At 39.7% G+C, this 115,343-nt stretch carries 95 protein-coding genes, 4 tRNA genes and 4 pseudogenes (2 of these 103 cut by a window edge); 52 read left to right on the top strand and 51 right to left on the bottom strand.

Annotation, left to right across the window (positions count from 1 at the left end; genetic code table 11):
• Both C9E88_RS17210 and C9E88_RS17205 read right to left on the bottom strand, forming a co-directional pair.
• Positions 1–236, bottom strand: partial view of a DOMON-like domain-containing protein gene (locus C9E88_RS17210; RefSeq protein WP_106984537.1) — the 5' portion only. It extends 304 nt beyond the left edge of the window; only the first 236 of its 540 coding nucleotides appear in the window; its start codon is at positions 234–236; the stop codon falls past the left edge of the window.
• A gap of 9 nt (positions 237–245) precedes the next feature.
• Entirely contained in the window at positions 246–569 is a 324-nt protein-coding gene (locus tag C9E88_RS17205; protein ID WP_106984538.1) for a YhbY family RNA-binding protein, read from the bottom strand.
• A 194-nt stretch (positions 570–763) separates the two neighbouring features.
• Between C9E88_RS17205 and rlmE the strand changes: the two genes are divergently transcribed.
• The 4 genes from rlmE (at position 764) to C9E88_RS17185 (ending at position 4,850) form a co-directional block, all read left to right on the top strand.
• Positions 764–1,414 (top strand): 23S rRNA (uridine(2552)-2'-O)-methyltransferase RlmE, encoded by a 651-nt coding sequence (rlmE, locus tag C9E88_RS17200; protein WP_106984539.1) that lies wholly within the window; start codon positions 764–766, stop codon positions 1,412–1,414.
• 131 nt (positions 1,415–1,545) lie between these two features.
• Positions 1,546–3,435 (top strand): ATP-dependent zinc metalloprotease FtsH, encoded by a 1,890-nt coding sequence (gene ftsH, locus C9E88_RS17195; RefSeq protein WP_106984540.1) that lies wholly within the window; start codon positions 1,546–1,548, stop codon positions 3,433–3,435.
• 125 nt (positions 3,436–3,560) lie between these two features.
• Positions 3,561–4,418, top strand: a complete 858-nt coding sequence (gene folP, locus C9E88_RS17190; protein ID WP_106984541.1) for a dihydropteroate synthase — start codon at positions 3,561–3,563, stop codon at positions 4,416–4,418.
• A gap of 117 nt (positions 4,419–4,535) precedes the next feature.
• Positions 4,536–4,850, top strand: coding sequence for a DUF5713 family protein (locus tag C9E88_RS17185; RefSeq protein WP_106984542.1), 315 nt, complete (start codon positions 4,536–4,538; stop codon positions 4,848–4,850).
• 355 nt (positions 4,851–5,205) lie between these two features.
• On the opposite strand, the gene C9E88_RS17180 is transcribed toward C9E88_RS17185, so the two are convergent.
• Positions 5,206–5,292: transfer RNA gene (locus C9E88_RS17180), tRNA-Leu, on the bottom strand.
• 200 nt (positions 5,293–5,492) lie between these two features.
• Between C9E88_RS17180 and C9E88_RS17175 the strand changes: the two genes are divergently transcribed.
• A complete protein-coding gene (locus C9E88_RS17175; RefSeq protein WP_106984543.1) occupies positions 5,493–7,271 on the top strand; it encodes an alkaline phosphatase D family protein in 1,779 nt (592 codons plus the stop codon).
• A gap of 59 nt (positions 7,272–7,330) precedes the next feature.
• Here C9E88_RS17175 and C9E88_RS17170 read toward each other — a convergent pair whose 3' ends face one another.
• Complete coding sequence (locus C9E88_RS17170) at positions 7,331–8,065, bottom strand: hypothetical protein (protein ID WP_106984544.1); 735 nt, start codon at positions 8,063–8,065, stop codon at positions 7,331–7,333.
• A gap of 179 nt (positions 8,066–8,244) precedes the next feature.
• On the opposite strand from C9E88_RS17170, the gene C9E88_RS17165 reads away from it, so the two are divergent.
• The gene (locus C9E88_RS17165) at positions 8,245–8,751 is read left to right on the top strand and encodes a hypothetical protein (RefSeq protein WP_106984545.1); all 507 of its coding nucleotides are present in this window, start codon (positions 8,245–8,247) and stop codon (positions 8,749–8,751) included.
• A gap of 82 nt (positions 8,752–8,833) precedes the next feature.
• Here the strand turns inward: C9E88_RS17165 and C9E88_RS17160 are convergent, their stop codons facing one another.
• The 3 genes from C9E88_RS17160 to C9E88_RS17150 form a co-directional block, all read right to left on the bottom strand.
• Positions 8,834–10,174 carry a CitMHS family transporter gene (locus C9E88_RS17160; RefSeq protein ID WP_106984546.1) on the bottom strand — a complete coding sequence of 447 codons (1,341 nt, stop codon included), beginning with the start codon at positions 10,172–10,174 and terminating at the stop codon, positions 8,834–8,836.
• Between the two features lie 662 nt (positions 10,175–10,836).
• Positions 10,837–12,162, bottom strand: coding sequence for a polyamine export protein PaeA (paeA, locus tag C9E88_RS17155; protein WP_106984548.1), 1,326 nt, complete (start codon positions 12,160–12,162; stop codon positions 10,837–10,839).
• Between the two features lie 126 nt (positions 12,163–12,288).
• On the bottom strand, positions 12,289–13,278 hold the full coding sequence (locus C9E88_RS17150) for a LysR family transcriptional regulator (protein WP_106984549.1): 990 nt from the start codon (positions 13,276–13,278) through the stop codon (positions 12,289–12,291).
• Positions 13,279–13,923: 645 nt separating this feature from the next.
• On the opposite strand from C9E88_RS17150, the gene C9E88_RS17145 reads away from it, so the two are divergent.
• Positions 13,924–15,528, top strand: coding sequence for an isocitrate lyase (locus C9E88_RS17145; RefSeq protein ID WP_106984550.1), 1,605 nt, complete (start codon positions 13,924–13,926; stop codon positions 15,526–15,528).
• Between the two features lie 154 nt (positions 15,529–15,682).
• On the opposite strand, the gene C9E88_RS17140 is transcribed toward C9E88_RS17145, so the two are convergent.
• Positions 15,683–16,066 carry a diacylglycerol kinase gene (locus C9E88_RS17140; RefSeq protein ID WP_106984551.1) on the bottom strand — a complete coding sequence of 128 codons (384 nt, stop codon included), beginning with the start codon at positions 16,064–16,066 and terminating at the stop codon, positions 15,683–15,685.
• Between the two features lie 258 nt (positions 16,067–16,324).
• Between C9E88_RS17140 and C9E88_RS18015 the strand changes: the two are divergent.
• Positions 16,325–17,119: pseudogene (locus C9E88_RS18015) on the top strand (MBL fold metallo-hydrolase); the annotation flags it as partial.
• 152 nt (positions 17,120–17,271) lie between these two features.
• Here the strand turns inward: C9E88_RS18015 and C9E88_RS17880 are convergent.
• A complete protein-coding gene (locus C9E88_RS17880; RefSeq protein WP_227866000.1) occupies positions 17,272–17,811 on the bottom strand; it encodes a hypothetical protein in 540 nt (179 codons plus the stop codon).
• Between the two features lie 2 nt (positions 17,812–17,813).
• On the opposite strand from C9E88_RS17880, the gene C9E88_RS17125 reads away from it, so the two are divergent.
• Entirely contained in the window at positions 17,814–18,092 is a 279-nt protein-coding gene (locus tag C9E88_RS17125; protein ID WP_155687872.1) for a hypothetical protein, read from the top strand.
• 89 nt (positions 18,093–18,181) lie between these two features.
• Here C9E88_RS17125 and C9E88_RS17120 read toward each other — a convergent pair whose 3' ends face one another.
• Positions 18,182–21,283: a multidrug efflux RND transporter permease subunit gene (locus tag C9E88_RS17120; RefSeq protein WP_106986438.1), complete on the bottom strand. Its 3,102-nt coding sequence runs from the start codon at positions 21,281–21,283 to the stop codon at positions 18,182–18,184.
• Positions 21,284–21,830: 547 nt separating this feature from the next.
• Here C9E88_RS17120 and mgtE point away from each other — a divergent pair.
• Both mgtE and C9E88_RS17110 read left to right on the top strand, forming a co-directional pair.
• The gene (gene mgtE, locus C9E88_RS17115) at positions 21,831–23,171 is read left to right on the top strand and encodes a magnesium transporter (protein ID WP_227865867.1); all 1,341 of its coding nucleotides are present in this window, start codon (positions 21,831–21,833) and stop codon (positions 23,169–23,171) included.
• 61 nt (positions 23,172–23,232) lie between these two features.
• Entirely contained in the window at positions 23,233–23,829 is a 597-nt protein-coding gene (locus C9E88_RS17110; protein WP_106986436.1) for a DUF4112 domain-containing protein, read from the top strand.
• A gap of 82 nt (positions 23,830–23,911) precedes the next feature.
• Here C9E88_RS17110 and htpX read toward each other — a convergent pair whose 3' ends face one another.
• Both htpX and C9E88_RS17100 read right to left on the bottom strand, forming a co-directional pair.
• Positions 23,912–24,817, bottom strand: coding sequence for a protease HtpX (gene htpX / locus C9E88_RS17105; protein ID WP_106986435.1), 906 nt, complete (start codon positions 24,815–24,817; stop codon positions 23,912–23,914).
• Positions 24,818–24,951: 134 nt separating this feature from the next.
• Positions 24,952–25,827: a lytic transglycosylase domain-containing protein gene (locus C9E88_RS17100; protein ID WP_106986434.1), complete on the bottom strand. Its 876-nt coding sequence runs from the start codon at positions 25,825–25,827 to the stop codon at positions 24,952–24,954.
• 501 nt (positions 25,828–26,328) lie between these two features.
• Here C9E88_RS17100 and ttcA point away from each other — a divergent pair.
• On the top strand, positions 26,329–27,258 hold the full coding sequence (gene ttcA / locus C9E88_RS17090) for a tRNA 2-thiocytidine(32) synthetase TtcA (protein WP_106986433.1): 930 nt from the start codon (positions 26,329–26,331) through the stop codon (positions 27,256–27,258).
• 223 nt (positions 27,259–27,481) lie between these two features.
• Positions 27,482–27,865 (top strand): SCP2 sterol-binding domain-containing protein, encoded by a 384-nt coding sequence (locus C9E88_RS17085; RefSeq protein ID WP_106986432.1) that lies wholly within the window; start codon positions 27,482–27,484, stop codon positions 27,863–27,865.
• A gap of 96 nt (positions 27,866–27,961) precedes the next feature.
• On the opposite strand, the gene C9E88_RS17080 is transcribed toward C9E88_RS17085, so the two are convergent.
• Positions 27,962–29,074, bottom strand: a complete 1,113-nt coding sequence (locus C9E88_RS17080; RefSeq protein WP_106986431.1) for an MltF family protein — start codon at positions 29,072–29,074, stop codon at positions 27,962–27,964.
• 1,167 nt (positions 29,075–30,241) lie between these two features.
• Here C9E88_RS17080 and C9E88_RS17075 point away from each other — a divergent pair.
• Positions 30,242–31,159 carry a LysR family transcriptional regulator gene (locus C9E88_RS17075; RefSeq protein ID WP_106986430.1) on the top strand — a complete coding sequence of 306 codons (918 nt, stop codon included), beginning with the start codon at positions 30,242–30,244 and terminating at the stop codon, positions 31,157–31,159.
• A 68-nt stretch (positions 31,160–31,227) separates the two neighbouring features.
• Here the strand turns inward: C9E88_RS17075 and greB are convergent, their stop codons facing one another.
• Entirely contained in the window at positions 31,228–31,707 is a 480-nt protein-coding gene (gene greB, locus C9E88_RS17070) for a transcription elongation factor GreB (protein ID WP_106986429.1), read from the bottom strand.
• A 271-nt stretch (positions 31,708–31,978) separates the two neighbouring features.
• Here greB and C9E88_RS17065 point away from each other — a divergent pair.
• From C9E88_RS17065 to epmA, 5 genes are all read left to right on the top strand, one after another.
• Positions 31,979–32,069, top strand: a tRNA-Ser gene (locus C9E88_RS17065).
• A gap of 319 nt (positions 32,070–32,388) precedes the next feature.
• Positions 32,389–32,479, top strand: a tRNA-Ser gene (locus C9E88_RS17060).
• 299 nt (positions 32,480–32,778) lie between these two features.
• Complete coding sequence (locus C9E88_RS17055) at positions 32,779–33,531, top strand: class II aldolase/adducin family protein (RefSeq protein ID WP_106986428.1); 753 nt, start codon at positions 32,779–32,781, stop codon at positions 33,529–33,531.
• A gap of 185 nt (positions 33,532–33,716) precedes the next feature.
• Complete coding sequence (locus C9E88_RS17050) at positions 33,717–34,784, top strand: 4-phosphoerythronate dehydrogenase (protein ID WP_106986427.1); 1,068 nt, start codon at positions 33,717–33,719, stop codon at positions 34,782–34,784.
• Complete coding sequence (gene epmA, locus C9E88_RS17045) at positions 34,781–35,758, top strand: EF-P lysine aminoacylase EpmA (RefSeq protein WP_106986426.1); 978 nt, start codon at positions 34,781–34,783, stop codon at positions 35,756–35,758. Before C9E88_RS17050 ends, epmA begins: the two co-directional genes overlap by 4 nt.
• Positions 35,759–35,796: 38 nt before the next feature.
• Here epmA and C9E88_RS17040 read toward each other — a convergent pair whose 3' ends face one another.
• The 7 genes from C9E88_RS17040 to ahcY form a co-directional block, all read right to left on the bottom strand.
• The gene (locus tag C9E88_RS17040) at positions 35,797–36,237 is read right to left on the bottom strand and encodes a GNAT family N-acetyltransferase (RefSeq protein ID WP_106986425.1); all 441 of its coding nucleotides are present in this window, start codon (positions 36,235–36,237) and stop codon (positions 35,797–35,799) included.
• 175 nt (positions 36,238–36,412) lie between these two features.
• Positions 36,413–37,648, bottom strand: coding sequence for a multifunctional CCA addition/repair protein (locus C9E88_RS17035; protein ID WP_106986424.1), 1,236 nt, complete (start codon positions 37,646–37,648; stop codon positions 36,413–36,415).
• An 81-nt stretch (positions 37,649–37,729) separates the two neighbouring features.
• A complete protein-coding gene (locus C9E88_RS17030) occupies positions 37,730–40,009 on the bottom strand; it encodes an NADP-dependent malic enzyme (RefSeq protein WP_106986423.1) in 2,280 nt (759 codons plus the stop codon).
• A 143-nt stretch (positions 40,010–40,152) separates the two neighbouring features.
• Complete coding sequence (locus tag C9E88_RS17025) at positions 40,153–43,017, bottom strand: putative bifunctional diguanylate cyclase/phosphodiesterase (protein ID WP_106986422.1); 2,865 nt, start codon at positions 43,015–43,017, stop codon at positions 40,153–40,155.
• A gap of 158 nt (positions 43,018–43,175) precedes the next feature.
• Positions 43,176–43,901 (bottom strand): 16S rRNA (uracil(1498)-N(3))-methyltransferase, encoded by a 726-nt coding sequence (locus C9E88_RS17020; protein ID WP_106986421.1) that lies wholly within the window; start codon positions 43,899–43,901, stop codon positions 43,176–43,178.
• A gap of 106 nt (positions 43,902–44,007) precedes the next feature.
• Positions 44,008–44,844 (bottom strand): methylenetetrahydrofolate reductase [NAD(P)H], encoded by an 837-nt coding sequence (gene metF / locus C9E88_RS17015; protein WP_106986420.1) that lies wholly within the window; start codon positions 44,842–44,844, stop codon positions 44,008–44,010.
• 160 nt (positions 44,845–45,004) lie between these two features.
• Positions 45,005–46,387, bottom strand: coding sequence for an adenosylhomocysteinase (gene ahcY, locus C9E88_RS17010; protein WP_106986419.1), 1,383 nt, complete (start codon positions 46,385–46,387; stop codon positions 45,005–45,007).
• Positions 46,388–46,610: 223 nt separating this feature from the next.
• On the opposite strand from ahcY, the gene C9E88_RS17005 reads away from it, so the two are divergent.
• Complete coding sequence (locus C9E88_RS17005; RefSeq protein WP_227865869.1) at positions 46,611–47,645, top strand: DUF4917 family protein; 1,035 nt, start codon at positions 46,611–46,613, stop codon at positions 47,643–47,645.
• A gap of 64 nt (positions 47,646–47,709) precedes the next feature.
• On the top strand, positions 47,710–48,216 hold the full coding sequence (locus tag C9E88_RS17000) for a cysteine peptidase family C39 domain-containing protein (RefSeq protein WP_106986418.1): 507 nt from the start codon (positions 47,710–47,712) through the stop codon (positions 48,214–48,216).
• 46 nt (positions 48,217–48,262) lie between these two features.
• Here C9E88_RS17000 and C9E88_RS16995 read toward each other — a convergent pair whose 3' ends face one another.
• The 3 genes from C9E88_RS16995 to radA form a co-directional block, all read right to left on the bottom strand.
• Positions 48,263–48,793 carry a tetratricopeptide repeat protein gene (locus C9E88_RS16995; protein WP_106986417.1) on the bottom strand — a complete coding sequence of 177 codons (531 nt, stop codon included), beginning with the start codon at positions 48,791–48,793 and terminating at the stop codon, positions 48,263–48,265.
• Between the two features lie 108 nt (positions 48,794–48,901).
• Complete coding sequence (locus C9E88_RS16990) at positions 48,902–49,906, bottom strand: Tim44 domain-containing protein (protein ID WP_106986416.1); 1,005 nt, start codon at positions 49,904–49,906, stop codon at positions 48,902–48,904.
• A gap of 122 nt (positions 49,907–50,028) precedes the next feature.
• On the bottom strand, positions 50,029–51,420 hold the full coding sequence (gene radA / locus C9E88_RS16985; protein WP_106986415.1) for a DNA repair protein RadA: 1,392 nt from the start codon (positions 51,418–51,420) through the stop codon (positions 50,029–50,031).
• 185 nt (positions 51,421–51,605) lie between these two features.
• Here radA and C9E88_RS16980 point away from each other — a divergent pair, with 185 nt between their 5' ends.
• Positions 51,606–52,040 (top strand): hypothetical protein, encoded by a 435-nt coding sequence (locus C9E88_RS16980; RefSeq protein ID WP_106986414.1) that lies wholly within the window; start codon positions 51,606–51,608, stop codon positions 52,038–52,040.
• A gap of 88 nt (positions 52,041–52,128) precedes the next feature.
• Here C9E88_RS16980 and C9E88_RS16975 read toward each other — a convergent pair whose 3' ends face one another.
• Positions 52,129–53,484, bottom strand: coding sequence for an alanine/glycine:cation symporter family protein (locus C9E88_RS16975; protein ID WP_106986439.1), 1,356 nt, complete (start codon positions 53,482–53,484; stop codon positions 52,129–52,131).
• A gap of 316 nt (positions 53,485–53,800) precedes the next feature.
• Between C9E88_RS16975 and C9E88_RS16970 the strand changes: the two are divergent.
• Positions 53,801–54,049 (top strand): annotated as a pseudogene (locus C9E88_RS16970) (amino acid transporter); the annotation flags it as partial.
• A gap of 61 nt (positions 54,050–54,110) precedes the next feature.
• Here C9E88_RS16970 and C9E88_RS16965 read toward each other — a convergent pair.
• Positions 54,111–55,243 (bottom strand): IS3-like element ISAba14 family transposase gene (locus tag C9E88_RS16965; protein WP_223155595.1). Its coding sequence is split into 2 segments (ribosomal slippage): positions 54,111–54,991 and positions 54,991–55,243, totalling 1,134 coding nucleotides; the frame shifts between segments, so codons are not numbered across the junction.
• 207 nt (positions 55,244–55,450) lie between these two features.
• On the opposite strand from C9E88_RS16965, the gene C9E88_RS16960 reads away from it, so the two are divergent.
• From C9E88_RS16960 to C9E88_RS16950, 3 genes are read left to right on the top strand one after another with little or no spacing between them, the layout of a single operon-like run.
• Complete coding sequence (locus C9E88_RS16960) at positions 55,451–55,738, top strand: hypothetical protein (RefSeq protein ID WP_106984435.1); 288 nt, start codon at positions 55,451–55,453, stop codon at positions 55,736–55,738.
• Positions 55,704–55,994 carry a hypothetical protein gene (locus C9E88_RS16955; RefSeq protein ID WP_106984436.1) on the top strand — a complete coding sequence of 97 codons (291 nt, stop codon included), beginning with the start codon at positions 55,704–55,706 and terminating at the stop codon, positions 55,992–55,994. Before C9E88_RS16960 ends, C9E88_RS16955 begins: the two co-directional genes overlap by 35 nt.
• A 6-nt stretch (positions 55,995–56,000) precedes the next feature.
• Positions 56,001–57,614 carry a PepSY-associated TM helix domain-containing protein gene (locus C9E88_RS16950; protein ID WP_106984437.1) on the top strand — a complete coding sequence of 538 codons (1,614 nt, stop codon included), beginning with the start codon at positions 56,001–56,003 and terminating at the stop codon, positions 57,612–57,614.
• 563 nt (positions 57,615–58,177) lie between these two features.
• Here C9E88_RS16950 and C9E88_RS17575 read toward each other — a convergent pair.
• Both C9E88_RS17575 and C9E88_RS16940 read right to left on the bottom strand, forming a co-directional pair.
• Positions 58,178–58,594: pseudogene (locus C9E88_RS17575) on the bottom strand (guanosine-3',5'-bis(diphosphate) 3'-pyrophosphohydrolase); the annotation flags it as partial.
• A 663-nt stretch (positions 58,595–59,257) separates the two neighbouring features.
• On the bottom strand, positions 59,258–59,452 hold the full coding sequence (locus C9E88_RS16940; RefSeq protein ID WP_106984439.1) for a hypothetical protein: 195 nt from the start codon (positions 59,450–59,452) through the stop codon (positions 59,258–59,260).
• A gap of 585 nt (positions 59,453–60,037) precedes the next feature.
• On the opposite strand from C9E88_RS16940, the gene sbmA reads away from it, so the two are divergent.
• The 4 genes from sbmA (at position 60,038) to C9E88_RS16920 (ending at position 63,647) form a co-directional block, all read left to right on the top strand.
• A complete protein-coding gene (gene sbmA / locus C9E88_RS16935; protein ID WP_106984440.1) occupies positions 60,038–61,234 on the top strand; it encodes a peptide antibiotic transporter SbmA in 1,197 nt (398 codons plus the stop codon).
• Positions 61,235–61,550: 316 nt separating this feature from the next.
• Entirely contained in the window at positions 61,551–62,504 is a 954-nt protein-coding gene (locus C9E88_RS16930) for a hypothetical protein (RefSeq protein ID WP_106984441.1), read from the top strand.
• Positions 62,505–62,593: 89 nt separating this feature from the next.
• Positions 62,594–63,109, top strand: a complete 516-nt coding sequence (locus tag C9E88_RS16925; protein WP_106984442.1) for a hypothetical protein — start codon at positions 62,594–62,596, stop codon at positions 63,107–63,109.
• 145 nt (positions 63,110–63,254) lie between these two features.
• Complete coding sequence (locus tag C9E88_RS16920) at positions 63,255–63,647, top strand: lysozyme inhibitor LprI family protein (protein ID WP_106984443.1); 393 nt, start codon at positions 63,255–63,257, stop codon at positions 63,645–63,647.
• A gap of 244 nt (positions 63,648–63,891) precedes the next feature.
• Here C9E88_RS16920 and C9E88_RS16915 read toward each other — a convergent pair whose 3' ends face one another.
• Positions 63,892–64,509, bottom strand: coding sequence for a hypothetical protein (locus tag C9E88_RS16915; RefSeq protein WP_106984444.1), 618 nt, complete (start codon positions 64,507–64,509; stop codon positions 63,892–63,894).
• A gap of 336 nt (positions 64,510–64,845) precedes the next feature.
• Between C9E88_RS16915 and C9E88_RS16910 the strand changes: the two genes are divergently transcribed.
• Complete coding sequence (locus tag C9E88_RS16910; RefSeq protein WP_106984445.1) at positions 64,846–66,018, top strand: hypothetical protein; 1,173 nt, start codon at positions 64,846–64,848, stop codon at positions 66,016–66,018.
• 29 nt (positions 66,019–66,047) lie between these two features.
• Here the strand turns inward: C9E88_RS16910 and gatB are convergent, their stop codons facing one another.
• Genes gatB through gatC form a run of 3 tightly spaced genes read right to left on the bottom strand, consistent with a single transcriptional unit; the run spans position 66,048 to position 69,368 of the window.
• Complete coding sequence (gatB, locus tag C9E88_RS16905) at positions 66,048–67,523, bottom strand: Asp-tRNA(Asn)/Glu-tRNA(Gln) amidotransferase subunit GatB (RefSeq protein ID WP_106984446.1); 1,476 nt, start codon at positions 67,521–67,523, stop codon at positions 66,048–66,050.
• Entirely contained in the window at positions 67,523–69,001 is a 1,479-nt protein-coding gene (gene gatA / locus C9E88_RS16900; protein ID WP_106984447.1) for an Asp-tRNA(Asn)/Glu-tRNA(Gln) amidotransferase subunit GatA, read from the bottom strand. Before gatA ends, gatB begins: the two co-directional genes overlap by 1 nt.
• 52 nt (positions 69,002–69,053) lie before the next feature.
• Positions 69,054–69,368 carry an Asp-tRNA(Asn)/Glu-tRNA(Gln) amidotransferase subunit GatC gene (gene gatC, locus C9E88_RS16895; RefSeq protein WP_106984448.1) on the bottom strand — a complete coding sequence of 105 codons (315 nt, stop codon included), beginning with the start codon at positions 69,366–69,368 and terminating at the stop codon, positions 69,054–69,056.
• 133 nt (positions 69,369–69,501) lie between these two features.
• Between gatC and C9E88_RS16890 the strand changes: the two genes are divergently transcribed.
• From C9E88_RS16890 to C9E88_RS17645, 6 genes are all read left to right on the top strand, one after another.
• Positions 69,502–70,548 (top strand): rod shape-determining protein, encoded by a 1,047-nt coding sequence (locus C9E88_RS16890; RefSeq protein WP_106984553.1) that lies wholly within the window; start codon positions 69,502–69,504, stop codon positions 70,546–70,548.
• Between the two features lie 16 nt (positions 70,549–70,564).
• Positions 70,565–71,422 (top strand): rod shape-determining protein MreC, encoded by an 858-nt coding sequence (mreC, locus tag C9E88_RS16885; RefSeq protein WP_106984449.1) that lies wholly within the window; start codon positions 70,565–70,567, stop codon positions 71,420–71,422.
• Positions 71,409–71,900, top strand: coding sequence for a rod shape-determining protein MreD (gene mreD, locus C9E88_RS16880; protein ID WP_106984450.1), 492 nt, complete (start codon positions 71,409–71,411; stop codon positions 71,898–71,900). Before mreC ends, mreD begins: the two co-directional genes overlap by 14 nt.
• A complete protein-coding gene (locus C9E88_RS16875) occupies positions 71,888–72,454 on the top strand; it encodes a Maf-like protein (RefSeq protein WP_106984451.1) in 567 nt (188 codons plus the stop codon). Before mreD ends, C9E88_RS16875 begins: the two co-directional genes overlap by 13 nt.
• A 38-nt stretch (positions 72,455–72,492) precedes the next feature.
• The gene (gene rng, locus C9E88_RS16870; protein ID WP_106984452.1) at positions 72,493–73,947 is read left to right on the top strand and encodes a ribonuclease G; all 1,455 of its coding nucleotides are present in this window, start codon (positions 72,493–72,495) and stop codon (positions 73,945–73,947) included.
• 142 nt (positions 73,948–74,089) lie between these two features.
• Entirely contained in the window at positions 74,090–74,263 is a 174-nt protein-coding gene (locus tag C9E88_RS17645) for a PA1571 family protein (RefSeq protein WP_165382474.1), read from the top strand.
• Between the two features lie 118 nt (positions 74,264–74,381).
• Here the strand turns inward: C9E88_RS17645 and C9E88_RS16865 are convergent, their stop codons facing one another.
• Positions 74,382–75,761 (bottom strand): WS/DGAT/MGAT family O-acyltransferase, encoded by a 1,380-nt coding sequence (locus C9E88_RS16865; RefSeq protein ID WP_106984453.1) that lies wholly within the window; start codon positions 75,759–75,761, stop codon positions 74,382–74,384.
• 167 nt (positions 75,762–75,928) lie between these two features.
• A complete protein-coding gene (locus C9E88_RS16860; RefSeq protein WP_106984454.1) occupies positions 75,929–76,663 on the bottom strand; it encodes a phosphoadenylyl-sulfate reductase in 735 nt (244 codons plus the stop codon).
• A 211-nt stretch (positions 76,664–76,874) separates the two neighbouring features.
• On the opposite strand from C9E88_RS16860, the gene thrH reads away from it, so the two are divergent.
• Positions 76,875–77,492 (top strand): bifunctional phosphoserine phosphatase/homoserine phosphotransferase ThrH, encoded by a 618-nt coding sequence (thrH, locus tag C9E88_RS16855; RefSeq protein ID WP_106984455.1) that lies wholly within the window; start codon positions 76,875–76,877, stop codon positions 77,490–77,492.
• Positions 77,493–77,577: 85 nt separating this feature from the next.
• Here thrH and C9E88_RS16850 read toward each other — a convergent pair.
• From C9E88_RS16850 to C9E88_RS16830, 5 genes and pseudogenes are all read right to left on the bottom strand, one after another.
• Positions 77,578–78,843 (bottom strand): annotated as a pseudogene (locus C9E88_RS16850) (OmpP1/FadL family transporter).
• Between the two features lie 825 nt (positions 78,844–79,668).
• On the bottom strand, positions 79,669–80,799 hold the full coding sequence (locus C9E88_RS16845; protein WP_106984456.1) for an OmpP1/FadL family transporter: 1,131 nt from the start codon (positions 80,797–80,799) through the stop codon (positions 79,669–79,671).
• A 295-nt stretch (positions 80,800–81,094) separates the two neighbouring features.
• Positions 81,095–82,342: an OmpP1/FadL family transporter gene (locus C9E88_RS16840; RefSeq protein WP_106984457.1), complete on the bottom strand. Its 1,248-nt coding sequence runs from the start codon at positions 82,340–82,342 to the stop codon at positions 81,095–81,097.
• A gap of 606 nt (positions 82,343–82,948) precedes the next feature.
• Positions 82,949–83,024: transfer RNA gene (locus tag C9E88_RS16835), tRNA-Arg, on the bottom strand.
• Positions 83,025–83,110: 86 nt separating this feature from the next.
• On the bottom strand, positions 83,111–84,466 hold the full coding sequence (locus C9E88_RS16830; RefSeq protein ID WP_106984458.1) for an amino acid permease: 1,356 nt from the start codon (positions 84,464–84,466) through the stop codon (positions 83,111–83,113).
• Positions 84,467–84,793: 327 nt separating this feature from the next.
• Here C9E88_RS16830 and prpF point away from each other — a divergent pair, with 327 nt between their 5' ends.
• On the top strand, positions 84,794–85,984 hold the full coding sequence (prpF, locus tag C9E88_RS16825; protein WP_106984459.1) for a 2-methylaconitate cis-trans isomerase PrpF: 1,191 nt from the start codon (positions 84,794–84,796) through the stop codon (positions 85,982–85,984).
• A gap of 372 nt (positions 85,985–86,356) precedes the next feature.
• Positions 86,357–87,268: a polyprenyl synthetase family protein gene (locus C9E88_RS16820; protein WP_106984554.1), complete on the top strand. Its 912-nt coding sequence runs from the start codon at positions 86,357–86,359 to the stop codon at positions 87,266–87,268.
• Between the two features lie 94 nt (positions 87,269–87,362).
• Here the strand turns inward: C9E88_RS16820 and putP are convergent, their stop codons facing one another.
• From putP to C9E88_RS16795, 5 genes are all read right to left on the bottom strand, one after another.
• Complete coding sequence (putP, locus tag C9E88_RS16815) at positions 87,363–88,853, bottom strand: sodium/proline symporter PutP (protein WP_106984460.1); 1,491 nt, start codon at positions 88,851–88,853, stop codon at positions 87,363–87,365.
• Positions 88,854–89,072: 219 nt separating this feature from the next.
• Complete coding sequence (locus C9E88_RS16810) at positions 89,073–89,927, bottom strand: SPFH domain-containing protein (RefSeq protein ID WP_106984461.1); 855 nt, start codon at positions 89,925–89,927, stop codon at positions 89,073–89,075.
• Positions 89,928–89,942: 15 nt separating this feature from the next.
• Complete coding sequence (locus C9E88_RS16805) at positions 89,943–90,410, bottom strand: NfeD family protein (protein WP_106984462.1); 468 nt, start codon at positions 90,408–90,410, stop codon at positions 89,943–89,945.
• Positions 90,411–90,632: 222 nt separating this feature from the next.
• Complete coding sequence (locus C9E88_RS16800) at positions 90,633–91,550, bottom strand: patatin-like phospholipase family protein (RefSeq protein ID WP_106984463.1); 918 nt, start codon at positions 91,548–91,550, stop codon at positions 90,633–90,635.
• 83 nt (positions 91,551–91,633) lie between these two features.
• Positions 91,634–92,260: a 1-acyl-sn-glycerol-3-phosphate acyltransferase gene (locus C9E88_RS16795; RefSeq protein WP_106984464.1), complete on the bottom strand. Its 627-nt coding sequence runs from the start codon at positions 92,258–92,260 to the stop codon at positions 91,634–91,636.
• 131 nt (positions 92,261–92,391) lie between these two features.
• On the opposite strand from C9E88_RS16795, the gene C9E88_RS16790 reads away from it, so the two are divergent.
• From C9E88_RS16790 to C9E88_RS16775, 4 genes are all read left to right on the top strand, one after another.
• Positions 92,392–93,645: an MFS transporter gene (locus C9E88_RS16790; RefSeq protein WP_106984465.1), complete on the top strand. Its 1,254-nt coding sequence runs from the start codon at positions 92,392–92,394 to the stop codon at positions 93,643–93,645.
• A gap of 183 nt (positions 93,646–93,828) precedes the next feature.
• Complete coding sequence (locus C9E88_RS16785) at positions 93,829–95,490, top strand: phosphoethanolamine transferase (protein WP_106984466.1); 1,662 nt, start codon at positions 93,829–93,831, stop codon at positions 95,488–95,490.
• Between the two features lie 13 nt (positions 95,491–95,503).
• Positions 95,504–96,178: a response regulator transcription factor gene (locus C9E88_RS16780; protein ID WP_106984467.1), complete on the top strand. Its 675-nt coding sequence runs from the start codon at positions 95,504–95,506 to the stop codon at positions 96,176–96,178.
• Positions 96,179–97,516 (top strand): sensor histidine kinase, encoded by a 1,338-nt coding sequence (locus tag C9E88_RS16775; RefSeq protein WP_106984468.1) that lies wholly within the window; start codon positions 96,179–96,181, stop codon positions 97,514–97,516.
• Between the two features lie 429 nt (positions 97,517–97,945).
• Here C9E88_RS16775 and C9E88_RS16770 read toward each other — a convergent pair whose 3' ends face one another.
• Positions 97,946–98,653, bottom strand: coding sequence for a phosphatase PAP2 family protein (locus C9E88_RS16770; RefSeq protein ID WP_106984469.1), 708 nt, complete (start codon positions 98,651–98,653; stop codon positions 97,946–97,948).
• 189 nt (positions 98,654–98,842) lie between these two features.
• On the opposite strand from C9E88_RS16770, the gene C9E88_RS16765 reads away from it, so the two are divergent.
• Positions 98,843–99,550 carry an HAD family hydrolase gene (locus tag C9E88_RS16765; RefSeq protein ID WP_106984555.1) on the top strand — a complete coding sequence of 236 codons (708 nt, stop codon included), beginning with the start codon at positions 98,843–98,845 and terminating at the stop codon, positions 99,548–99,550.
• 201 nt (positions 99,551–99,751) lie between these two features.
• On the opposite strand, the gene C9E88_RS16760 is transcribed toward C9E88_RS16765, so the two are convergent.
• The 5 genes from C9E88_RS16760 to C9E88_RS16740 all read right to left on the bottom strand — a co-directional run bounded on the left by C9E88_RS16760 (position 99,752) and on the right by C9E88_RS16740 (position 104,625).
• Positions 99,752–100,939, bottom strand: a complete 1,188-nt coding sequence (locus tag C9E88_RS16760; protein WP_106984470.1) for an ammonium transporter — start codon at positions 100,937–100,939, stop codon at positions 99,752–99,754.
• A 500-nt stretch (positions 100,940–101,439) separates the two neighbouring features.
• Positions 101,440–102,165, bottom strand: a complete 726-nt coding sequence (locus C9E88_RS16755; RefSeq protein ID WP_171356292.1) for an amino acid ABC transporter ATP-binding protein — start codon at positions 102,163–102,165, stop codon at positions 101,440–101,442.
• Positions 102,166–102,179: 14 nt separating this feature from the next.
• On the bottom strand, positions 102,180–102,863 hold the full coding sequence (locus C9E88_RS16750) for an ABC transporter permease subunit (protein ID WP_106984472.1): 684 nt from the start codon (positions 102,861–102,863) through the stop codon (positions 102,180–102,182).
• Positions 102,863–103,606, bottom strand: coding sequence for an amino acid ABC transporter permease (locus tag C9E88_RS16745; protein ID WP_106984473.1), 744 nt, complete (start codon positions 103,604–103,606; stop codon positions 102,863–102,865). The genes C9E88_RS16750 and C9E88_RS16745 overlap by 1 nt, the downstream gene beginning before the upstream one ends.
• Positions 103,607–103,674: 68 nt before the next feature.
• Positions 103,675–104,625, bottom strand: coding sequence for a transporter substrate-binding domain-containing protein (locus C9E88_RS16740; RefSeq protein WP_106984474.1), 951 nt, complete (start codon positions 104,623–104,625; stop codon positions 103,675–103,677).
• 630 nt (positions 104,626–105,255) lie between these two features.
• Between C9E88_RS16740 and C9E88_RS16735 the strand changes: the two genes are divergently transcribed.
• The 5 genes from C9E88_RS16735 to C9E88_RS16715 all read left to right on the top strand — a co-directional run bounded on the left by C9E88_RS16735 (position 105,256) and on the right by C9E88_RS16715 (position 110,858).
• Complete coding sequence (locus C9E88_RS16735; protein ID WP_106984475.1) at positions 105,256–106,926, top strand: sensor domain-containing diguanylate cyclase; 1,671 nt, start codon at positions 105,256–105,258, stop codon at positions 106,924–106,926.
• 111 nt (positions 106,927–107,037) lie between these two features.
• Positions 107,038–108,081 carry a molecular chaperone DnaJ gene (locus tag C9E88_RS16730; RefSeq protein ID WP_106984476.1) on the top strand — a complete coding sequence of 348 codons (1,044 nt, stop codon included), beginning with the start codon at positions 107,038–107,040 and terminating at the stop codon, positions 108,079–108,081.
• A 339-nt stretch (positions 108,082–108,420) separates the two neighbouring features.
• A complete protein-coding gene (locus C9E88_RS16725) occupies positions 108,421–109,293 on the top strand; it encodes a phosphoribosyltransferase-like protein (RefSeq protein WP_106984477.1) in 873 nt (290 codons plus the stop codon).
• The gene (locus C9E88_RS16720; RefSeq protein ID WP_106984478.1) at positions 109,293–109,613 is read left to right on the top strand and encodes a hypothetical protein; all 321 of its coding nucleotides are present in this window, start codon (positions 109,293–109,295) and stop codon (positions 109,611–109,613) included. The genes C9E88_RS16725 and C9E88_RS16720 overlap by 1 nt, the downstream gene beginning before the upstream one ends.
• Positions 109,614–109,841: 228 nt before the next feature.
• On the top strand, positions 109,842–110,858 hold the full coding sequence (locus tag C9E88_RS16715) for a reverse transcriptase family protein (RefSeq protein ID WP_106984479.1): 1,017 nt from the start codon (positions 109,842–109,844) through the stop codon (positions 110,856–110,858).
• Between the two features lie 45 nt (positions 110,859–110,903).
• On the opposite strand, the gene C9E88_RS16710 is transcribed toward C9E88_RS16715, so the two are convergent.
• Complete coding sequence (locus tag C9E88_RS16710; RefSeq protein ID WP_106984480.1) at positions 110,904–113,798, bottom strand: valine--tRNA ligase; 2,895 nt, start codon at positions 113,796–113,798, stop codon at positions 110,904–110,906.
• A 178-nt stretch (positions 113,799–113,976) separates the two neighbouring features.
• On the opposite strand from C9E88_RS16710, the gene C9E88_RS16705 reads away from it, so the two are divergent.
• Together C9E88_RS16705 and C9E88_RS16700 are read left to right on the top strand one after the other, a co-directional pair.
• A complete protein-coding gene (locus C9E88_RS16705) occupies positions 113,977–114,642 on the top strand; it encodes a hypothetical protein (RefSeq protein WP_106984481.1) in 666 nt (221 codons plus the stop codon).
• Between the two features lie 41 nt (positions 114,643–114,683).
• On the top strand, positions 114,684–115,343 hold the 5' portion of the coding sequence (locus C9E88_RS16700) for an SDR family oxidoreductase (RefSeq protein ID WP_106984482.1). Its footprint extends 147 nt past the window's final position; only the first 660 of its 807 coding nucleotides appear in the window; the start codon lies at positions 114,684–114,686; its stop codon lies beyond the right edge, outside the window.

Below are 115,343 nucleotides of genomic sequence, written 5' to 3'. Positions count from 1 at the left end.
ATTTCACGGTAATAGTCTTCACCGTGTACACCAATAAAAATCTCGAAGCAGGTCTGTTCCCATAGAAAGTCACGGCGCGGATTAGATACAGCAGCTTCTGGCCATTGGATCAGTTGATTGGGGTCACGTATCCAAAAACCTGTGTTTAAGGTAAACGGACTTTGTTGTTCAATTGCACCAACTACAGAAATCGCTTGAAACCGGCGATCAAAGGCACTGAGTTCGAAACTAGCCATACAGGGAGATTAGTTTGACAAATGTGCGTGACGAACAAGATTTGAAAGTTTTGGATTTTGCTTTGGTGCTTTTTTGTAAAGCAATGCAATTTTACCAATTGTTTGTACAACTTCAGCACCAGACACTGCCGCCACTTCAGCAATAAGCGCAGCACGTGCTTCGCGGTCTTCAGCTACAATTTTAACTTTAATCAGTTCGTGGTCGTTAAGCGCGCGGTTTAATTCTTCAGTTACGCCTTCAGATAAGCCTTTGTCGCCAAGCATTACAACAGGATTTAATGCATGACCAATTTGACGTAAGCGTTTACGTTCTTGAATAGATAAAGCCGCCATAAGTATAACCTAAATTTTAAAACGGCTTAGTATAACAAAAGTGAGATTGAAACGCTGTAAATTCTATGCAATTTATCGATGTAATTTATTGGAAAAACATGTGTTGGATAATGATTTATATACACATGCATACTGCAAAAAGTGTGTTTTTCACGTACAATAAAATATTAGAAGTTATTTTTATTTAGAGAGTTATGGCGACGCGCATTACCAACCAAAAGTTATCTAAAAGTAGTCGTGATTGGATGCGAGAGCATTTAGATGATCCTTTTGTGAAAAAAGCACAAAAGGAAGGCTATCGTGCTCGTGCAGCTTACAAGCTTCTAGAAATGCAAGAAAAATATAAGCTTATTAAGCCGGGCATGGTCGTTGTAGACTTGGGTGCTGCACCAGGCAGTTGGTCGCAAATTGCGGGTAAATTGGTTGGTGAAAAAGGCTTAGTTATTGCTTCTGATATTTTGGAAATGGATGCATTGCCCGATGTTACTTTCTTGCAAGGTGACTTCCGTGAGCAAGAAGTGTTCGATAAATTGTTAAATATTTTAAATGGACGCAAAGTTGACGTTGTAATTTCTGATATGGCCCCCAATACATCAGGTAATAAGGCCGTAGATCAGCCACGTCAAATTTATCTTTGTGAGCTTGCGCTTGATTTTGCGAACAAAGTACTTGGTCCAAATGGTCAATTTGTTGTTAAGGTTTTCCAAGGCACAGGTTTTGATGAGTTTCGTAAGCAGATCGTAGACAGTTTTGATGTATTAAAAACTGCTAAACCTGCTGCATCGCGTGCTCGATCTAAAGAAGTATTTTTAGTCGGGCAGGGGCGTAAGAAAGCTTTGAAATAAAGTTTACTTGCCAATGCGTTAAAAATTGTGCATTTTGTACGGTTTACATTATTGCTTGCTGATCTGCAGCGTTAAATTAGGGTCACCCAGTATTGGGCATGATCAAATTAGATTGAAATGGGAATAAAGCTTTGAGCGATCTTTTTAAGAATGCCGTGTTGTGGCTTGTCATACTGGGTGTGCTGGTGCTTATCTTCAGCAACGTCAGTGACCGCAATCAGCCGACAGCGCTGAATTATTCAGAGTTTGTTGCAGCGGTGAATGCTGGTCAAATTAAACGCGTCACTATTGATGGTGAAAGAATCCGTGGTGAAAAATCAAACGGTTCTGAGTTTGAAAGCATTCGCCCAGCGGTTCAAGATCCTGAACTGATGCCGAATTTGATTAAAAATAACGTTGTTGTTGAAGGTACTGCACCTCAGCGTCAAGGTTTATTGATGCAACTTTTAATTGCAAGCTTCCCAGTATTGTTAATCATTTTGTTATTCATGTTCTTTATGCGGAATATGGGTGGCGGTGCTGGTGGCAAAAATGGTCCGATGAGCTTTGGTAAGTCTAAGGCCAAAATGCTGACAGAAGATCAAATTAAAGTAACATTTACCGATGTTGCTGGCTGTGATGAAGCGAAGCAAGAAGTTGTTGAAATTGTTGATTTCTTAAAAGATCCTGCAAAATTTAAACGCTTAGGTGCAACAATTCCTAAAGGCGTGTTGATGGTTGGTCCTCCGGGTACAGGTAAAACTTTACTTGCGAAAGCCATTGCGGGTGAAGCCAAAGTTCCATTCTTTAGTATTTCTGGTTCTGACTTTGTTGAAATGTTCGTGGGTGTGGGTGCGTCTCGTGTACGTGACATGTTCGAACAAGCAAAACGCCATGCACCATGTATCATCTTCATCGATGAGATTGATGCAGTAGGTCGTCATCGTGGTTCGGGTACAGGTGGTGGTCACGATGAGCGTGAACAAACACTGAACCAAATGTTGGTAGAAATGGACGGCTTTGAAGGTAATGAAGGTATTATCGTGATTGCTGCCACTAACCGTGCAGACGTTCTCGATAAAGCTTTACTTCGTCCAGGTCGTTTTGACCGTCAAGTGATGGTGGGCTTACCAGACATTAAAGGCCGTGAACAAATTTTAAATGTTCACTTGAAGAAATTGCCATCAACAACTGGCGTTGACGTTAAAGTATTAGCTCGTGGTACACCAGGATTCTCTGGTGCGCAATTGGCGAACCTTGTAAACGAAGCTGCATTATTTGCTGCTCGTCGTAATAAAAACACTGTCGATATGCATGATTTTGAAGATGCAAAAGACAAGCTTTATATGGGCCCTGAGCGTAAATCGATGGTACTTCGTGAAGAAGAGCGTCGTGCAACGGCTTATCATGAAGCAGGCCATGCAATTGTTGCGGAAATTTTACCTGGCACTGACCCTGTACATAAAGTAACGATCATGCCACGTGGTTGGGCATTGGGTGTGACTTGGCAGTTGCCAGAGCATGACCAAACGAGCCATTACAAAGACAAAATGTTGAATGAACTTTCTATTTTGTTTGGTGGTCGTATTGCGGAAGAAGTGTTCATTAATCAAATGTCGACTGGTGCTTCAAATGACTTTGAACGTGCAACTAAAATGGCACGTGCAATGGTAACGAAGTACGGTATGTCTGATAAATTAGGCGTTATGGTTTACGAAGATGATTCTCAACAGTCGTTTATGGGAAGCATTGGTAGCCGTACGATTTCTGAAGCAACGCAACAACAAGTAGATGCTGAAGTTCGTCGTATTATTGATGAGCAGTACCGTGTAGCTCGCGATATTCTTGAAAACAACATGGATATTGCACATGCAATGGTGAAAGCATTGCTTGAGTGGGAAACCATTGATCGCGAACAAATTCGTGACATTATGGAAGGTCGTGAGCCTCAACCACCTAAAGTATATGTAGCAGAAAATCCTGTGATTGATGTTACGCCTACAGATGGTCCAGCTACGCCACCGCCGTTACCTGCAAATTAATGCATTAACTGCGTAAGTTTAAAAAAGAGTCTCAATGAGGCTCTTTTTTGTTTTTGGGTTAGCACAATTGCGCCTTCACATACACAAAATTGATAACATAGTTAGATTCATGTAGGAGATGTTGTATGCGCTTAATGCCTTTACCAAATAAAATCTTAAAGTGTGGCAAATTGACATTAGATCTGTCGACCCCACATGTGATGGGGATTTTAAATGTGACACCAGATTCATTTAGTGATGGCGGGCAACACAATGGTAAAGATGAAGCGGTAGCACGTGCAAAGCAAATGATTGCCGAAGGGGCAACAGTCATTGATGTAGGGGGCGAATCAACCCGACCAGGTGCATCTGTAGTTGCTATCGAAGAAGAAATCCGACGCGTGGTACCAGTAGTAGAAGAATTAGCAAAATTAGGTGTGGTGATCTCAATTGATACCTCTTCACCAGAAGTGATATCTGCAGCTGTAAATGCTGGAGCACATATTTGGAATGATGTACGTGCCTTAACTCGTCCACAAGCATTAGAAACTGCAGCTCGCTTAGACATACCCGTGATTATTATGCACATGCGTGGTGAACCAACCACGATGAATCATTTGGATCAATATAATGATGTGACTACGGATGTCATGGCGGAAATCTTACAGCGAGTACAAGATGCTCTAGATGCAGGTGTAAAAGCTGAAAATATCATGATTGATCCAGGCTTTGGTTTTGCTAAAAATGCCCAGCAGAATTTAAAATTATTAAAAGAGTTATATCAGCTGAATGTACTGGGTTATCCAATTTTGTCAGCGTTGTCGCGTAAACGTTTTATTGGTGAAGCTGTGGGGGCTGTGGATGCAAAAGACCGTGCAGTTGGATCTGTAGCAGCACATTTGATGAGTATTCAGCAGGGTGCTTGTATGGTGCGCGCGCACGATGTAAAAGCCACTAAAGATGCAATTTTAGTGTGGAATGCTATGCGTTCGGCCGAAGACTAAACATAACATGACACAGGAGGTAAATCTTGTGGTATGAAATTTTAAGCGGTTTCATTTGGCGAAATTTAATCAATATGGTATATAAGCTCGCTTAATGTGTTTGTATTGAGAACCTGTATGTTTGCAGATCTTCTTCTCCCGATGTTTGACGATGATTATTACCCAGATATCTTGGTTGCTGAAGTTAAACAATTGATTGTCCTGTTTGCTAAAAAAGTCGCTAAAGCGAATCTTTCTGAAACTGATATTTATCAATTTGCCAATGAAACAATTTCACTGGTGAATAAGATGAAACCTCAGTTTGAAGATTTGGACTCTTCACTTGATGATACGGCTGCTGATTATATTGCTGAAGCAATGATGATGGCCGTACAAGAGGAAGGGTATATGGATATTGAAATGGAAGAGTTGGTTGCAAATAGAGAGTGGTAAGCCACTCTCTTGTTGTATCTGGCTATTGGATTTTTTAGTGATTGAGTCTTAGGAGTCGCTTAGTAAATTAATCAGTGGTTGGTTGAGGTGAGACGTTCAGAAATCTTTCTGCAATTTTAAGTACTGATAAGTTGTAGCGAACATTTTTATTTCAGTATATACACGTAAATCTAGCTAAAAATTTTATGTCCCAGCATGATTTTTATTAACTGTAATTTATCTGACTTAAGCTTAGAGCTGGGTGCGAATTTCGAGCTTTATTTTTTGATGAGATATTTTTATTAAATTTTAGACATAAAAAAACCAGCTTAAAGCTGGGTTCTTTATTTGTACCATCGTTTCTATAGGAGAAGGATGGTGCCCGAGGCCAGACTCGAACTGGCACGACTTGAAGGTCGGGGGATTTTAAATCCCCTGTGTCTACCGATTTCACCACTCGGGCATGAGCGCAATAATAGAGGAGCAAATGTAACTTGGCAAGCATAAATAACATTAATTGCTTTATTTTCAAGCAAAACATGAGTTTATGTCTAAAAAAAATCCAAAAATAGCCATTAAGTATGAAAATTAATCAAATATTCATGTGTTTGAGATGAAATTGAAATACGGATTTCTTATTTTGCTTAAAAAAAGGAAATCTTTATGAAACCAATTTTAAATCGACGTGAATTGATTCAGCGTGCATTGGCTGGAGTGAGTGCGGTGTCATTGCCTATTGGTTTAACCGCCTGTGGCAGTGATGATGCATCGGACGCATCTAATACAATTGCATTACAATTTTTGCATGGGGTTGCAAGTGGGGATCCGCTCCAAGATAGAGTCATCCTTTGGACGCGGGTAACGGTCGCTGATGTAAATTTACGTTTGGAACTAGATTGGGAAATTGCCACAGACTCCGAATTTAAAAATATACAAAATCGTGGTAAGGCCCAAACCAGTAGTGCAGATGACTTTACCGTGAAAGTAGATGCCGATAAATTAAAAGCCAATCAAAATTATTATTATCGTTTTAAATTTGGTGCTGTCATTTCAGCTGTGGGGCGTACCAAGACTTTAGCTGAGCCGTCTACAGCGCTCGAGCAGGTCCGTTTTGCTGTGTGCTCGTGCTCAAATTATCCAGCGGGTTATTTTCATGTGTATAAAGAAATGGCCACGCTTGATGTCGATGCAGTTTTGCATTTAGGTGATTATATTTATGAATATGGCCAAGGTGGCTATGCGACAGAAGATGCTAAAGCCCTAGGTCGTGAGTTTGCATCTGACAATAGTCAAGAAATTCTCAACCTCAACGACTACCGTAAACGCTATGCTTTGTATCGTTTAGATCCAGATTTACAAGCTTTACATCAGCGCCATCCTTTTGTTGTTATTTGGGACGATCATGAGCTAAGTAACGATACATGGTTAGATGGTGCAGAAAACCATCAAGCCAATGAAGGCAGTTTTGCCGAACGAAAGGCAGCGGCTTTGCAAGCCTATTTTGAATGGATGCCAATTCGAGCTAAAAGCGCTGAAGATCATTTACATATTTACCGTCAGTTTAATTATGGCAATTTAGTGCAACTAAATATGCTAGATACACGCATACTAGCGCGTAGCGAACAGCTTGATTATGCAAACTATATGACAGCAGTAGGTGGCTTAGAGAGTGCAAAATTTACATCTGATTTGTATAACAGTTCTCGTACTTTAATGGGTGCTGAACAATTCGCATGGTTAAACACGTCGCTTGCTAATTCTCAAGCAAAATGGAATGTACTGGGCCAGCAGGTTTTAATGGCTAAAATGCTGATACCCGCAGAAGTATTAACTATTTTAGCAAAAGTGCAAAGTGGTACGGCTGGTGCTACAGAGCTCGCAGCAATCAAGCAGATGATTACAGAATTATCTGCAATTAAAATCCAGTATTTAACAGATCCATCTAAATTGACAACACAGCAATTGACACGGATTCAAACGGTATTGCCTTATAATTTAGATGCTTGGGATGGCTATGCATATGAGCGTGAAGCATTGTATGGCATGTTACAAAAGCTGAAAAAGCAAGTGGTGGTATTGGCTGGCGATACACACAATGCTTGGTATTCGACCTTGTATGCACAAAATGGCCAGAAAGCAGGTCTAGAGTTGGCAACCAGTTCTGTGTCATCTCCAGGGATGGAAAAATATTTGCAAATTAGCCCAACAGATTTACACAGCTTTGAGCAAGCTTTTGCTTTATTGATTGATGAATTGCAATATTGTAATTTGAGTCAACGTGGTTATTTACTTGTAGAGTTTAAGCAAACAGCTGTAAATGCAAATTGGGTTTTTGTTGATACGGTAAAAAATAAAAACTACCAAATAGACTCAACAACTGCGAAAGCTGTATCTTTCGACTCAAACTTCAAAACTGTTGTGACGGTTGCAAAGAGTGCTTAGACAGTTGTAAAGAGCACTTAGATGTTAAAACTAAAAACTGGGCATGTTGCCCAGTTTTTTTATTTGCTCATTTCTTCTAAATAAGCATCGATATCAATATGTTTAATGCTTTTACATAGTTTATGTTCAAAATGTAGGGTTTCTAAATGTAAGTCCTGCATTTGTTTGAGTTGTTGTGTAAGGGTAGTGTACTGAGCAGATTGGCTTTTGCAAAAGCGCAAACGGAGTTTGGTTTTTAATATCTGCTTATAGGTCCAATAATTGACGCGACGTATTTCTTGTAAGCAAAAATAACCAGTAGTTTCACAATCTGAACGAAATAAATTTTCTTTGTAAAATTTAACAAAGCCAAAGCTTAGCGCAAAGAAAAACAGCAAAGCTTGTAAAAAAGAACTTTCGATATAAGCAATATTGATAGCTTGTATAATAATCAGCACAGTGAGCTTAATGGGGGTATGGCGCACTTGCTTATACAATGAAATTGAGCTGTGCTTCATTTGCTTAATAATCAGTGGGCATATCAGCATAAAAAAAAGCATGATCGCAAGTACAGCAAGGCCTTCAGCGCGAAACTCACTCCAATTGGGTAATGTCTTTTGCAAAAAATCTCCGAGTACCATGCTACTCGAAACAAAAATCATAGCTGCCAATAACCATGGCAAAAGCTCTTTGATTTCATCAATTAAGCCTTTGGTTTTAATGAGGCTATAAAATAGAAAATTACGCTTAAAGGCTGCAGGATACTGTGATTTTAATTGTTCTAGATACTGTAAAGCCTGTGGAATTTTAAGCATGGAAAGAATAAACGATTTAAAGACGCTTCAATATAAAACAATTTTTACACGGATGAGCAATTTTTTATTCGCCAATTGAATGATCTAGGCTAAAAAGCAAAACACAATGAAAGATATTTCCCTTTTTATAAGCTGAATATGAGAAAATACTGCTTTAAGAATTTTTGTAAAGGCAGTGTATGGCTGGTCAATCTCCTGAATCTTTAAGCGATATCGAAATTTTAGATATTTTAACATCGATGAAAAGTGATGTTTTAAATACTGAGGCTGCGCAAATTATCCGTAATGGGGGTAAAGCAGGCCGTCAAGAATCGCATAAGCAGGCATTGGTCGCACTCAACCAGTCTTTTGAAGATAAATTTGTTGAAGCGGTAACTTTGGCTTTAAATCTTAATGAAGCACAAAGTAAAAAAATTCGTTATAAAAAAGACCGTATCCGTATTTTAAAAGTGCGTGGTATTGATTATATGGCTGTAGATGGTGCTGAAACAGCTCAGGTGTTGTCACAAGTTGCTCAAGCTATTCTGCGTGAAGACGCAACAGTAACGCATGATTTGCATAATATTTTCCCATTCTGGAAAGAAGGCTGGCCAATGGTTCAGTTTGATAATGCCTATGCTATTTTAGAAGATGATATTTCAATTCATTATCAAGCACTTTTGGATGCGTTAATCAGTAAACACTGATATGTATGTAGCCACAAAAAAAAGCGCCTTTTGGCGCTTTTTTTTGTGGTTATTTTTGAATAATGTACAGAATATATCGCGTTTAGCTAATGGATGAATAAAACGGGAACATGCCAAAAACTAAGCCAGATACCAGCATAACCAAACAAGTGATAATAGCCCAAAGAATCGTAAAGCGTTGATGTTGACCAAATTCAATCCCTGCTAAGCCACAGAGTAAATAAGTTGAAGGAACCAGTGGCGAAAGTAGGTGTACGGGTTGCCCGACAATGGATGCACGTGCCATTTCGACAGGTTCAATACCATAGTGCATGGCAGCATCAGATAAAATTGGTAGTACCCCATAATAAAATGCATCATTCGACATAAAAAAGGTCATAGGCATACTAATGACCGCTGTAATAGGTGCTAAGTAGGGGCCCATGCTGGTTGGAATAATGGCGACCAATTCTTTAGACATTGCTTCGACCATACCTGTACCAGCCAAAATACCGGTAAAAATGCCTGCAGCAAAAATAATCCCTACGACATTGAGCGCACTTCCTGCATGGTGTGCGACCAATTGTTTTTGCATGTCAATTTGGCGGTAATTAACTACCAGTGCAATACATAATGCCACCATAAATAAAATAGGCATAGGTAGTACATTCATGACTAAACAAACCATGAGTGCAACAGTAAGCAAGCCATTAAACCAACGTAGATGTGCACGATTTGCTTCGGGATTTGTCGAAATTTGGATATTGTCGCCATGGCTAATATCGAGTTCTATAACGCCTAAGCGTTTACGTTCCATACGGCCATACATATAACCTAAGAAATACACCCAAGCTATTGCAAACAGCATGGGTAAAACCATCGGAATGAAGACATCGCTAGGATCAACATGTAAAGCACTGGTTGCACGTGCGGTAGGACCACCCCACGGTGTTAAGTTCATAATGCCACTCGAGAGCATCATCAGGCAGGCCATAATTAGTGGGCTCATATCGAGACGACGATACAAGGGAAGCATGGCTGCCACACAAATCATATAAGTTGTTGAGCCATCACCATCTAGCGACACAATAATAGTAAGGGTAATAGTGCCTAAGACGACTTTAAGTGGATCACCTTTAACCAAACGTAAAATAAACTTAACTGAGGGATCAAATAATCCTGTATCAATCATAATGGCAAAATACAGAATCGCGAATAACAGCATAATCCCCGTTGGCGCTAATTTTTTAACGCCTTCAAGCATCATTTCGCCAATTTCATGAATTTGAATATGAGCAAGGCTGTCGAAATAAAAACCCATTAACCATGCAAGAAGTGCAAACAATAGGGGAATTAGGGTGAGTGCGACGAGTGGACTCATTCGGCGAGACATAATCAAATACATAAAGCAGATGATCATGCCAAGGCCAAGTAGCGTTAACATGGTTTTTCAATCCTTTGAGTTTTTATTCATGAGGGCTTTCAAAGCGCTCATGGAGGATATAAAAAAAACAACAGGGGCAAAACTATGTAATTAAAATGTGAATTTCATCATTATTTTTTGAAAAAATAAAATCAATAAAACAAAAGCTTAGTTGATTGAAAAATCATGTGATTGAGGCTGTGGAATTTTATAATGTAAGTCATTGTAATTTAAATAAACACAACCATAAGTGCTTTGATGTAGTTTGGTAACTAAGATGGATGATGTTGTGGCTACATAAAGCATCTTAATGGCTAATCATGCAGCCAAAAACGAAAGATAAAGCGAATAGGAAACATAAACAGACGCCACCAAAAGATGAGTGGATCAAAGAGCATTGAATCCCAGCCCATTTGCATCGTTTGGTCGTAATTTCTGCGCTTTCGACTGTTATGACTTGGAACGACTAACCAAGAACAAATAAATAGGATTACCGCAAAAATTAAATATAAGGGTTGGGGCTGAACCGCAAAAAAGCGGTAAATTAAATACACTGCAGAATAAAAACTAAAGCAGGCGATTAAAGCATGTATCGACATGAGGTAAATCCGTTATTTTTTATTGTTTTGTCTTTTGTGGTTGAAGTTGTAGGGCACGCTTGTGCCCTACATTCAATCATTTATTTAACTTGTTGCTTCTTCAGGTGGTACTTCGGATTGCTCTAATAAGCGCGTTACCAGTAATTGGTCAATTTTAAAATGATCGACATCGACCACTTCGAATTTATAACCACCATAAATGACTGCATCAGCAGGGCGTGGAATTTTGCGAAGCTTATACATCATAAAGCCCGCTAAGGTTTCATAATTGTCTGTATCTGGCATTTCATCAATCGCTAGCGCATGCATCATGTCTTCGATTGGTGTGCTACCTTCAATCAGCCATGAATTATTATCACGTTTAATAATTTGCTGATCTTCCTCAATTGGCGTAACCCAATCACCCATTACCGTAATCATGATATCTGACAAGGTAATTACACCAACGACCAGCGCATATTCATTAATAACGACCGCAAATTTCTCTTTGGTGGAACGGAAACGGTCGAGTAATTCAGACAGTGTGAGCGTATCTGGAATGGTGAGTACATTACGAATGGTATTTTCGTTTAATTGTAAAAGGGATTGATTATTGAGGATACGAACCAAAATATCTTTGGCATCAACATAACCAATCACATCGTCAATATTTTCACTGCAGACTAAAAATTTAGAATAAGGATATTCTGCCAGCTTTTGACGAATACTCGATTCAGATTCCTTGAGGGTAAAATACACCACGTTTTCACGGGTCGTCATACTTGAAGGGACGTTACGTTCTTCGAGTTCAAATACATTTTCAATGAAATGATGTTCTTGTTTTTGCAGAACGCCAGCTTGTGCGCCAGCATCCATCACTGCTGAAATATCATCAAAGGTAATATTGTCGTCGCGGGTGGTGTTCACTTTAAATAAGCGGAACAGCATATTGGCAATGGCATTGATAAACCATGCCAATGGTCTGCAGACCACAATGAAGACTTGAATCGGGTTAATCACAGAAACCGCGATTTTTTCAGGTGCAATCATTGCCAAACGTTTTGGCATGAGGTCTGCAAATAAAATAAATAAAGAAGTAACTAATGTGAAAGACAAGGCAAAGCTAATACTTTCCGTCCACGGGCCATGATAAAAGCGTGCAACCATGTCATAGAAATAAGGGCGAAATGCACCTTCACCCAAAATACCGCCGAGAATTGCGACTGCATTTAGGCCAATTTGCGAGGCAGCAAAGAAATCTGCTGAATTTTCTTGTAAATCGAGCACTTTCTGAGCACGCTCATCGCCCGATTCTGCCAAGATTTTTAATTTAACTTTACGTGCACCGGCAAGGGCGATTTCAGTTAAAGATAAAAAACCAGCTCCCGCAATAAGGATGACGATGATTAGGATGTTTTGGAAGAGGCTCACTGAGGCACCTGTGGATCATCATTATTTTGAATATTTTTAACATAAAAAAACTCAAGGAGATCAGTTTAATGATTTCCTCGAGTTCTAGTATAAGCTTAAAAAAGAAGAATTTAAGAAAATTTATGTTTAATAATGAGAAAATTGAGAGTTATTCATTAAAAATTCACGGTTTTCTTCTTCAATCATTTGGCGTGCAACATACAAAATAAGCTGACGTAACCAGCGATGTGCAGGGTGATGATGTAATAAAGGACACCAAGCCATTTTTAATTCAAATTCTGGAATATAAAATGGTGGGTCTTTAATCAGTAAGTTTTGGCTTTTTGCTTGAAGGCGCGCAATACGTGTCGGTAGGGTCGCAACTAAATCAACATTGGAAGCCAATAGCCCAGGCATTTGATAATGACGTGTAAATACAGAAATTTTACGCTTTTGACCAATACGTTCTAAGGCTTGGTCAATCCAACCTAAGCCTGCTTGCTTTTCTGGATTGACACCAAAGCCAACGCCCATACCTGTTTTAGATACCCAGATATGTTGAGCATCTAAATAGCTTTTTAAATTGAGGTTGTTTGCAGCAGGGTGTTTACCATTGAGTAAGCAAGAAAAGCTGTCACGCCAAACTAAAACTTGGTGAAAACTTTGCGGTATTTCATTAAAACGGTTAATTGCAAGATCGACCTTACCTTGTTCCATATCACGATAAGACACATCACTTGGTGTTAAAAAGTCGAGTACGACATTTGGTGCTTCTGAGCGGAGTGCTTTGACTAAGCGAGGTACTAAAGTCGCTTCGGCATAGTCAGAAGTCATAATGCGAAAAACGCGATTCGATGTATAAGGTCGGAATTCAGTACGTGGTTCCAAAATCATCGAGAGATCAGAAAGCGCATCGCGAATACGCGGTTGTAATTCTAAGGCGCGTTCTGTCGGGGTCATACCTTCAGAAGAACGAATCAAAAGCGGATCATTAAATAAATTACGTAGACGACGTAAAATATTACTCATTGCAGGTTGGGTTACGCCTAATTGTTCTGCAGCACGCGTTACATTTTTTTCACGAAGTAGCACGTCAAGGTAAATGAGTAGATTAAGATCGACACGCTCCAGATTCATAAAATAAATACCGAAAATAAAATCATGAAATTATTTTGATTATGCCATAAGCCATCCGCCTTGTGTAATAAACTGATGAAAAAAAAGACGTCCAATTGCAGGCTAAAAAATACAGTTAGCCTAATAAATTCAACTGTTCCGCGAGGGCATGAGCGCTACATAGCGTCTTAAAGAAGATAAAAATTCGCATTCACATGTGAATATGAACAGGAATATTTAATACTTATTTTTACTGATGAAATTAGCATTTAAAAGCTAAAAACAAACCGCTCAGTTAAGTTAAAAAGTGTTGTGATTTTGATCAAATTTGCCAATTTTTAGTAAAAAATCACACTTTTAAAGCCTTTCAAGACTTAAGTCTAATGAATAAAAAGAAAACAACTTGGGTGAAAAGTAAACTAAAAATAAATTATATAAATTATTTAAAAATAATAACTTATATAATTTTGGTTAAAATATATTTAGACTTTGATCTACCCATTTTTTAAATAAATATCGAAAATTAATACAGAATATTGGATTAATTTTATTGGCCAATCTAATCTAAGTTCATCGAAACGAAGCGCTCTAAATCTGAACAATAAATTGAGGGTATGATTTTAGCCATTCGTTTGGGAAATCCTAATATTATTACAGGAAAATATCATGACTACATATTTATCAGCGATTGATGCAATCCGCGAATTAAAAGCAAAATTCGGTGCAACATGGCGCGACATCAGCCCAGAAGATGCTGCACGCATGCAACTGCAAAACCGTTTCAAAACTGGTTTAGACATCGCGAAATACACAGCTGCAATTATGCGTCGTGATATGGCTGCATACGATGCAGACTCTAGCAAATACACTCAATCACTAGGTTGCTGGCACGGTTTCATCGCACAGCAAAAAATGATTGCGAACAAAAAATACTTCGGTACTACAGAACGTCGCTATATCTACCTTTCTGGTTGGATGGTTGCTGCGCTTCGTTCAGAATTCGGTCCACTTCCTGACCAATCTATGCACGAAAAAACTTCAGTACCTGCATTGATCGAAGAAATCTACACTTTCCTTCGTCAAGCTGACGCTAAAGAATTAAACGACTTGTTCCGTGCGCTTAAAAAAGCAAACGAAGCTGGTGATACTGCTAAAGCTGCTGAAATCACTGCTCAAATCGACGGTTTCCAAACTCACGTTGTGCCAATTATTGCGGACATCGACGCAGGTTTCGGTAACGAAGAAGCAACTTACTTACTAGCTAAGAAAATGATCGAAGCGGGTGCTTGTGCACTTCAAATCGAAAACCAAGTATCTGATGCTAAACAATGTGGTCACCAAGCTGGTAAAGTAACAGTTCCACACGAAGACTTCATCGCGAAAATCCACGCTCTTCGCTATGCATTCTTAGAAATGGGTCTTGACGACGGTATCATCGTTGCTCGTACTGACTCTGAAGGCGCTGACTTGACTCAAAAAATCCCAGTGGTTAAAGAGCCAGGCGACATCGCTTCTCAATACATCAGCTACTTAGATACTACTGAAATCGACATTTCAGAAGCTCAAGAAGACGAAATCCTAATCAAGCGTAACGGTAAACTTCACCGTCCAAAACGTCTTGCTTCTGGCTTGTACCAATTCCGTCCAGACACGCAAATCGACCGCGTTGTACTTGACTGTGTATCTAGCCTTCAAAACGGTGCGGACCTTCTTTGGATCGAAACTGCGACTCCAAACGTTGAAGAAATCGCTCACATGGTTAACCGTGTTAAAGAAACAGTTCCAAATGCTAAGCTTGTTTACAACAACTCGCCTTCATTCAACTGGACTTTAAACTTCCGTCAACAAGCTTACGACCGTTGGGTTGCTGAAGGTAAAGACGTTTCTGCTTACGACCGCGCTAAACTAATGAGCGCTGAGTACGATGCGACTGAATTAGCTGCTGATGCTGACGAAAAAGTACGTACATTCCAAGCAGATGCTTCTCGTGAAGCTGGTGTGTTCCATCACTTGATCACACTTCCGACTTACCACACAGCTGCTCTTTCTACTCACGAGCTTGCTCAAGGTTACTTCGGTTCTGAAGGTATGTTGGCTTATGTTGCTGGCGTACAGCGTAAAGAAATCCGTGGCGGTATCGCTTGTGTTAAACACCAAGCAATGGCTGGTTCGGACATCGGTGATGACCACAAAGAGATCTTCTCTGGTGACAACGCTCTTAAAGCACACGATGATGCTAAAAACACAATGAACCAATTCGCTGCTCACTAAGCACTGAACTGATTCGAAAAACCCAGCATAAGCTGGGTTTTTTTATTCCTATTACTTAGTTATTTAAGTCAAAAATATATACATAAAAAAAGCAGGCTTTGGCCCGCTTTTTATTGATTATTCGCATTAGTCTTGCACTATATTTATAGAGTATTTAGCTTTGATTTGGCCAAAGAATAATGAGCCAAGTAAAGAAAATAATGGCTAATGCGACAAATTGTGCAGCACTGCCCATATCTTTGGCATTTTTAGAAAGGGGGTGTTTATCTAAAGAAACCCGATCTACAACAGCTTCAATTGCAGAGTTAAATAACTCAACAATAAGTGCAAACAAGCAGACCGCAATCATCAGGGCATGTTCTGCACGACTCACCTGAAGAAAACAGCTGATTGGAATAAGGATCGCATTTATCAACACGATTTGTCGAAATGCGGCTTCATTTTGAAATGCGGCTTTAAAACCAGCGATAGAATATTGAGTTGCGTTTAAAATACGCTTAACGCCAGTTTTGCCTTTGTATGGGGAATAGCTACTCATGTGTCATGGTGAAAGTTTTATATTTCATTCATTTTATGAGGCATAACTTAAATGTGACTGAAAATTGAGTAAGACAATTACACTAAAACACATGCTTTTAGCAGTAAATTTAAAATTTAATGTGATTAAAGTCAGTTTAAGACTTAAAAAATGCATAAAAATCAGGCAAAATTGCCGCACAAAATTCCTATAACGACATTGAATAATAAGATTACTACTTCAGTTTAGATTGAGGTAGCGTTTTGATAAGGCAGTACCATGAAAAATAATATATTCCTCATCCTATTGGCTTGTTTGACTTTTCAGGCCAATGCCACCGAAGTGCAACCTACAACAGCGACAGTCGTCAATGAAGCACTGACTGAGCAAGGTTATTTTGCATTTAACTTTGGTGAATATAAAGTGATTGCGCTACGTGATGGCTCGATTGATCTAAAAGGAAGTTTGTTTAATAAAAATCTGAGCCCAGAAGAGGTACAACAAGTTTTTGCAAAAGCCAACTTGTCTCAATCCCAGTATTTGCCTACCAGTGTCAATGCGTTTTTAATTGATGATCGTCACGGTAATTTAACCCTTGTAGATAATGGTGCAGGGAGTTGTATGGGCGATAAACTCGGTGCGATGGCCACGAATATTCAGGCAGCAGGTTATAAACTATCGCATATTAATAGCATAATGCTGACGCATTTACATTTAGATCATGTATGTGGTTTGACGCAAAATAATGTCGCTGTTTTTCCACTCGCGACGGTATATGTGAGTGAGCCCGAGCTTGCTTTTTGGTCGGCAGAGCAAGTTCCGCAAAGTGTTGCAGAAGACAAGCGAGCAAATTATCAAGCTACAGCAGCGCAAATTAAGGCGGTATTGGCACCTTATCAGTTGTCTAAAAGTTTAAGGACATTTAAAGCAGGTTCAGATATTAATGGCATAGAGGTTATACAAAGCGCTGGACATACACCTGGGCATTATTCTTATTTGTTAAAGAGCCAAAATAAGGCATTGGTCTTTGTTGGTGATATTGTCCATTCGCATACTTTACAGTTTATTGAACCTAAACTTTCGGTTGATTTTGATACTGATCCTGTACAGGCCAGTCACACACGTGAATCATTATTTGCACAGTATGCACAGGCTCATACTTGGATTGCTGCACCGCATTTGCCTTTTCCTGGGGTGGGTGAAATTGTAGAACTTAGTACTGGTCATTATGAGTGGAAGCCTTTAGGCTCACCTGCAACACCTGCAACACCTGCAACACCTGCAACACCTGCAACACCTGCAACACCTGCAACACCTGCAACACCTGCAACACCTGCAACACCTGCAACACCTGCAACACCCTGCAACACCTGCAACACCTGCAACACCTGCAACACCTGCAACACCTGCAACACCTGCAACACCTGCAACACCTGCAACACCTGCAACACCTGCAACACCTGCAACACCTGCAACACCTGCAACACCTGCAACACCTGCAACACCTGCAACACCTGCAACACCTGCAACACCTGCAACACCTGCAACACCTGCAACACCTGCAACACCTGCAACACCTGCAACACCTGCAACACCTGCAACACCTGCAACACCTGCAACACCTGCAACACCTGCAACACCTGCAACACCTGCAACACCTGCAACACCTGCAACACCTGCAACACCTGCAACACCTGCAACACCTGCAACACCTGCAACACCTGCAACACCTGCAACACCTGCAACACCTGCAACACCTGCAACACCTGTGCAACCGACTGAAGCTACCGTACAAGCAGTGGCTGCAACCCCAGTAGTAACAGCAGTGAATATGCAAGAACCTGAGCAAGTCGTACAAGCAACATCTACAGTGAAAGCCCAAGAAGGCAATACTGATCATCCAGCAGCACAGCATTTGAGTGAACCGCATGCTGAAACGCCTCAAGTGAAAGTAGTGACAGCCGACATACAAACAAGAGTGGAGCCTATCGTTGAGCATGTTGTTGAAGTGGCGCAGAATACGACATCTACAGTACAGCCCAAATGATGTCATTGAAGATCATCTTGTCTAAACTGTAGGTTGATCGGTAGCACATAAGAAAAGACGCATTTTGCGTCTTTTTTATGTTAGAAACTTTATTTTGTTGGGCTGGCTTTGGGTTTAAACCATGTGCGGATCATCACGAAGGCAAAAGGAATAAAAATGAGAACCAAGACCGTACCAAAAATCACTCCACCAAATACACCCAGGCCGATTTCTTGACGGCTGACTGCGCCAGCACCTTGTGCAAATATCAGCGGAATAACACCAGCACCAAAGGCCAATGATGTCATTAGAATAGGACGAAAACGTAATGAAGCTGCTTCTATAGCTGCATTAATCACATGTTTGCCTTCGCGCTGTGCCATTGCAGCAAACTCAATAATTAAGATGGCATTTTTACACGATAAACCAATGGTTGTGAGCAGTGCGATTTGGAAATAAATATCATTTGGGAAACCGCCCAAGAATGAAAAGATCACACAGCCTCCAATCCCTAAAGGAATTGCAATCATGACTGCAGCAGGAATGGACCAACTTTCATATAAAGCCGCTAAACATAGAAAAATAAATCCGATAGAAACTGCATATAAAAACAGTGCTTGATTACTGGTTTTTTGTTCCTCAAAAGACAGTCCGCTCCAAGCTAAATCAATATCTTTGGCTTGATCTACCAAGCTTGCGACTTGTTGCATTGCTTGGCCTGAGCTAACAGCTGCAGTTTTGTCTGCATTAACTTCAAGTGCACTATAACCATTAAAGCGGTTGACCAATTCTGGACCACCAGACCAATTAATGGTTGAGAAGCTCGCAAAGGGTACCATTTCATTTTGATTGTTGCGTACAGACCAGTATTGTAAATCTTCTGGTGTAGCTCGGAAGGGCGCATCACTTTGCATCATGACGCGTTTAATTCGGCCTCTATCAATAAAGTCATTGATATATTTACCACCCAATGCAGCTGATAATGTACTGTTGATGTCAGCCATCGCGAGGCCAGAAGACATGGCCGCTTTAGGGTCGATATTAACCTCTAATTTGGCTTTGTCTGGCGCAGCTTTTTTATCAAGATTTTCAAAACCTGAGTATTGCGCAGAATCTTGCTTTAATTGCGTGAATTGCTGATTTAAAAATTGACGACCTTGACCATTAATATCACGAATCCAAAAACTTAGGCTGTCGGTATCTCCTAAGCCAATGACAACTGGCGGTGCAGTAATGTTAATTTTGGCATTGGCATGACTACGGAAATAAGCATTCGCACGCTCACGTATAGCATTGGCATTATTTTTTTGCCCACTACGTTCATCCCACGGCTTGAGCTTAATAAAGCCTTGGGCCATGTGTTGACCTGTACCCGTACGGTTGCTGCCATAGCGGAGCATAACCAGATCAACATTATTTTTTTCATGTTCTAAGAAATAATCACGAACCGATTCACCCACTTTCATGGTCTGTGACATTGGTGCATTGTCTTGTAAGGTAATTTGTACACTTAAACGACCTTGGTCTTCATTGGGTAAGAAGCTGGTTGGTAAGGCACGATAAAACAGTGCAAACACAAGAATAAGTGCAGCAATGATTACAAAGCTCACCCATTTAAAATCAATAATGGTATGGCTAAGTTTTACATATTGATGTTTTATAGCTTCAAGCAAGCGGTTAAATCGCGTCGCCCAAGTAAATGGTTGTGTCGTTGGTTTTAAAATAAGTGCACACAATGCAGGTGTAAGTACTAACGCGACTGCAAGTGAGATCGACATGGCAGTAATTAAGGTCAGTGCAAACTGACGATAAATGACCCCAGTAGAACCACCAAAAAATGCCATTGGAATAAATACAGCAGTGAGCACCAAGGTAATACCCACCAGTGCGCCACTAATTTCATGCATAGAAGCTAAAGACGCTTGTTTGGCATCTAAATGTTGTTCGTGCATCAGCCGTTCAACATTTTCAACCACCACAATGGCATCGTCCACCAGTAGGCCAATGGCCAGTACAAGTGCAAATAAGGTGAGGGTATTAATACTCAAACCTAAAAGCAGGAGTACACCCATTGTGCCTAAAAGTACGACAGGAACAGTAATGGCAGGAATTAAAGTTGCACGCCAGCTTTGCAAAAACAGGAACATGACGACAATAACCAAAAGAATGGCTTCAAATAATGTTTTGACCACTTCTTTAATGGATTCACGGACAAATGGTGTGTTGTCGCTTGGATAAACCAGTTTATAGCCATTTGGTAAAGACTTAGACAAACGGTCGACGGTGTCTTGAATACGTTTTGCAGTTTGAATGGCATTAGCACCAGAGGCTAAAGAAATAGCCATACCTGCAGAAGGATAACCATTAATGCTGTTGTAAGATTGGTAATTTTCTGCACCTAACTCTACTCGTGCAACATCTTTTAAATAGACAAAACTACCATCAACATTGGCTTTTAAAATAATATTTTGAAATTCTTCAGGCGTTTTTAAACGAGAGCCCGAACTGACTTTGGCATTTAAATATTGTTCTTGTGCGCTAGGAAGTTCACCAATACCACCAGCAGCCACTTGCGTATTCTGTGCTTCAACTGCTTTTTGAATATCACTTGGGATGAGGTTGTATTTTTTGAGTTGATTTGGATTTAACCATATCCGCATGGCAAACTTTGAACCAAATACGTCAACTTCACCAACGCCTTCAACGCGTCCTAATTCGCTCTCTAAATGCGTCAATAAATAATCAGACAGTTCAATATTGCTGCTTTTATGTTGCTCATCATATAGGCCAATCACCATATAGGTATCACCTAAAGACTTGAGGACTCTAACCCCTTGGCGTTGGACATCATCTGGTAAGCGACTTAATACACTATTAATAGAGTTTTGTACTTGAACTTGCGCTGTATCTGGATCAGTACCATTTTCAAAACTAATATTAATGCGGCTACGGCCATTGGCATCACTGCTGGAGCTAAAATACAGTAAATGATCCAGCCCTGTAATTTGCTGCTCTAATATTTGGGTGATGCTTTCTTCTACAGTTTGCGCATCTGCACCTGAATAGGTTGCGCTAATGGAAATACGCGGTGGCGCGATATCTGGATAACGCTCTACAGGTAAATTTAATAATGCAAATACACCAGCAACCATCACAAAAATGGCCAGTACAAAAGCAAAAATAGGGCGCTGGATAAAATATTTAGAGAGCATAATTTAATTACTTTCCATTGCGCTGAAAAGTTCCATTTATAGGTTAAGCTACGAGCGCCAACGCTTTAAATCAGCCAAAATAGACTGAGCATAAACACAGAAATTACTTTGTACTTATATACTAAAAACATGAATAAAAAATGTAGCTCATGCAACAAGTCTAAAAAATAAATACAACTTGATTGACTGCATGCCTTTGCAAGCGTGCCTATATGTTACAAATGTAAACTGAAGCCATGATTGGATTTAAGGAAAATATAGATTATCTCTAAATAAAGCACTTCATTATGCTTAGTGATTAAATTGCGCATAATTTAAAAATATTTTTACTTTGGCTGGGTCTTATGGTTTTTGCGTGTGTAGAGTGCTCTGCAGTTTGAGGTTCTATCTCCAATCAGTACAAGCGTTTTAAACCCATTGAGAATATTTATTTATTGTACTTTTGGGCTTTTATAAGCCGACTTGAGGGCATAATGAGTATAAAGAATGTAGTAAAAATTTATAAAAAATGAAGATGACATGAATGCATAAATAAGTGGAGGCGATGATGGTTGAAAGAGAAAACTTAGTTGAGCAAATAAAAATCGCAATCCAGTCCCAACAATATGAACAGGCTAATCATTTATTACAATATTTAAATGTAGCCGATATTGCACTGGTACTACAGCAATTTAAGCCAAGCACTCAGGTGCAGTTATTGCATTTATTGGGAAATAAGGCTGATGTATTTTCATTTTATAGCCCAGCCGAGCGCGTTAAATTAGCTGAGCAACTGAATATTGCAGATTTGGTTGAAATAATTGAGCAAATGCATTCAGACGATAGTGCAGATTTGGTCAAGGCATTATCGCCCATCGTACAAAAGCAATTATATACCCGACTCAGTTTAAATAAGCGACTACAAATTCGTTCCTTAGCAGCATATCAGGAAGAATCCGCTGGCGCGATTATGAGTTTGGATGTCGCGACTTTGCCTGCGGAAATTACTATTCAGCAGGCGATAGAACAACTCAGACAAGATACGTCTAATCCAGATACCTTGTACCAAATTTATATCGTGAATGAACACAAACAACTGAAAGGCGTGATTTCATTACGAGAAATGATTTTAGCCAATCCTGAGGACATCATTGCCGATGTAATGCATAAAGAAGTAATTTATGCACATGTGGATGATGACCAAGAAAGCGTTGCTAAAAAGCTTAGTTATTATGATTTTATTGCTTTGCCAATTGTGAATGATCAAATGCAATTACTGGGTATTGTGACCTATGACGATGCTTTGGATGTGGTCAGTGAAGAAGCCACTGAAGATTTTTTAAAAGCGGGTGCGGTCAATGCCAATAGCAAACTGAGTTTAAAAACAGCGCCAATCTTTCAGCTCTATCAAAAGCGGGTATTTTGGCTGGTGTTTTTAGTATTTGGCAGTTTGCTATCGGGATTTGGAATTGCACACTTTGAAGATATTATTGCCACAAATTTAGTATTGGTGTTCTTCTTACCTTTATTGGTTGGCAGTGGCGGAAATGCAGGATCACAATCTGCAACTTTAATGGTGCGTGCCTTGGCAACAGGGGATGTGCATTTTAAAGACTGGTTTTATCTGATTGGCCGTGAAAGTTTGGTGGCATTATGTCTTGGCGCCACGATGGCAATTGCCGTCTCTGCATTGGGCTATTACCGTGGTGATGAAATGGTCGCTTTGGTGTTGGCACTCAGTATGATGGCAATTGTGATGTTGGGTTGTTTGATTGGTATGAGTCTGCCATTTATATTAAACCGCATGGGGCTAGACCCAGCCAGTGCATCTGCACCCTTAGTGACTTCTATTTGTGACGCCTCTGGTGTATTGGTGTATTTATTTATTGCCTCTCAGCTATTACTTTAAGTAAGTTACTATGGATTTATAACTTATGTTTTGCCTGATTTAATCGCATTTGGACAATACAATGACCGAAAATAAACAGATTAAAAATCTTGAAAAAAAATTGTCAGAGCAAGAGGTGATTCGCTTAGAACGTGACTTGGCTAAATTTGCCAACATGATGGACTCTGTCATAAGGATTCCATTTACCAAGCAAGGCGTAGGTGCGGATGCTGCTTTAAGTACCATTCCAATTGCAGGAGACATCGCAGGTTTTGTTTTGACCTGTTATGCCATTATGAAAGCCAAGCAAATTGGTGTACCACAGCAAAAACTAAACCCTGTGATGAAAATGGCAATGTTAGATGCTGTTGTGGGCTTTATTCCTATTGTAGGAACGGTATTTGATGTTTTTATTCGTCCAAGTCGCAAGGCCTTAGATGTGGTACATACGCATATTCGTGAAGAATATCAAATTCGTAGTGATACACATGTGGTGCATCCTTTCTTGCACGAACAATTAGAACAGAAACAGCAACATTCAGCTTTTTGGCGTAATCCAATTGTGGCGTGGATCTGGATTCATATTCCAGACTTGTTGGGGCTGTTGTTCATTGTATTATTTTTATTTGCGATGTGGATGGGTGGTGTTTGGTTGTGGCAATGGATACAGCATTTTTAAATGTGATGTATTTAAACAACAATACAGACATTAAAAAAGCCTCCGCGAAGGAGGCTTTTTTCATCGAATACTTAAGCTAACATTATGGGCAATCTAATTGCTGTAATGCGGCAACACGTTGTTCGATCGTTGGGTGAGTTTGGAACAAAGCAGCTAAACTAAAACCTTCTTCACGTCCTGCAGAAATCGCAAAAGCTTTCATTTCTTTAGGCATCGCATCTGGCATTTCAGATTCTGCTTGTAAACGTAACAATGCAGAAATCATGGCTTGTTTGCCTGCTAGGCGAGCACCCGCTTCGTCAGCGCGGTATTCACGATAACGCGAGAACCACATCACGATAGATGAAGCAAGAATACCAAACACGATATCCAGCACAATCGTAATCACAAAATAAGCGATACCAGGTGCTTCACCTTCTTCGCGACCAAAGACATTACGGTCAATAAAATCGCCTGCAACACGTGCAAAGAACATCACAAAGGCGTTGACTACACCTTGAACCAAAGCCAAGGTCACCATGTCGCCATTGGCTACGTGGCCAATTTCATGTGCCAATACAGCGCGAAGTTCGTCTTTGTTCATACGTTCTAGCAAACCCGTTGAAACAGCGACAAGTGCGTCGTTTTTGTTCCAACCTGTTGCGAAAGCGTTAGATTGATAAGAGGGGAAAATACCAACTTCAGGCATTTTAATGCCAGCACGTTGCGCAAGTTGAGCAACTTCTTGTAAAAGCCACGCTTCAGCTTGGCTACGCGGTGCGTTCGGGTCGATAATTTCAGTACCAGTGGTTTTTTTCGCCATCCATTTAGACATGAATAGAGAAATTAAAGAACCAACCATACCAAACACAAAACAGATTACCATTAGGTTGCCAAGCTGTAAGCCGCCTGCGCCGTGGTAACTGCCGACACCGAAGAGTGACAAAATAATGCCAGCTACAATCAGTACCGCGAGGTTGGTTAGCAAGAACAAACCAATCCGCATCATTGAGAAAATCCTCGTATTATGGAAAAATAATCTGATCTACAAATCATAATCATTAAGTTCAATATGAGGTGAAAGTCTAATAATTTCAAGAAATAATTAGTAAATCTCTCAGAAAAAAGAAAAATGCTGTCTTTTTAATCTTTAAAATAGATATGTGCAGAGGCAGTCGCATTGGCCGTGGTATAGGAGCCTGGTGCATCAGTAAAGCTATTGCTCGCATTTTGAATTACATGACGCTGATATTTATTACTGGCTTTAAGTTCAGTCGATGTTTCATTTTGCTCATAATTGGCTGAGCTAGCAATGATTTTGCCTGCACCTGAATTTGATGCCGTACTGGTATTGTAATCGCTGATTGTACTTGCGCCGTTTGCATATAAGTTGTTATAGCGACTGGTCACACGGCGTACATAGTCTTGTGTTTCACGAAAAGGTGGCACACCGCCGTACTTTTGCACATTGCCTTCTCCTGCATTATAACCAGCTAAAACTAAAGACGTGTTGCCATTAAAGCGCTTGGTTAACCATGCCAAGTAACGTGCACCTGCCATAATGTTTTGAAATGGATCATAAGCATTTGACACATTAAAGCGTCGAGCTGTTGCTGGCATCAGTTGCATTAGACCTTGGGCACCGACTGGGGAACGGGCATTCACATTAAAGCCAGATTCAGTATGCATGACGGCTTTAATTAAACCTTCAGAAACACCGTGTTGTTGAGCGGCCTGTTTAATAATGTGGTCGAAGGCATTTTTGTTACGGCTATAGCTGGGCAAAACTGAAGATTCGTTTGATCCCCAGTTATTATAAGTGTGGATATTACTGTCTGGATAATAGGTCACTTTCACTTTTGTGAGTGATTTATCTGCACTTTGACGGTTGGTGAGTAGGGTGCTGCCTTGTTTATCTTTATAAATATAAATTTTTCCTGCATGGCTTATTTCAACCATGCCGAAAGACAGTACTGATCCCAAAATGCAAAATGCAAAATTTTTTGATTTATTTTTCATTGTCGTCGTCGAAAAAACTTCTGTCCCCAAACAGTACAAATAGAGTGTAGCAAAAATAAAAGCGATGAAAAGCTTTGATCTGTTTATTTATCGGCTAGTTTGTAAAAAGCAAGTCATTTTGCTGATTCAATAATCAAAAAAAATATTTATTTTTTTTTAATGAGCATAACTTGACACATTTAAGGTATTGATATTTAAGGAATATTAAATTGATCAAAAAATGATCAATCTAAATGAAAGCCTTAAAATAAGGGTGGATCAAGCTGTCAAGCCTTTTAGAATCCACAAAGTTATCCACAGCTTTTGTGGAAAACTGTGGAAAAGTCCAAAAGATAAGCATCTTGGCTAAAAAACAGACGCAAGCGTTCAAATTTACCGCGCTTCGATTACTTGATTATGACTGTATTTTGACAATTTATGGAATTTACATTCTTTTAATGCGGTGAGAGAGCGAATCAGCTAAAATTGCGCGGTTATTTTATTTATGGGTTAATCTCGTCTATGTACTCGCCAGTTGAGTCCGAACAAGGATTTAATTTCAAGCCTGAACTGCCTACCAGCTCAGCTTACTATCGTTTGCTGAAAAAGCTCCGTCGCCAAGTCGGTCATGCGATCCGCGATTTTAAAATGATCGAAGATGGTGACAAGGTTATGGTGTGTATTTCTGGTGGTAAAGACAGTTATACCTTGCTGGATATCTTGCTTCAGTTTAAACGCATTGCGCCAATCAACTTTGATGTGGTTGCAGTTAACCTTGACCAAAAACAGCCAGGTTTCCCTGAAGAAGTACTGCCACGTTATTTAGAAGAAAATAACATTCCGTACTATATCTTGGAAAAAGACACTTATAGCATCACAAAAAAACTTACCCCTGAAGGTAAAACTTATTGTGCTGTGTGTTCTCGTTTACGTCGTGGTTCTTTGTATGGTTTTGCGCAAGAAATTGGTGCAACTAAAGTGGCTTTAGGTCATCATCGTGATGATATCTTGGCGACTTTCTTTTTGAACTTGTTCCATGGCGGTAGCTTAAAAGCGATGCCACCAAAACTTTTATCTTCGGATAAAAAGAATATCTTGATTCGTCCACTGGCTTATGTGGAAGAAAAAGACATTATCAAATATGCTGAAATGCGCAAGTTTCCAATCATTCCATGTAACTTATGTGGCTCGCAAGAAAACTTACAGCGTGCCATATTGAACGATATGCTTCGTAGCTGGGATAAAGAATATCCAAAACGTTTGCACAGCATTTTTGGTGCATTGCAAAATGTATCACCATCACAATTGGCTGACCGAGAATTATTTGATTTCGAAGCGCTAGATAGTGAACGTGAGTTTGACTTCAAAGAGGGTGCATGCTCAACTGAAGAAGCACCAGAAGGCGAAAGCAAACGCATTAACATGGTGAATTTAGGTTTTGTTGCGGACTAAGTTCTAAAGGCATTCAAAAAAGCATCTGAAACTCAGGTGCTTTTTTTATGTATTTGATTTTATTCATTGTTGTATGGTTTTGATTAAAATTGAACGGTGCGTGCAAAATTCTTTAGCTATTTTGCAGGTGATCATGCTATAACAAGCGACAAGCAAAAAATGCTTCTTTTAAAATGCTGTCTGGATAGGCTGCACACACGAACAAAGAGATTGAGGATAGAACATGCCAGCTTTTTTAACTGACGATTGGTTTTCGACTGTAGAAACTCTAACTGCTCAAGCAGGTGACTTAAACTTACCACCAGCTCTGGCAAATCTTGCGATTAATTTGGTTGTTGCAGACGCTTCTGGCAATACTGAATTGTCTTTAGACGGTGGCGCAATTAAAAAAGGCTTATCTGCAAACGCAAAAACAACGCTAAACATGGATGCTGAAACTTTACGTAAAGTATTCCTTGAGTTTGATATGGCTGCAGCTATGCAAGCATTCATGACAGGCAAAATAAAAGTTCAAGGTGACATGTCACAATTGATGGCACTGCAAACTGCAAAGCCTAGCCAAGAACAAAAAGACTTATTCAAAAAAGTACTTGAGCAAACGGCTTAAGACTCATGAGATGAAGTGAATCACTTCAAATCAAAAAAGCTTACCCTTGGGTAAGCTTTTTTTTTCGATCTTTGAGCGAGGCGTATAAAACTAGCTTTAGATATTCACCAATTGCGGTGTGGTCTTAATATGCTCTAAATAGGCACGGATACGTGTGACATATTGTACAGCTTGACGATAACGACCATTGCTGGCTTTGTTACGGTCTAAATAAGTGTAGAGGTTCACCCATTTGTTTGGATTTTTACCCTGAGCTTTAATTTTGCTTTGCAATTGCGAAACTGCACCTGGCCCCATGTTATATGCAACCAATGCATACCAGTTACGGTCAGGCATTGGGATATGTGCATATCGTGCCAGCATTTGATCATAGTACTTCGCACCGCCTTGGATGCTTTGCGCTGGATCTGTGCGATTACTTACACCCATTGCTTTCGCTGTGCTGTTGGTCAGCATCATCAGCCCGCGTACGCCAGTAGGTGATACAGAGTCCGGTTTTAAATATGACTCTTGATAACCAATAGCTGCCAATAAATGCCAGTCAAGATTATATTGCTGTGCAGTTTTCTTAAAGCTTGCCTTATATATAGGCATACGTTTGCTCAGATCCCGTTGGATCGTGTTGAGCGCATCTTGCTTTAAAACATTACGATTATAAAAAGATGCTAATTGCCCAATAGAACCATTTTGCTTTGCACGGCAAATAAAACCACTTGCAGTTTGGCTAAGTGGATCACTGGCGTCTTTAAAAACCCAATTCAGGTTGCTATTTAAGCCATTTTTTTGCAGTGAAACGGTATCGCCACAGCTCGCAGAAAATGAAGTTAAATGCTTAGCTTCAATCGATTGAATGCTACTGGTGGTCATGGCGAAGTTGGCTTGACCTTTAGATACCATTTTTAAAGCGGTTGCATTGTCTGGAACAATTTTAAAATCAAGTTTTACATTGATGCTTTCTGCATAGTTGCGCGCAAGATCATAACCAAAGCCATGTAAGTGCTGGCCATCTTTAAAGGCAGTGCTTACATCTGCAACTGATACGACAATTAGTTTGTTGCTATTTACAACCGAATCATATTGATGGGTTGTCTTACTTGCATTAATACTGTGAAACGGAATTAAGACAGTACTAAATACAAATGCTTTTAAAGGGAGAGAGTTTAAAGAGTTAAGGCAAAGCCTCGACCCAGAAGTTGAACTACTGTGCATGTTGTCTCCGCTACAAGTAATTTATGCCCTAAAAAGTGAAGACAAAAAATGCCTCATACTTTCTCAAGTTTGATAAATTCAATAAGGGTTGGGCAGTCATGAACGTCATTCAGAATGACTAGGAAAAAATGGGAAATATGTAGAATTTCTACACTGATGAAAAAACAAATTCGCTTAAAAGATGTGCGCATAATAAAGAGCAAAAAAATGCTTGTCAAATTTTGTACGAAAATATTTAAAAATTAACAATATAAGTTATTGAAATAAATAAATAAAAAAAATTGCAAAATATGGTGGTACAAGTGTTGTGTTAAAAGTGAGCGAATTGTGTAAATTTTGATACTTGAAAATGAAAGTAAATATGTCAAAAAATCTTATTAAATTGAAAATGTCATTCTTCAAAAAATGACCTGAAACGAGGCTGTTTTGTATCTTAAATGGACTTATTTTATGCGTTAAATAAACTCAGATTTTACGTATATTACAGTGTATTTGATGGTTCAATTTAAACTTTGGAGTATTGGGCTACTTTTAAAAAAAATGCACTAAATATGCAATAAATAACAACGAGATATTGTTGTATGCTTGATTGTAAAAATAGACAAAATTAACTTGTTTTATAGGTGAAAACGATAGTTGTAAATAAGCCATTAACAGTACAACGAGCTTAAGCGATAACTACCGATAAGATTAGGCCATCATGAGAGCTTTAAAAACTGAGATTTTTAAATAAAATTCAGGATGTATATATGAAGAAAAGAGTTGATCTAATGTATGAAATTTATGCAAATTTTAGTGTTCAGCTTGATAAGTAAAAATTGCTGTGCTTTTGCAGGAAATAACAGCCAATCATGTCCCATTTTTCATTGACACTTTTTAGTCATATTTACGATTTTAGCTATTAAAAATTTGATGCCTATATTTGATAGATCCCTGATCCATAAATGTCGCTGTATTAAGGCTAGCCATTTAAAGCATTCTTGATGCTATTTGATTTGCAGAGCAAGTCTGTCGTTGAGAATCTGGATTTGGACGGAATTCCACATATAGGAGGACTGTATTTGAAAGGAAGAAAACTTTGTTTGTGAAGGAATCTAATGATTAAAATTGAAAGATGAAAAATATTCACTTATAGTGTTTGCATTGATTATTACATCTAGATCTCCCATGATTGAACTTCGTCATTTAAAAACGCTGATTGCTTTAAGAGAGCATGGCTCTTTGGTATCAGCAGCCAATGATTTGTGTCTCACACCTTCTGCGATTTCGCATCAACTTAAAGAGCTTGACCATTGGTTTGGTGTTGAGGTGGTTAACCGTCGCAGTCGCCCGGTAAGTTTTTCCAATGTAGGGCAACGTTTATTAAAGTTAGCCGATGAAATTTTACCTCAAGTGCAAATTGCCCAATCGGATATTACGCGTATTGTGCATGGGCAAACGGGTCGAATTACTTTTTCTTCAGAATGTCATAGTTGTTTTGATTGGCTCATGCCTTTGCTTAATCAATATCGCCAGCAGTATCCAGATGTCGATTTAGACTTTGCCTCAGGTTTTGAGGCGAATCCGCATGAACTGTTACAAACAGGGGAGTTTGACTTATTAATTACTGCGGATCCTATTGCACTAAAAGGCATTGAATATTTTCCCATCTTTGAATATGAATCACGTTTAGTTTTGTCGAATACGCATCCCTTAGTTAGAGCGAAAGATATTACGGTACAAGAGCTTGCAGATGAAACATTGGTAACTTACCCCGTCGATAAGCATCGTTTGGATATTATGTCGCGCTTGTTTATACCTGCAAATATTTTGCCGAAGCAAATCCGTACCACAGATTTAACGCAAATGTTAATTCAATTGGTCGCAAGTGGTAGAGGTATTGCTGCTTTACCTGATTGGGTGGTAAATGAATATGAACAAAAAGGCTGGGTGACTTCACGCCGTTTAGATTGTGTGTCAGCAACGGGTTTGCGTCGCACCTTATATGCTGGCTATCGAACTGAAGAGAAAGAAAAAGATTATTTTGAAGGCTTTTTAAAACAGCTAGATAAATTTTCTAAGAAGCGCACCATTTACTATGTATAAAGTAAGCTTAGCTTTACCTACAAATACATACACAGTGTTTGGGGTTTAATGGCAATCTTGAATTGAGATTAGGCTGGTACATCATATTGAATTTGAATGATATACCAGCTTTTTTTACCATTCGGTGTTTGTACTTGTATTTCATCATCGATGGATTTGCCTAAGCAGGCTTTGGCTACAGGAGATTGCAAAGAGATATAATCTTTACGCCCATATATTTCTTCATCACCGACAATACGAAATTTAATGCGTTCAGCATCATCATTTTCGAGTTCAACCCACGCGCCAAAATATGCTTTACCAGCTTGCTCTGGGCTGTATTCGACTTTATGTGCCACTTCAAACAGCTTGGTTAAAAAGCGAATACGACGGTCAATTTCACGTAGCTTTCTTTTGTTGTAGTGGTAGTCAGCATTTTCTGAGCGATCGCCAAGACTGGCAGCCCAAGACACAATTTTGGTGATTTCAGGACGTTCCTTACGAACCAAATCGTTTAACTCATCTTGTAGTCGTTGATAACCTTCAGCTGTGAGTAGTTTTCGATTCAAAAGATTTGTCTCCAATTTGTGTGATAAACGATGCCGTAGTAAGAATGAGCTGTTATCGGCTTGCTACTATCATAGGGCGCTGAAGCTGAATATCAAGCGCTTTGATTTGAAAGATCTTATTCGATTCAGCACGGAGTTTTTGCTGATCGTTTCCTCACAAGCGATATGTACAGTTGTGGAATGAGTATTTTGTTTTTATTTTGAGCACTCAAACCGAAATTGTTGAAAAATAATTGCCAAGCACTCATTTTATTTATATGATGCGCAACATGGAAGCGTGGCAGAGCGGTTTAATGCACCGGTCTTGAAAACCGACGAGGGCTTATACCCCTCCGTGAGTTCGAATCTCACCGCTTCCGCCAAATTCAAAAAACCCAATCGAAAGATTGGGTTTTTTTATACTTGGAATTTTATTTGTTGTTGATAGCAAAGTCGTCTTAAAATGCTCACGCTAAGATGACGTCTATTTCTAAGGCAAAATCCACGCTTGTATTTTGTTTTATAAAGACGCTAACGATCTAGAACACAATGCTGAGTAAGACATTTAAATGTACATGAATGCCTAAAAAACATGTCGCTCTCGTTGAATTGAATAAAAAATAATTAAACAGTGCTAAATTACTATGAAATATCTGAAAAATATTTGCCATTCTGAAAGAATATTTATATGATAGCGCCCATGGAAGCGTGGCAGAGCGGTTTAATGCACCGGTCTTGAAAACCGACGAGGGCTTATACCCCTCCGTGAGTTCGAATCTCACCGCTTCCGCCAAATTCAAAAAAGCCCTTGTGAAAACAAGGGCTTTTTTTTTGTGTCTCATTTAGGCCAATATCCATTCATGAGCCGAAAGAATAGATAGACTTGATACAAATAAACATTCTACTATTGAAGTACTTTGCTTAAGTCCAACATTAAATGCGATAAAAGCATAGTAACCATAAATCTGTATGAAATAGACTGTAGTCTGAAACAAGAGATTCGTGGTAGCACTATGATAAAATTGCTAAGAATAATTCATACGAATAATCAAATAAAAAGTCGCTGAGTTATCAAATAATAAGGAGTGAGAAATGGATAAACCACTAGAAATTGATGAACAGGAATGGCAAGCACGTTGTCAGCTGGCGGCCTTATATCGTTTGATTGCTTATTATAAAATGACTGACTTAATTGATACGCACATTAGTTTACGTTTAGCACATCAGCCTGAATATTTTTTAATTAATAAATATGGCGTTACCTTTGATCGTATGCGCGCTTCAGATTTGGTCAAAATTGATCATGAAGGGAACATCGTCGCACATTATGATGAAGGTAAAATGGTTAATGTTGCAGGTTTTGTAATTCATTCCGCCTTACATCATGCGCGGGCAGATATAAACTGTGTAATACATACCCATACTGCGGATGGTATTGCGGTTTCAGCACAGACACAAGGCCTATTACCTTTATCACAACATGCGCTGAAGTTTTATCAAAATATTGCTTATCATGAATATGAAGGGATTGCTTTTTCGACTGAAGAGCGGGTACGTTTGGTGAAAGACATGGCCCATTATCGGTGCATGATTTTACGTAATCACGGGTTGCTGGCAACAGGTGATACGGTTGCACGAGCCTTTCATGAAATTTACTTTTTAGAACGTGCATGCCAAATTCAGATTAAAGCCTTGAGCAGTTCATCATTGCATTATCCTAGTCCAGAAGTGCGTGAACACACACTCAAACAATTTGAAAGTCCACAGGCAGAGCCTATTATTAGGGTGGCCTGGAATGCCGCATTGTCATTAATTGAAGATCAAAAAGCGGATTATTGCCAATAGTTTGACGAAGCATTGCCCAATCAAAAAATCGACATGGTTTTAGCTTTATATAAAGCTAAGGCAGAGTACGAATTGAATAAGATGTGGCTTATTTTATCTTAGTAGGTCTGGGCGTGAGGGAAGAGAGAATAGTCAGCGTCTAGCCAAAGCGTTATCATAGTGCCATTACAGTAGTGGAATGTATTATGAAAATTGTTGCAGATGAAAATCTGGCATATACCGAATATTTCTTTGCAGAATTTGGTGAAATACAACAAAAAGCAGGTCGCACTTTAACGGCAACTGATGTGCAAGATGCGGATGCACTTTTGGTTCGTTCTGTAACGAAAGTAAATACAACGCTTATTGCTGGATCATCATTAAAATTTGTGGGTAGTGCAACGATTGGAACAGATCATTTAGATATCGCTGCAATTGAGCAACAAGGCATGACATGGTCAAATGCGGCAGGTTGTAATGCGCAAGCTGTTGCAGAATATGTCATTACTGCTTTATTAAAATTAAAACCTGAATTATTAGACGCTGGCGATGCTTTTACTTTGGGTGTTGTTGGTTTGGGTAATGTCGGTTCACGTTTGGCGACAATGGCACAGCTATTGGGTTGGAATGTGATTGGCTACGATCCTTTTGTGCAACGCGATCATGTCAAGCAAGTAGAATTTGCAGAACTATTAAAAACTGCCGATGCGATTTCAACACATGTGCCGTTGACCAAAAATGTTCAGCATTCGACTTATCACTTAATCGATGCATCTGCATTGTCGCAAATGAAAAAAGATGCAATTTTGATTAACTCTGCACGTGGGCCAGTGGTTGCAGAAGCGGATTTAATTACAGATATTCAAAAAAATCAGCGTCAAGTCGTGCTTGATGTATTTGAACATGAGCCAGAAATTTCAGAAGAATTGCTTAACTTAATCACTTTGGTTACACCTCATATTGCGGGTTATAGCTTAGAAGGCAAAGCACGTGGCACACAAATGATCTATGAGGCTTTTTGCAAAACCTTTCATTATGTTGCAAGCAAACAATTTGAAACGCAATTACCCACTTGCGAAGCACTATTCGTTAATCAGACACTAAAAGAAGCGCTAAAAAATCATCTGACAGAAATTTATGATATTGCTCGTGATGATGCAAATCTGCGTGCCTGTCTGGCGGATGGTAAGGTAGATCAAAAAGCTTTTGACTATTTACGTAAAACCTATCCGCTTCGTCGTGAATGGGCTGCGCATGGAGGGCCTAAAGCATGAGTCATGTACATTATCAACCGACTTGTGATTTAGAAGCGATGCGTGCGCGTGCAAAAATGTATGCACAGTTACGTCAGTTTTTTGCATCACGTGATGTATTGGAAGTGGAAACGCCAGTCTTATCTCAAGCAGGGGTAACGGATGTGCATTTGGCTTCAGTACAAGCCCAGCGTCATGTTTTAGGTAAAAAGGCCACGCATTATTTACAAACTTCGCCTGAGTTTGCTATGAAGCGTTTATTGGCGCATGGTAGCGGACCCATTTATCAAATTTGCAAAGTATTCCGTGATGATGAGCATGGTCGTAAACATAATAGTGAATTTACCATGTTGGAATGGTATCGACCTGCATTTTCACTGAAAGATTTAATGTTAGAGGTTACCGACTTATTAAATGTTGTTTTAGCACATCGCTTTGGTGAAGTTAGACCCACCATTTATAGTTATAAACACGCATTTATGGATCGTTTGGATTTGAACCCACTTAAGGCAACGCTACAAGAGCTGAAAGATGCTTGTCGCCGTGTGGGCTTAAATTTAGATTTAGGCGACGACCGTTTAGCCTATATCGATTTATTGTTTTCACACATGGTAGAACCGAGTTTAGGGTTTGATACCCCCGTATTTTTAACGGACTTTCCACCTGAAATGGCATCACTAGCAAAAACGCGTATTGATGAAGACGGTGAGTTGGTGGCGGCACGCTTTGAACTGTATATCGAAGGTTTAGAATTGGCCAATGCCTATGATGAACTGATTGATGCAGATGTGCTTCGTAGTCGTTTTGAGGCGGATAATGCGGAACGTGAAAAGCTTGGTTTGCATATCATGCCGATTGATGAGTATTTGCTAGCTGCCTTACCCAATATGCCCGAATGTTCAGGGATCGCTTTAGGCATTGATCGCTTGCTAATGGTGGTGCAAAATCAAATGAAATTGGAAAAAGTCATTACTTTCACCGCTGATATTTCATAAGATCTATTCAATGATAGGCTGATGATTAAATCAGCCGATCATTTTAAGTATTTCGTAAAGCCCAAACTATAGGCTTCAAATCCTAAGCTTTTATAAAAAACATGGGCTGGATACCGTTCGGGACGATTGCCACTATTAAGTAAAATACGTTTTAAACCTTGTTTGATCGCTATTTTCTCAATAGCCTGCATCAGTGTTCTACCTAAGCCAAGACTTCTATACTGCTCATCAATGACAAAAGCTCGAATTCGAAAAAAACCATCCTCAAATTCCCAGCTGTATTGTTTGATCAATCCTGCATAGCCAATGACTTGTGCATTAGATTCGATAACCAATGTTTGATAATGCGGATCTAAATGAATGAGTTGCCAATGCTTTTGAATGCGTTCAAGCTTAATTTGATAACCGAGTTGGTAGGTAAGACGATGAATATCTTTGAGATCAGTATCTAATTGAAGTGGGCGAATATAGGCATGCATGTAGCAACTGCTCCATTGTTTAGTTAGAGCATAAATGTTTTATTGGTAGATTGATGGTAAAGATTGTTGCAAAAAAGATGAACATTAACGCTGTTATTATTATTTTTACATCTTTATTACTGTTTCGCCAAAAATAAAAAAGCTCCCAAAGAAGCTTTTTTATTTCAGAATGTGCTTAATCAGCAAGAGCAGTGTATTTAGCTTTTAAAACGCCAAGTGCTGCAATTCGGCGCTCAATCAGCATTTCTCCAATATCTGGTCCCTGAATCTCAGGCGGCAAATCCTGTGCTTTAATATTACGCACCACTTGCATAGCATCCAAAACATAGCGTGATTGAGGGTAGTCACGGTCTTCTAAGCCTAAACGGCCTCTAGAATCACATTCACAAGCTTGTACAAAGGCTTCAACACGTTCTGGGCGACGTAATACATCTAAACGTTGTAATAGGCGCCATAAAGTACCCGGTTTTAGGGTAAGTGCTTGGTGGCACTTTAAATGCTCCTTACATACAGCAATTGCTAACTGCATGGTATTTGTTGGAACTTTTAAACGATCACAAACATCAGATACAGGTTTAACACCACGTTCCTCATGCATAATATGGCGTGGCCATTCTTCTGCAGGTGTGAGTGCTTTACCAAGGTCATGAACCAATACTGCAAATCGTACATCAAGGGAATAGCCAGCACGGCAAGCTTGATATAATGACATCATGGTATGAATGCCACAGTCAATTTCAGGGTGGTACTCGGGGCGCTGAGGAATACCGTAGAGTGCATCTAATTCAGGGAATAAGACTTTTAATGCACCGCAACTTCTGAGTACTTCAAAGTATTCATCGGCATGATTTTCCATTAGTGCACGAGATGTTTCCTTCCATACACGTTCAGACGTTAACGCATTTAACTCACCAGAAGTGACCAATTGACGCATTAACTCAAGTGTTTCATCTGCTACACGAAAACCGAGTGCTTTATAACGGGCTGCAAAACGCGCAATACGTAATACACGTAGCGGATCTTCCGCAAATGCATCGGATACATGGCGTAATAGGCGCAATTGTAAATCACGTTGACCGCCGTATGGGTCGTAGATATTTCCATCCTGATCTTTTGCAATTGCATTGATCGTCAGGTCACGACGAATTAAATCCTGCTCCAATGTTACGCTGACATCGGTATAAAACTCGAAGCCATGATAGCCATGTCCGGATTTACGTTCTGTACGCGCTAAGGCGTACTCATCTTTGGTCTCTGGATGAAGGAAAACGGGGAAATCTTTACCCACAGGTTGATAGCCTTGGGCAAGCATGTGTTCCGGCGTCGCGCCGACCACTACATAATCTTTTTCGTGATAGGGGTGTCCAAGCAATTGATCTCGAACTGCACCGCCCACTAAATAAACTTGCATGAAAAAACCTCTATTCTTGCAGTCATCATGCTACAGAATAGAGGTTTTCTCAAGTCAGAACTGTGGATTCAGTGAACTAAATCACAGTGCATTTTTTTCGTTTTCTTGAATTTCAGCAACTGTAAGTGCTGTCATATTCACTAAACGACGTGTTGTCGCTGTTGGTGTCAAAATATGAACAGGCTTCGCTGCACCAAGCAAGATCGGGCCAATGGTGACATTGTTACCTGATGTTGATTTCAACAAGTTAAACGAGATGTTGGCTGCATCTAAGTTCGGCATAATCAATAAATTTGCAGAACCTTTGAAGCGTGAATTCGGGAATGCAAAATGACGAATATTTTCGTCTAATGCCGCATCGGCATGCATTTCGCCTTCAACTTCTAGTTCAGGTGCAATTTCAGTTAAAATTTCGAATACTTTACGCATTTTTTGTGCACTTGGATCATTTTGATCTGAACCAAAGCTTGAGTGCGAAAGTAAAGCAACACGTGGTGTGATACCAAAACGACGTACTTCTTCAGCAGCTAAAATGGTCATCTCAGCCAGCTGTTCAGCCGTTGGATTAGTATTTACGTAGGTGTCGGCAATAAATAAATTGCGATCTTCAAGCATCAATGCATTGAGGGTGAAGAATGTGCTACGACCTTCTTTTAAACCAATCACATTTTTTACGAAGTCAAGGTGAATGTCATAGCTTGAATAGGTACCACAAAGCATACCGTCTGCTAAACCATGACGAACCAGCATTGCTGCAATGAGCGTAGAACGACGACGAGACTCACGTTGCGCGTATTCAGGTGTTACGCCTTTACGTGCCATAAGCTCATAATAGTCATCAGCAAATTGTTCATAGTGCGGGTTTTTCTCTTGATCTACGATTTCAATGTTGAAACCATTTTCAAGGCGTAAACCAAGCTTTTTAATATTTGCTTCAATCACAGCAGGGCGACCCACCAAGATTGGTTTAGCCATACCTTCATCTACAGCAATTTGAACCGCACGAAGTACACGAAGGTCTTCACCTTCAGCGTATGCAATGCGCTTCGGATCTGTTTTTGCTTGCGCAAAAATAGGTTTCATCATGAATGCTGAGTTATAAACAAACTCAGACAAACGTTGACGGTAGTGAGCAAAGTCTTGAATTGGGCGAGTTGCAACACCTGAGTCCATTGCAGCTTGTGCAATTGCTGGTGCAATTTCCAAAATCAAACGTTGATCTAATGGGCGTGGAATAAGGTAATCACGACCAAATGATGCAGATTTTTCACCATAAGATGCAGCATCTGCTTCTACATGTGCCATACGCGCAATCGCGTGTACACATGCAATTTTCATTTCTTCGTTAATGGTGGTTGCGCCAACATCCAATGCACCACGGAAAATATATGGGAAGCAAAGGGCGTTGTTTACTTGGTTTGGATAGTCCGAGCGGCCTGTAGCCATAATCACATCTGGACGTGCAGCGTGGGCATGTTCAGGTAAAATTTCTGGATCTGGGTTAGCCAAAGCGAAGATGATCGGGTTGTCCGCCATCTCTTTAACCATATCTTGAGTCAAGATACCAGCAGCAGAAAGGCCAAGGAACATATCTGCACCCGCCATAACATCGGCAAGTTGTGTACCTTCAATATCTTGTACGTATGCTTTTTTAGAATCATCAAGGCCTTGACGTTGCGTAGTTAATAAACCACGTGAGTCAGCCACAATGATGTTTTCTTTTTTTGCACCTAAGGCACAAAGCAAGTTAAGACAAGATAGAGCAGCAGCACCTGCACCTGAAGCGACAATTTTGAGTTCTTCAATTTTTTTGCCATTCAGTTGTAGGGCATTTAACAGCGCTGAACCAACAATAATTGATGTACCGTGTTGATCGTCATGGAATACAGGAATATTCATGCGTTCACGGAGTTTTTGCTCAATATAGAAACATTCTGGTGCCTTGATGTCTTCAAGGTTAATACCACCAAAAGTTGGTTCTAATGCTGCAACAATATCAACAATTTTGTCTGGATCATTTTCAGCAATTTCGATGTCAAATACGTCAACACCAGCGAATTTTTTGAATAATACGCCTTTACCTTCCATCACAGGTTTAGAAGCTAAAGGACCAATATTACCTAAGCCAAGAACGGCAGTACCATTCGTTACTACGGCAACCAAGTTACCACGTGCAGTATACAGTGCAGCTTTAGATGGGTCTTTTTCAATTTCTAAACATGGTGCAGCGACACCTGGAGAGTAAGCAAGCGCTAAATCATGTTGGTTAACAAGCTGTTTGCTTGGTGTTACGCTAATTTTACCTGGCGTTGGAAACTCATGATAATACAATGCCTGCTGTTTTAAAGATTGATCGTCCATCTGTATCTCGATTGTTTTAAGTTGCCCAGAAAACGGGAGTTTAATAGCTATTAATCAACTGAATATATCACTTGTTAGACAGTTGGGACAGACTCAGCGTGTCATTTTTTGAATCCTGAACTGTCACATTTTTTTGTCTTATATTAAGTAGCTATAAGTGAGGCACAGGTATTTTGTTCTAAATATTCGGTTGCTTCTTGTTCTGGTAGCGGCTTAGAAAATAGGTAACCTTGTGCAATATCACAATCGAGGTCTTGTAAGTATTGAAGTTGCTGTTCGGTTTCAATCCCTTCAGCAACGACGGTCATTCCCATGGCTTTGCCCATTGCAATCATGGCACTCACAATGGCGGCTTGTTTGTTTTGCCCAATTTTAGATACGAAACTGCGGTCAATTTTTAATATATCAATTGGAAAATCAGCAAGATAGGAGAGTGAAGAATAACCAGTTCCAAAATCATCGAGTGAAATATTAATATTACGTAGCTTAATTTCGTTCAGTTGATTTTTAACATCCTCGGAATTTTCTAACAGTGAAGATTCGGTAATTTCAAGTTCTAAATCTTGGCCTTCAATTTGGTTGAGGCTCATTGCATCGTCTAAAACTTCGAGCAATTGTCCGCGTCTGAGTTGCTGTGCAACAATATTCACTGAGACGCAAATATTATTAAAGCCCATGTCTTTCCATTGGCGGATTTGTTTGGCAGTTTGTTGTATTACGATACGACCAATGTCTGATATTAGGCTAGTTTGCTCTGCAAGTGGAATAAAAAGATTAGGTGGAATAATTCCCTTTTCAGCATGATTCCAGCGTACTAGTGCTTCAAAACCACATACATTTTTATCTCTAAAGTTGATTTTAGGCTGGTAATAAACCATTAATTCGTTGTTTTGAATGGCTTTGCGTAAGTCACGTTCGAGGAATATACCTTGCTCTAAAAGGGCTGTATTTTCTTTCGAATAATAACGAATCGTGTTGCCACCTAGTGTTTTAGCTTCGGTGAGGGCTTGCTCGGCACAATTGTTTAAATAATCCAATTGGCGTCCATGCTCTGGGTAGAAAGCAACGCCCATAGAGATGGTAATTAAATGATCTTGTTTGGCAATATTAAATGGCAAGCCAAATGCTTTGTTAATACGTGCACATTGATCGTGTACCGAAGGGCATAAGTGGGACACTTCATACACAATGGCAAAGTCATCACCATTTAAATGCGCCATGAATAGTGCTTCTGGGTTGGTCAAACGCAAACGCTGAGCAACTTGGCGTAGTAATTCATCACCACCGTTATGGTTTAAATATTCGTTGAGTGGGCGGAAGCGATCGATATTGAGGCGAATAATGGCAAATTGTGAGTCACGCTGTGTTACCAAAAGTTTATGTAATTGATAGTTGTAGTAAAAACGATTAGGTAAATCTGTCAGCGTGTCATAATTTTCTAAATAAGATAAACGTTGCTCTTGGAGTTTACGTTCAGTTAAGTCAGACACAATACCAATATAGTGCGTGACTTTATGGTCTTCATCAGTGATGGCATTAATGTGCATCCACAAGGTAAGTTCTTTGCCAGAGAGGAATTTTTCATTTAATTCGCCATCAAACTCATTCATATTCATGAGTTGTTTAATCACACTGTAGTGGGCACTACGTTGTTGTGACTTGTAATTCGCTGTGATGTCAAATAGGTGTTTACCTAAAATTTGGTTGCTACTAAAGCCTGTTAACTTTTCATAATAAGGATTGACGTCGATATAACAGAGCTCTTCGTCGAGTATAAAAATGCCTTCAGCAGCTTGTTGTAATACACTGGTGGCTAATTTAATTCGCTCTTGTGACATTTTTTCTTTTTGAATATCACGACGAATGCCTACCATGCGGATGGCTTTTTTTGTATTTGGATCACGTTCAACCACACGACCAATGTCATGTACCCAAGTCCACTTGCCCTCTGAGTTTTGAATACGGTAGTTGGCTTCGTAACGTTCACTTTCACCGCGTAAATGCAGTTTTAAGGTTAGTTTTAATTGTTCTGCATCATCAGGATGAATTTGGTGTTGTAATTGTTCAAGGTGCTGTTTTGAATCACGGACTTGTTTTTCATATAAGTGGTTGGTGATCCGAATTTTACGATCTTTAATGTTCCAATCCCAAGGTCTAAGGCCTGCAATTTCGTGTGCTAATACTAAGTTTTCTTGTTGATTTTCTAAGTCTTTGTTCATTTGCTCAATATCATAGGTACGTTCACGTACTTTTTGCTCGAGCAGTTGGTTGTTCAGCTGTAGTTGTAGTTCAATATCTTTAGAGTGGTTTATTTCATCTTGAAGCTGTTTGCATAAATCATCTGTCCACGTGACTTGTTGTGCAGCATCTTTCATTAAGAGTTGATTGCGTGCATACGTGGTACTCAGGCGCAGGTTAATTCGATATGACGTTGTTGCACATAATAAAATAACAATAAGTGCAAAATTCAGAGCCAGACTAAAAAGGGGGTTGGTGTCGTGTTGAATAAAATATTGTGAAAATAAAAATGGAATGATCGAAGGCAAAAAAGTGAGACAAAAATAATTTAACTTTTGGGTTAAGTAGGTCAGGCTAAAGCTTTGAGTCACGATCAATAATAATGCTGAAAGTGTTAGCGCATGAATTTCTTCAAAATCTGGATTGATGGTTGGGAGGTAGTTGTAAAGGATATAAATTCCTATAGCTACCAAGCAACCTACGGTAAAACACTGAATTTGTAGCCAGCGATGGGCGTGATTTAAATTATAAAGCCCAGGTTTAAAATGCGCTGTACTTACAAGCCAAAACAGGCAAACGATAATTTCTGTTGTAAAAAACCATGTATAAAAATAAGGTGCAGGCGTTGAACTAAAAAATTTGTAAATACAGAAAATATAGAGACAAACAACGAGAATACTGGTTAGAAAATAACGGCTTAAACGAATTGTATTTGCAATTTGGGCGGCATGATTATGCTCCCGAATATATTCATATTGATCTTCTATCATGAATATCAATGCCTTATTTCAATGTAATAATTAAGTCAATTTTTATTGGCCTAGCTGTAAACAGCTCGAAATCCTTTCAAGGCCATACATTTTATCTAAATAAGGGTAATTGCCAGAAGCACAAAAATCAATCAATATGTATACATAAATATAAAAAATCAGATGAAATTATTGATTATTCGATAATTAAGTATAGAAAGTGCAACAACTGGGGCGGTTTCTGTACGTAAAACACGTTCACCTATGCACCAATTGATAAAGCCAGCTTGGTTAGCACTTTCAATTTCTGCTTCACTTAAACCACCCTCTGGGCCAATGAGCAATGCGATATTTGGCGTTGCATTGGCTAAGACGTCTGTTTGGTCCTTGTTTGGAGCAAGTACGAGTTTAGTGACTGGTAATTTAGAAGCAAGCCATTTGTCTAAACTAATGGGTGCAAGGATTTTTGGAACCACATTCAAACCGCATTGTTCACAGGCTGCAATCGCAATACCTTGCCAATGATCTAATTTTTTTTGGTCGCGGTCATACTTCAAACGCATTTCACAGCGTTCAGAAGTGAGCAATTGAATTTCAGAAACACCGAGTTCAACCGCTTTTTGAATCGCATAATCCATGCGATCGCCTTTACTCATGACTTGGCCAAGTAAGGCTGTAAAAGCAGGGGTACGGTTGGCAGGATTAAAAGCTGTTACAGCAACAGATGCTGATTTTTTAGCAACGTCCGTTAATGTCACTTCGTATTCGCCACCTTGGCCATTAAAGAATGTGGCAGTTTCACCTGTTTGCGCGCGTAGCACTTTAACCCAGTGATGAAATACTGTTTCAGTCAGTTCGACAGTGGTATCAACATTTAGGTCTGCTTCAATAAAAAAACGAGGCATTTGGCTTTACTCTCAAAAGGTGAAATAAAAAGACTTCTGAATTACGGCTTATAACTATCTCAGTAAAGAAATAGGAAATTTTGTAAGGCTCAGAAGTCTAAAATACTTAAGCCAGACCTAAGTCTTGCACAAGCTGGCGAGTTGGATCAGTGGTGTTCATGGTGTAGAAGTGCAGGCTTGGTGCACCACCTACAATTAGGCGTTCGCAAAGTTTTACAATCACTTCATGACCAAAGGCTTTGATTGAATCAGTATCGTCGCCATAAGTTGCCAATTGCTTACGAATCCAGCGAGGAATTTCAGCACCTGTACCATCAGCGAAGCGAATGAGGTTGCTTGCATTGGTAATAGGCATAATGCCTGGTGCTACAGGAATGTTCACGCCTTCTTTTTGAATGCGTTCTACGAAGTAGAAGTATGCATCTGGATTAAAGAAGAACTGTGTCAATGCTGCATTTGCGCCTGCATTGGCTTTATCACAGAAACGTTTGATGTCTAAATCAAAGCTGTCTGCCTGCGGGTGCATTTCTGGGTACGCTGCCACTTCAATTTTGAAATGATCACCTGAATGTTCACGAATGAAACGTACAAGATCAGTTGCATAAGGCAATTCGCCTAAGCCAACTTGGCCTGAAGGTAAGTCACCACGAAGTGCAACAATACGGTCAATGCCTTGTGATTTGTACAAATCTAGAAGTTCTGCAATACGTTCTTTGCTGTCACCAATACAAGAAAGGTGAGGAGCAACAGGTGTACCTTTGCCATTAAAATCGGCAAGGGTAGACAGTGTACGTTCACGCGTAGAACCGCCTGCACCATAGGTTACAGAGAAAAACTCAGGATTTAATAATTGAAGTTCTTGGTGAACAACTTTAAGTTTTTCCGCGCCAGCATCAGTTTTGGTCGGGAAGAACTCAAAGGAAATAGGAATCTGTTTTGACATGTTCAAATCCTTTTTTATAAATACTGTTTGTTTATTATTGCCCTCATCCCAGCCTTCTCCTGAGCCATATATGGCGCAAGAGAAGGAGAGTCCATGAGAAAATTAAATTCTCAATGGAAAGTTCCTCTCCTAACAGGAGAGGTTAGGAGAGGTGAAAAACTTAGTATTTATAAGCCTCAGCTTTGAACGGGCCTTCAACTTGAACACCTAGGTAATCAGCTTGTTCTTGAGTCAAAGTTGTCAATACGCCGCCGAAACCAGCAACCATTGCCGCAGCAACTTCTTCGTCTAATTTCTTAGGAATAAGTTCTACACGGATTGCAGCTTGTTTTTGATCTTCTGGAAGATCAGCAAATTTTTCAGCGAATAGGTGCATTTGACCCAATACTTGGTTAGCAAAAGAACCATCCATAATACGTGATGGGTGACCAGTTGCGTTACCAAGGTTCACCAAACGGCCTTCAGAAAGAAGGATTAAGTAATCGTTTTCGTTTTCTGTACGATACACTTGGTGAACTTGTGGCTTAACTTCAACCCACTTGTAACCGCGTAGGTAGTTTGTGTCGATTTCAGTATCGAAGTGACCGATGTTACAAACAACAGCACCAGCTTTTAATGAATCAAGCATTGCTGCGTCACATACGTGGTAGTTACCAGTAGTCGTTACGATCAAGTCAGTGTTTTGAAGAAGATCAAGGTTGATATCTTCTTTTTTGCCAGTTTGAACGCCGTTTTTGTACGGAGCAACAACTTCGTAACCGTCCATGCATGCTTGCATTGCGCAGATTGGGTCAACTTCAGTTACACGTACAATCATGCCTTCTTGACGAAGTGATTGAGCAGAACCTTTACCTACGTCGCCATAACCGATTACAAGCGCACGACGGCCAGATAAAAGCATATCTGTACCGCGTTTGATTGCATCATTTAGAGAGTGACGGCAGCCGTATTTGTTGTCGTTTTTAGACTTAGTTACAGAGTCGTTTACGTTGATTGCAGGAACTTTTAAAGTACCGTCGCGGTGCATTTCGTAAAGACGTTGAACACCTGTTGTAGTTTCTTCAGTAATACCGTGGATTTTAGCAATCACTTCAGGATATTTTTCGTGAACAAGTGCAGTTAAGTCACCGCCATCGTCCAGAATCATGTTGGCATCCCAAGGTGTGCCGTTTACGTTGATTTGCTGTTCTAAGCACCAAACGTATTCTTCTTCAGTTTCGCCTTTCCAAGCAAAAACTGGAATACCAGCAGCCGCGATTGCAGCAGCAGCGTGGTCTTGCGTAGAGAAGATGTTGCATGAAGTCCAGCGAACTTCTGCGCCTAATTCAACTAGAGTTTCAATTAAAACTGCAGTTTGAATTGTCATGTGGATACAGCCAAGGATTTTCGCGCCAGCAAGCGGTTTAGCTGCAGCATAGCGTTTACGAAGACCCATTAGCGCTGGCATTTCTGCTTCAGCAAGTTTGATTTCTTTACGGCCGTAGTCAGCTAGTGAAATGTCGGCAACTTTGTAATCTGTAAATGAAGCATTAACCGCGTTCATCACGATCTCCTTAATAAAAACAATTGATCATTATGTTCGCGGATGCCGTTGTTGATTGAAACGAATGTTCAACCGAATCGTCGAGCCTAGCGATCTTATATTTAGTGCCTATAAGAAAGTCGCAGCATCCCTCGACTAGCGAAGTATTGTACTTGGAAATAGAGTGAGTTCCAATCTTCAATTGGTTAATATCTGTCATATAAGTAAATTTCGAGATTGTACTATGATGGATAGCTTTAATTACCCTATCAAAGAATGGGGTGAAATTAAGGATGATTATAAAAATGGGAGTTTAATAATTGGCAATGGGGCTAGTGTTGCTCTGCATCAAAAATTTCGTTTTGATTCTTTAAAAGAAGAAGCTGAAAAATTAGAACTTTTTAATGCAGATATATCCAAACTTTTTAAGGAGTTTGATACAGATGATTTCGAGTTAGTTTTGAGATTAGTTTGGCATGCAAAGTTGGTAAATAATCATTTAGGTATACACGATACAAAAATTGATTCAGCTTATGAGAATATTAAAAATGCTCTAATCGAAGTTGTTAAAGAAGTTCATTGCGAACATGCACAAATATTTGATCATTTATCTGATCTTTATAAATTTACAAAGCAGTTTTCTACGATTGTTTCACTTAATTATGATTTGATTCTGTATTGGATACGTATGTATGGTAATGGGAGTAGCATCAACAATGATGGTCATATTTTTAAAGATTGCTTTATTGGATACGGCCAGTTTGATCATGATTGGGAAAAGTTTAAACAACCATACGGACGGCATCAAAAAGACGTCACGTTGACCTTTTACCAACATGGTAATTTATGTATCTTTAGAGATGCTAAAAATGCTGAGAATAAACTACAAAGAGATGAGTCTAAAAGTTTATTGGATGTTATTACATCGCAGTGGTGTGAAGACAAAATTCCATTATTTATAGCTGAAGGCACAGGGATTAAAAAATTAGAGTCAATAAAAAGTAGTCCATATTTGAGCACAATATTTTATGAAGTTTTACCAAGCTTAGTGGCTGAAAATAAAAATTTAGTTATTTATGGATGGGGCTTAGGTGAACAAGAGTCCCATTTAATCCAGCAAATTTTTAAACAAGGTACTGTAGGTAAAGTTGCTATCTCGACTTATTCTAAAGAGCAGAAAGAATGTCATCGGATTAATACATTAATTAAAGTAATAGCTCCTAAAATAGAAGTAGAATTTTTTGATAGTCAAAGTTCAGGTTGTTGGAATAATCCCTAAAATTAAAGTATTTGTATTAATATTAATATTAATATTAATTTTAGATAAATTTTGAGTTCCTTTCATGTCTTTGGAAATCCCAGAAGCACTTGCCAATTTAGAAGCCAATGGCGGTATCTATGCCGTATGGATGCTGCTGCAGCACTTAGGCCTAGATGCTGAAATAGATCAGCTGGTCAATGTGTGCGGCTATGATGCAGAGTATGGAACAAGTTCATTGGGTCTTGCCATTGGCTTAAAAAAGTTTGGCTATCAGATTCAATTTCATACTGATGAAGACTTAGAGCCAAGTGAAGAAGATCTAAAGGAATTGAACACAGCACAACAAATTCAATTGCCAATTTTACCTGCACTTAGCTATGCAGAAATCCAGCAAGCTTTTGAGCAAAAGCAATATGTGATTGTGTATTACGACACTTTAGAAGGTGAGGGCAATCACTCGTTGGTGTATGCAGTTGATGCCAATGAGATTAGTTTTTTTGACAGTTTTGAAGCAATGCCAGCAGCGTTATTTGAACAACAACGTGCAGTGGAAGGTATTTTTAGACAAGCCATTGTTGTTGATGCTTAATGTAAGAGTGCAAAAAATTACAGCCCATTATGATGGGCTGTATTGCTTATTGCTCAGTATTTTTGCTTTCAGCAAGCTGTGCTTGTTGATCCCAAAAATCAGCTTGTTCTTCATTGGCATCAATACCTAAGCCATTTGCATAGATAAAAGATAAATCGCGCATGGCTTGTACATCGCCTAATTTGGCTGCTTGTTCAACCAGTTCAATAGACTTGCTCACGTCTTTTTCAGTGGCATCACCACGGCGGTAATAGCCTGCTAACTCAAAAATAGCGGCAGCATGTTTATCTTTGCTGGCCTGAGTTAACCAATTAAAACCATATTCAAAGTATTTTTTAGACTCTTCTGGGTCTTCTTCGCGTAATTCTTTAGCATAAACTGTATAGCCTTCACCCAGCCAATACATTGCTTCAGTTAAGCCCAATTGTGCTGCTCTGAGTGCCCATTCTTCAGCCAGATCAATATCGTCTTCATGTTCGCTGTGCATATAGGCTTCGGCTAGCTCAAATTGAGCTTCAGCATTACCAGCAGATGCACGATTAATTAAAGCAATAGGGGGAGTAATACGCTGCGACATAAGGCAACCTCAAAAATAAACCTGCCTAGATTAAAGTGATTGGCTCAGAAAAGCGAATTTTAGCCATAAAAAAAAGCGATCCGAAGATCGCTTTTTTAGAAGTGATGCTTAGCTTTCTTGTTGAATGCCAGCAACCAACCAATCTTGTGTAGAACCAGCAGGTTTAACAAAATGCCAAATTTCTGCAAATGGTTGTGGAAGGCTGTTTAAGTCTTCGCTCACAGTACCTGTAAAGCGAACGCTTACAACGTATTGGCCATTTTCAGTTGCAGAATCAGTCACCATTGCATTTAAGTTAGAAAACTCAGCAACGTCTTGATCTTGGTTAGCCATAATATCTTGATACATTGACTGGTAAAGATCAGGAGTTAAATAACGCTGAATTTCTGAAATATTGCTCGCCGTATTCATAGACTGAATATGGTTAAAGCGTTGGCGTGCAATACGTAAGAATGCTGCAGGCTCAGTACCATCAGGCAACTGACTACCAGAATTCGTGTATGCGCCACCTGCAAAAGGTGCGTTATTTACAGGTGCAGATGGTGTTGAACCGCCCACTGATTGACCAAAAATATTGGTGTTATCACCGCCACGAGGCGCATTAGGTGCTTGACCAAATGGTGCTGTATTACCAGCACCACCATTGTTAGGTGCGTATGGGTTGTTAGTAGCTAGTTTTTTTTTTGCGCCCATCTTACGGAAAATGAAGAAGGCAACAGCAGCAGCTAGTAAGATCCAAATCCAGCTTGGAAGACCACCTTTTTCTTCTTCAGCTGGTGCAGCAGCTTGCTGCTGAGCTTCCGAAGTTGCATGAGTGTTCTTGTCATCTGCTAATGCATTGGCTGCTACCGCACCAATTGCAGCACCAGCTACACCAGCAGCAACCATACCGCCAACGCCTGGACCAGATTTAGCAGGCGCAGTTGCAGGAGCAACTGGCTGTTGAGCTGGAGTAGCTTGACGAGGCTGTTGGTAAGACTGAGTTGGTGCTGCTTGACGAGACATACCATGGCTTTTACCACCACCAGCACGTTTCGCTTCAGCTGTTAAAGGCGCTACTAATAAAGCAGCCGTTAATAAACCCGCAATCAAACCACGCTGTCGAACTTCCATTGAGTTTTCCTATAAAAAATAAAAAGAAATAGATTCTTCTTATTTATGCAGTCATTTGCGCTGAATTTCAATATCTAAATCGTATTTTTAATTAAAAAATATACAAGCAAACATCACTTGGATTAGCTGAGCTCTTCACTTAAGTTCATCGCCTCTGTTAAAGCTTCGTGTAAACGGGCGACAGAAATGATTTGTACGCCTGCAATCGATTTTTGTGGCGCATTGCCCCGAGGCACAATAATGTATTTAAATCCATGTTTAATCGCTTCTTTTAAGCGCTCTTGACCATTGGGCACAGGGCGAATTTCACCAGATAACCCGACTTCACCAAAAACAGCTAGCTGTTGTGGTAAGGCCTTACCGCGAATACTGGATGCACAGGCAAGTAGGACTGCTAAATCAGAACCTGTTTCGGTAATTTTTAAGCCACCCACGATGTTTACATAGACATCTTGGCCTGAGGTTTGTACGCCACCATGTCGGTGCATAACAGCAAGGAGCATATTTAAGCGGTTTTGTTCTAAGCCCAAAGCCACGCGACGTGGTTGCCCATGCGCATCATCCACTAAGGCCTGAACCTCCACTAATAGTGGGCGTGTACCTTCACGGCTAATCATCACAATCGAGCCTGGAATGGCTTCGTCATAACGACTTAAAAAAATAGCAGAAGGGTTAGATACTTCGCGTAGGCCTTTATCGGTCATGCCAAACACGCCCAGTTCATTGACCGCTCCAAAACGGTTTTTAACCGCACGAATCATACGAAAGCGAGAGTCTGCTTGTCCTTCAAAATACAATACACAATCGACCATGTGTTCTAATACGCGAGGGCCTGCTAATGAGCCTTCTTTGGTCACGTGACCCACAATAAACAACGCCGTGCCACTATTTTTGGCAAAGCGTGTGAGTAAAGCTGCCGACTCACGAATTTGTGAAACACCGCCAGGTGCAGATTGTAAGGTTTCGGTATACAGCGTTTGAATTGAGTCTAAAATGGCTACAGCGGGACGTTCATGTGCCAGTACTTCGCAAATACGCTCAACACAGGTTTCGGCCATAACCTTTAATTGATCCGTGGGCAAATCGAGTCGATTAGCACGTAGCGCAACTTGAGAAAGTGATTCCTCACCTGTGACATAGAGTGCTGGGCTATTGGCAGATGCCATGTGCGTGGCGGTTTGTAATAAAATGGTAGATTTACCAATACCAGGGTCACCACCAATCAGTACCACTGAACCTGTGACTAAACCGCCACCCAATACACGGTCAAATTCGCCTATGCCAGTTGCCAGACGTGTTTCATTGGACACTGAAATCTTATTGAGTGTGGTAATACTGGCAGCTTGGCCTGCATAACCACCGCCCATTTTCGGCTGTGCGCGATGGCTGACAGCAGGTGCAATGCTGACTTCATTTAAACAATTCCATTCCCCACAATCGCTACATTGGCCTGACCATTTAGGATGGTCTGCACCACATTGTTCGCAACGATAAACACTTTTTGCTTTTGCCATAACCCAAGTCGAAAGCTGTTGTCATTGTGCAAGAGCATAACCATGAATAAGTTGGAACGCTATGGATTCGAATGAAAATTGGCTGTTTCCAGTCAATCTGTGTCGCATAAGTGCTTGCTCATTAGCATGAATTGCATTTCAGGCTCTATAATAGATGCTTAAATTACTCAAAATGGATCACTGCAATGCCAATGCTAATACAACATATCGATGCGATTGCGCGTGAAAAAAAACGTGATGTGCTTTTTTTACATTTTGAAAATTACATTGAAGATAAAGATTTAGAAGACAATGCGCGTAATGTTGTTTTGGCATGGTTAGATGAACATGGAATTGCATATACACCATGTATGGGCATTGAGGATGAAAGTCTCATTGATGGCTATTTAGGAGATGTTTATTTAGAGCTTCCATTTGATGAGCAAGATCCACAATATCAATTGGTGCAACAGCATCTTGAAGATGAAGAGGGTAATATGAAAATTGAAGATGTCTTCTTTTTTGTATTATCGCTGGAAGTGGCTTTAGAAATTGAAGCTGATCGTCAAGAGTCAGCTGACTTAGAAAATCAGTTTGAAGATGAAGACCAAGATTCTACGGCACGTGGTCGTTTAAGTTAAGGTTTACCATTGAGTATTTATTTGGATGCTCATGGACACATTAAAAAAGCCACACAAATGTGTGGCTTTTTGAGCGGTAGACTTTGTTTTAGTACAGTTCACCGTTTTTACGACGTTCAATAAAGTCTTTGGATTCTTTCACAATAATGCCCGAAAGGAGTAACAGTGCGAGACAGTTTGGTGCAGCCATAAGTCCATTAAAGGTATCTGCAAATAACCAAACCAAATCAAGGGTCACCACACAGCCTACAAAGACAGATGCGATATAAATAAGACGATAAATTAAGATGGATTTATCACCCAATAAATAAGTACAGCATTTTTCGCCATAGTAGCTCCAACCTAAAATCGTTGAATAGGCGAAGAAAATAATACCAAAGGTCACCACCCAGCCACCAAAACCTGGTAGGAGTTTGTCAAATACACTAATCGTGAGGACAGCACCGGTTTGATCGCCAAACGAATTGCCAGCCATAATAAAGCCCATGACTAAAACAATACCAGTGATTGAGCACACAACAATTGTATCGAGGAATGTACCTGTCATAGATACAAGACCTTGGCGTGCAGGATGATCAGTTTGTGCTGCTGCTGCCGCAATGGGCGCAGAACCCATACCTGCTTCATTTGAGAATACACCGCGTGCAACACCATAGCGAATTGCAGCACCGATTGCGCCACCTGCGGCCGCTTCACCTGTAAATGCATAAGTAAAGATCAATTTTAGTGCAGGGACAACCAGCTCTAGGTTGTTCACAATAATGATGAGACCGCCTAACACATAGCCTATCGCCATGACAGGAACAATCACCGAAGACGCTTTTGAAATTGATTTAATACCACCTAAAATGACCAAGGCAGAGAAAGCAGTAATGATAATCGCTGTGGTAAGTGTACTAATGCCTAAGCTCTTTTCAACCGCTAATGCCACAGTGTTAGATTGCACGGAACTGCCAATACCAAAGGATGCCAAGGTACCAAACAGCGCAAAAAGTACTGCCAGCCATTTCCATTTAGCGCCTAGTCCACGCTCGATGTAATACATCGGGCCACCAGACATTTCACCTTTTTCATTTTTTATACGAAATTTAACTGCCAATACGCCTTCGCCGTATTTAGTGGCCATACCAAATAGCGCGGTCATCCACATCCAAAATACAGCACCAGGGCCACCAAGTACGCAGGCTGTAGCAACACCTGCAATATTACCCGTACCAATCGTGGCTGAAAGGGCCGTCATGAGTGAGGCAAATTGACTAATATCACCTTCATGTTTTTTGGGATGTTTACCAAAGACTTGTTTGAAAGCCAATGGCAACATACGGAATTGCCAAAATAATAAGCGGAATGTGAGGAACACACCTGTACCGACAATCAGTACGAGCATGTAAGGACCCCAGACTAATCCGCTTAGGGTCTCCATAAAATTTTGTAAGTTTTGCATATTTTTCTTATCCATCCCATCTAGGTTATTTAAGCTTGCATTAAGCAAGTGCTATGCCAGTTAGTCGAAACTTCCAGTGTTTAATTCCTTTTTGAGGCAAGGAGGTTTTTTTATTACTCATGTTTTCAAGTTTTTATATTGATGTATGCGTTGATGTCACTACTTATATTTAGTGTAATATTTATACTTTGTATATAAGAAAAATAAATTAAATACAGCAATTAATCCGAAAATACAGATCAAGCGAAAATAATTTTGTATTTTTTTAATCAATTAAGTTAATTTGTGCCGATTGGACAGCAAAATTGAATCAAGAATGAATCACCAAAATAATAGTTCGCCAGCTGAAAATGGCGATCTGCAACGTAGTCTGTCTAACCGACATCTCCAATTAATTGCAATTGGTGGCGCGATTGGTACGGGCTTATTCATGGGCTCTGGTAAAACAATTAGTTTGGCAGGTCCATCTATACTGGTGATCTATATGATCATTGGTTTCATGGTCTTTTTGGTCATGCGAGCATTAGGTGAACTTTTGTTATCTAACTTGCAGTACAAGTCATTTAGAGGTGGTCCCACTTGTTTGAACAACTAAAAGCGTATTTATAAGTGATATTCCGCTCTAGTTAAGCCACCTTGTTTTGTTGGGGTAGCTGATCATAGTAAAACTCATTTGGTGTCATTTTGTCTAGACTCGAATGAGGTCGTTTCAAATTATAAAACTCAAAATATGCACTTAATTGCTTTTTCGCATCTGTGACACTGCTATAAGCTTTGAGATACACCTCTTCATATTTAACGCTCCGCCATAATCGTTCAACCATCACATTATCTACCCATCGACCTTTACCATCCATACTGATTTGAATGCCATTTGATTTCAATACATCAATAAATGCATCACTGGTAAACTGGCTGCCTTGGTCTGTATTAAATATTTCAGGTCGACCATATTTTTCAATCGCTTCATTTAAAGCCGAAATACAAAAATCCACCTCCATACTAATCGATACTCTATGCGCAAGTACCTTGCGGCTATGCCAATCAATCACAGCACATAAATAAACAAAGCCTTTTGCCATAGGGATATACGTTATATCCGTAGACCACACTTGATTACTGCGCTGAATAGCCAATCCTTTGAGCAGATATGGATATTTACGGTGAGCTTGATTAGCCTGGCTTAAATTTGGTTTGCAATATAACGCCTGAATACCCATTTTCTTCATTAAAGTACGTGTATGACGTCGTCCTATATGATGTCCTTGACGATTCAACAAATCACGCATCATACGACTGCCTGCAAAAGGATATTGCATATGTAATTCATCAATACATCGCATCAGCTTCAGATCTGATGCACTCACAGGTTTTGGGCGATAGTAATAACAACCACGGGAGACTTTCAGCAGCTTAGCTTGCTTAGATACTGAAATCTGAAGTGAGTCGTCGATTAACTTTTGTGGTTGAAGCGGCCCAGTTTCTTCAACACACCTTCTAAAAAATCAATTTCTAATGCCTGCTCACCGATTTTTGCATGTAGTTTTTTTAGATCGATGGGTGGTTCTGTTGGAGCTTTTGATTGATCGAAAGCTTGCGAGGAAGCTGAGATCAATTGATTTTTCCAGTCAATAATTTGGTTTTGATGAACATCAAACTCAGCACTCAATTCAGCAAGTGTTTTTTCTGCTTTAATCGCAGCAAGTGCTACCTTAGCTTTAAAATCATTTGAATGATTTCTTCTTGGTCTACGTGCCATAAAATACTCCATATATTGATGTTTATAACATCATTTGAGGAGCAGAATATCACTTATAGGAGTTGTTCAAATTTACGGATCCATCTCTTTTAAGCCTTTAGGGTTTATTAAAATTGGCATGAGACAGTCACCCCAAGTGGCTGTCTCATGTCTATATCAACCCTTACTGTTTTGACATCACTCGTTCTCTCCATAGGGTTTAGATCCATGAAAATCCTTGCTGTCATTCTCTGTATGATGGGGTGCTTGTTATTGTATTTCAGCCATCGCCATCAAAATCTACTCCAGCAGTCACTTCGCAAACACCATTTATATATTGGGCTTAGCTTAATTTTAGTGTCGCTCATCTTTCTGTTGATGTCTGTGCTTAAGCTGGTTGCCGTGTATATGTGGCTCATGACGCTACTGGTGGTCTGGTCATTAATTCCTTTTGTTGCTTTATTTAAGAAAAATATCCCGCATGAAATTTCTCGTTCAACAAAAAATCCAAGCTGATTGGTGGTCGAAAAGCTTTGCAGGCTGGATTTTAGGTTTAAGCCTATCGATTGCAGGTGCATCTTTTATTACGATTTGGGGACTTCAGCATTTAGACAAAGCCTTAGCGCCACAACTGGGCATGTGGTCTGTACCTTGGCTGTATTTGCCTTTGGTATTTATTGCTTATTTTATTCCCAAAGGTTGGCAAGCTGTTCTAATTTATAGCGTATTGAATTGTATAGCCTATGGCATTTTATTGGCGTTTCGAGGATAAATCATTGTGAAAGTTCGTACCGATATTATTCGCCATGCCAAAGAATTACATACATGGGTGGGGATTACATCTGGCATTTTATTATTCATCTGCTTTTTTGCGGGTGGGCTGAGCATGTTTCAACATGAAATCAGTCGATGGGTGACACCACCAGCGCAAAGCTTAAATACTATTGAAACGCATCAATACAATGAATTGGTTGAAAAAGTACAAGCACAGCATCCTGAAACTCTGAAAAGTTTTCAGTTGAATCTCGACTCTAAAGAGTTTCACTATGCGCCAATGCAATGGAAAGCCACAACTGAAGTCAAAAATGATGAGCATAGTATTGATCTGCATCAAAATGCGATGTTGGCAACTTTAGAACAAGATGGAACTTTGCATGTTGAGCAGGAAAACTTATCCAAGTTGGGTTGGCTCATTGAACAACTACATGAAACAGCAGGTATTCCAGGTACTTTGGGCGATCATACCGTTGGTATGTATGTCATGGGCTTTGTTTCGGTTTTGTACTTTTTAGCTTTAATGACAGGTTTAATTGTACTGCTACCTACTTTGGTGAAAGATTATTTTGCCATTCGGGCAGGGAAAAATAAAAAGCGCTTTTGGCTTGATGCCCATAATGTTATTGGTATTACCAGTTTACCTTTTCATATTTTAATTTGCGCGACAGTTATTGCTTTTGCTTATCACGATGTTATTTATGGTGCGATTGGTGGCTTAGTCTCAAAAGATAAGCCTTTATCTGCACGTCCACCCGCAATGAAAGTGGTTGAACCTGTCGAGCCCTTAAATGTAGAAAAAATCTTTGCCAATATTCAGCGCCAAGCACCTGAATATCAAATTAGCTCCATCAGCTTTAATAACTTGGATAAACCAGAGAAAGCTTCGGCACGTGTCAATTTGTACAGCTCAGAGCAAATGCTGCGTGGCGATCGCTTTGATGTAATGATGTTTAATCCTTATCAAACTCAGCCGTATAGAACCAATAATTTAAATACGCATGCCACCGCGATGGATCAAGTAATTCGCTCTATGTTTAGTTTGCACTTTGGTAATTATGGTGGCGACTTGACTCGTTGGCTGTATTTTATCTTTGGGATCGGCGGGGCATTTTTATTTTATTCAGGCAATATTTTATGGATTGAGTCGCGGATTAAACGTCAAAAAAATCCACAACTTGCTCCAGTACAACAACGTAAAGATGTGCGCTTTATTGCAAATTTAAGCATTGGTGCATGTTTGGGCTGTGTGTTTGCGGTTGTGGTTAGTATGGCGATTGGACGCTGGGGCAGTTTGGCGAATTTAGGCTTAGAAAGTATGAACCATCTTCTGGTCTATAGTTATTACCTGATCTTTATTTTCAGCCTGGTCTATAGTTTTATGGTGGGCGCGGCCAAAGCATTACCTGAGTTGTTATTGGCTATTGCTATAGTTTTAAGCTTAGTTGCACCTGTAAGTTTTATAATTAGTTTGATCGCTTCAACCCCTATGACTTTATGGTGGATTGATTTAATCACTATCGTGTTTGCATTGGCATTTTTACGCTTCTATCAACAAGCCAAGATACGACAATACAACGCGGAGGCAGGTGCGATTTGGTCTAAAACGTCGCTGTAATTAGATCAAGCGTTTGCGGATGAGCCGTGAGCGCCCACACAATTGTGAGCATTAAAGAATCGTTACACACCTGTATTTTTATCATCATCCCTTTCTAAATTGTTTGAATGTATATGCTCATACATGCAGTTGAATCAAACCGATTTGAAAGGGAGGGCGGGGTATTTGGCAGTTGATTTTAAGCGCCTGATTTAAACTTTTTTATGCTTTGGCACTAAGGCTTATGGCTCAAGTATAGCCACCTGAAATTGCTCAAATATCCGTTTAAATACAGCATGGTAATGTGCATCCACAAATTGACCATCGAAAAATACGCGATCCGTACAATGAATTAATGCTAAAAAATAAGACAGTTCAGCAGGTTGCTGATGACGCTTACACCAGCTTAAATACTGTGAGGCATCTTCAAATAAAATCCACCATTCTTGAGCTAAGTAGGGAACAGTCTGATCAAACATCAAATTTAACAAATATTGATAGTTTTGTGCTCGTGTTGAATAGTGAAAAGCAGGGTAGTCCGTGCTTGGCTTCAAAGCTTGAATACAACCATAAATTTGATCTGCTTCGAGTAATTGAGCTTTCACAATATTGTATTGTGCGAGTCGGGCAAGGTCTTTGGCTTGAATCGTGCCTAAGCGCGATAAGTTCATATTATCTGCCAGATCGGCTAGTTTCACTTTACATGCCAAAGCATTTTGCTTGGTTCTTTGTGCTGCTATAAAACGGTTCTCATGTGGCTGTTTGGTAAGCGCAAGTAGTGCCTGCAAAATTTCTGGTTCAAAGCCCAATTCAATCAGGTCATTGGTACGGACTGAAGTATCTTCTAATAAGTCATGCATGATGGCGACGGTTTTAGCCTCAGTGCCTTCAACTTGATGCATCACTCGCATTGGATGCTCAATATAAGGTTGGCCCGCTTTATCTACTTGAGTCGCATGGTGTTGTTTTGCCAGTGTAATGGCCAGTTCTAAACTAGAAATATCATCACTCCTGCGTGTGATTCACAAAATAAGTTGTTGCTTGATATGGCTGTTATTCTGTGGTTTTTTAAAAAAAATTAAGCAGATGAAACTTTATGGTTTGAATAAGAGAAAAGCAGAACTTTGTGCTTTCTATTACTAGCAACAGCTTGCTTTATATGCATATTTTAACAGATGGGTTTTATTTTTAAAGCGTGAAGCGACATAGCTTGACGTTTTTATTATTCCCTTGGCCATGGATCAAAGCATATCCATGAAAATGATCTGCTACAGATCATTTGGTGTAATGATGTCAGATAGCGTTTTAGATTTTAAAGAAAATAATAATGATAGAAATAAGAATGTGTCGATGTGAAAGTTTAGACCAATACAAAAAATATAGGCCTGCCAAAATATGGTAATAAGTCATCTGCTTTAATCTTATTTCGCAGTATATAAGAAATATAGATGTATTTTGAGTGACTGATTAATTCTCTAAATCACGCAAAATAACTTGATGTATAACTGGAATGGATTACTAGACCGTAGGGAGAGCTGATAAATCTGTTTAACTCAATCACAAGTTAAATCCTTTTTAGAATGTGGATAAAACGCTGAATGCTGTACCTGAGTGTGTGGAGCTTTGGGGGAAGCTCATGAAAGATACAGCAATACAGTTTTAATTTAAATTTCGCGCCAAATCGTGTTTTGGTCTTTCATTGAAATGGTGAAGTTAAAGTTCGAATCATCAGATACCAATAGGCCTTCAGGTGTATGCATGATCACTTTAAGTACTGTACCTGATTCAAAAATCATTGGGTTACAGTTTTCTTTTTTAAGTGTCACAGGTTTAAGCAATTCAATGACAAGGTTTTCCATATATACCTCCCCGAGTGGTGTTGTATTTTTAATAAGCATAACATAATTTTTATTATTTAACCATTTTTGTAAATATTGAGCGATAGTTCAATAAAATAAAAACAGCTTAATAATTTGGTCATACTTTAATACATAATTGTGATCATTCTTGAGTTATATTTTAAACAATGATTTTATAAAAATATTTTTAGAATTTAATATTTATTGCTATTTTATAGGGGGTTATAAAAATAATCGTTGTAGGCGTATAAATATAATCAAAGAGGCTGGTTTTTAGGTTGCCCATAGCGAAACGAGCTGAGCAAAAACAGATTGTTAGACTATGAAAAGTAAAAAAGGCTTGAATTGAACTGTAGGAAAATAGTTTACTTTGTACTGCTTGCAATGGATGTCTGTTTTTACTTGTAGGGATTGGCTAGATTTATTGGGATATGTAGTCACAAGCAAATACGATGGAACTGAAAATAGACTTAATTTTTACAAACGAATCATCAAAATACTGAAATTATCATAATAAAAATTTGATTTAAGCTTTATGATCAGCCCCTATGCTAAGAGCAATAATAAAAGGAACTTTATTCGCTTATGTTCAAGTCTTTTTTTCCAAATCCAAAATGGTTTTTTGGATCGCTTATTCTGTGGTTTGTCATCAATTTAGCCCTTTGGTATAGCGGTGGCGAAAGCTGGGGAAGTTATCTTGGTTTTGCAGAAGGTTATGCCACCGCAGAGCTTCCAATTGGAATTAGTCGTTTTTGGACAGCCTCATTTTTATGGTTTTATTTATGGTTTTTTATCTCCACTGCGCTATTTGCGCTGTTTTGGAAATGGAAATCAAATAATCCATGGCAGGCTTGGTCTGTTTGGGGATCGGCTTTTATCTTGTTTAACATCTGGTTTGGTGTGCAAATGAGTGTTGTGGTCAATGCATGGTATAACCCATTTTATGACCTGATTCAAAAAATGCTCAGTAGTGGTGGCGGTGATGTTAACCAGCTCTATAGTGGCGTATTGACTTTTTTGTATGTGGCGATGGTGTATGTGACCACAGCTGTATTTAATCTGTTCTTTGTGAGCCATTATGTATTTCGCTGGCGTACTGCAATGAATGATTATTACACAGCACATTGGGAACAGTTACGCCATATTGAAGGGGCATCACAGCGTATTCAAGAAGACACCATGCGTTTTGCCAAAACTGTTGAAAGTTTAGGGGTAAGCTTGGTTGAAGCACTCATGACCCTGTTGGCTTTTTTACCCGTATTGCTGAGTTTATCTTCACATGTGAAAGCATTACCTATTGTAGGTGAAATACCCTACGCCTTGGTGTGGGCTGCGATTTCGTGGGCGGTTTTGGGTACAGTCATTTTAATGTTAGTAGGTTATAAACTGCCTGGCCTTGAGTTTAATAATCAGAAAGTAGAAGCGGCTTACCGTAAAGAATTGGTCTATGGAGAAGACTATGAAAACCGTGCCGATCCACAAACGCTGAAAGAGCTTTTTAGTAAAGTACGCTTTAACTATTTCAGATTATATTTCCATTATGCTTATTTTAATTTAGTGCGTATTTGGTATATGCAGTTAGATAATCTCTATGGTTTATTCGTGTTGTTTCCAAGTATTGCTGCGGGTGCGATTACTTTGGGTTTAATGATGCAGATTAGTAATGTATTTGGCAAAGTACGCGAATCGTTTCAATATTTAATTTCATCGTGGCCCACGATTATTGAATTATTGTCTATTTATAAGCGTTTAAAAGCATTTGAATCGACACTCGATAAATAAGCTTAATTGATTGCATGATAAATTTAGCCTGCTTTACGCGGGATTTTTTTTGAAACGATCTGTTCTAGCTTAAGGTTGGTCGTAAAACGTATACGCAGTAAATGTAGGTCGGCATGTAGAGGATTGAATGTTAATTGAAAAGTTTGAACAGAAGCGTTAGCCAAGTCTATTTTTGTGCTAAAAAGCGTAGGTTATGTCGCTTTTTGGGAATAAAAACAGTACGCCGTTCATATAAAAATAACTTTTAAAACAAATACTTATGATTGAATTTTTAGGCTACTTCGTTTAAATTTAGCGTTCCATCATAAGTGAGTAGATGGCTGTGAAAGCTAAAGCTTTGGTAGTGATTGGTAGTGCAAGTATGCTACTGCATGGTTGCGCCACGATGAATTCTTTGGGAGCAGACCCAATGACGCGTTATACATCTGCAGAGCAGTTTATTACGCAAAATCGTTTAAGCGATCAAGACTACGTATATGCATGGGGACGTGCCAATAAGCAGGCCGAGCCACAATCACTCATACCCCGTGCACAGCTGGCAAAGTATTGCCATGCCAATGGTGGGCATTTTACGCTATTGCACAAAAGTAATTTGGCCAATATCAAAAATACTAAAACTAAAACCAGCTTGAACAATGAGCCTAATGTAAAACAGGCAATTGGTGCGTATCAATGCCAGCAGAGTAATAGCTGGATTGTGTCGATTGAACCTACGGCGGATGTACGTTCAACGCAATATCCCGATGCACGCGCTATTCGCTTAAATGTACAGCTCATGAGTGCCAGCGAAGCCAGACAATTTTATAAAAATACCGGGCTCAGCATAGCCAATACTAAAAAAACACCAGTAGCAACACCCAAAGCCATCGCTACAAAAGCGAGCTTGGTAAAAGAAACGAAGGAAGTTAAAGAGCCAGCAGAGAAAAAAGAAACCTCTGTAGTAGAACCTATCAGAGCGAGTGTTATTGACAGTTCACAGCAACAGCAGATGAAGCTATATGTGGCTGCACGCCGTGATATTAACAGCGGTAAAAATTTAAATAACGCATGTAACAATGCACAGTTGGCTTATAACTACGGCAAACAACAAGGCACCGACGGTACTCGTATTTATACTGAATCTGGCATGCTGGTGGCGCGTTGCTTAACCAGTATTTCAAGCTATAACTCGCGCTTTCCAAATGCTAAAGGACAAGCCAAACGTGTACTACAAAACCTTGCTACAAATTATAATCATCCAGGGGCAAAGCACATGCTGAGTCAAATGTAAGTGACTTGCTTTAAATATTTACAAGAGTAATAACAGCCTAGTTCTGCCAATGTGGTACAACTAGGCTGTTTTCGTTTTGGAGTAAGCACATGGCATTGGTGGTAAATCAAAAAATTAATAAACGCTCTGGTTTAATTTGCTCGGCTATTATGGCCTTTACTATGCTGACGGGCATGCAAGTGGCGAATGCAGGGCAAACTGTAGACCAGTTGAGTCAGTGCTTAGTGAAGTCCACCACAGCTGCAGATAAAACTGCGGTATTGCAATGGACTTTTGTGGCGTTATCGGCGCATCCAGAATTAAAAAAATTTAGTAATGTGAATGAAGAACAGCGTACACAGTTAGATAAAAACTTAGCGCAAACTTTGCAACGAATTTTGACTGAGCAATGCTCTGCGCAAACACAAGCGGTGATTAAAGCTGAAGGCCTTCAGGCGGTAGGTGAAAGTTTTCAAGAGTTAGGCAGTATTACGGGTGAAGAAATTTTAAAAACCCCTGAAGTGAAAGATCAGCTAAAAGGTGTTGTGCGTTATATCGATTTAAATAAATTGGTGACGACATTTTTAACGCCTGAATTGTTTAATAAGTTGGGCGTGATCCGTTAAGTTTACTGCTAAAGCTTAATCTGATTGATTATCTAGTGAGCCACAGTATTTTGAAGTGAGTTTGAAATGCTGTGGTGCCTAAGTTTATATAAAGGCTTTAAGGCTATAAATATTTCAAAATAAAATGAAAAGAATAGAGAGCGCTATGTTCAAGAAAATCATGTTTTCGTTGCTATGTGTTTTTGGTTTTATGCAAATGGGGCAGGCAGGTGAGCGTAATCTAAGTAAGCAATTTAATGGCTGTATGGACAAAGCTGGCGGTGTGACTGCAAGCATGGTGGAGTGCATAGCAGCAGAAACAAAACGGCAAGATGTGCGCTTGAATAAGGCTTATAAAAATTTGATGAATACCTTAAGCGCAACACGTAAAAAAGAGCTACAAGATACACAGCGTTTATGGATGAAGTATCGGGATGCGAACTGTAAGTTTTATTATGACCCTGATGGCGGTTCAATTGTTCGTGTAATGAGTGCTGGCTGTTTTATGGATATGACAGCGGAAAGGGCAGATGAGTTGGAGAATTTTTTAAAGTATTAATGATTAGCCCTCCTTTGCGGGATGGGGGTTTAAAACTCGCTCACATTAATTATTTTCTAAAACCTCTCCCTAGCCTTCACTTGCGCTGCAATTTAAAGCAGTGCTTTAAATCTTGCTCAGGAGAGGGAGCTAATAAAACCTCTCCCTAACCCTCTCCTAGAAGGAGAGGGAATTTCACGTATCTAAGAAATTACGTGACACTCTTTCGCCCATTGGGATGAGAAGCATTTTCGCAAGGGGGGAATCACAGTAAATCAGGATACAACTTTTCATAGTCTAGGTTTGGGTCATGTGTTACTTTCAGCTTGCCTTTCGATCCCGTCACATAGCTATTGATTTCTTTAAGCGGCTTTTCATGCCAACCAATATTGAATGCACAAAACGTATTTTCTTTTTTAAAGAATTCGAGACGACTGTACGGCAAGTGATTGTGAATCCAGTATGCAATCTGCTTCCAATTATATGGATCTTTTTCAATTAAAGTTATGAGTGAAGGAATAACGATACAAGCCGTTGCACCATAGCCATTAGTATCGGGATAGTCCCAAATATGACTGGCAAAGTTTTTTTCGTTGCTTGCACAGTTATGCCCTTTTTCATTGCCAAGTTGGTTGACGCTTGGTGAGCGATATGCTGAACGAATAGCGATACGTCCAAACTTTTCTTGTAATGGTTCGAGCAGTTGCTCGCACAGTTGTGTACCTGTGTAGATTGCTTTTTCGGGATGGTCGGGGAAGTTGGGTACACCATACCAGTTTGCGATTTCACTATAGAGAAAGTCACGCATAAAGAAAGACTTTGAAAGTTGGATGCGTCCTAAGTCTTCAAGTTTGGCGATACAGGATACTTTTTTGATGGTCATGTTGTTTTAGTCTAAGTGTTTAGACTGATTTTATTATTAAATTTATGAAAATTAAATATTTACTTCTCCCTAACCCTCTCTTTAAAAGAGTGGTAATTTCTATTACAGAATCCATAACGGTGTTAAATTAGCAATGGAAGCTCCTTCTCCCTCTGGGAGAAGGCGGGGGATGAGGGTATTAGTCACGCATAAAGAATAGATCTGAAAATTAGAAGTGTCCTAAGTTTTTAAACATTGCTATAGAAAATAATTTTGTTTGGTTATGTGATGTGTTTTATCTGTTTAAGCAATTATATTTAGAAAATATTTTATCAGCATATTAGCTAGGTAGGGATAATGGACTTGAACATAATTAAGAGAAAAATAGCGAAAATTTCCATAGAAAATTGGAATAAATCATTTGGTGGAACAGCTAGTTCGGAAATAGCAAATAAAATTGAAATTGATAATTCAATTGTCATGGGGGCTATGGAAGATTTAGTAGCTGAGAATTATGGGACTATCAATGCAAATGTCGAATTGTCTCAAATATCAATAGACTCAGAAACGAGAGAGTTTGAATTTACTCCGATTAAGGTGCATATATATTTTCCTTCAAAGCAGATGCTAGAAGAATTTTTTTACTCTAGTGATTTAGTTAGAAAAAGTATTCCAGAGTATAAGAAAAGATTATATCTAGGAGCTCATCAGTTATCACAGGTACTTTTTGATGAATCTGTATTAGCTCGATATTTTGATTATCCTGAATATTATGAACTCAATGATTCTAGATCAGGTGGGCATATCTATATTTGTTCTGAAGAAACGCCTGAAGAAAGATATATCCATGTTAGACATGGTAGAAAAACATTAGCAAATGGAAAATCAGCCATTGTTGCCATATATAAAGATTTGGCTAACATGAGTGAATTTGAACAAAGATATTGGCATTCGCACGAGCTTAATATCCATGAATTAGATTTTCTCCCTAATGACGAAGCCTATGAAAAATTCTTTAATAGAAATTATGAAGGTGCATGGGTGAACTATACTGATGAATTATCAGACTTAACTAACAACTTAGAGTCATTAAATTCACTGTTTGAGAATAAGATTTTTAATAAAGTACAAAATATTTATTGCCGTCCTCCAGTCGAAAATACTCAAAAATCTTATTTTGATAGTTGTAGTGAACTCTTTAAATTAGTCGGGCCAGATAATATTAATCAGAAAACTTTAAAAGATTTTCTTAGGAAGAATAAAGGTTGTTTAGATAAGGATTTTGTATATGAATCAGGACGAGATATTAGTAAGTTAGAGTTATTAGGATTGTTTGAAGAAAAAATAGGATCTTCAAAAAAATTAACTAAAGCAGTACGTCTTTTACAAAAAGATAGAACAGAAGCCGATCATAAAATCATTGAGTCAAAAATTGCTAGAGAAAACTTATCAGAACAGTTTTTTAATCATGTAGAAGAGATTAATGCCAACATTAAAGAAATTATTGAAAAAATAAAAAACCCGCTCTAAAGCGGGTTTTCTTTTAGAGAAAGGTCAGATTAACCAATCAATTTTTTCATCAATTCATTCACTTGAGCAGGGTTGGCTTTACCTTTCGCTGCTTTCATTACTTGACCAACAAGACCGTTAAAGGCTTTCTCTTTACCAGATTTATACTCTTCAACCATCTTCTCGTTAGCTGCAAGTACGTCTTTAATAATTGCTTCAATTGCGCCTGTATCAGTTTCCTGTTTCAAGCCTTTTTCAGCAATAATTTCGTCCGCAGTTTTGCCTTCTTCCCACATAAAGCCGAATACTTGCTTCGCAATCTTACCGTTAATTGTGTTGTCCACAATACGTGCAATCATGCCACCAAGTTTTTCTGCTGTTACAGGAGCATCCGCTAGTTCTAGGCTCGCTTTGTTTAAAGCACCAGAGAATTCACCCATCACCCAGTTCGCAGCCACTTTACCTTGCGCAGCGCCGCCTGCAGCTTTTACTACGTCTTCATAAAACTCTGACATTTCACGAGTAAGCGTAAGTACGTGTGCATCGTACTCAGTCACGCCAAAGTCAGCGACAAAACGCGCACGACGTGCAGCAGGCAACTCAGGTAACGCAGCACGAGCTGCTTCAATTTGTGCATCTGCAATAATAACAGGCAACAAGTCAGGGTCTGGGAAGTAGCGGTAATCGTTCGCTTCTTCTTTCGAACGCATTGAACGTGTTTCCATCTTCACAGGGTCGAATAAACGCGTTTCTTGGTCAATTGTGCCATCCCATTCTAGGATTTCCATTTGACGTTCGATTTCAACGTTAATCGCTTGTTCAATGAAGCGGAATGAGTTGAGGTTTTTCAACTCACAACGTGTACCAAAAGGTTGACCCGGACGGCGTAAAGACACGTTACAGTCAGCACGGAACGAACCTTCCGCCATGTTGCCGTCAGAAATGCCTAACCAACGTACCAGCGTGTGAATCGCTTTAATGTAGGCAACCGCTTCTTCAACTGAACGCATATCTGGTTCAGATACGATTTCAAGTAAAGGTGTGCCTGCACGGTTTAAGTCGATGCCTGACATGCCTTCAAATTGGTCATGGATTGATTTACCTGCATCTTCCTCAAGGTGCGCACGGGTAACGCCAATGCGTTTTACTGTGCCGTCTTCAAGCTGGATGTCGATATGACCCAAGCCCACAATCGGGTTGTCCATTTGGCTGATTTGGTAGCCTTTAGGAGAATCTGGGTAGAAATAGTTTTTACGAGCAAATACAGAAGCTTGGTCGATGTAAGCATCAATACCCAAACCAAAGCGAATTGCAAGATCAACCACTTCTTTGTTCAATACTGGCAATACGCCCGGCATTGCAAGGTCAACAAGGCTCGCTTGTGTATTTGGGTCTTGACCAAATACAGTGGATGAACCTGAGAAAATTTTAGTATTGGTTGCAAGCTGAGTGTGAATCTCAATACCAATAACGACTTCCCAACCATCAATCAGGTTAGATTTTGGTTTAGCAGCGTTCTTAGCCATTATGCATTCTCCTCAGCAATCGCAGCGCGTTTAGTATGCCAATCCGTTGCTTGTTGGTACTGATGCACCACAGACAACAATTGAGATTCTGACCAGTAGTTACCAATCAGCTGTAAGCCAACAGGCAAGTTGTCTTTGTCAAAACCAACAGGCGCGTTGATCGCAGGAAGACCTGCCAAGTTCACTGCGATGGTGTAGATGTCGCCTAAGTACATTTCTACAGGAGAAAGGTTTGCACCAATCTTATACGCAGTTGTTGGGGCAGCAGGGGCAGCAATCACATCTACAGATTCAAATGCTTTTAAGAAATCTTGTTGGATTAAACGACGTACTTTTTGTGCTTTCACATAATAAGCATCGTAGTATCCAGCTGATAACGCATAGGTGCCAATCAAGATACGTTGTTGAACTTCTTTACCAAAACCTTCAGAGCGTGAACGCTTGTAAAGATCCATCAAATCAACTGGATTTTCTGCACGGTAGCCATAACGTACGCCGTCAAAACGTTGTAAGTTAGAAGATGCTTCAGCAGGCGCAATCAGGTAATAGGTTGGAACATAAGCATCCGTCATGGTGAGATCAATCTCAACCAAGATTGCGCCCATTTCTTCAAGCTTTTTCAGAGATTCTTCAACACGTGCTTTTACGTCAGCATCTAAGCCAGCTACATTAAAGTATTGCTTAGGAATACCAATGCGTAAGCCTTTTACCGATGTGCCGTTTAAGTTCGCAACATAGTTGTCGACGTCTTTTTCAACAGAGGTTGAATCTTTCGCGTCATGACCTGCCATCACGTTCATGAGGTAAGCACAGTCTTCAGCCGAACGCGCCATTGGGCCACCTTGGTCTAAAGATGATGCGTATGCGATCATACCGAAGCGTGATACACGACCGTAAGTTGGTTTAAGACCTGTCAAACCACAGAAAGATGCAGGCTGACGGATTGAACCGCCTGTGTCTGTACCTGTGGCAAACGGTGCGAGGTCAGCTGCTACAGCCGCTGCAGAACCACCAGATGAACCACCTGGTACATGGCTTAAGTTCCATGGGTTAGCAGTTGCGCCGTAGTATGAATTTTCAGAGGTTGAACCCATTGCAAATTCATCCATGTTCACTTTACCTAAAGTGACAAGGCCCGCAGCTTTACCTTTCGCTACAACGGTTGCGTCGTAAGGAGAGATAAAATTATCCAGCATTTTAGAACCAGCTGTGGTTTTAATGCCTTGGGTACAAAAGATGTCTTTGTGCGCAATTGGAACACCAGTCAAAACAGATGCAGTGCCCGCTTTGATGGCAGCATCAGCAGCATCGGCTTGTGCAAGTGCTTGTTCCGCAGTGACGGTCACGTATGATTTGACTTGAGCATCGATTTTTTCAATGCGTTTTAAATAATGTTCGGTCAATTCGCGTGAAGAAAATTTAGCGCCCGCCAAACCTTCAGACAATTCACGAATTGATAAGCGATGTAAATCTGTCATGAGAAATATTTCTTTACGTTTAATTTGAAACAATAGTGCGTTTGATCGGAAATTACTCAATTACGCGAGGTACAAGGTACAAGCCTTCTTGCACGCTTGGCGCAACTGCTTGATATTCATCGCGATGATTGCTTTCTGATACCACGTCTTGACGTAATGGTTGTGGATGATCAAATGGGCTCTTTAATGGTTCAACACCATCTGTATTGATACCTTTTAAGGTGTCCATCATGCCTAAAATTTTATTTAAACTTTGAGCATATTCAGCAGATTGCGTGTCATCTAGCGACAATCGAGCCAGATGGGCAATCGATGAAACTGTTTGTGCATTGAGATCTGCAGAATGCTGTGCATCCGTTGTAGACATAACATTACCTAATCAGTATTAAAAAAATTCAAAATATCGAGGCTTATAATAAGCGATTGACTTGTTCAAATCATCACATTTAGTTAAAGTTGCCACCTTGCGTCCATATAAAAGTTTAACTGAGAACGTCCCCGTGATTCTAAAACGACTAATTGGCTTGTTTTCGCCTGATCTAGCCATTGATTTAGGTACTGCAAATACACTTATTTATGCGCCAGGACGAGGCATTATATTAAATGAACCCACGGTTGTGGCTATTCGTCACAGTGGTTCACAAAAAATCGTTGCCGCAGTAGGTCTTGACGCGAAACAAATGCTAGGTCGTACACCAGCCAACATTTCTGCTATCCGTCCAATGAAAGACGGTGTGATTGCAGACTTTGAAGTGACTGAAACCATGCTGAACCAATTTATTGGCAAAGTGCATGAAAAACGTCTCTTCCCACCAGCGCCACGTGTTGTGGTATGTGTGCCATGCAAATCAACTTTGGTTGAACGCCGTGCTATTCGTGAAGCCGTGTATAACGCTGGCGCACGTGACGTACGTTTAATTGAAGAGCCAATGGCGGCTGCAATTGGTGCGGGCATGCCTGTAGAGCAAGCATGCGGTTCTATGGTGGTTGATGTGGGTGGTGGTACAACTGAAATTGCGATTATTTCGCTACAAGGTTGTGTATATGCAGACTCACTCCGTATCGGTGGTGATGTATTTGATGAGCAAATCATTAACTACGTGCGTAAAGCGCATGGTTGTGTGATTGGTGAAACCACTGCTGAAAATATTAAAAAAGAAGTGGGTATGGCATTGCCTGATGAAGGCCAAAAACCACTTGAGATTGAAGTTCGTGGCCGTAACTTGGCAGAGGGTGTACCTCGTGCGATTACAGTAACATCGGATGAAGTTACTCAAGCGATTTCTGATCCATTACAAAGCATTGTTTCAGCAGTAAAATCTGCTTTGGAACAAACGCCACCAGAGCTGTCTTCAGACATCGCTGAGCGCGGTATTGTGCTTACAGGTGGTGGTGCATTACTACGTAACCTAGACAAACTTCTTGCGAAAGAAACGGGCTTGCCTGTGGTGGTTGCTGAAGATCCTCTAACTTGTGTCACTCGTGGTGGTGGAAAAGTTCTAGATTTCTTTGATAATCCAAATCACGACATGTTATTTGTAGGCTAAGAAAAGGACTGGGCGGGTGCAAACTCAACTGTTTTCTAGACAACCGCCATCTTTTCGCTCATTTATCATTGCGGTAATTACGTGCTTGGTTGTGCTATTCTTTGATTGGCGCATGCCACACGTAATTCAACCGGCCAGAGACGTCTTGTACGCGGCATATAATCCTATTTATGCCATGGCAAGCTATCCAGTGTTATCGCGAGAATGGCTCAACCAGCAAACCAAATCAGAAGCACAACTGCGCCGTGAAAACACTGCTATGCAGGCAGAGCTATTGCAGGCACAAGTGCGCTTACAAAAGCTTTCTGAGCTTTCTGCAGAAAATACACGCTTGCGTGGTTTACTCGATACACCTCTTATTATTGATGGGCGTATGGAGATTGCAGAAGTGATTGGTACAGATGCTGACCCTCTACGTCATATTATTGTGATTAACCGCGGTTCAACCAGTCAACTACGCGTTGGCCAAACTGTGCTTGATGATAAGGGCGTGATGGGGCAAATTATCAATGTCTATCCGCATAGTAGTCGTGTGATGTTGCTCTCTGATAAAGAACATTCTTTATCGGTACGGCTTGAACATACGGGTATGCGTGCAATTGTTACGGGTACAGGCGATTTAGGCCATTTAAAAATGGAATATGTACCAACCAGTGCCAACATCAAAGTAGGTGAAAAAGTGTATAGCTCAGGCTTAGGCGCACATTTTCCAGCGGGCTATTTGGTGGGGACAGTGGCAAAAGTGAGCCGTCATAATTCAGGCGAGTTTGCTAAAATTGATGTAATACCTGCAGCCCAATTGGCAGGCGGACATCACGTTGTGGTTTTATTTTCAGATTCTTTAGCGATGGAGCAACCGAATGCTGATCGCTAAACAAAGTCCAAAAGTACATCGCGATCCTTTAATGGCCATTATTTTTTCGGTCATTTTAGGGTCGATTCTGATGGTATACCCTTTATCTTATGAGATCACGGGGTGGCGACCATTATTCATGTTGTTAATCATGCTCTTTTGGGTATTGTGTCAACCTACATGGTGTGGTATTTGGTTCGCTTTTGGCACAGGTTTATTTGCAGATTTACTTTTAGATTCCCCATTGGGGATGAATGCACTAAGTTTTGTACTTATTGCCTTTCTTTCACGGTTTTTAATCCGTGAACGCCGTATACTGACGTTTAGCAATTTATGGATTATTAGTGCTTTGGCTGTTTTAGCGCACTTAACCATTGTTTGGCTGACGCAGGTCATGAGTGGTATTCACTTTTCATTTGCGCGCCATTGGCAACCTTTGCTTACCAGCATTTTGTTTTGGCCTGTCATTTATTATTTTCTACATAAATGGCGCATCTAGTTCTTGCCTCAAGCTCGCCACGGCGCCGTGAATTGCTCACACAGCTCGGGCTTGAGTTCGATATTTTTAGCCCAGACATCGACGAGTCGGTTCGAGCACATGAACATGTTGCGGACTATGTCGAGCGTCTGTCGCGTCAAAAAGCTGAAGCCGTCCAAGCGCATTTTTCTGATGCCGTGATTATTGCTGCCGATACCAGTTTAGGGGTAGACGGTGTAATTTTAGGCAAGCCTATATCTAAGCAACACGCATTTGAAATGTGGCAACAAATTTCTGGTCGCACCCATGATGTGTATTCTGGCGTTTGTGTACGTACAAAAGATAAAATTTACAGTATAGTAGTGCGTACACAGGTTGAATTTCAAACACTTACTGTGCAAGATATGGAAGACTATTGGGCAACGGGTGAACCTGTTGGCAAGGCGGGAGCCTATGCGATACAGGGAATAGCTGCGCGCTATATTCCCCGAATTGAAGGAAGCTATTCCAATGTGGTTGGCTTACCTTTGCACGAGACAGTAGAGTTATTAAAGACAGTTAAGGTACTAAATTAACTGCAATACAGAATTTTTATAATGTTTTGAGTCTTATTATGTCTGACGAATTGTTGATTAACGTCACACCGATGGAATGTCGTGTGGCTTTAATTGAAAATGGCACCGTCAATGAGCTATTTGTTGAGCGCACTGTTAAACGTGGATTGGTGGGCAATATTTATAAGGGAAAAGTGGTACGTGTGCTTCCGGGTATGCAAGCTGCTTTTGTTGATATTGGTCTCTCGCGTACAGCTTTTTTGCATATCAATGATATGGTTTGGCCACGTAATCAACCCACACCTAATGTCTTTGAATTACTCCAACCTGGGCAGATCCTGACGGTTCAAGTCATGAAAGATATGCTTGGTACCAAAGGCGCGCGATTAAGCACAGACCTATCTATTCCTTCTCGCTACTTGGTCATGATGCCTTTTGGCAGTCATACAGGTGTATCACAGCGCATTGAGTCTGAAGAGGAGCGTGATCGCTTACGTGGCATTATCGAGCGTATTCAAGCCGAGCATAAGCTTCCTGGTTCAGTTATTGTGAGAACGGCAGCGGATGGTATTGAAGAAGCAGCCATTGCACAAGACATGGCTTATTTGGCCAAGCTGTGGGAATACATACAACGTAAGCAAAAAAGTATTGCAGTTCCATCGTTAATTTTTGAAGAGCTACCTTTACCACAGCGTGTTATACGTGATTTGGCCAACGAAAACACCGCTAAAATTCATGTCGATTCACGAGAAATTCACGGCAAACTCAAAGAGTTTGTAGACGTTTTTGTACCGAATATGCGCGATAGCCTCATTCACTATCCAGGTGAGCGTCCAATTTTCGACTTGTATAATGTTGAAGAAGATATTCAAAAAGCCTTACAAACGCGTGTGGCTTTAAAGTCGGGCGGTTATCTGATGATTGACCAGACCGAAGCAATGACCACCATTGATGTAAATACAGGCTCTTATGTCGGTGGTCGTTCACTGGAAGATACTGTTTTTAAAACCAATATGGAAGCAACACAAGTGATCGCCCGTCAATTAAGACTGCGTAACTTAGGTGGCATTATTATTATTGATTTTATTGACATGCAAGAAGCACAGCATCGTGAACAGGTGATGAGCCAGTTTGAAAAAATGCTCGAACGTGATCATGCCAAAACCAAAATTACCCAAGTCTCTGAACTGGGTTTGGTGGAAATGACACGTAAGCGCACACGTGAGTCATTAGAGCACTTGTTGTGTGAGTCCTGCCCAACTTGTCAGGGACGCGGTTATGTGAAAACTGCAGAGACAGTATGTTATGAAATATTTCGAGAAATCTTACGATATGCGCGTGCTTTTGAATCGCAAGGTGGCTTTACCGTGGTTGCACATCCGTCTGTGATTGACCGATTGTTAACAGCCGAAGCACCTGCAGTGGCCGATTTAGAGCACTTTATTAGTCGTGTAATCAAGTTTCAGGTGGAAAATCTGTATACGCAAGAGCAATACGATATCATTCTGAGTTGAAATTGTAACAGAATATCGTTAAACACTTGTTACATCTGAAATTTTACTTTTAATCTCAGATTTACAATACTAGACACATCGAATAGCCAAAGCCATTTCTCAATTGAGAGAGGGGAAATGGTTTAGCAAAGTGAGGTGTGTGATGGGTGTAAGTAAAGCAGTGATTGAAACAGGCTTAAAACATGTACTAGATGCAAAAAATATGCATACGGCTTACATCGTAGATGAGCGTGGTAATGAAGTACAAATTACAGCATCTATGATTCGTTCAGCTTGTCATGAATTATTAAAACAGTGTAGACACATTAAAAAATAAGGGGCATATAGAGCCCCTTATTTTTTTGTCATTTTGAAGTCTCAACCCTCAAGCTGAGGGGGGTGAGATGATTTAAATTGGATTGCTAAGTTCTTTTAATGCGATCAGATTGGAGAATCTAACTGACCGCTTGCAACTTTGGGTGATTGGCATTCACAATTGCTTCAAAGGTTTGAATCTCATCTTCTAAATGGGTAAGTAAGTTCTGCATTTTAGGTAATGCATTACGACAAGCAGTTAAACCCACTTCCAATTTATCCATATAACTGGTCATTGTAATGTTCAGCGCTTGGCCATCCAAAATAATAGAAGCAGGATACAAGGCTTCTAAACGTGCACCATTCCAATACAAAGGCTCTTGAGGGCCTGGCACATTTGAAATAACAAGGTTAAACGCTTGACGTTTTGGCATAAGGCCAGACGCAATATTTAAGCCAGCAGCACCATAAATAAACGCACTATAATTCAAAATTTGATTCGCATTCATGCGTTTAAAGCGTTGTTTGGCATTCAGCACACTGCGACGCACTATTTTTAAACGCTCTAGTGGATCATCTTTATGCGTACCCAAATTCGCTAAAATCATGGTGATACGGTTTGATGTTTCTGAGTCATCATCACGAATAGAAGCAGGGACCATGGCGATCAATGGTTTTTTCGGAAGTGCATTTTGATGAATTAAATATTCACGCAGTGCGCCTGAACAAATCGCCAGTACGGTATCGTTAATCGTCACACCCAATGCATTGGAAATATGACGCAAACGCGAAAACTCAAATGATTGTGCGGCAAAACGACGTGAAGAGCTGACACGCTGATTTAAAATAGAGCTCGGCGCTTGGAAGCTAGACACGTAGTCAGGATTGCGTCCCATGTCTTTCATGATGGTCTGAGACAGCTCGTAGGCAACACGTGGTGTGGCTTGTAGCTGGCTTTTTAGACCATCTAAAATACTTTTTGCCCGGCTGACTTTGGGCTGTTTTAAGCGTTTTGCACGCGGGCCTTCAACACACCAAGGCGGTACAATACTTTTAGTTGTTGGATCATGCGCAAGAGATTTTTGTACCAGACGCATACCTGCGATACCATCCACCATGGCGTGGTGAATCTTGAAATACATGGCAAAGCGGTTGCCTTCAATTCCTTCAATAATATGGCAGGTCCATAAAGGTTTAGCACGGTCGATGAGTGCGCTATGTTCTTGTGAGATATAAGTAAGTAATTCACGAATTCGACCAGGCTGTGGTAAGGCAATATGGCGAAAATGATGATCTAAATCAAATTCTTCATCTTCATCCCAAAAGAACCCATTCAATTTGTTATTAAAAGGTGGAATGGGAATCGACTTTGAGTTTCGAATATCTGAGACTAAATCTTGAATAAAAGATGCGGCTACATTGTCTGGAATTTGAAATAAAAATAGACCGCCCACGTGCATGGGTTGTTGCCGTTTTTCCAAAGATAGAAAAATAAAGTCAATTGGGTGTAATGGACGCATAGGGGTGATTGCCTCATTGCAATATCTATGGGAACTCTTGTCTGAGTTACCTTGTTAGAATTATATGATTTCTTATGCAGTATAACGGGTTTAGCTTAAAAAAAAATGAAATTCTGTGCATTTATAAGGTGAAAAAAACCACTGCATGGGCAGTGGTTTTGATGGGCTTATTTTTTCATATTGCCTGCATGCAAACCGCATTCTTTATGCGTGGCATCTTCCCACCACCAACGACCTTCACGTTCGTGTTGGTTTGGAAGAACGGGGCGAGTGCAAGGCTCACAACCAATGGAGGTGAAGCCACGTTCATGCAATGGATTGTATGGAATTTCCATGAGACGGATATAATTCCAAACATCTGCGCTAGACCAGTTAGCTAATGGGTTATATTTGATGAGTTGCTTGCCAGGACCTGAAAAACCAGGGTCGGCTTGAACCACAGGAATTTCATTACGCGTACCTGGACTTTGGTCTTTACGTTGACCTGTAATCCAACCATCCAAAGTTGCTAGTTTTTTACGTAGTGGCTGTACTTTACGAATACCACAGCATTCTTTGTGGTCATCTTGATAAAAACTGAAAAAGCCTTTTTCGGACACAAGTTTTTGTACAGCTTCAGACTCTGGGAAGCAAATTTCAATATCAATTTTATAGTGTTTGCGCACGGTATCTAAAAATTGATAGGTCTCTGGGTGTAAGCGACCAGTATCTAGGCTAAAGACACGAAAAGGAATACCTAAATTAGATGCAAGATCAATAAGAACAACATCTTCTGCACCAGAAAAAGAAATCGCAATTTCGCCTTGTTGGCTCAGTGCAAGTTTCATAATTTCAGACGGAGATTTGTCTGCATATTCAGATGCAAGTGCATCTACAAGATTAATACTTGGGATTGTAGTCATGTGTGTCCTGGCAATAGGCTTGGAAACGGCAAACCTATATTAATTTATTTCACATCTATTTTAATAGAAATGCTAAAGATGACTTATTAATAAAAATTAGATTGATATGAAAAAAATAGAATTAATAAAGCTGAGCGTTCATATATAAACATCGGCTATGATAGATACAACTTTTAATAACTTTTTACAACACTGACATTTGGGAGAACCCATGGAAATCGTATGTCTAGATCTTGAGGGCGTGTTAGTTCCAGAAATTTGGATTAACTTTGCAAAAAAAACAGGGATTAAGGAGCTTGAGGCGACCACACGTGATATCCCAGACTACGATGTGCTAATGACACAACGTTTAAACATTCTTAAACAACATGGTTTAGGTTTAAACGACATTCAAGCGGTTATTGCAGATATGGGGCCATTTGAAGGTGCGAAAGAGTTTGTAGAATGGGTGCGTACGCATTTTCAACTCATTATTCTTTCTGACACATTCTATGAATTTGCTCATCCATTAATGAAACAATTGGGATGGCCAACGATTTTCTGTCATAAATTAGAAACTGACGAAAATGGCATGATCACTGCGTATAAACTGCGTCAGCCTGATCAAAAACGTAAAGCAGTACAAGCATTACATGGTTTGAACTTCCGTGTGATTGCGGCTGGTGACTCTTATAATGATACGACGATGCTAGGCGAAGCAGACAAAGGTTTCTTGTTTGATGCACCTGCAAACGTTATTGCAGAATTCCCGCAATTCCCACCAATTCATGGTTATGCAGCATTAAAACAAGCGATTCGTGAAGCATCGGTACGTGATATTCCTGAATAATCAAATGTGATTGTGAATTTAGCAATCAATAAGAGAAGGGCGCCAATGGCGCCCTTTCTTGTTTAATCCTAATTTGTAACGCCAATTAGAAGCGGTAACCGATTTTCAAGCTATAACCGATTGCATCATTGTCTTTAAAGTTGGCAGAATATTCATCTGAACCAAATACACTCGCAACTTGTGATTTAGCATCGCCGAGCATAAAGTATTTAACGCCAGCTTGAATAAAGCTTTGTGGTGTTGGGCTGAATTGGCCGCCTAAACCTACACTCCAATAGCCATCTGTTGGTCCAAGTGTTGAAACAGGATTACCTGCACCAGAATCCCAACCCACCATGACTGTACCAGCCCATTGGTCATTAAATTTACGACCTACACCCACATTTGCAGAAATTTGGTCTTTATCGTATGCGATTAAATCAAAACCAGTTGGTTTTCCTGTGCTTCCTGCAATAGTCGATATTTGAGTTGCTTCACCAAATTGATGAGGTCGAATACTGAAATTAGACCAGTCCACCCAACGTAACTGAGCAAATGCGACAGTATTTGCCATGATACCGCTTTGTAAATCAATATTTACAGACTGCGGTGTGGTGATATCTGTTTTTCCATTAGTTCGTTTTGCAGGCTTATACAAACTTAGGTTAAGTAATCCGCCAAATTCTTCTGTCGCATTAACTGAGTGGTCGATTTCTGAACGATAAGTTACGGATGCTTTTAATGCAATTTCTGGAATTTGATATGCAATACCCGCTAGCCAACCCGCAGCGCTGTTTTCTTTAATCGTTGCGCCATAGCCACTGAAGAGTGAATATTCGCTACCTGCAAGTTTAATATTGCCTTTTACAGTTTGATAAACTGCACCACCATAAATATTCCAGTTTTCAGTGGGTTGATAACCAGCGATCAAAGATAAATTCTGTGATTTAACTTCAACTTTAGTGCCTTCGGTTGCACTATTAAAGGCACCACTTGAATTACTACAGCCTTTACTTGCAGAAGGAGTAGAGCAATACCCTGACACTTTGTATTCTGCATCTGCACCAAATGGTTGGTCATAAATTAAACCAGCAGAAAAATGTTCATTAATTTGAAATTTTAAGGCTGCATTAGGGAAGTAATAACTGTTCGCCATATCACCTAATGGTGTGTTTTTAAGCTGACCAGTTGCATCTTCCTTCATAGTTCCAGAAACATCAGCATCTAATACTGAAATACCAGCTTCAAAATAATTCCCTGGCTGTAAAAAAGCTTGGATGGATTGCCCTGAACGATCCATTGCTGCAGCAAAAACACTTGATGCTGGTAGACTTGCTCAAATTATTGCGCTCGTTAATTTTTTTAAATTCATTTTACTATCCAAGTATAAATAAACGCTTCATTGCTTTAAAAAATATGAGAAATCATTTTAATTTTACTCATACCTTATAGGCGAAAAATACCATAAATATAAAAAGAGTAAAGACTCTAAATTTAATATTTGGTCAAAAAATAGATTTTTATATTTGGTTTTTTGGTGCTTTTACTCTAAAAAATATCACTAACATTATGAAAATACATACTATATTTATAAGATTAAACGCTATAGTCAATTGGGTAAAAAACATCAATTCTTAAGCATTAAAAAAAATAATATGTGAAATATGTCTCATTTATATTTTAAAAAAATAGGGTAATACATTTTATTTTTAGAGTTTTTGTAATTTTTTAAAGGGTTGTTGGGGGTATAAAAATTATTGATTTAAATATTAGGTGTAGTGGGGAAGTGGAATTTTAACAATGTAATCTAAATAGCGAAGAAAGTATTAAATTAAAACTATTAAGATATTTTAATAGATAGAGCGATTTAAATAGGTAGGATTTATTATTTTGATAAATGAATAAGTCCGTAAATTTGGAATTGTTAATGGCTGCTGTTTTTAATATAAAAGTAAGTTTGTTAATAATATTGGTGTTTATATTAGAGAAAAAGTGGAAAGCTGTGCAATTTTAGACGTGCATATAAAGATTATTTTACTGTGCTACTATCATTTGATGAGCTCAATTTAAGCAGATTAAAATATGATTAAGTATTGATTAAAATATGGAACGAATGAATTGTTTAGTCGTTCTAATAATCAATATATAAAAAAGAATAGCCCAATCATTTGATTGGGCTATATTTAATCAATACGAATTAGAAGCGGTAACCGATTTTTAGACCGTATGCGATAGCATTGTTATCTGAAAAGCTACCTACATTTGGTGTAGTACCTGTTTTAGCTGTTGCATCACCTAGCCACATATATCGAATGCCAGCTTGAATGAAATAGTTTTCTTCAGGGCTATATTGACCACCTAAACCTACACCCCAATACCCTTCGGTTGGTCCAAGTGTGGTTACAGGATTGCCAGCGCCTGTGTCATAGCTTACAAGTGCTGAACCTGACCATTTTTCATTAAACTTACGACCTACACCAACATTCGCAGACCATTGATCTTTCGAGTAATCAAGAAGGTTTGCACCGCCAGAAGCTGTTTGTAAGTGTTTTGGAGTAATAGCAAATTGGCTCCATTCAACCCATCGAATATTAGCAAAGGCAATTGTATTAGCTGCAATACCAGTTTGAAGGTCAAGATTGACAGACTGAGGGGTTGTTGCATTGATTGGATTTGTAACCGTATTTAGACCTGTAAGCAATGATTTTTCTTTTGATGTAGCTTCATGCTCTATTTCTGAACGATAGGTTAATGCTGCTTTTAGTGCAATATCTGGAATTGAGTATGCGAAGCCTGCAACCCATCCCCATGCCTCTTGTGTGTCTATGTCAAGATTATAATTTAAGCCACCATACACTTTACCACGTAAGCGTACATTTGCTTCCACTGTTTGCCATGCTGGACCAGCATAGATATTCCAGTTTTCATTTGGTTGATAACCAATAAGAGCTGTAATATTTTCTGTTTTAACAGTTACAGCAGTACCTTCGTTATTTTGCTCAAAAATTTGATTTTCAATGCTGTATTGTGCATCTGCACCAAAAGGTTGGTCATATAATAAACCGAGCGAAATTTTATCTGTTAGTTGTACTTTTACTGCTGCACTAGGGAAGTAGTAGTCTTCCGCCATATCTGAGACATTACTTTTAAGAAAATTATCTTGCCCTTTAACGGTTGGGTCGATAACTGTAATCCCAGCTTCAGCATAATTTCCATTTTGCAAAAAGGCAGAAATAGATTGACCAGAGCGATCTAAACCAGCAGCAAAGATTGATGATGTTGGTAAAGCCGTGAGTAAAATAGCAAGGCTAAGGCGATTTAGTTTCATACATTTCCCTGTTTGTAACTTTTCATAGAAGTTCAATGAGGGAAAAGTAACACATAAAAAAAATGAGTAAATACTCAGATTTGCTCTAAAAATGAACTTATGCATGCATAGAAAAGGGTTGTCTAGAGTAAAAATACTATTTATGTGAACTTATCTAAATGATTTTGAATAAAAAAATAGAGTAATTATTTTAATTTTTAGCGTATGGAGGGTGGTGAACTGTTTGCTTATAGTTTGATCAATTAGAAGTTAAACGACTGCAGCGTACTGCAGTCGTTTAAAAATAGAAGATGAATTAGAAGCGGTAACCCATTTTTAGGCCGTATGCCCAAGCATTGTTGTCTTCAAATTTAGCAACTTGTGCTTTTTCAGCATTACCAGGGATTGAGTAAGCACCTGAACGAGCAGTTGCATCGCCTAACCAGAAGTATTTTATACCACCCGCAATGAAGTAATTAGGTGCAGGGCTGAATTGAAGGCCTAGACCAATATTCCAATAACCTTCTGTTGGGCCAAGTGTAGACACAGGATTGCCTGCACCCGTGTCATAACCTACAGATACGTTACCCGCCCACTGTTCATTGACTTTACGGCCTACGCCTACAGTTGCACTATATTGGTCGTCTGAGTAGTCAACTAAGTTGAAGCCTTTAGTATAAAGATTATTTGTAGCTTGAGCAGAAGCTAGTTTAGACGCTGTGTCAAATTTATAAGGGCGAATTGAAAAGTCTTTCCAATTTACCCAGCGCAAATTAGCAAATGCGACTGTATTAGCCATGATACCAGTTTGGAAATCTAAGTTTACAGATTGCGGTGTTGTAATGTCAGTGTTGCCATTTGGTGCCACATTTAAACCAGCAAATGCAGAAGTTGCGGCAAAGGTTTCATCACTTGCTACTTTGTGATCAATTTCAGAGCGGTACGTAACAGATGCTTTTAATGCGATATCTGGAATTTGGTAAGCAGCACCTGCTAACCAGCCTACAGCGCCATCTTCTTTCATTGTGGCATTATAAGCACCAAAAGCTGTTTTTCCGTTGTAGGCAAGACCACGTAGCTGTAGGTGACCTTTTACAGTTTGGTAAACAGGGCCTGCATAAAAGTTAAAGTTTTCAGTTGGCTGATAGCCAAAAATCATTGAAATATTTTGAGTTTTTACATCCACTGTTGTTGCTTCGCCATTGCCACCATGGAATAAACCTTCACCTGTTGCAGATAAAGGTGCATCAGTTGTAGCATAAGTTGCTGAAGCGCCGAAAGGTTGGTCGTAAATTAAACCAAAAGAAATATTATCAGTTAACTGTAGTTTAAGTGCGGCATTCGGGAAATAATAATCATCAGCCATATCTGCAATGCCAGATCCATTGGCAATTGCTTTACCTGAAACAGTTGGGTCAAGTACAGAAATACCTGCTTCGAAATAGTTGCCAGGTTGTAAAAAAGCTGAGATTGATTGGCCAGAACGGTCTAATGCTGCTGCAAATGCGCCCGCAGTTGGTAGTGTTGCAAGTAGTACTGCTGTAGATAGCGTTTTCAATTTCATTCTTCATCTTTCCTTGAGGTGAAAATTCGTTCGGTTACTGCATTTTTATAAGTGACGATTGTTATATTTTATGGAGGATTTTCCTGCTTTTATGTTGCCTGGCTGTTTACTCCATGTCACAAAAATAGCACAAATTAAATAAGAGTAAATGCTCTAGAAATAAAAAAACGAATAAATTGTGATCTATTAGAGTTAATATTCTAAAAATTTAAAAAATGGTTAAATTAAGCTATTGTTCTATAATAAATAAATAAGCTGTTTGAAAAATTATTTTTTATTTAATTAGTTGAAATATTAAGTTTTTTTATTGTGTTGCATGTCACATAAATATAGGCTGATGTATTGTTTAGTGTGTATATGATGATGTTGAAAGGAAAGACCATCATGATGTGTCAGCTGATTTAATTGAAAATTTTGTTCTTTTAACTTCACTTTGAGCTGAATTACATAGCGCTATGTATTGTGTGCCTTGTGCTGAAATAAATATAACAGGGGCTTTATTGAAGCTTTAATGCAAATTAATTTTTGGATGTATTTATGATTCTTAAAATAACGCATTGATCACATTTGAGTGAGATAGCTTCAAATGATTAGAACAAGAGGAAATGGTGCGCTCTGCGGGACTTGAACCCACGCCGGTCGCTTAGGAGGCAACTGCTCTATCCAGTTAAGCTAAGAGCGCAAGTGCGGCTTAATTTACTCTAATTTGAGATAAAAAAAAAGTTATTGCCGAAACAATAACTTTTTATTTTAAAGCAACGCTGTAATTTATGCTTTTGATTTATTAAGTGATTTAAATAAACCAAACATAACCAGAATCCAAACTGGAATCATGTATACAGACTCTTTAAATCCTTGAGTCCACATAATGTAAAGAATGGTCGCAATGAACAACAAAACCACAAAGTTACTTACTGGTGCCCAAAGTGCAGGGAATTTTGTTTTCTCACCAATTTTTTTCATGTGTTGCATGAATTTGAAGTGAGTCAATGAAATCATTGCCCAGTTTAATACTAATGCACCTACCACGATGTAAATTAAGTGACCTAAAGCATCTTCTGGGACGAAGTAGTTTAAAAGTACGCATCCAAAAATAAGCAGTGCAGAGAACAACACGGCTGGAATTGGCACACCTTGACGGTTTACTTTTAAGAATACTTTGGGTGCATTTCCTTGTTGCGCTAAACCAAATAACATTCGGCTATTGGCATACATACCACTGTTATATACAGAAAGTGCCGCAGTTAAAATAATGAAATTAAGTAAATGCGCTGCCCAGTTAATGCCCAATTGACTGAAAATCATTACAAATGGACTTTTATCTAGACCACCTAAATCTAATTGATTCCATGGCACTAAAGACAAGAGAATTGTTAGAGAGCCGACATAGAAAATCAGAATTCGGAAAACCACTTGGTTGATGGCTTTAGGAATGGTTTTTTCTGGATTTTCTGCTTCTGCAGCGGCCATACCAATTAGTTCAATACCACCAAAGGCAAACATTAAGAATGCCAGCATGTAAAAGAGACCATCAAAACCATTCGGGAAGAATCCGCCATGACTCCATAAATTAGAGAATGACGCAGTAGAACCCGCATCTGCTGTCAAGAGCAGATACAAACCGAATAGAATCATCGAAACGACAGCAGTCACTTTGACAATTGATAGCCAAAATTCAGATTCACCATAAAACTTCACATTGCCGAGATTGACTAGAGTAATCACGATAAAAAAGAATAAAACTGAAGACCATGCAGGGATGTGAGGCCACCAATAATTAATATATTTAGCGACAGCAGTAAGTTCAGTCATGGCAACTAGGACATATAAAATCCAATAGTTCCAACCTGCTAAAAAGCCTGGAAATTTACCCCAGTATTTGTTTGCAAAATGACTGAAAGATCCCGCAACAGGTTCATGAACAATCATTTCCCCGAGTTGGCGCATAATTAAAAATGCGATCAGGCCGCCAATGGCATAACCTAAAATAATAGAGGGTCCTGCAGATTGAATGACCTGGGCTGAACCCAAGAATAGGCCTGTACCGATCGCTCCGCCCATCGCGATGAGCTGGATATGACGGTTTTTTAAGCCGCGCTGCAGTTGTGAAGATTCGTTATTCAAAGTACTCACCCGACAATGGAGTAAGTGAAAGATTGTAATAGATTGAGAAGAAATAGCCTAGTAGCTCAAAATCTATAAAAAATATTTATCAATCGAATTGAAATTATTTAATTTGATTTTTCATATTAAAAATATATGAATCAATATATTAATTTTATTTGTTTAGAAGTGGTTATTAGAAATGTATAAGATTTGAAAATACAAATGCTGTTTTTTTATACTTAAGTCATGAGTTAGATAAAAGATTGACAAAAAAAGGTATGATTCTGAGTGCTCAAATAACGCTATTTGACTCAACAAATGATAAATATGAAGGACTGAATAAAAATGAGTTATGCACCCCAAATCCGTATTCCTGCAACTTATATGCGTGGTGGTACCAGTAAAGGTGTATTTTTTAAGCAAGATGACTTGCCAGAAGCTGCACAACAAGCAGGATACGTTCGAGACCAAATTTTATTACGTGTGATTGGGAGTCCAGATCCATACGCTAAGCAAATTGATGGCATGGGGGGGGCAACTTCTAGTACCAGTAAAACGGTAATTTTATCTAAAAGTACACAACCAGATCATGATGTCGACTACTTATTTGGTCAGGTGGCTATTGATAAAGCCTTTGTTGATTGGAGTGGTAACTGTGGCAATTTAACAGCAGCAGTTGGAGCATTTGCCATTTCTAATGGTTTAGTTGACAGCACACGTATTCCAAAAGATGGGATCTGTACGGTGCGTATTTGGCAGTCCAATATTCAAAAAACCATTATTGCGCATGTCCCAATGCATGATGGTCAGGTACAAGAGTCTGGGGACTTTGAACTTGATGGTGTGACTTTTCCAGCAGCTGAAGTGCAAATCGAATTTTTAGACCCTGCAGATGATGGTGAAGACGGTGGTGCTATGTTCCCAACGGGCAATGTCGTTGACGAGTTTGAAGTTCCAGACATTGGCACTTTTGAAGCGACGTTTATTAATGCGGGCATTCCCACGATTTTTATGAAAGCTGAAGCATTAGGTTATATTGGGACTGAATTACAAGACGATATAAACAGCGATGCCAATGCACTGGCTAAATTTGAGAAAATCCGTGCGTATGGTGCCAAATTTATGGGCTTGATTCAGGATGTATCAGAAGCAGCACAACGTCAGCATACCCCAAAAATCGCTTTTGTTTCAGCGCCTAAAGCTTATGTATCTTCAAGCGGTAAACAGCTTGAAACTGGCGATACAGATTTATTGGTTCGTGCACTATCAATGGGTAAATTACACCATGCCATGATGGGAACAGCAGCTGTTGCCATTGGTACGGCAGCTGCTGTACCAGGAACTTTAGTGAATTTGGCAGCAGGCGGTGGTGAACGTGAGGCTGTACGCTTTGGACATCCTTCAGGCACACTCCGTGTGGGTGCTCAGGCCGAATTGGTCGAAGGGCAGTGGGTGGTGAAAAAAGCAGTAATGAGCCGTAGTGCTCGTGTATTAATGGAAGGTTGGGTACGTATTCCTGCGGAAACCATCGCTTAAGTTGAATCATTAATATTTTTTAATCTCTAAAAGCCCTTGTATGTTTCAAGTACAGGGGCTTTTTTAATGTAAACAAGCGTGGCAATAGTTTTTATTGTTCAGTTAGGCTTGGAATGAATTTGAAAAGCATAAGCTTATATAAAAATAAAGCGAGCTTTAGCGGTTAGCATATTGAGGTTTAATGATTTGAATCACACGCTTTGATGCGATCATGGACGGTTAAATGCTAATTTAGCTGCAAGAAACATCAAGTTGCATAGAGAATAGCCCTAGAAAGCAGTATGATGCTGGCAACCAGATGCGATGCTTTGGCGCGACGACGTGCTGAACAGCATTTTAAAATAAAAGCTTAATCAGGTAATCGAGGTGAATGTGTCAACCTTAACTGACATTTCTGTGCATCCACTTAGTGAAGCACAGCAGCGAATTCAGCAGGATTTGTTAACAGCCTTAGATGCTTTTGCAATTCCAGAGCCTTTAAAAAGTGCAGTCCATCATGCGGTGATGTTGGGTGGCAAGCGTGTACGTCCAGCACTATGTTATGCAACAGCAGCGATTCAGCCGAATGCCAATGCTGCAGCAGTACGTCGTGCTGCGGTTGCCATAGAATTTATCCATTGCTATTCCTTGGCACATGATGATTTGCCTTGTATGGACAATGACCTATTACGTCGTGGCCAACCGACATGTCACGTGGCTTATGGTGAAGATACTGCATTGCTCGCTGGTGATATTTTACAATCAATGGCCTTTGAGATTTTGGGAAGTCGTTTGTTTGATCAAGGTCCTGCAGTTGAAGCCAGTATTGTGTTAAAGCAAATGCAAATACTTGCAACAGCTTCATCTAAAATGGTGAATGGACAGGTGCTTGATTTACAGGCTGAAGGCAAACATGTCGATCAGCAAGCCTTGGAAAATATTCATACCAATAAAACAGGTGCACTTATTTCTGCGGCAGTTTTGATGGCGGCAGTGACGATTTTTGAAGGCACAGATATTGCCATTCCAAAGTTACGTGAATTTGCTCAAGCCATTGGTTTAGCCTTTCAAGTGCAGGACGATATTTTAGATATTACTTCAGACACAGCAATATTAGGTAAAACCGCTGGTAAAGATCAGCAAGTGGATAAATCGACTTATCCTGCATTGATGGGGCTTGAAGCGGCACAGACTTACGCATTGGAGTTGCATCATCAAGCAATGAATGCCTTGGCGCATTTTGATGAATCGCAAGTTACTGAACTGACCAACATTACGCAGTTTTTACTGACACGTAAAGCATAGGTCTGTATATCTAGTATGTAAAACTGATAGTTGAACAGCAATAAAAAAGAGGACATGGCGTCCTCTTTTTTATTGCACTACTTCAAGACTGTATTTATACGCTGTCTTTATAAAGCTGATCGGCTTGTTCAAAACGATCTGTGACATCTTTAGATGGAGCTTTGCCCATTAAGCTCACCACAACAATTGCGATTAATGAACAAATGAAGCCTGGAACAATTTCGTATAGGCCTGTATCACCCCATACATTTTTCCATACAATGACCATGACAGCACCCACAACCATGCCTGCAAGCGCGCCATTTAAGGTCATGCGTTTCCAGAACAGTGACAAAATAATTAGCGGGCCGAAAGCTGCACCAAAACCTGCCCAAGCGTATGCAACTAAACCTAAGACTTTAGATTCAGGATTACCTGCCATATAAATAGCCAATAGGGCAATTGCCAGTACCATCAAGCGACCTACCCAAACCAGTTCTTTTTGAGAAGCATTTTTGCGCAGGAAGGCTTTATAAAAGTCTTCAGTTAAAGTACTTGAACATACTAAAAGCTGGCAACTTAAAGTACTCATCACAGCGGCTAAAATGGCTGCCAATACAATACCAGCAACCCAAGGGTTAAACAGAATTTTAGTGAGTTCCATAAATACTGTTTCAGGGTTGGCATTGACCACCGCAGCCAATTCAGGATGCTGTTGGAAATAAGCAATACCAAAGAAACCTGCTGCAACAGCACCACCTAGGCATAAAATCATCCAAGTCATGCCGATACGGCGTGCATTTGGAATCGATTTTACAGAGTCGGTAGCCATGAAACGGACAAGAATATGCGGTTGACCAAAATAGCCTAAGCCCCAAGCCAATAATGAAATAATGGCAACAAAACTTAAATTACCCAAGACATCTGTTGCATGTGGGTGTGCAGCATCCAGTGCAATACTAATTTGGCTCAAGTCTGAGAATGATAAAATTACAACCAATGGCGTGAGCAAGAGGGCAAAAATCATCAGCCCCGCTTGAATGGTGTCGGTCCAGCTCACCGCAAGGAAACCACCAATAAATACATAACTGATGGTTGCAACAGCGCTAATCCATAAGGCCGTGCTATAAGAAATACCAAACATGCTTTCAAATAATCGAGCACCTGCCACCATGCCTGAAGCACAGTAAATAGCGAAGAAAATTAAAATGATAAAGGCCGAAACAATGCGCAAAATCTTCTTTTGGTCATTAAAGCGATTAGAGAAGTAATCTGGCAAGGTGAGGGCATTGTGTTGAACTTCTGTATGCACACGCAAGCGACCAGCCACTAAAAGCCAATTCAGCCAAGCACCAATAATGAGGCCAATGGCAATCCACATTTCAGATAGGCCAGAAAGATAGATAGCGCCGGGTAGGCCCATGAGTAACCAACCACTCATGTCTGATGCACCCGCAGATAGCGCTGTGACAAAACTGCCTAAACGACGGCCACCTAAAATATAATCTGAGAAGTTGCTGGTCGCACGATAAGCCATCAGGCCAATCGCAATCATGGCGACAATATAAAAAAGAAACGTGATTAAGGTGGGGTCGAGGGAGCTCATACGATATCCGTTTTTTGAGTTGCGTAGTGCTTGGGAGGATGAAATAACAATAGGTAATTTCACAAGTCAAAAAGCTGTTGCTTGTGATGAACCCATATAAATAATTTCAAAAATAATGTGAAATTTAACCATAAATTAACGAAACATACAGAAATTTATAGTCAGAAATAAAAATAGACAGCATGAAAGCTGTCTATTGGATTAAAAATATTCAAAGTTTTATTGGCCGCGACCCATGATGCCACGAATGGTACTCATGACGTCCGCAGGTAAAACAACGGTTTTGGCATTATTGGATTTTGCCATATCTTGCATTGCTTTAACGTATTGTTCACCCAATAAATAAGCCACTGGAATTTCTTTTTCGCCTACCGCTGAAGTGACCAATTCAATTGCTTTTTGCGATGCTTGTGCCAAGACAACTTGCGCTTCTGCGTCACGGCGTGATGCTTCTAAACGACCATCTGCTTCTAAAATAGCAGCTTGTTTTTCACCATCGGCTTTGGTTACTGTCGCACGACGTTGACGTTCGGCAGCTGCTTGTTCTTCCATCGCAGCTTGCATGGTGTGTGATGGTTTAATATCTTGAATTTCAACTGTTTTAAGGGTAATACCCCAATCAGCGATGTCATCAGAGATACTGGCTTTTAGGCGTGCTTTAATATGATCACGTGAAGACAGGGCATCGTCTAAATCCATTTCGCCAACAATTGAACGCAATGATGTTTGTACGAGGTTTTGGATTGCCCAAGAGTAGTTTTCAATACCATACACCGCATTTACTGGTGTTGTAATATTAATATAAGCCACGGCATTCATGACCAATACGGCGTTGTCTCGGGTAATGACTTCTTGAGAAGGAATATCTAATACGATGTCTTTGGTGGTGACTTTATAAGCCACTTCATCAATGTAGGGAATGACAAAGTTAAGGCCAGGTTCAAGTACGGTATGGTATTTACCTAAACGCTGTACGATCCATTTATAGCCTTGAGGGACAATACGGACACCTTTAAAAATCGTAATGGCAACAAAGGCCAAAAAGGCTAAAACAACAATAGTAGCTCCGCTCATTCAAATACTCTCTTGTTAGTTGTCGTTATAACTATGTGCTTGCACGATCAAATCATTCCCCATAATGTCAATGACACGCACGCGGTCACCCACTTGTACATCAGAGCGAGATCGGCATATCCATTCAGCATTGCCCAATACGGGAATCGGAAAGCGAACTTTGATTTGTCCTAATTCTAGGTTGGTTTGAATGACCATACCAACTTGACCGACGGTTGCTTCACGAGAAAGGCCGGCTTTGGTTTTGTCTTTTGAAAGTGGTTTAATGAATTTAAACCATGCAATGGTGCAAAGAATGGAGAGAATGATCCAAGTCACGAGTTGAGTTGTTGTGCTCAACATTGGAAACAGAAAATATAAAATACCCACCATGATTGCGCCAATACCAAACCAGAGGGCGGCGAAAGCTGGAAGGATTAATTCTGAAATGATCAGTAGAAAGCCTAAAACAAACCAGTGCCAAGGTTCTAAAATAAATTCCATACCGCTACTCGTGTCGTTGTCAAAGATCGTGGGTGTGTATTGATATCAATGTAGCAGATGCAAAAGTTTTTGAGTATAAATAAAATTTATTTTTGTATTTTTGCACAGAAAAGCCAACTGCTCGATTTTGGGTAAGCTATTTATTATGTTTTATATTTATAAGAGTAGCATACCATAGCGCTAAATCGGTTGAATCAGTGCTATGGTATATGGGGCTTGTGCTTAGATTTTGGCCACTGGTACAGGCTTAAAGGCAGCAGGAGATGCTTTAAAGTCGCTCACTAATTTTTGAATCGCTCGGATTTTTAATTGAGTGGCTTTTTCGCCTTCCAAGATCGTTTCATTACTGGCTTTTAGATCTAAAGTCCCAATGTGGCCCACTTTAGGCTGAATCACAATGTTGGCCTGTTGAAGCTCTTCATTAATACTTTGCTGTCCCATAATATTAATGGTTTGATCCAGTACGCCAAACATATTCATGGCTTTCGTGCCATCAGGGCGCGCTGAAATATCCACAGCAATGACGATGTCTGCACCCATATTTTGAGCTGTTTTTACTGGAATTGGACTGACTAAACCACCATCAACATATTTTTGCCCACTAATGAGTGCGGGTACAAATACATTGGGAATACTACATGAGGCACGCACTGCTTGACCTGCATTGCCTTTAATAAACTCCGCTTTACGGCCTGTATCTAAACGTGTAGCAACGGCAGCAAAGCGAATGGGAAACTGTTCAATCGGTTTATTGGCTACATTTTTGTTTACGTAGTCTTGTAGCTTTTGTCCCAATAAAAAGCCTTGGCGGTTGAGCGTTAAGTCTCGAATATCAGACTCTTTAAAACCAAGTGCAATTTGTTGTAATTGATAGGGGCTTTTACCACTGGCATACAGGCTGCCTACGAAGCTACCTGCACTGGTACCGGTTACAATTTTGGGTTTAATGCCATGAGATTCAAGTACTTTGAGTACCCCAATATGTGCAAAACCTTTTGCACCACCGCCACCTAAAGCAACAGCAATAACGGGTTCACGTGCTTTGAGGGGTGTTGTTTGAACGGGTGTTTGTGTGGCTTTGTCACAGCCAGCAAAACTGAGCGCTAAAACGCTCAGCAAAGAATATTTTAGTAGTTTCATTATCTGGAACAATCAAGAAAAGTTTAGCAAAGTCGCATCAGTATTGAGCTGTATGATATCTCATCAAAAAATACAACAATTTGCTAGGGCTTTTTCCAGTGCTTTTGTAACGGCTTGGCTAGCCAGTCGGGGTTTTTAGGTGAAAAATGGCCTTCATAGCACTGTAGAATTTCAGCTAAATCCTGTTCGAAATTGCCTGTTGTGTGATAGGCGCTTAAGCATCGGATGGCTTTGTTTTCATAATCGAATGCAAACATCACAATAGGGATCTGGGCTTCATGTGCGATGTAATAAAAGCCACTACGAATTTTTTCAGCACGCTTTCTTGTGCCTTCGGGTGCCATGGCAATCCAAATTTTTTCTTGTGCTTGGATGATCTCAACAATTTGTTGAGTTAGCCCACTGGCGTGTTGGCGTTCTACTGGAATTACACCAATCCAATCTAAAATAGGCTTCAGAGGGGTCTTAAATAAAGTATTTTTACCAAACACTGTGACTCGAATGCCTAAGCCAAGTAAAGCGAGAAAGGCATACCATGCATCAAGATTTGACGTATGTGGAGAAACAATGGCCATGGCTTTGGGGAAGTTTGGGAATTCTCCAGTAAAGCGCCAGCCTTGTGCCAAAAATAAACGCTTAAAGACAGATTGACTCCATGCAGTGCCACGTGAGGGCACAGAATTAGGTAAATGAGGAAAGTCTTGTGTCATAGAAGTCATGCACTTTTACTTGGCGATAAGGTTAATATAGGCGCTGTAAATAAGAACTGCATTGGCAAAAATGAGCAGTTCAATTGCATATAAAAGAGTTAGCTTAACCAATTGAATAATGGGGAAATGCAATGCTGCAAATGCGGAACATTTATGTGTTGTTATTTTCTCTATATTGGGCGCAAGGTTTACCTGTCGGTTTTATGACGCATGCATTGCCTGTGATTTTACGTGCGCAGGGTGTGTCTTTGGCACATATTGGTGGTTTTGGTCTATTAATGTTGCCTTGGTCAATTAAAGTATTTTGGGCACCTTGGATTGATCGAATTGGACATCATAAACATGGGCATTATCGCTCATGGATTTTGCCCTTGCAGGGCATGAGCATTGCAATTTTAATCCTACTGTCTTTTATGCCTATACAGGCCTTGGATCAGCCTTTATATCTCATGGCACTATTTGTTGCTCTTCTGAGTATGAATATGGTGGGTGCTACGCAAGATGTTGCAACAGATGGCTTGGCCGTGAGTTTACTCAAATCAGAACAACAATATTGGGGCAACATGTTTCAAGTGGTTGGGTCGCGTTTGGGCTTTATTATAGGGGGGGGAGCCATACTATGGGCTTTAGATTGGTTAAATTGGCAAAGCACCTTTTTAGCCTTGGCTGTATTGGTTTTTTTCAATAGTTTACCTATTCTTTTTTATAAAGAGCCTGTACGTCAGGTTACCACACCATCCACTCAGCAAGCTTTTCACTGGCAGTCTGTACGTGATTATTTAACTTATTTTGTAGGTCAGCCACACATGTGGTGGTGGTTGATGGTGCTACTGAGTTTTAAAATTGCGGATGGCTTGGCGGGGCCCTTGCTAAAACCACTGATGGTGGATTTGGGCTTAAGCTATAGCCAAATTGGCATTTATATCACCATGCTGGGGGCGTTGGCTGCATTATTGGGGGCTGGATTGGCAGGCTTACTGCTGAAATATATCGGGCGCTTTCAAGCTTTATGGCTGTTTTCCGTGCTCAAGGTTTTCAGCTTGGGCGCTTATGCATGGCTGGCGTGGCAGTACCAAAATCAGGTGCTGGTTCATCCGTGGCTCATTTATACCATTAATGCTGTAGAAGACATGCTTGCATCGATGTTGTTGGTGGTCATGCTGACTTTAGTGATGCAATATAGTCGTAAACGTATGGCGGGAACCGATTTTACTTTTCAGGTGAGTGTCATGGCGACGGTCAGCGGTGGTTTATATATTGTCAGTGGCATCATTGCAGATCAATTGGGGTATGCACTGTATTTAAGCATGATTTGTGTTGTTGCATTATTGAGTATTATTCCGATGTTAATTTGGCATAAAGAAAGTCAAAAAAATATTGCTTAAACTGAGCTGAATTCAGCGTTAAAACTGTAGTTTGAAAAGCAGTTGTTTGAATGATAATTATTTTTAACTTATTGAAAACATAATTTAAATAATGGATTTAAGAATAAATTAAGCTTGTTAAGTATCGATTAAGTTTGCGCGATTAATTTAGCTTCATTCGTAAAATATTTGAAGAAATTTTGCATGTTTGAATCACTGAAAAGAAAATGGCAAACATTCACGACAATGCCAGTTTCACGCTTTAACTTATTAGTGAGTGTTTGGTTGGCCTTCGCCCTCAATATTGGGTTTTATCAAAAATTGCATCAACTTACGCCGTATCAAGGGATGAAGTCGTGGCTATTTTTGATCGCATCTGTATTGGTGGTGACAGCACTGTATAACATCTTATTGCAACTTTTGCAGTGGCGTTGGACTGCAAAGGTAGTTGCATTAATTTTACTATTTATTGGTGGTTTTAGTGCTTACTTTGTGTGCAGTTTGGGTGTTGTGATTTCGCCAGATCAGATTCAAAATGCCATGCAGACGGATCCACAAGAAGTGAAAGGCTTAATGTCTATACGCTTGTTGTTCTGGAGCCTTTTTATGGTGGCCTTACCAATGTTGGTTGCGGCCTGTATTCCACTTAAAGTTGAAACCAAATCTAAAGTATTGATCAAAAAAGGCGTGCATCTTATTGCATCCTTTGCAGTGCTGGCAGCAATGCTTTTTGTATTCTATGTAGATTATGCTGCGATTTTCCGTCAACACCGCGATTTAAAAGGCATGATCTCGCCACAAAATGCCATCGCTGCAGGTTTTTCATATTTTCATCATCAAGCGCCAAAAGAAAATTTGCCTTTGGTGAAATATGGTGAAGATGCGCATTTGGTAGAGAAAACTGCGCAAGGCAAAAAGCCAAAACTAATGGTATTGGTGGTGGGCGAAACAGCACGTGCTGAGAGTTTTTCTTTAAACGGTTATGCAAAAAATACCAACCCTGAGCTGTCTAAATTAGACGTAATAAACTTTAGTCAGGTAAGCTCATGTGGTACGGCAACTGCAGTTTCGGTACCGTGTATGTTCTCTGGTATGCCTCGTAGTGACTATGATGAAAACTTAGCAAACCACCGTGAAGGCTTATTGGATATTGCACAGCGTGCTGGATATAAAGTGACATGGATTGATAACAACTCAGGTTGTAAAGGGACGTGTACCCGTGTTGAGCAAGTTGAGATTTCGCCAGAATTGAAGAAAAAATGGTGTACACCAGAAGGTGAATGCTATGACCAAATTTTAGTAGATGCGTTGAATCAATATATCGAAAAAATTCCAGCGGATGATCAAACACCACGCTTGATAGTATTACACCAAGTCGGTAGCCATGGACCTGCATACTACGCCCGTGCAACGCCAGAATTTCAAAAATTTAAACCCACTTGCGATACCAATGCCATTCAGGGTTGTACACAAGACGCTTTAATCAATAGTTATGATAATAGTATTGTTTATACAGATCATATCTTGAGTGAAGTGATTCAGTCATTAAAAGCCAATAGCAAGTATCAAACAGGTTTCTGGTATTTATCGGATCATGGTGAATCAACTGGTGAATATGGGATGTACTTACATGGTGCACCGTATGCGATGGCTCCATCACAACAGACGCATGTTCCGATGATTATGTGGTTTTCAGCAGAATGGAAAGCCCATCAAGCGGCCAATGTAAGCTGTTTAAGCCAACAAAAATCCAAAGTGTTGAGTCAAGATAATTTATTCCCAAGTCTCTTGAGTATATTGGGTGTACAAACTCAAGTGATTGATGCAAAAAATGATATGCTACAAAATTGTAAGCCTGCTGCTTAAGTGAGTTGATGCCATGACAAAAATTTTAATCATTGAAGACGACTTTATGATTGCTGAGTCTACTCAGACTTTATTGAAGTATCAGGGGTTTGAAGTAGAGTGGGTAAATAACGGAATTGATGGTTTAAAACTCTTACAGCAAAGTGAATTTGATGCTGTATTGCTAGATTTAGGTTTGCCTTTGATGGATGGTATGCAAGTGCTTAAGCAGATTCGTCAAATTCAGCCGAATTTACCAGTCCTGATTATTTCTGCACGTGATCAATTACAACAACGTGTTGATGGTTTAAATCAGGGGGCAGATGATTATTTAATTAAACCTTATGAGTTTGATGAACTGATTGCCCGTATTCATGCATTGCTACGCCGTAGTGGAAAAGAGCAACAGGCCAATCAGCAACACATTTTAACCTATGGTGAGTTGGTGCTCGATGTCGAACAGCATTTGGCTAAATACAAAGGTCAGTATATTGATCTGTCAAATCGTGAGTGGGCCATTTTAATTCCACTGGTGACACATCCGAATAAGATTTTTTCTAAAACCAATTTAGAGGACAAACTGTATGATTTTGATAGTGAAATCAGCAGTAATACCATTGAAGTATATGTACACCACTTAAGAAATAAATTGGGCAAAGATTTTATTCGTACCATTCGTGGTTTGGGTTATCGCTTAGGACAACTTTAAATGACGTTCAGCACACACAGTTTTGCAAATTCACTAAAGACTAAACTGATTCTGTACATGTCTTTTTTCAGTCTTATTGTAGGCTGTGTGTTGATGATGTCGGCTTATAAAATTTCTTTGGAAGAAACCAATGAAATTCTAGATCAACAAATGAAGAATTTGGCGGAGCGTGTGGTTCGGCATGGATTAGAACCAACCAGAAATGATTTTGAGCCAACACAGCGTTATGCTGAGCAAGATCTATTTGTTGATGTGTGGTCTTATAAAGATCGCATACAAAATCAAAAACATAGTGATATTTTGGTGCATTCGGTACCGAAGGCAGGTTTTTATCGTCACAAGAATGCCGATGATGTTTGGTATACCTATGTTTTGCCTCAAAAAGACTATCAAATTCAGGTCAGTCAGCAACAATCGGTGCGCCAAGATCTCGCTTTAGAATTGGCCGGCAGTATGCTGATTCCGTATTTGGTGCTCATGCCTTTTGTGATTTGGGGCTTGAGTTGGATGATTAGCCGCATTTTACAGCCTTTAGATGACTTTAAAGCAGAACTGGCACAGCGTAACTCCAAAGATTTACAGCCTATTTTGGCAAGAGATTATCCTGTTGAAATTATTCCAACCATTGAAGAAATGAACCATCTGTTCGAGCGTATTAGTTTGTCTCAGCAAGAGCAACGCCAGTTTATTGCAGATGCGGCGCATGAGCTACGCACTCCGATTACTGCATTGAGTTTACAAATGCAGGTGTTATTACAAGAGTTTCCAGAACATGCGGATTTACAACGCTTAAACTTAGGATTAGTTCGTATTCAGCATTTAGTGACGCAGTTATTAAATTTAGCCAAACAAGATGCCTCTATTGAAGACCTTGAACGTTTACAGGATTTTGATGTTTCAACGACAGCAGTCAATTGTGTAGAGCAACTTATTCACTTGGCGATGCAAAAAAATTTAGACTTAGGTATGGAGCAGAGTGAAGCATTGAAACTGCATAGCCAAGAGTCTGCTGTGCATTCCATTATTTATAACCTGATTGATAATGCCATTAAATATACGCCCAATAATGGCGTGATTAATGTTTCGGTCTATCCAAAAGACGATCATGCCATGATTGTGGTAGAGGACAGCGGACCTGGTATTGACCCTCAATTACATGAACATATTTTAAAGCGCTTTTATCGCGTGCATCATCATCAAGAGGTGGGTAGTGGTTTAGGGCTATCCATTGTAGATAAAGCTGTACAACGGATTAATGGACAACTGAGCTTTGGTACAAGTGAAAGCTTGGGCGGGTTGAAGGTCAGCATTGAATTGCCACTATCGCCAAAAGCATAAAAATTAACTTCACCGCGCTTGAATCTGTGCGGTGTTCTTTTTGTTTGAGTATGTACTATTTAATGATTCATCTTGTTTAAATGAAACATTTACAAAAGCCTATGCAATATTGCATGGGCTTTTTTGTTGCGCTGTATAAACTGGGTCTGTATTCAATGTAAGCGATAAAGTGTATTTCAACAAATTGGACAAAGTTAAATACAAGGATATTGAATGAGCCGTATATCTTATTCATAAATTAGCCATGTCAAATATGAGAAAAAACGAATAGATGTAGGATATTGAGTAAACGCTAATAGATGACAAATGTTGATGTCCTAAGGCATTTTTAGTCTGAAGTATTGTGTAAAAGAGCAGGGATGTTCGTACTGGCATGTGTAGAACTGTAAAAATTAAATCACAGATTGATGATTTAAGCTTAGATTACGATTAAAGCACCAATTGCGTGTTATGAGGTTCTAAGAACACGGATTGCTTTTTGCATAGATAGAAAATGACGTAACACAGCATATTGGTACAATAGCAGATCCATAAAGTCCATAAGTTATGACTCATGAAGTGTGCACCACGCATCATTTGCGCCCAGCCCATGCTAAGGCCTAAAACGAGCCCTGCAAGCAAATAAAAATAAGCACGTTTAGGCTGTGAAATATGATAAAGGAAATACCCCGTTATAAATGAAAAACCGAGTGAGGCATGACCACCGGGGAAGCAATGACCAGACATTGCAGAAAAGTCCCAAAAGAAACCATCTGTATCTGGAATGGTCATGGACCAAGGGCAGGCATGACTGGATTGAGACTTTAAGATGCTCACTACAATGGTGCAGAGCATAGAGACCCAAAATAAGTAACCTAGTTCTGTGCGACGAGGTTTTAAACGTTCAACTTTAAACGATGCAATCCAAGCAAAAAATATGAAAACATAAACGACAATTAAAATGTCTTTAATGTACTTGTGATTTAATTTGGCTAAGTACCAATTGTCTCTTAATAAAAACTGTCCAGACTCACTAATCCAAGGATGAATCAAGCTTAAATCAAGATCTCCGCCCACAGGAATCACAGTTTGTAGTAAACCGAAACTAATTAATAAGATTCCAATATGAAAGAGAATGAATTTGGGATGATTTTGCATACTTAGCTAAATAGTTTTCCTTTTGAGCTATTAAGGCAAAAACAGCTTAACTAAAACTTAAAGATGGATATTTTAGTCAGATCTTTAGTCAACGTCTTGCAATGCTTAGCACAGAACCAGCAAAACGCCTTTAATGGTCTGTGCTACATTGCCTATTCATTTCAATTTGTTCGTGTAGGCCAGTTTGCCATGTCCATTCGTGCCGTGATCTTTGACTTAGACAATACCTTAACGCATCGTGATTTAAGCGTCGTGGCCTATAGTCAGTTTTTAGCGCAGCATTATGCCCATCATTTAATTGCACCTGATCTGGCACAGATCAAGCACATCATCAATTCAATTGATCGGGGCGGTTATCCAATTGCTGCAGATTTAACCCATCCAAGTATTGGTGCTTCTGTGGCCTATGCACTGCAACAACAATTAATTTGGCACCAGCCAGTTGATTTTGATGAATTGACACAATGCTGGTTCCGTTTTTTTGGTGCACATGCTGTTGCGATGCCCGGGGCACACGAACTGCTGAGTCAACTTAAAGCGCAAGGCTTTCAATTGGCTGTAGTGTCAAATGGGGGCCATACAACCCGTTTAAATATTTTAAAAGGCCTTGGCTTTGAAGCGTATTTTGATGTGATTGTGAGCTCAGAATTGGCAGGTGTAGCAAAACCAAATATACAGATTTTTAACTACACCCGTGAGCAATTGGGCTTAGATGCAAGGCAATGTTTATTTGTAGGTGATCATCCCATCAATGATGTTTTTGGGGCAGAACAAGCGGGCATGCATGCCGTTTTATTAGAAGGCTTTCATGATGATGTGAACAGAGTCGCGACTGAGCGACGCATTCAAAACTTGGCACAAGTCTGGCAATATTTAGAGCCCTTATCTTTGGCTTAATATTGCCCACACTTTTTAAACAGTCATTGGAATAGTGATTTAAATAGCAATTTACACAGCTATTTTTATAAGCATGATGCATGCGACGCTGTGTTGCAAAGTTAAAAATGCGAACAATGATGAGATAAAAAAATTGGATAATCCTAAAGAGTCATGGATTATCCAATTGAAGGTTAAATGATTATCCGAAGCTGTGTTGACTTAGAACATATTATCTTCTGAGTTTGCGGTAATACGGTGAATCGATAGATCGGCACCGCGGAATTCTTCTTCTTGGCTTAGACGGATGCCTATAATTGCTTTAAGTGCGCCGTATACACAGAAACCACCAGCCAAGGCAATAATAACAGCAAAGACTGTGCCAAAGACTTGTGAAAGCATGGATACGCCACCGAGGCCGCCTAGCCATTTTTGCCCAAATAAACCGACAGCAAGACCACCAAAGGCACCGCATACACCATGTAATGGCCAAACACCCAATACATCGTCAATTTTTAGTTTGTTTTGTGTGTAGGTAAATAATTTAACAAAAATCACTCCAGCCACCATACCAATAAACAGTGCACCAACAGGGTGAACTATATCTGAGCCTGCACAGATCGCCACCAAACCTGCCAATGGACCATTGTGTAAGAAGCCAGGGTCATTGTCGCCAACCAAATGGGCTGCAAATGTACCGCCAACCATTGCCATGAGTGAGTTAATCGCAACGAGACCTGAAATGGCATCTAAACGTTGAGCACTCATCACGTTAAAACCAAACCAACCGACAATTAAAATCCAAGAACCCAGCGCTAAAAAAGGAATTGAAGATGGTGGGTGTGCACTGATACGGCCATCTTTTTTATAACGACCATAACGAGGCCCAAGTAAAATAACGGCAGCAAATGCAATCCAGCCACCCATTGCATGTACCACGACAGAACCTGCAAAGTCATGAAAGCCTGCGCCAAAATTTTGAGCTAACCATGCTTGAACACCCAGATTACCATTCCATGCAATACCTTCAAAAAATGGATAGACCAAGGCCACTAAAATAAGCGTTGCAATGGCTTGAGAGCGCATTTTCGCACGCTCGGCTATTCCACCTGAAACAATCGCTGGAATTGCAGCTGCAAAGGTGAGGAGAAAGAAGCAGCGCATAAGGTTATAGCCATGATCGGCCGCTAAGGTTGTTCCAGTATGGAAAAAATGCTGACCATAAGCGATGTAATAGCCGACAAAAAAGTATGCAATGGCTGAAATTGCAAAGTCAGAGAGAATTTTACTTAAAGCATTTACTTGGTTTTTATGGCGAACAGTTCCGAGTTCTAAAAAAGCAAAGCCTGCATGCATTGCAAGCACTAAAACAGCACCAAGGAGGAGAAATAATAAATCTATATTTTGCATGTAGTGCTCCAATATAGTGCGGTATATCACAAAAAGAAGTTCAGTATAGCGAGGTAGTATTTTTGGAACAGGGGGGCAAGCAAGGGAAATTTTGATTAATAAATTTCAAAAACTTACAAGACTCGATATAAAGCAAATTAACACAATATGCACTATGTTGGTGCAATTTTAAATGGTTTTAAAGTCCAATTAATACAATAAATATGAATGGCTTATATATAATTTTAATGTATTTTTATTTAAATGAATTGCAATAGTGCATGTTTGGCACAGGGCAAGTTCTATAGAAAATCTGTAATTTTTATCTCAGTAGGTTGAGTTTAAGTTTTAATTGAGCTTAGATTAAAAAGAAGCGTTAATGAAATGATCAGGTGTTTCATTTTTAAGTAATCATTAAAAAACACTCTAAAGTCTGAGGTTTAAAATAGCACGACAGTCAGAAATTATCTGACTGCCGTGGCTGAGTGTTAAAGCTCTGCAGATGAATGGAATGTTTAAAATTAGTGCAAAATTTTGTTTAAAAATTGCTGTGCACGTTCACCTCTTGGTGCATTAAAGAATTCATCTTTACTGCAATCTTCCACAATTTTCCCCTGATCCATAAAAATAATGCGGTCTGCAACTTGGCGGGCAAAGCCCATTTCATGCGTGACACACATCATGGTCATGCCTTCCTTGGCTAAACCGACCATCACATCCAGTACTTCATTAATCATTTCAGGATCGAGTGCAGAGGTGGGCTCATCAAAGAGCATGGCAATTGGATCCATGCTAAGCGCGCGGGCAATTGCAACACGTTGTTGCTGACCGCCAGAGAGTTGTGCTGGAAATTTTTCTGCATGTGCACTCAGGCCAACACGCTCTAAATAGGCAAGGCCTTTCTTTTTTGCTTCTTCTTCAGAGCGCCCTAGCACCTTGACTTGAGCAATGGTGAGGTTTTCTGTAATGGATAAATGTGGAAACAACTCAAAATGCTGAAACACCATCCCGACACGGCTACGTAGTTTACTTAAGTCGGTTTTGGGGTCATGAATACCAATCCCATCGACAGAAATTTCACCTTGCTGAAAAGGTTCAAGCCCGTTGACGGTTTTAATCAGGGTGGATTTGCCAGAACCTGAAGGGCCACAGACCACCACCACTTCACCTTGTTTAATTTGCGTGGTGCAATCGGTTAGTACTTGAAATTCTTTATACCATTTACTGACATTTTGGAGGTCAATCATTACTTTTTGTTCACTCATACAGTTAACCTCCGTTGTAATTTTTTCACTGCATAGGTTGCAAGCATGCTGATGGTGAAGTACACCAAGCCAGCGAATAGAATGTATTGGGTCAGTAACGACATGAGGTCACCACGGACGTAGTTGGTGCGGAAAAAGTCTAATAGTCCAATGGCATACACCATGGTGGAGTCTTGAAACAAAATAATGGTCTGTTGCAACAGGAGGGGCGTCATTTTACGGAAGGCTTGCGGCAAAATAATCAATCGCATAGTTTGCGGGTAAGTCATGCCCAGTGCATAAGCAGCAGATGTCTGACCTTTAGGAATAGACTGAATGCCAGCACGGACAATTTCCGAAAAATAAGCTGCTTCAAACAGCATGAAGGCCACAATGCTCGATACCAGCGCTGTATCAATGGTGAGGTAATTACCTGTGATCCCGGTATAAATAAACGGGACAGCAAAATAAAACCACATAAGTACCAGCAGGAGTGGAATGGAGCGGAATAAATTGACGTAGCCTTTAGCAAACCAATTGAATGCTTTAATGGAAGACAGTCGCATGAGTGCAAGTAGGGTGCCAATGATAACCCCACCAATGGCTGCACTAACCACTACTTTTAAGGTAATGCTGAGCCCATGCCAAAGCGCAGGCCAAGACTGTTGTAAATCTTGTGTAAATGCAGTGAGCCATTCCATTATTTATCTCCTGCGATTAAACCTGGAACACGCAAGCGTTTTTCCAGAAAGTTCATAAATCCAATCAGGCAGATATTAATCAAAATAAATGCAATGGTAACGTAGGTGTATATTTCAATCGTATTTTGCGTGTATTCACTGATGGTTTTCATCTGCGAGATAATTTCTGCAACACCCACTAAAGATGCAACAGAGGTATTTTTAACGCAGTTGGTCAATTCAGAACTCAGCGGGGGCAAAATGGTACGAAATGACTGTGGCAAAATCACGTAGCGGTATAATTGCGCCGTACTAAAGCCCATGGCATAACCCGCATTGGTCTGGCCTTTGGGCACCGCTTCAATACCTGTGCGTACTTGTTCACAGACACGGGCTGCGGTAAATAAGCCAAGCCCAATACTTGCAGAAATTAGTGCTGTGGTATTGGCACCTAAGTCATTAATCCACCAGTTTCGAATGCCTTCTGGTAAGAAGTTTGGCACGACATAAAACCAGATAAACAATTGAACCAGCAATGGAATATTACGGAAAATGGTGACATAGGCAGTGCCGATTGAACGTGCTAATGGACTAGGGAGAGTGCGCATAATGCCTAAAATGCTACCCAGTACCATCGCAATGCTCCACGCGACAGCAGCAATCACCAGTAGCCAGCCTAAGCCTGTGAAGACCCAGTTCAGGTAAGTGGTATCGCCAATGCCCGTGGATTGGAACAATACGCCCCAATTCCAACTATAATTCATAGTGACTCCTTTTACGGCGTCAGCCAAAGTTAGTCGGCTGACGCAAAGGCATGTATGGCGGTTAAGGGTTAAGCATCACGGTCATGCGGGTTGCTAATCAGCTGTTTCAGCTGTTCAGACATCTCAAAGTTCAAATTAATATTTTTTGGTGGAATTGGAGAAAGGAACCATTTCTTATACATTTGGTTGATTTCACCAGAGCTATATACCTCTTTAATTGCGCCATCGACCACTTGTTTGAAGCTTGTATCGCCTTTACGTAGCATACAACCATAAACTTCATGAATTGGTGGTGTACCCACAATTTCCCATTTGTTTGGATCTTTGGCTTTCGACTTTTCACCTGCCAGTAAAATATCATCCATCATAAAGGCCGCCGCACGACCATTTTGTAGCATAAGGAATGATTCAGCATGATCTTTGGCTGAAATTACTTCGCCAATGCCTAGCTCTTTTTCATGCTGGCGAATATAGCGCTCTGAAGTTGTACCCGCTGTAGTTACCAGTTTTTTGCCTTTTAGGTCTGCAAAGTCTTTCACCCCAGAATCTTTAGCGGTGAGCAGGCGAGAGCCAACTTCAAAGAATCCGACAGAAAAGTCGACCTGTTGTTGGCGTTCTTTATTGTTGGTGGTTGAACCACACTCTAAGTCGACAGTACCGTTAGATACCAATGGAATACGGTTTTGGCTGGTCACAAGGTTATAGCGAACTTTCAAATCTGGCATGTTCAGCTGTTTTTTTAGCGCTTCAACCACTTTGAGTTGTAGATCATGTGCATAACCTACGGGTTGGTTTGGATTGTCTGCAATATAAGAAAATGGAATAGATGAGTCGCGGTAGCCCAGCACAATGGTGCCTGACTTTTTGATTTTATCCAGCGTACCCGAATTTGAGGAAGCTGCTGAATCTGTACTTGCACCTTGTTCTGCGGATGGTGCTTTATTGTTACCACAAGCAGTTAAACCGAGCATTAGAGAACTGGCGCAAAAAAGCGCAGTCAGTGTACGTTTTTGTGTCATGAGCAAAACTCCTTTTATTGTGCTGCATTGTTTGCTGTCATTTTCGATGGAACTTTTAAAATCCTAAATTCCTTGTTATGCAAAAATGCTTTTCTTTTATGTATGAAAAACATACTGAAAATCATCTTAAGCGAGATTTGAATGCTTGCTCAAGCAAAATTCTTTACCGAATTGTTAACGGTAACTCTTTAGGAATTAACATAATTTCAAATTTAGGTTTATGAGAAAGGTGGAGCAAAAAATATGCCATTCTTAGCTTTTTAAAGTGATCTTTATTTGCTGAAGTACTTGTGTTTATGGTGTTTTTACGGATAAAACAGGTTTTACTGCCAATGCATTATTTAAATTAAGCACGGCATAAATAATTTGGATTTTGTATGTATTTTGTTCAGCATATACTTTTTAGCATCATGTTTTTGCTTATGGGTATAGACCAAAGTATAAGCAATAAAAAACCACTATGGCTTTGCTTATATACCCAAGCATGCACATTGAGATGATTCATTTCGGCCGAGTGCTGAAATGAGCGTAGAAAAAATGATGGAAGGTTAGCTTTGGGGCAGACGTTGCAATTTTTTTTGTTATATAGTTATTCTTAAATCAATCACTTGAGTACTGGAGCTGTAGGGAATGCTGAATGTAGATACTTTCCGCAACCGCCTGCTGGTTTTATTTGCTGGCCTAGCATTTGTATTGGGTTTATCCATTACCTTATATATTGGCCACAAAGCCTCTGCGCAGATGACCAAAGCCAGTGCTCAAACTTTGAATTTGGTTGCCAAAAGCATCAGTACGACCTTGGCAAATTCGCTGACAGAACGTGAACGGGAAATGGTGCTACTGAGCGAATCGCCATTTTTTATGGCCACAGATTTTAAAAATGAACAACTGCAAGTGAAGTTGGATCAGGTTAAAAGTTCGTATAAATATTATGCGTGGTTAGGCATTGCCAATGTAGATGGTGTGGTAGAAGTCGCTGCAAATAAGATGCTTGAAGGGGCAGATGTTTCTGCTCGACCTTGGTTTAAGGAAGGCTTACAACGCGTATATTTGGGCGATGTACATGAAGCGATCTTATTGGCAAAGAAACTCAAAGCTATTAACCCGAATGAGCCAATGCGTTTTATTGACTTTGCCACGCCCATTTATGATGTCAAAACTCAGAAAATTCGTGGTGTGCTTGCAGCACATGCGGATTGGAGTTGGGCTAGCCAAGTACTACAAAGTGCACTGCCAGAAGATGCTGCTGAGCAAGGGATTGAAGTCTTTATTGTTAATGGCAAAGGCGAAATTCTGTATCCTTATAAGAGTATTGGACAAGTTCAGCTCCCCAATCAAAAAACTTCTGCACAGCCTTATTTTATTGATGACTGGCATGAAGGGCAGAACTATGTGACCACAGATGTACCTGTGGTCTCTAACACACAAATGAGCATGGGTTGGCATGTAATTGTGCGTCAGCCTGTATCTGCAGCATTGGCAGATGTACGTGCCATGCAAAAACAAATTGGCTTGATTGGTTTGATTGTGACTTTGCTGATGCTGGTGGTGACTTACCGCTTAGCCAACCGTTTTAGTCGCCCGATCGAAAATCTGGCAAAAAGTGCTTATGCAGTGGAAAAAGGTCAAGATGATGTACATTTTGAGGCACAGAGTAGCATTCGTGAAATACAAGGGTTGTCTCAGTCTTTAAATAGCATGACCTTCACGCTACTGACTCAAAAACACCAATTGGAAGAGGCAAACGCTACTTTAGAACAGAAAGTGCAAGAGCGTACGCTGGCATTAAAAGAAGCCAATTTGGAATTGGAAAAATTAGCCAATCATGATGGCCTGACTGGTCTGTATAACCGTCGGGCATTTAACGACTATCAGGCTTATTTGTTTGGTCAGTTTCAGCGTCAGCAACAAGCCTATGCTGTGCTGCTGCTGGATGTCGATTTCTTTAAAAAGGTTAATGATAGCTTTGGTCACGAAACAGGGGATCATGTACTGCAAAGTGTAGCCAGCTTAGTGGCAACAGCTGTACGCTCGACAGACTTTGTGGCACGCTTTGGGGGCGAAGAGTTTATTGTGCTATTGCCAGCAACTGAGCAAGATGGTGCAGTATTATTGGCTGGAAAAATTCGTCAAAGTATTGAAAATGAAAATATTATTCAGGACTACCCAATTACTGCCAGTATTGGTGTGAGTGTTGTATTGGTTTCGGATCAAGATGGTAATGATGCGATCCGTCGCGCTGACCAAGCTTTGTACCAAGCAAAAAAACAAGGCCGTAATCGCGTTGTATCGGATGCATAGTGCGCGAAAAAACAAGGGCATTGCCTTGCGTTAAAGCACATTCAGCGACTCGGATAGTCGTGCCATTTGTTTTATAATGCCCTTACATTTATTTGTTCATTTCTCCTAAGTATGTCTTTCGATTTAAAAATCAGTTTGTTGCCTGAAACCGCAGCGACGCTTTCACCGCTACATAAAAAGTTGAATAAACTGATTGAGCAAATTGAACAGCAAAAGCTAGATTTAGCACTTTGGCAAAATGCCAAAAGTGAAATTCAGAGTTATATTCAGCTTAAACTTGTACCGATCTATCGTAATTTGCATGCGGTGTACTTTCGTCAGCTTAATCAACTTTGGCAGCATCTACAGCAAGAAGACTTTGCTAAAGCAGATTTAGCACAGCTCGATGCAAAGCTTGCGAAACTGGCAAAGCAGCTGAAAAAATCCAACTATTTAAATAGTGCCGAACTTGAAAAAATCGCAGAGGTCGATGCTTTTTATCAGCAGCATCATGCACATAATCAAAAGCCAAATAAAAAGGGCAAGTCAGCTCAAGCAGAACAGCTAAACACAAATAGTCATGTTGATATAGAACAGGAAGCTACAGAAGAATATGAATCTTATGAAGCGTGGGACAGCGAACAATATCAACGTGAGAAAGAAGAGCATCAGCGTAAACGCTTAGTGCAAAAGCGCGAGCAAGCTGAAAAGTTAGTGAACCAATCACTGAAAACCGTATATTTAAAAATCATCGCTATGATTCACCCAGACCGTGAACCTGATGAAACTAAAAAAGCGGAAAAAACTGAATTGCTGCAAGTGGTGAACCAAGCCCATGAAGCGCAGGATTTGTTTTATTTATTAAAGCTGCAATTACAGCTTGAAACCAATAAGGGCAAAAGTCCTAAAGCTTTAGGCGATGAGCATTTAAAGTTTTATAAAATGGCTTTAGAGGCTCAAAGCCAACGCTTAGCCAGTCAGATAGATGACATTACCGATAGTTTTCACTGGAGCGAACAACCAAAGCCGAAAAATATGCAGGTGAAAGATGTGTATAAGGTAATTGATGGCGATGTTTCAGTGCTGAAAGAGCAAGTGAAGTGGGAAAAAGAACGGCTGAAATATATGGAGAAGGTGAAAGGGTTGGAGGTGTTGTTGGGGAATGGGGTTTTATAAAATCACCTCTCCCTAACCCTCACTTGCGCTTCGTTTTAAAGCAGTGCTTTAAAACTCGCTCAGGAGAGGGAATTCCATTGTGAAATTCATACAAGAATTAAGTCAAATGACGCTTCCTCTCCTTGTGGGAGAGGGTTGGAGTGAGGGCTTAAGCAACAGCTTAAAGAGCAGAAAAGCAATGGTTAATGTATATGGGGAAAAAGAGTTGATTGGAAATGTTGTAGGATAATTATTTTTTATAAATTAAGACACAATATGTTTTAAAGTAAATATAAATGATTATAAAATATAGATAAGAGACTTAGAATATTCAAAGTAAATTAATTTAAAAGGATCTTAATGGGACGATTACAAAAAAGATCCTTTGAAAAGGTCTTCCAATTGGCATTTAAATATCCTTGGTTACAAACGAAAACACAGGCTTTGACAGCTTTATTATTTGAAGATTGTGAGGATGAAGCACAAACACAGCTAGTGATCGACATTTTGGATCGACTTAAGCATATCACTATACAAGAATATAATGAGTGTGTAAGTAACTTAGCATTAGATATTGCTACATGTGGAATAGAACCAATACAATCATTCATAACAGCTATGTCTCCCAACTCTGAGGCTGATAGTGGTCAAAGTGTTTTATATGATTTAAAAGGTGAGCTATCAAAGCTTGAATGGAAAGGGTATAGATCTGTTAATCGTTTTGAACAGACAGCAAAGGCTTATAAAGATTTCAAAAAAAACGTAGGTGAGCGGGAAATTACTATAGTACTAGTAGATAATTTTGTTGGGACAGGATCAACCGTAATTAATAGAGTAAAAAGAATTCGAGAGCTTTTTAATGAATCAAAATATCCAGAACCAACTATATTAGTTAAGGTTTTAATTTGTACAGAAGGTGGTAAGAAAAAAATTAAAGAAGCAGACATTGAATTCTCATCTTATTATATAGTCGATGATAAGCTTTTAGAGAAAATATATGATTTAAGTGAAGTAGAGCAAAAAAAAGATTTGATGAGATTAATAGAGAGAAAATTATCTAGCTCATATAATGAAAGAGAATTCCCTAGTCTTGGCTATGGCGAATCACAAGTTGCACTTTCTATAGAGAGTAAAAACACACCCAATAATGTTTTTCCTGTGTTTTGGTGGAAATACTATTCAGATAATAGAGTACGAGATGTTTTATTACATAGAGCAATGGATGATGCTTAATGAGAAAAAGTGAAATTATATCAAACAAGCTGCTTGAAATACTTTTTTCATCTTCAAATAAAACTTTACAAGCTTATACTTTAAATCAGAGGTTATCAGTTCCTCCGAGTGATTTTTTTAAACTAATTTTTAAGCTGCGCGATGAAAAATTATTAATTATTGATGGGGTTTTTGTAAAACTCACAATGACTGGTGAACAAAAAGTTTTATTAAATGTTAATAATCGTCAAGTTAAAGAAACATTTATTCCAAAAAAATTTCTTTCAAAAAATGAACTTGAGGTTAATGAACTGTATATCCCTAAAAGAAGTTTGCTTTAAAAAAGAAAGCAGATATACTCATTAGCACCTGTAAGGATTAGTATGTTGAAGTGTAGTCGCTTCTAGTGTTAACGGGTCTATGACCTTTACTCTCATTAAATCAAAGATTTAATGAGAGGGTCGAACAGCATTTGCTGATTCGAAGTAAGAAACAAATTTATTTGGATGTTTCCCAATAAATTTGTTTCTTACAAAGCAAGTAATTTGAGTAATCCTTACAGGTTTTTTATGTCTAATAAAGCAAAAGAATGGGTAGCCTATTTTAATGATGTAGGTTTACAAGAAGCATATATAAATGAATATGGCTTGGTTGTCGAAAAGCTATTAAAAAATAAAGTCCCTGTAATTTTTGAGATAGAGCATTTATCAAAATTAGTTGGTATAAATGTAAAAACATTATACTCAATGATTTTTTCTCCCGAAAAATTTTATCGTGAATTTGAAATACCTAAGAAAAAAGGTGGCACCAGAAAAATTAATGCTCCATTTAAGTCCTTAAAAAAGGTTCAACAATGGATATATATAAACATTTTAAAAGTAAAAAATAAAAATGCATATGCACATGGGTTTCTCGATGGAAAATCTATTATTACCAATGCTAGAGAGCACATTAATTCCAGTGTTTTTTTACATTTAGATATTAAAGATTTTTTTTCATCAATTCCAATTGGTTGGATAGTTAATTTTTTTTATAGTTTAGGGTATTCAAAAAAAATTTCTTTTTACTTATCCAGGCTTTGTTGTTTTAAAGATTGTTTAGTGCAAGGTTCATCTTGTAGTCCGGCTCTATCTAATATTTTATTAGTTAATTTAGATAGGAAATTAAATAAATATGCTCTAAAAAATAATTTAAAATATAGCCGCTATGCTGATGATCTTGTATTTTCAGGTAATTATATTTCATTAAGTTTTAGGAATTTTTGTAGTTTTCTCATTAAGAATTATGGTTTTAAAATAAATACAAAGAAAACTAGACTTAAGGTAAATGCATCCCAAAATATCATTACAGGAATTCAAATTAAAGGTAATATCCTCTCCGTACCTAAACAATATAAAAGAAAATTGAAGCAAGAGATTTACTATATAGAAAAATATGGTTTTATTTCTCATGTAAATAAGAAAAAAATTAAAAACCCTGATTATTTAGCTTCTCTTATAGGGCGTGTAAATTTTGTTTTAAATGTTGAGCCAAATAACTTAGAGTTTACTGAATATAAAAAAATACTAAGTAATCTTATTCAATAAAAAATCCCCTCATTAGAGGGGATTTTTTTGAATCAAACTACAGCATTAAAGCGCTGCAATTTGCTCCATATTTGCTTTAATCTTCGCTAACTGATCAGCAAATTCAGCAAGTTTCACTTTCTCGCCTTCAACCACAGCAGCAGGTGCTTTCGCTACAAAACCTTCATTGCCTAACTTAGTCGCAATTTGGTCATGCTGTTTTTGAACCTTGTCTAAGTCTTTTTGCAAACGACCCAATTCCGCTTTAGGGTCAATTAAACCCTTCATTGGAACGAATACAGATACATGACCCACTACAGATGAAGAAGACAATGGCGGTTGTTCACCATCAGCAAGGAAAGTAATGCTTTCAACTTTCGCCAACGCAGTGAATAACGCTTCGATACGCGTGATCTGTGCTTTTTCAGCATCCGTCGTGTTTTGCAGAAGAACAGGCAACAAGCGAGCATTACCTAAGCCCATCTCACCACGGATGTTACGTACCGCACCAATCAAACCTTGCAGCCATTGCATATCCGCTTCAGCTTGTTCGTTAATCAATGCTTGCTCAGCAACAGGGTACTGTGCAAGCATAATCGTTTCGCCAGAAATGTTCAGTTTCGGCGCAAGCGTTTGCCAAATTTCTTCTGTTAGGTAAGGCATCAACGGATGAGCCAAACGTAAAGACGCTTCCATCACAGCAAGTAGAACACGACGTACTTCAGCTTTACGCTCAACCGATACGTTTTCATCATTTAGAACAGGCTTAGTCAGCTCTACATACCAGTCACAGTATTCATTCCAAATGAACTCGTAAATCGCTTGCGCAGCCAAGTCTAAACGGTACGTTGCAAATGCAGTTTGCACCGCTTGTTCCGCTTTTTGTAAACGGCTAACAATCCACTGTTCAGGCAATTCCCAAAGGTCTTGACGAACTTCTTGACCAATCACTTGCTCTTCACAGTTCATCATCACGAAACGCGTAGCGTTCCAGATTTTGTTGGCAAAGTTACGGTAGCCTTCAACACGCTTCATATCGAACTTAATGTCACGGCCTGTGTTCGCAAGCGCACAGAAAGTGAAACGAACCGCATCTGTACCGTAAGATTGAATGCCTTCAGGGAATTCTTTACGTGTTGATTTTTCAATCTTCGCTGCTTGTTTCGGGTTCATCAAACCAGTCGTACGTTTTTGTACTAAAGTTTCAAGATCAACACCGTCAATCAAATCTAATGGGTCAAGCACGTTGCCCTTAGATTTAGACATTTTCTGACCTTCGCCATCACGAACTAAACCATGTACATACACAGTTTTGAACGGAACTTGCGGTGTGCCATCTTCATTTTTCATGAAGTGCATGGTCATCATGATCATGCGGGCAACCCAGAAGAAGATGATGTCAAAACCAGTCACAAGCACATCAGTCGGGTGGAAAGTATTTAAGAAATAGTTTTCTTTATCTTTCGCCGCATCGCCAGTCCAACCTAAAGTTGAGAATGTCCAAAGACCAGAAGAGAACCATGTATCAAGCACGTCTTCGTCTTGTTTCAATTCAACTTCAGGTGCAATGCCGTTTTTCGCACGAACTTCAGCTTCATCACGACCTACAAATACGTTACCTTCAGCATCGTACCAAGCAGGGATACGGTGACCCCACCACAATTGACGCGAAATACACCAATCTTGGATGTTGTTCATCCACGCCATGTACATGTTGCTGTATTGCTCAGGAACGAATTTAATCTCGCCATCTTTCACTGCTTTAATTGCAGGCTCAGCAAGCGGCGCAATTTTTACGTACCATTGGTCAGTCAGTAGTGGTTCAACGATCACGCCTGAACGGTCACCGCGAGGTGGCTTCAATGTGTACGGTTGAATTTGGTCTAACCAGCCTTCAGCTTCTGCTTGAGCAACCAATTGTTTACGTGCAGCAAAACGTTCTAAACCAATGTAGTCCGCAGGTGCAGGAATGGTTTTAGAAATTTGCTCGCCCGCTTTCGCGATGTATTCAAACTCAGCAAGAACTTCCGCATTTTTGTTGAAGATGTTGATGATTGGAAGTTCACAGCGTTTGCCCACTTCATAGTCATTGAAGTCGTGCGCAGGGGTGATTTTCACACAGCCTGTACCAAATTCTTTGTCTACATATTCGTCTTTAACGATAGGAACAGCACGGCCTGTAATTGGCAAGATAATGTTTTTGCCAACAAGTGCTGCATAGCGTTCATCATCCAGTGCAACTGCAACGGCTGTATCGCCAAGCAATGTTTCAGGACGAGTCGTCGCAACAACGATGTGATCTTTACCGTCGTGGGTACGAAGTGACTTATCTTCAAAGAAATATTTGAAGTGCCATAATGAACCTGCTTCTTCTTTATCAGACTCTACTTCTAAGTCAGAAAGGGCAGTTTGTAGTTTAGGGTCCCAGTTTACAAGGCGTTTACCGCGGTAAATTAAGCCTTCTTCATGTAGCTTAACAAATACTTCTTTCACCGCATTTGATAAACCTTCGTCCATCGTGAAGCGTTCACGAGACCAGTCTACAGAAGAACCTAAGCGACGAATTTGACGGGTAATGTTACCGCCAGATTGTTCTTTCCATTCCCACACTTTTTCAATGAACTTTTCACGGCCAAGGTCATGACGGCTAATACCTTCAGCACCCAACTGACGTTCAACAACCATTTGCGTTGCAATACCCGCATGGTCCGTACCTGGTTGCCAAAGCGTATTTTTGCCAGACATACGGTTATAACGAGTCAGAGCATCCATGATGGCATTGTTAAAACCATGACCCATGTGCAAGCTACCAGTGACGTTTGGCGGTGGAATCATGATACAGAATGATTCACCTTTTTCAGACGGTTTGAAGTAACCGCGCTCTTCCCAAGTTTGGTACCATTTTTTTTCGATCTCGGTTGGATCGTAGGTCGTAGCAATATTTTGCGCTGAATCAGTCATAGTCTAAACAGATCAAAAGTGGATAAAAAATTAGACCTATTGTAGCAAAAAAAATGGAGATTTAGGGATGTTGCAAGAATGTAAACTTTCGCCAATTGGCAGTACCAATCCTTAGCATTATGATAGGCTTAAGAAAAGAACACGTAGACCGTTAAACACTATAACAAGGAGGCCTGCAATGAGTTATACAATTTTCCTTAAAATTCAGCCAGAAACACACCAACGTTTTATGGGCATACATCAAAAAATCAACGAAAATAATACCGATAGCATGGCAAAGCCCTTGGGGGATACTCTGGCGGATATAGCCTGCGATATTATCGATCAAGTCTTTGGAAGTATGGCAAAAATGTCCAGCTCAAGTGATCATGAGTCAGAAAAAATCATTAAGCAGGTGACTGAAATGACCCGCAAATATATGCCGTGGTCGGTGTCATTTTTTGGCAATGATCGTCTCAAACCCATGGTCAATTATCTGCATGAGCTGACTGTCGATCAAAATGGCAACACCTTTGTAACTTATCCAGTCGACAATGCCTTGATTACAGAATTACTGGGCTGTGTTGAACAGATTAAACTGGGTAATAACCAATATGTACCGACTGCACTGAAGGCATTTACCGAAGTGGTCGATCAAGGGGTTACACATTTGGTGCGTGAGCCTAAAAAAATGTTGAAATTCAATATAGTAGTGGATAAAACCTTAAATGGGGTGATTAATCTAACTACTCAGCTGGGCTACAAGCGCTTTGATAAATTGGGTTCAATTTATAATGCCCAAGCAATAAGCCCATATTTTGATCATTTTATTGGCTTTATTCAGCAAGAAGCAGTAAAAAGTTAAATATCGAGTTTGATTTGCAGTTCGCATAACAGGGGAAGAACATGGCGCAACTGAAAAGTTTGCAAGACAAAGTTGTTTGGATTACAGGTGCTTCATCTGGTTTAGGCAAGGCGCTGGCACAGGAATGTGCATTGCAAGGTGCACACGTTGTGCTAACTGCACGTCGTTTTGAGGAGTTGGAAAATGTACGTGTTGGCTTACTAAAACCTGAACAGCATTTATCTATAGCAGCGGATATTACTGATGAAAATCAAGTCCGCCATGCCTATGAACAGGTCTTACAGTGCAAAGGTCGTATCGATTGGCTGATTAATAATGCAGGCTTAAGCCAGCGCGCGCTCATTACAGAAACCACCATGCAGACTGAACGCGCCATTATGGAGCTGGATTACTTTTCACAAGTATTTTTGACCAAAACAGCATTACCATCTTTCTTGCAACAAAAATCAGGCCGCATTGTGTTTGTTTCTAGCGTGGCTGGTCTATTGGGTACGCAGTATCGCGCTTCATATTCGGCAGCTAAAGCAGCCATTCACTTATGGGCCAACAGTTTACGTGCAGAAGTTGCTGAGCAAGGGGTCGATGTATCTGTCATTTTCCCAGGCTTTGTCAAAACCAATGTCTCTATTAATGCTTTAAATGGAGAGGGCAAGGCGCAAGGCTATGATAATGAAGCCACGGCCAATGGTTTAGAAGCAGAT

This window comes from Acinetobacter cumulans (assembly GCF_003024525.3).
Lineage (GTDB): Bacteria > Pseudomonadota > Gammaproteobacteria > Pseudomonadales > Moraxellaceae > Acinetobacter > Acinetobacter cumulans.
The sequence above is the reverse complement of the archived record's forward strand: the minus strand, read 5'-3'. Positions and strand labels throughout refer to the sequence as shown.

What these genes read in the sequence shown, in the direction of transcription:
- C9E88_RS17020 (WP_106986421.1), bottom strand. Translation starts at nt 43,901, where the DNA reads ATGCCTCGTTTTTTTATTGAAGCAGACCTAAATGTTGATACCACTGTC.
- C9E88_RS16750 (WP_106984472.1), bottom strand. Translation starts at nt 102,863, where the DNA reads ATGGAATGGCTCACTGCATTTACACAAGATTTACAACAGTCTTGGCCT.
- ahcY (WP_106986419.1), bottom strand. Translation starts at nt 46,387, where the DNA reads ATGAACGCGGTTAATGCTTCATTTACAGATTACAAAGTTGCCGACATT.
- C9E88_RS16955 (WP_106984436.1), top strand. Translation starts at nt 55,704, where the DNA reads ATGAAATTTCTCGTTCAACAAAAAATCCAAGCTGATTGGTGGTCGAAA.
- C9E88_RS17100 (WP_106986434.1), bottom strand. Translation starts at nt 25,827, where the DNA reads ATGAAAAATAAATCAAAAAATTTTGCATTTTGCATTTTGGGATCAGTA.
- C9E88_RS16720 (WP_106984478.1), top strand. Translation starts at nt 109,293, where the DNA reads ATGAGAAAAAGTGAAATTATATCAAACAAGCTGCTTGAAATACTTTTT.
- radA (WP_106986415.1), bottom strand. Translation starts at nt 51,420, where the DNA reads ATGGCAAAAGCAAAAAGTGTTTATCGTTGCGAACAATGTGGTGCAGAC.
- C9E88_RS17080 (WP_106986431.1), bottom strand. Translation starts at nt 29,074, where the DNA reads ATGCACAGTAGTTCAACTTCTGGGTCGAGGCTTTGCCTTAACTCTTTA.
- mgtE (WP_227865867.1), top strand. Translation starts at nt 21,831, where the DNA reads ATGGTTGAAAGAGAAAACTTAGTTGAGCAAATAAAAATCGCAATCCAG.
- C9E88_RS16915 (WP_106984444.1), bottom strand. Translation starts at nt 64,509, where the DNA reads ATGACCATCAAAAAAGTATCCTGTATCGCCAAACTTGAAGACTTAGGA.
- C9E88_RS17040 (WP_106986425.1), bottom strand. Translation starts at nt 36,237, where the DNA reads ATGCATGCCTATATTCGCCCACTTCAATTAGATACTGATCTCAAAGAT.
- C9E88_RS16770 (WP_106984469.1), bottom strand. Translation starts at nt 98,653, where the DNA reads ATGCAAAATCATCCCAAATTCATTCTCTTTCATATTGGAATCTTATTA.
- C9E88_RS17025 (WP_106986422.1), bottom strand. Translation starts at nt 43,017, where the DNA reads ATGATAGAAGATCAATATGAATATATTCGGGAGCATAATCATGCCGCC.
- C9E88_RS16780 (WP_106984467.1), top strand. Translation starts at nt 95,504, where the DNA reads ATGACAAAAATTTTAATCATTGAAGACGACTTTATGATTGCTGAGTCT.
- C9E88_RS17030 (WP_106986423.1), bottom strand. Translation starts at nt 40,009, where the DNA reads ATGGACGATCAATCTTTAAAACAGCAGGCATTGTATTATCATGAGTTT.
- C9E88_RS17075 (WP_106986430.1), top strand. Translation starts at nt 30,242, where the DNA reads ATGATTGAACTTCGTCATTTAAAAACGCTGATTGCTTTAAGAGAGCAT.
- C9E88_RS17110 (WP_106986436.1), top strand. Translation starts at nt 23,233, where the DNA reads ATGACCGAAAATAAACAGATTAAAAATCTTGAAAAAAAATTGTCAGAG.
- C9E88_RS16940 (WP_106984439.1), bottom strand. Translation starts at nt 59,452, where the DNA reads ATGGAAAACCTTGTCATTGAATTGCTTAAACCTGTGACACTTAAAAAA.
- C9E88_RS16760 (WP_106984470.1), bottom strand. Translation starts at nt 100,939, where the DNA reads ATGCAAAATATAGATTTATTATTTCTCCTCCTTGGTGCTGTTTTAGTG.
- C9E88_RS16805 (WP_106984462.1), bottom strand. Translation starts at nt 90,410, where the DNA reads ATGGAATTTATTTTAGAACCTTGGCACTGGTTTGTTTTAGGCTTTCTA.
- C9E88_RS16960 (WP_106984435.1), top strand. Translation starts at nt 55,451, where the DNA reads ATGAAAATCCTTGCTGTCATTCTCTGTATGATGGGGTGCTTGTTATTG.
- C9E88_RS16990 (WP_106986416.1), bottom strand. Translation starts at nt 49,906, where the DNA reads ATGGAAGTTCGACAGCGTGGTTTGATTGCGGGTTTATTAACGGCTGCT.
- C9E88_RS17185 (WP_106984542.1), top strand. Translation starts at nt 4,536, where the DNA reads ATGTTTGCAGATCTTCTTCTCCCGATGTTTGACGATGATTATTACCCA.
- C9E88_RS16785 (WP_106984466.1), top strand. Translation starts at nt 93,829, where the DNA reads ATGTTTGAATCACTGAAAAGAAAATGGCAAACATTCACGACAATGCCA.
- C9E88_RS17050 (WP_106986427.1), top strand. Translation starts at nt 33,717, where the DNA reads ATGAAAATTGTTGCAGATGAAAATCTGGCATATACCGAATATTTCTTT.
- C9E88_RS17055 (WP_106986428.1), top strand. Translation starts at nt 32,779, where the DNA reads ATGGATAAACCACTAGAAATTGATGAACAGGAATGGCAAGCACGTTGT.
- C9E88_RS17205 (WP_106984538.1), bottom strand. Translation starts at nt 569, where the DNA reads ATGGCGGCTTTATCTATTCAAGAACGTAAACGCTTACGTCAAATTGGT.
- epmA (WP_106986426.1), top strand. Translation starts at nt 34,781, where the DNA reads ATGAGTCATGTACATTATCAACCGACTTGTGATTTAGAAGCGATGCGT.
- C9E88_RS16740 (WP_106984474.1), bottom strand. Translation starts at nt 104,625, where the DNA reads ATGACACAAAAACGTACACTGACTGCGCTTTTTTGCGCCAGTTCTCTA.
- C9E88_RS16845 (WP_106984456.1), bottom strand. Translation starts at nt 80,799, where the DNA reads ATGAAACTAAATCGCCTTAGCCTTGCTATTTTACTCACGGCTTTACCA.
- thrH (WP_106984455.1), top strand. Translation starts at nt 76,875, where the DNA reads ATGGAAATCGTATGTCTAGATCTTGAGGGCGTGTTAGTTCCAGAAATT.
- ttcA (WP_106986433.1), top strand. Translation starts at nt 26,329, where the DNA reads ATGTACTCGCCAGTTGAGTCCGAACAAGGATTTAATTTCAAGCCTGAA.
- C9E88_RS17085 (WP_106986432.1), top strand. Translation starts at nt 27,482, where the DNA reads ATGCCAGCTTTTTTAACTGACGATTGGTTTTCGACTGTAGAAACTCTA.
- C9E88_RS16715 (WP_106984479.1), top strand. Translation starts at nt 109,842, where the DNA reads ATGTCTAATAAAGCAAAAGAATGGGTAGCCTATTTTAATGATGTAGGT.
- C9E88_RS16745 (WP_106984473.1), bottom strand. Translation starts at nt 103,606, where the DNA reads ATGAATTATAGTTGGAATTGGGGCGTATTGTTCCAATCCACGGGCATT.
- C9E88_RS16920 (WP_106984443.1), top strand. Translation starts at nt 63,255, where the DNA reads ATGTTCAAGAAAATCATGTTTTCGTTGCTATGTGTTTTTGGTTTTATG.
- C9E88_RS16800 (WP_106984463.1), bottom strand. Translation starts at nt 91,550, where the DNA reads ATGAAACTACTAAAATATTCTTTGCTGAGCGTTTTAGCGCTCAGTTTT.
- C9E88_RS17165 (WP_106984545.1), top strand. Translation starts at nt 8,245, where the DNA reads ATGGCTGGTCAATCTCCTGAATCTTTAAGCGATATCGAAATTTTAGAT.
- putP (WP_106984460.1), bottom strand. Translation starts at nt 88,853, where the DNA reads ATGAGCTCCCTCGACCCCACCTTAATCACGTTTCTTTTTTATATTGTC.
- prpF (WP_106984459.1), top strand. Translation starts at nt 84,794, where the DNA reads ATGAGTTATGCACCCCAAATCCGTATTCCTGCAACTTATATGCGTGGT.
- C9E88_RS16795 (WP_106984464.1), bottom strand. Translation starts at nt 92,260, where the DNA reads ATGACACAAGACTTTCCTCATTTACCTAATTCTGTGCCCTCACGTGGC.
- rng (WP_106984452.1), top strand. Translation starts at nt 72,493, where the DNA reads ATGTCTGACGAATTGTTGATTAACGTCACACCGATGGAATGTCGTGTG.
- rlmE (WP_106984539.1), top strand. Translation starts at nt 764, where the DNA reads ATGGCGACGCGCATTACCAACCAAAAGTTATCTAAAAGTAGTCGTGAT.
- C9E88_RS16860 (WP_106984454.1), bottom strand. Translation starts at nt 76,663, where the DNA reads ATGACTACAATCCCAAGTATTAATCTTGTAGATGCACTTGCATCTGAA.
- C9E88_RS17140 (WP_106984551.1), bottom strand. Translation starts at nt 16,066, where the DNA reads ATGAGTAGCTATTCCCCATACAAAGGCAAAACTGGCGTTAAGCGTATT.
- C9E88_RS16975 (WP_106986439.1), bottom strand. Translation starts at nt 53,484, where the DNA reads ATGCAAAACTTACAAAATTTTATGGAGACCCTAAGCGGATTAGTCTGG.
- gatB (WP_106984446.1), bottom strand. Translation starts at nt 67,523, where the DNA reads ATGGCTAAGAACGCTGCTAAACCAAAATCTAACCTGATTGATGGTTGG.
- C9E88_RS16925 (WP_106984442.1), top strand. Translation starts at nt 62,594, where the DNA reads ATGGCATTGGTGGTAAATCAAAAAATTAATAAACGCTCTGGTTTAATT.
- C9E88_RS16730 (WP_106984476.1), top strand. Translation starts at nt 107,038, where the DNA reads ATGTCTTTCGATTTAAAAATCAGTTTGTTGCCTGAAACCGCAGCGACG.
- metF (WP_106986420.1), bottom strand. Translation starts at nt 44,844, where the DNA reads ATGTCAAAACAGATTCCTATTTCCTTTGAGTTCTTCCCGACCAAAACT.
- gatC (WP_106984448.1), bottom strand. Translation starts at nt 69,368, where the DNA reads ATGTCTACAACGGATGCACAGCATTCTGCAGATCTCAATGCACAAACA.
- C9E88_RS16710 (WP_106984480.1), bottom strand. Translation starts at nt 113,798, where the DNA reads ATGACTGATTCAGCGCAAAATATTGCTACGACCTACGATCCAACCGAG.
- htpX (WP_106986435.1), bottom strand. Translation starts at nt 24,817, where the DNA reads ATGATGCGGATTGGTTTGTTCTTGCTAACCAACCTCGCGGTACTGATT.
- C9E88_RS16735 (WP_106984475.1), top strand. Translation starts at nt 105,256, where the DNA reads ATGCTGAATGTAGATACTTTCCGCAACCGCCTGCTGGTTTTATTTGCT.
- C9E88_RS17035 (WP_106986424.1), bottom strand. Translation starts at nt 37,648, where the DNA reads ATGCAAGTTTATTTAGTGGGCGGTGCAGTTCGAGATCAATTGCTTGGA.
- gatA (WP_106984447.1), bottom strand. Translation starts at nt 69,001, where the DNA reads ATGACAGATTTACATCGCTTATCAATTCGTGAATTGTCTGAAGGTTTG.
- mreD (WP_106984450.1), top strand. Translation starts at nt 71,409, where the DNA reads ATGCTGATCGCTAAACAAAGTCCAAAAGTACATCGCGATCCTTTAATG.
- C9E88_RS16755 (WP_171356292.1), bottom strand. Translation starts at nt 102,165, where the DNA reads ATGATTGACCTCCAAAATGTCAGTAAATGGTATAAAGAATTTCAAGTA.
- C9E88_RS16930 (WP_106984441.1), top strand. Translation starts at nt 61,551, where the DNA reads ATGGCTGTGAAAGCTAAAGCTTTGGTAGTGATTGGTAGTGCAAGTATG.
- C9E88_RS16765 (WP_106984555.1), top strand. Translation starts at nt 98,843, where the DNA reads ATGTCCATTCGTGCCGTGATCTTTGACTTAGACAATACCTTAACGCAT.
- C9E88_RS16980 (WP_106986414.1), top strand. Translation starts at nt 51,606, where the DNA reads ATGCCAATGCTAATACAACATATCGATGCGATTGCGCGTGAAAAAAAA.
- C9E88_RS17175 (WP_106984543.1), top strand. Translation starts at nt 5,493, where the DNA reads ATGAAACCAATTTTAAATCGACGTGAATTGATTCAGCGTGCATTGGCT.
- C9E88_RS17645 (WP_165382474.1), top strand. Translation starts at nt 74,090, where the DNA reads ATGGGTGTAAGTAAAGCAGTGATTGAAACAGGCTTAAAACATGTACTA.
- C9E88_RS16910 (WP_106984445.1), top strand. Translation starts at nt 64,846, where the DNA reads ATGGACTTGAACATAATTAAGAGAAAAATAGCGAAAATTTCCATAGAA.
- C9E88_RS16995 (WP_106986417.1), bottom strand. Translation starts at nt 48,793, where the DNA reads ATGTCGCAGCGTATTACTCCCCCTATTGCTTTAATTAATCGTGCATCT.
- C9E88_RS16725 (WP_106984477.1), top strand. Translation starts at nt 108,421, where the DNA reads ATGGGACGATTACAAAAAAGATCCTTTGAAAAGGTCTTCCAATTGGCA.
- C9E88_RS17160 (WP_106984546.1), bottom strand. Translation starts at nt 10,174, where the DNA reads ATGTTAACGCTACTTGGCCTTGGCATGATCATCTGCTTTATGTATTTG.
- C9E88_RS17005 (WP_227865869.1), top strand. Translation starts at nt 46,611, where the DNA reads ATGATGGATAGCTTTAATTACCCTATCAAAGAATGGGGTGAAATTAAG.
- C9E88_RS17170 (WP_106984544.1), bottom strand. Translation starts at nt 8,065, where the DNA reads ATGCTTAAAATTCCACAGGCTTTACAGTATCTAGAACAATTAAAATCA.
- C9E88_RS16865 (WP_106984453.1), bottom strand. Translation starts at nt 75,761, where the DNA reads ATGCGTCCATTACACCCAATTGACTTTATTTTTCTATCTTTGGAAAAA.
- C9E88_RS16705 (WP_106984481.1), top strand. Translation starts at nt 113,977, where the DNA reads ATGAGTTATACAATTTTCCTTAAAATTCAGCCAGAAACACACCAACGT.
- C9E88_RS16875 (WP_106984451.1), top strand. Translation starts at nt 71,888, where the DNA reads ATGGCGCATCTAGTTCTTGCCTCAAGCTCGCCACGGCGCCGTGAATTG.
- C9E88_RS17145 (WP_106984550.1), top strand. Translation starts at nt 13,924, where the DNA reads ATGACTACATATTTATCAGCGATTGATGCAATCCGCGAATTAAAAGCA.
- sbmA (WP_106984440.1), top strand. Translation starts at nt 60,038, where the DNA reads ATGTTCAAGTCTTTTTTTCCAAATCCAAAATGGTTTTTTGGATCGCTT.
- C9E88_RS16810 (WP_106984461.1), bottom strand. Translation starts at nt 89,927, where the DNA reads ATGAGCGGAGCTACTATTGTTGTTTTAGCCTTTTTGGCCTTTGTTGCC.
- C9E88_RS17120 (WP_106986438.1), bottom strand. Translation starts at nt 21,283, where the DNA reads ATGCTCTCTAAATATTTTATCCAGCGCCCTATTTTTGCTTTTGTACTG.
- folP (WP_106984541.1), top strand. Translation starts at nt 3,561, where the DNA reads ATGCGCTTAATGCCTTTACCAAATAAAATCTTAAAGTGTGGCAAATTG.
- C9E88_RS16775 (WP_106984468.1), top strand. Translation starts at nt 96,179, where the DNA reads ATGACGTTCAGCACACACAGTTTTGCAAATTCACTAAAGACTAAACTG.
- C9E88_RS17150 (WP_106984549.1), bottom strand. Translation starts at nt 13,278, where the DNA reads ATGAATCTGGAGCGTGTCGATCTTAATCTACTCATTTACCTTGACGTG.
- C9E88_RS16840 (WP_106984457.1), bottom strand. Translation starts at nt 82,342, where the DNA reads ATGAAATTGAAAACGCTATCTACAGCAGTACTACTTGCAACACTACCA.
- C9E88_RS17000 (WP_106986418.1), top strand. Translation starts at nt 47,710, where the DNA reads ATGTCTTTGGAAATCCCAGAAGCACTTGCCAATTTAGAAGCCAATGGC.
- C9E88_RS16790 (WP_106984465.1), top strand. Translation starts at nt 92,392, where the DNA reads ATGCTGCAAATGCGGAACATTTATGTGTTGTTATTTTCTCTATATTGG.